We start from the raw sequence: 112,628 nt of genomic DNA, 5'->3' as shown, positions 1-112,628 counted from the left end.
GAAGAAGTCCGAGGACCTCGCGTTCCTCAACGAGGTCTCCTCGGTCCCGCTGCAACAGTGCCTGCGGCACCTGCAAGGCGCGTTCGCCGCGTTCTGGGAGAAACGGACCCGGTACCCGCGTTTCAAGTCGAAGCGCAAGTCGCGAGCCTCGGCCGAGTTCACCGCGTCCGCGTTCCGGTTTACGGACGGCAAGCTGACCCTGGCGAAGATGTCCGCGGCGTTGGACATCGTCTGGTCCAGGCCGCTGCCCGAAGGACAGTCGCCGTCCACCGTGACGGTGTCGCGGGACTCGGCGGGCCGCTGGTTCGTGTCCCTGCTGTGTGAGGACACCATCGAGGCGGCTCCGGCCACCACGGCGGCCGTCGGGATCGACGCCGGATTGACCCACCTAATCGCCCTGTCCACTAGGGAGAAGGTCGCTAACCCCCGCCACGAACGCGCCGACCGAAAGCGGCTCGCCAAGGCCCAGCGGAACCTGGCCCGCAAGGACAAAGGCTCCAACAACCGGGCCAAAGCCCGGTTGAAGGTCGCCCGCGTCCACGCCCGCATCGGTGACCGCCGCCGCGACACCCTGCACCAACTCACCACTCGACTCGTTCGTGAGAACCAAACGATCGTGATCGAGGACCTGGCCGTCCGCAACATGGTCAAGAACCACAGCCTGGCCCGCGCCATCAGCGACGCGGCCTGGCACGATTTCCGCTCCATGCTGACCTACAAGAGCCAGTGGTACAGCCGGGACCTGGTCGTCATCGACCGCTGGTACCCATCGTCCAAGGTCTGCTCGGCGTGCGGCACCCTCGCTGCCACGATGCCGCTCAACGTACGGACGTGGACCTGCCGCAACTGCGGCAGCACCCACGACCGTGACGTGAACGCAGCACGCAACATTCTGGCCGCCGGGCTGGCGGTATCTGCCTGTGGAGCTGGCGTAAGACCTCAACGGGGGAATCTCCGTTCGGGGCGGCAGGCTGTGAAACAGGAAACCCGGCGGGCGACCGCCGGAATCCCCGTCCTCTAGGACGGGGAGAGGTCAAGTCAGTGGCCTTGCGCCATGAGGCAGATCACGCGGGAAACGGAATCGTTCGGAAGGTGCTGACAGCCATGCCGCTGCGGTTATCCCTCCCGGGCGGGCGGCAGGCAGTCACAGCCGCGATGGCCCGCACAGGGGCTGGCGTCCTGAGGCGATGCGCAGGCTTACGGAACCGGAGAAGGAACGTGTCGGCTTGGACGAAGGACCGCCGTTCGACTTCTGGGAGTACTTCGAGCTGATTCCACCAGAGGTAGCCTAGATTGGCGAGCGTGGATCATGATGACCTTGTCCGAACAGCGGTCGCGGTGGCCGCTGCCGCTGACCGGCGCGCGATCGAGCAGGCGTGGCTTGCGAGCCTGGTGACGAGGGACCAGAGTCGGCGGAGTGTTTGGCCGCGGCTAACGTTCCTGCGGCACTTGCCCCAGCATGGCTTCGCGCCGTCGCAGCATTTCCACCCCACGAATTGTGGGGTGTGCGGTATGCGCGAGAGCGAAGATGCTGTCACATCCGAGGGCCTCGCCAGCGATGCCTTCTGGTTCCGGACGATGAATATTCCGTGGGCCAGCGCCGCGGTGGAACGGTTCGACGGAGCAGACGATGACCACGATGTCCACCGAGGCCGAGCAGTGCTGGACGATATCGTTGATGCGATCCGGTCGCTGCCCGAGTCCGCACAGTTGACGGAGCTGAACGCAGCCCTGATCGGGAAACTCAAGTCGAACAAGCTAGAGCGGACAGTTCTGCTCGAAGCTCTTGGCTACGCCGGCGCCCTGCCCGCGGACGGATACCCGAGCTATGCGACAGAGTTCGTATCGTACGACGACGCAAACATGCGAATGCCCAGCCAGTTCTACAAGAAGGAATGGGCCTACCCCGTGCGGTTCTGGACCGGCGTGGACGGAGTCGATTCCGCCCGTCTGCCCACTGGTGAATGATGGAAGGCTACCGCGAGCCTGGCTATCTCAACGGTGATTTTACTGTACCTGGTCGTGGTTCTCGATGTACCTGGTCGCTCGGTTGTCGGCCATCACCTCCTGGACCTGAACCGGATCTACGGCTTGACGTGAGCAAGGCACGATTCATTTCCCGCACCGGCATGTCGGATAACTCTCGTAGCCGCAGAGAACGCACGTGCGACTACTCGGGTCTGACCGGGCGCCTTAGGAAGATCAGCCATTGTGATCCCTCTATCGAACGCGTTCGGCATCCAGTAGATCAGCTGCTTCGGTGAGGACAGTTACGAACTCGTCCGCCAGGATCTTGGCAACGACGACCTTTTCCTGGTCCCCGGGCAAGTGATCTTCCTCCCGCAAGACGAGGGTGATGACTAGTTCGTCGCCGTTGAGGTAGGCGAAGCAGGTCACGTTGTCGGCGGTCGGACCCCAGTCCATTAGCCGGAATTGCTCCGAGAAGTCTGACTCACCGGCGCCGGCCTGCGCGTAGAGCAGTCGGCAGATCTCCTCCGGCGAGTGCTCCGGGAAAGGACAGGTCCTGACGTCACGGCGGCGGACCTGCTCCGCGTCGCACCGCATGTAGTGGGTGAAGGAGGGAACGTACGCCGTGTTGTCGACGGTGGTCAGCCATGTGCCACCGGCCCACACATCGACGGTGCGTAGGTTGCCCGTCGCCGCGTCGGGTGGCCAGACCTCGCCAACCTCGACAGCCAATCTGGCTCGGTCACCAAGGCGTCGCATCATAGGTCCGCCAAAATAACATCTCACCAGCCTGCGACTGGACGAAAGCATCTGCCTGGGGTCTACGAGCCGGACGTTGAGCAGCTTCAACGTGGAACACTTCGCTTCGGCCGCCCAGCCTCACCTTGTTTTGCCTCAGGTCGATGCGGTGCGAGCCGATCGGCAGGCGGTGACCGAGGACCCGACGGTACGGCGGGCCCATCTGCTCTGCGACGTCAACCGCCCCGCTGAGGCCGCGACCCTCGCCACCCGGGTACTCGCCGCCGACCCCGGCAACGTGGATGGCTGGCTGGTGCTCGCCCGCGCCCGCATTCTCGCCGGTGACCCGGCATCCGCACTCGATGCGGCGCTCACCGCGGGTCAGTTCGCTCCGGACCTTCCCGATGCTCACGCGCTGACCGGGGCCGCGCTCGCCGACCTGGAACGCTACGCCGAGGCGGCCCGTGCCGCGCGCGACGTGATCGCCCTCGACCCGCGCCGGTCCCTCGGCTACGAGCTACTCGCCGACGTGCTCAACGCCAGTGGCGAGAACCCGGCCGAGGCACTCGCCGCGGCCCGGACCGCGGTGCGATTTGCCCCGGACTGGCCCACGGCTCACGCCGCCCTCGGCACCGCACTCGCCGCCACCGACCGGCGCCGCGAGGCGCGTGAAGCGTTCCGCACAGCGTTGCGACTCGACCCGGAACACGCGCCGGCGCACCATGGGTTGGCCCTACTCGCCGCCCAGGCCCGGAACCCGATTGCCGCGGGTCAGTTGGCCGAGGCAGCGTCCGGGTTCGTCACCGTGATACGGATCGACCCAGGACAACGGGCCGGCCGGGACAACCTCGACCGGCTGCTGCGCGTTTTCCTGGTGCGTGCCTCTTACCTCCTGGTAGTGCTCGGCTACCCGACGGCCCGGCTCGCCCACGACCATCCTGGTGCTGCCCGAACGCTGGCGCTGGTGGCGGTGGCCGGGCCTGCGGCATACACGTGGAGGTTCCTGCGCCGTCTCGGACCGGACCTGCGTGCCTACCTGGGAGACGTGGTGTCCACCGCCCGGATGCGGATCGTCCTGGCCGGTTCCGGCACCGCCGTCGCCTTGCTGCTCACTGCGACCGCGCTGCCCGCCAAGGCGACGTGGCTGTGCACCGTCGTCGCGTCCATCATGGCGATTGCCGCCCGGGTGCTGCTGCACTTCGAAACGAAGGACCAGCTCTACGGTCCTGGCCAGCGCACCCCTTATCGCCTGGGCACGTTCACGCTCGTGCTGATCGCTTTGCTCAGCAGCCTCGTCACGCTGCTACTGCTCGCCATCACGATCTCAACGGGCAATATCGGCGGTGTGTCGCTCAGCGTCGCCCTCGCCGCGCTGCCCGTCCTCTGTGTCCGGTCGCTCACGCGCCGGTCCAGGCGTCCCTGACTCATCCCGACGGACCACCCGATGCTCACCAGAAAGCCGCTGTCCGCACACCTTCCACGGATTCAGCGGCTGGCGGGAGAAGGTCGGGCGTGCCCGGCTGTTCGGGGCCCAGGGCGACAGCCTCGCCACGATCGCGGCCGAGACCGGCATTCCGAAGACCTCACTGCACCGCTACCTCACCGGCGAGCCGACGGCGCTACCTGCCTGTACAGCAGCCCTTCAGCCGTTCGGAAGGTCGCCGGGACCCAACCGATTCTTGCGCGGCGGTGCCGGTTGTATACCTCCGGCCCAAGAGCCGATCCGACGCTTGCGGAGAACAGATACGTTGCTAATCCTCATACGCGTCCGAGGATGGTTCATATTGCGTCTGTCTCGGTCTGTCCTTCTGCTGACCACGATGTCGTTGGCGGCCAGCCTGTTCGCCACGCCGAGTTGAGCACCCGACGCGTCAGTTCGCGCAAGGTCGTCCTGACGGCCACGTTTCTCGCCCTGGCGGTCGGCGGCACGGCGGCCTGCGACAACAGTTCCGGCGAAGAGTGGGAATACACCGAGGAGCCGGCCTACACCTACGACTCCGGCAGCGGGGGCACGGTTGTCGAGGAGTCGGTCACCGAGGAAGAGACCCTCGACGAGGAGCCCACCGAGGAGGTGTTCTACTGCGCGGACGAGGAGGGTGAGGTCGTCGACGAGGAATACTGCGACGACGACACCGGGTCATATTTCATCTGGCACTCCACGTCCTACTCCCGCGGTCTTGGGCCGGGTACTTACCTGGATGGCGGTGATTATTTCTCACCCGGTGATACCGAGAGTCGGCGCGCGTTCAAGCTGCCGACCGCCGGGCGCCTCTCCAACGGCACCGTGAAGACCAACGTCGTGGGCCGGGGGAGCAGTGGTTCCACGGCCGGCGGCACTTCGTCGTCGGGAGGCTGACCGACCGCTTCGGCAGGAGTTCCAGGATCCATGAACAGGCGGGGCCGCCTGCCTGATGAAGGATTACTGGGTCGCGGTGCCGGCCGGTCTCCGCTGGAGTGGGCAATCAACTGCGCGTTGTGCTCGGTCCCTGGCTGCGGTGCGGTCACCGACAGGTAGGTCGGAACGCAGTTCACACCAAACGCGGCTTGATGGCGAGCCACGCGTGGAGCCGGTCGGCCAGAGCTGGATCGCTGAGGTCGTCCTGGTGCCGTTCGGCGGCGTTGAGGAGATGCCTGGCGTGCCGCGAATCGATCATCTCTTGGCGTTCCAGGGCGTACAGGTCCCGTCGATCGGTCAGGACGGCGACGTGGTCGATGTCCACGGGTATGGCATCCAGGCATGCCCGGACCACGGTGTCCGCCGACGGCAAGCTCGACGCTGCCATTCCGGCGCTACGCATCTGCGCCACGTAGTACGCCGTCCGCTCCGCGACCTCGACCTGGTCGAGCGCGGAACGCCGACCGGCCTGGCCCAGCAGCCATATCTTCAGCTGAGCCCACGCCGGTCGTTCCGCCGGCTGACGGTCCCCGCGCCCATCGACCACGAGCAGCAGGTGCAACCACCAGTTCGCCTCTGGAGGCACCGGTTGGCGGTCGTCGAGCCATCGCCGGCGGGTGTCCTCGTCCGACCGCAACAACTGATCAAGTTCCCCGTCAAGGACCGTCGCGCCACGCACCTCGCCAACAGTGACGCCACGAACGACGAGAAACAAGATCGCGGGCAAGGGACGTTTTCGAAGCTCATTCGCCGCCGAGCGGCGGGGCGTCGGGCAGGCCGTAGAGGTCGGCGATGCTGCCGGACAGGGCGGCCTTGACGGCGACGGCCCGGTCGTCGGCGAGGACCTCGTGGGCGCCGGTCTCGAGGCCGTCGAGGCCGGCGCGGACGATGTCGGCCGGGTCGTTCTTCTCGTCGGTGACCATGGAGATCATCGGGGTGTCGGTGTAGCCGAGGTGCAGGCCGACCACCTGGGTGTTCTGGGCGGCGAGCTCGACGCGGAACGAGTTGGTGGCCGACCAGAAGGCGGCCTTGGCGGCGCTGTAGGCGCCGGCGACGCCCAGCCAGCTCAGGACCGAGTGCACGTCGAGGAACGCGCCACCGCCGTTGGCGCCGAGCACCGGGGCGAAGGCCCGGTTCACCAGGACCGCGCCGAAGAAGTTGGTCTCGAAGATCTCCCGGAGCCGTTCGATCGACGTGCCGGTGATGGTGTCGCCGTGGGTGTAGATGCCGGCGTTGTTGATGACGACGGTCGCGTCGCGGGCGGCGTCGGCGGCGGCCGTGACGGAGGCGCTGTCGGTCACGTCGAGCTGCAGCGGGACCACCCGGTCGTCGTTCCAGTCCCGGGGTGTCCGGGCGGTGGCGTAGACCTTGGCCGCGCCGCGATCGAGGGCCTGCTTGACGAACTCTTGTCCGAGACCGCCGTTGGCGCCGGTGACGACCACGACGGCGTTCTTGATACTGGTCATGATGACCTTCCCTAGCTGAGTTGGAAAATGCAACCTAGCACCGACGGGTTGCTGGGCCGAAGGGTTTGTGGTGGCCGCCTCTTCTGGGTTGCTTAATCCAACTCAGGCGCTACGGTAGCTGCCTCTCCTCCGACGAGAAGCGAGGTCCCCATGTCCGCACTGCCGGCCCGCCCACCCGGAGTCAGCTGCGCGGTGTCACGGAGCCTGGCCGTCCTCGGCGAACGCTGGACCCTGCTGATCGTCCGGGACGCGTTGAGCGGTGTCACCACGTTCGAGGCGTTCCGTGAGTCCCTGGGCCTCGGCGCCGACGTCCTCACCGAGCGACTCGCCACCCTCGTCGACTACGGCGTACTGGAAAAGCGCAGTTACCAGCAGGCGGGTGCCCGGACCCGGCACGAGTACCACCTGACCGACGCCGGGCGGCAACTGCACGTCATCGTCGGCGGGCTGCAGATGTGGGGCGACGCGCACCTGCCCTGGCCGTCCGGGCCGTCCACCGAACGCCTCGACCGCCGCACCGGCGAGCCGGTCCGGGTCGCCTTCGTCGATCGGGACGGCCGTCAACTCCCCGACGAGCGGATAGACGTCGTCCACCACGGCGGTTATCCGAGCCGTACCTAGAAAGTGGGTGGCGGTCACCCCTTTGTCGTACGCAGGGCGGCGTGCACCGAACTCACCGCGCTGGCGCCCTCGCCGACCGCGGCCGCGACCCGTTTCATCGAGCCGGCGCGCACGTCACCGGCGGCGAAGATGCGCGGCTTGCTGGTCTCGAACGGCAGCGGCCGGCGGCCCAGCGCCGTCCACGACCCGTCGAGGTCACCGCCGTCCAGCCCGGCGTCGGTGCGCAGGAAGCCGTGGTCGTCGACGGCCAGGCCGTCGAGCCAGGCGGTGGCCGGGGTGGCGCCGATGAAGCAGAACAGGCCCACGCATTCCTGGGTCGTGGTCTCACCGGACGTCTCGGCGAGGGTGACCTGCGTCAGGCGGCTGTCGCCGTGCAGTGCGGCGACCCGGGTGCCGGTGCGCACGGTGATCGCAGGGTCGGCGACGATGCGGTCGGCCAGGTAGGACGACATTCCGGCGTACAGGTCAGGTCCTCGCACGACGAGGGTGACCTGGCTGCCGCGGCCGGCCAGGTAGAGCGCGGCCTGGCCGGCGGAGTTGGCGCCGCCGATCACGGCCACCGGCCGGGTGCCGTAGGCGCGCGCCTCGATCTCGGTCGCGGCGTAGTAGATGCCCGCGCCCTCGAACCGGGCCCAGTGCGGCAACGGCAGCGAGCGGTACTTCGCGCCGGTGGCGATCACGGCGGCCCGGGCGTTGATCGTGGTCGCGTCGGCGAGCACGACCCGGACCCGGTGCGGGTCGGAGTGCAGCGCGGCGACCTGGCACGGGCTGGCGATGCGGGCGCCGAACTTCTGCGCCTGCACCGCGGCGGCCGAGGTCAGCTCGGCGCCGCTGATGCCCGAGGTGAAGCCGAGGTAGTTCTCGATCCGCGAGCCGGCCGCCGCCTGCCCGCCGGCCGCGACCGCGTCCAGCACGAGCGTGCGCAGGCCCTCGGAGGCTCCGTAGACGCCCGCCGCGAGACCGGCCGGGCCGGCGCCGATGACGACGAGGTCGAACTCGTCGCCGCTGGTGGGCCGGTAGGACAGGCCGAGGTGTTCGGCCAGGGCGCTCGGTGTCGCGCGGCGCAGGACGGCGCCGGGTGTGATCACGACGGGCAGCTCGTCGTCGGTGGCCGACACCGCCCGGGCCAGCGCGGCTCCGGCGGGTGTCTCGACGTCGTTCCAGGTGTGCGGGAGCTGCAGGCGGGCGGCGTAGGTCCGCAGCGCGAGCGCCGGCGCCGAGGAGGCCCGGCCGACGACCTCCAGGCTGCGGGCCGCTTGGCCGTCGCGCAGGGTGCGCCGCCGGGCGATCAAGGCCCGCAGGACGAGGTCGGACAGCTCGGGGTCGCGGTCCATCAGCGTACGGAAGGCGGCCGGGCCGATGCGGCGCACCCGCGACGCCGTGGCCGTGCGCGCGCTCAGGTAGGCCGACTGCAGGGTGAGCAGATTGAGCTCACCGGTGAACTCGCGCGCGCCGTAGTCGGCAACGGTCGCCTCGTGGTCGTCGGCAGTCGCGGGGCGCACGATCTCGACCCGCCCGGCCTCGACGACGATCATGTCGCACACGTCGTCCCCGGCTCGGAAGATCCAGGCGCCGGCGGGAAGCTGCTCCGGGGTGCCGTAGGAACACAGCCGCTGCCACTGGTCGTCGGTCAGCACGGGCCGTGCGTCGGTCGGGTTCGATGCCATCGTTACGGCTCCTCAGCTAAGTTGTAAAAAACAACCTAGCAGGGTACGGCGGGGAGCCGGCGTGTCGCTGCTCTCCCGGCTACCGCGGATAGCTGGCGGTGCGGACCGCGTCCACCTCGTCCAGGGGGACCTCGCAGCCGCTGTCGTCGACGAACGCGACCCGGATCGGCGCGTCGGTCTCGTGCCGCTGGCGCACCACGGTCGGGCCGCCCTCCCAGGGCAGATGGGTGTCGCCCCACTGCTGCAGGCCGGCGATGATCACGTGCAGCTCCCGGCCGGTCGGGGTCAGGTGGTACTCGAACCGGGCGCGGCTGCCGGCGTCCTGGTACGGATCCTTGGTCATGATGCCGTGCTCGACCAGTGTGCTCAGCCGGTCGGCGAGCACGTCGGCCGCGACCCCGAGGTTGCCACGGAACGCGTCGAAGCGGGTCTCACCCTCGAAGGCGAGCCGCAGGATCAGCAGAGTCCAGCGCTCACCGAGCACGGACAGGCTGCGCGACACGGAACAACTGCTGTCCCGCAGTTTTGCGATGGGCATGGATCTCGCCTCCGGGGGAGCTGGTGAAGCCCTCCCAGGTTAACAACTTTTCCAATCCAGCCGTCGCAGACGTCACATCTGGATTGTTTTTTCCAACCCAGATGGTTACGGTCGGTGCATGTCCTTCATCGAGGAGTTCACCCCCCGGCACCTGAAACTGACCGTCGAGTCGCCGGCCTTCTGGCGCGTGACGTTCGACAACCCGCCCGTCAACGTCATCGGCCCGCAGCTGATGTCGGAACTGAAGACGCTGCTCACCGAGCTGGAGAACAACGACACGGTGAACGTTGTGGTCTTCGACAGCGCCGACCCGGACTTCTTCCTGGCCCACTACGACCTGGCGGCCAGCCCCGCCGACGCCGAGGCGCTGCCGAGCCCGACCGGGTACCCGGCCTGGGTCGACATCACCGTGCGTATCAGCAAGCTGGCCGCGGTCACCATCAGCGCGATCCGGGGCATCGCCCGCGGCGCCGGCAGCGAGTTCGCCCTCGCCACCGACATGCGTTTCGCCAGCCTCGAGAAGGCCGTCCTCGGCCAGATGGAGGTCGGCTTCGCCGCGGTCGCCGGCGGCGGTGCCGGGGGCCGCCTACCGGCGCTGGTCGGCCGGGGCCGCGCGTTCGAGATCCTGCTCGGCGGCAACGACTACGACGGTGCCCTGGCCGAGAAGTACGGCTACGTCAACCGTGCGATCCCGGACGCCGAGTTCGACGCGTTCGTCACCGCCTACGCGAGAAGGGCCGCGGGCTGGAACCACCAGGCGCTGACCGAGATCAAGTCCTTCGTCAACAAGTACACCCGGCTGCCCGACGCCGAGTTCCCGCTGCACTCCGACGCGTTCTGGAGCGCCGCCGCCCGCACCGAGTTCCAGACCACCGCAGCCCGGCTGTTCGACAAGGGGCTGCAGCAGCGCACCCCGCTCGAATACCACCTCGGCGACGACATCGCCACCATCGCCCAAGCCTGAAAGGCACGCCCATGACCACGGTCCTTCTCGTCCACGGCGCCTTCGCCGACGGCTCCGCCTGGAACAACGTCATCGCCCGGCTGCGGCGCGACGGCATCACGGCGCGCGCGGTGGCCAACCCGCTGCGCGGGCTCACCGCCGACGGCGAGTACCTGGCCCATCTCGTCGAGCAGACCGAGGACGACGTCGTGCTGGTCGGGCACAGTTACGGCGGCGCGGTCGCCACGTACGCCGGCAGCAGCGCACCCAACGTCAGAGCCCTCGTCCTGGTCGGCGCGTTCGGCCTGGACCGCGGCGAGGCCGCGCAGACCGCGACCGCCGGGTATCCGGAACCGGAGCTGATCTCCGCGCTGCGGCCGTGGACCTATCCCGGCAGCGACCTGCCCGAGTTCACCATCGACACCGAGAAGTACCGCAGCGTCTTCGCCGCCGACGTCCCCGCCGAGCAGGCGGCTCTGGGCGCGCTCACCCAACGGCCGATCGCCGCACTCGGCCTCGGCGAACCTCTCGGCGTGACACCCGCCTGGCGGCGGGTGCCCAGCTGGTGGGTGTTCGGCACCGCGGACAACGCGATCAACCCGGACTACCAGCGCGACACCGCCGCGAAGATCGGCGCCACCACCGTCGAGCTGGCCGGCGGGTCGCACAGCATCGCGGTCTCCCGTCCCGACGAGGTGGCCGCCGTCATCGCGGACGCCGTCGGTTCCCTGTCCTGACATCCGGCGCGGCCGCCGCGCACGGCGGCCGCGCTTGGACCAGGAAGCAGCACATGAGCACCCAGGTGCACCCCGCCCCACCGGCCACGACCGGCCGCAAGCCGGTCGCGCTGACCGCGAGCGCCCTGCTCGCCGTGAGCCTGGTGCTGTTCGCCACCGCCGGCGGCCTGACCCCGCGTTCGCCGCCGCCGTACCGTCGTGGCCGGGATCGGCTTCGGTACGGCGTTCTCCGGAACGTTCCGCAGCCTCGTCGCCCTCGCCCGGCCCGCCGAACGCGGCGCGCTGATCGTCGCCACCTACGTCATCGGCTACACGGCCTTCGCCGTGCCGGCCATCGTCGCCGGGATCGTCAGCACCCGCTACGGACTGATCCACCCCGCTCTCGGCTACAGCGCCGCGGTCGCCGTCCTGGCGCTGATCGCCCTGCTCTCACGAAGGGACCACCATGCGCTACACAACCCTCGGTAACCGGACCGGACTGCGCGTCTCGGAGATCGCCCTGGGCACTTCCAACTTCGGTACGAAGTGGGCGACCGGTGCCGACGAGCCGACCTCGGCCCGGATCTTCACCGCCTTCGCCGACGCCGGCGGGACCGCCATCGACACCGCCGACACCTACCAGCGCGGTGAGTCCGAGCTGTTCCTGGCCAAGCTGCTCGCGGCCGACCGGGAGCACTTCACCCTTGCCAGTAAGTACACGTTCGGCACGCACGGCCAGACCGGTGTCACCAAGACCGGCAACAGCCGCAAGACCATGCGGCACGCCCTGGAGTCCAGCCTGACCCGGCTCGGTACCGATTACCTCGACCTGTACTGGGTGCACGCGCCGGACTTCGTGACACCGCTCGACGAGATCGTCGAAGCCCTCGACGACCTCGTACGGGCCGGGAAGATCCTGCACGGCGGGCTGTCCAACTTCCCGGCCTGGCAGGTCTCGGCGGCCGTCACCGGTGCCGCGGCGCGGGGGCGCACCCCGATCGTGGCGACCCAGTTCGAGTACAGCCTCGCCGCCCGCGACGGGGAACGCGACCTGCTGCCGATGGCCGAACACCTCGGCATCGGGGCCGCCGTCTACTCACCGCTCGGCGGCGGCCTGCTCACCGGCAAATACCGCACCAGCGCCGAGGGCCGGCTCACCACCCTCAACGCGATCATCCAACGTGAGGACTCCGCGCAGAAGACCGCCACGGTCGACGAGCTGCTGGCCATCGGCGCGGAGACCGGCGTCGAACCCGCCGTCCTGGCGATCGCCTGGCTGCTCGAACGCGGCCGCCGCACGGCGACGACGGTCGTCCCGATCATCGGGCCGCGGACCACCGGCCAGCTCGACGCGTACCTGCGAGCGGTCGACCTGGAACTGGCCGACGAGCACTACCGGCGCCTGGACGAGGTCAGCACTCCCCACCTCGGCATCCCGCACGACGGCGCCCGCGCCACCCTGGACACCGTCCTCGGCGGCCAGTCGGATCATTTCCGCCGGGGGAGCGGACCGCGGGACCGTAGATCGTTCTGACCCGCGCCCGCGCCGGGCTCGGCGTGCTGTCAGGGGCGTGACGGAGAAGCCGTGCTCGCCCTTTCGACCAGTCGCGTGCCCAGCTCCATTCCCGATGATCCGGGCGCCTTGCGGCGTGTCAGGTTCAGGATCGTCTGGGCGGCGAGCCACCCCATCTCCTCCAGTGGCTGCCGGACCGTGGTCAGCGGGGGCGACGCCCAGCGGGCAGAGGGAAGGTCGTCGAAACCGACCACGCTGAGGTCATCGGGTATCAACAGTCCTCGCCTGCGTGCGGCCTCGTAGACGCCCAGCGCGATGTGGTCACTGCAGGCGAAGATCGCGGTCGGCGGGTCGGTGCGGTCGAGGAGTTTCTGGGCCGCCGTGATGCCTGACTGAAAGTCGAATTCACCGTGCTCGATCAGGCTGGGATCCTCGGCGATCCCGGCTGCCTCGAGGGCGGCCCGATAGCCGTCCAGCCGGGCGCGGCTGCACAGCAGTCCACCCTTCGAACCGGTTATCACCCCGATGCGCCGGTGGCCGAGTCCGATGAGATGTTCGGTCGCGGCACGCGCCCCCACCCCATTGGTGGCACCGATCGTCGGTAGCGTCGCGGCCGCCTTCGCGCCCGGATCAAGACTGATGACCGGTACGTTCAGCTGATGCAGCACCTTGCCGAGCGGGGTTTCCCCGCTGGCGGCTGCCAGGATCGCGCCGGCTGCCTGCCCGGCTCGGGCGTGCCGTAGGAGGTCGTGGTCGCCCGTATCGCCACGGTCCAGAGTCGAGATCAGCAGGCCCACGCCGGCCGCGTGCGTCGCCGCTTCCATGCCGCGGATGTGCTCCAACTGCCACGCGGAGTCGAGGCGCGGGTAGACGACGTGAATCATTTCTGACGACGCCGGCAGTCGCCTTTTACGGGCGCGGTAGCCGTATTCCTCGAGTAGGGCTTCGACCCGTACCCGCGTCGCTTCGGCGACCTGATCTCCGTTCAGCACCCGGGACACCGTCGGTACCGACACGCCCGCTGCCCGAGCGACCGTCGCCAGGGTCACGCGGCCGGATGACGATCGGCTCAACTTCTGCTCCGTCCATCGACGTTGACGGCTACAAGCGGGAGCAGAATATCGCAGGCGCCGACCTGACGCGCGTTTCTGGCGGGCGGTCACCAGTACGCCATTCGCCAGGAGACGTGGGGCAGGGTGGCGCCCGGGTGTTGAGGTCATCGAGGGGGCTGTGCGCCGCATACAGTGCGTGGGTGGCGAATCTTCGTGACCAGATCATCACCGAACTCGGTGTGAAGGCTTCGATCGAGCCCGCGGAGGAGATCCGCCGGCGGGTCGACTTCCTGAAGGCCTACCTTCAGTCCACGCCCGCCACCGGATACGTCCTCGGGATCAGTGGTGGTCAGGACAGCGCCTTGGCTGGTCGGTTGTGCCAGCTGGCCTGCGCCGAACTGCGGGCCGGCGGGACACCGGCGACCTTCGTCGCGGTGCGGCTGCCCTACGGCGTGCAGGCTGACGAGGCAGACGCTCAGGTCGCGCTCGCCTTCATCCAGCCCGACCGGAGCATCGCCGTCGACGTGAAACCCGGCTCGGACGCGGCCGGCGCCCAGGCCGCGGCGGGGCTGCAGCAGGAGAGGCTGCGGGACTTCGTGCGCGGCAACATCAAGGCCCGGGAGCGGATGGTGGCGCAGTACGCCGTCGCGGGACAGCTGAACATGCTGGTCGTGGGCACCGATCATGCGGCTGAGGCGGTGACCGGCTTCTTCACGAAATACGGTGACGGCGGCGCGGACGTGACACCGCTGACCGGATTGACGAAGCGGCAGGGTGCCGCGTTGTTGCGCGAACTGGGTGCTCCGCGCAGCACCTGGGAGAAGATCCCCACGGCCGACCTGGAGGACGATCGGCCCGCCCTGCCGGACGAGGAGGCGCTGGGCCTGAAATACGGCGAGATCGACGACTACCTCGAAGGCGCCGTGGTGACGCCGGAGGTGGCCGCGAAGATCGAGGCCACCTTCCTGGCCACTCGCCACAAGAGGACCGTCCCGGTCACCCCGCTCGACGACTGGTGGCAGTGAGGCTCCTTTTCTGCCTGCCGGATCACAGCAGGCGCATCGATGCCCGTACGGCGGATTCTGCGGACGGCCCTGGCCACCTAGCCTGTCGCCATGATGATCAACATCTTCGGGTGGGTGGCCCGACGGCGGGTGGCGGTGTTGGTCGTGTCGCTGGTGGTGGCGGTCATCCTTCAGGTGCTTCGGCGGACGGTGGGAGATGGCCACTCCCTGCGGCTCAATCTGGCGATCGGCGTCCTTCCACTCATTCCGTTTGTCGTGGGCATGGCCATCGCTGTCCGCGTCTTCCACCCGGCCGAGCTGATCGCACGGCCCGAGGTTCCCGCCTTCGACGTCCCGGCGAACCCGGCTGCCGTGCTCGGGGCCGCGAGTTACACCTTCTTCGCGGTATTCGCCCTGGGCGGGGCCTTCCACGGGCTCGTCACGGGCATGGACGTGGTGCTGGCGTCACCCCTCGTGGTGGTCGTCGGTGGGCAGCTGGCCGCGTTCTGGTGGGCGGCACTGGGCCGGTGCGGGGTGCGCCTCACTCCGGACGGGATCGTCGATCGGCAGGTGCACGGGCGTCTGTTCGTGCCGTGGGACGCCCTGACCACGCCGGACCCGGCGCACCCGCGTGACCCACATCAGGTGACTCTCCGCATCGGGCGCCCCGATATGGTCCGCAAGCGTGGCTTTCGCAGCGGCGGCCGCACTGTGCTCCCGGCCACGGGCGTGAGCGCCGAGCTGGTGAGCCGTGCGATCAACGAGTACGCGAACCGTCCGGAAGCCCGGTCGGCCATCGGCTCGGAGGTGGCCCTGACCCACCTTCAGATGATCCCTCAGGTCTGATCCTTCAAGGCCACGGCGCCGGCGTATCAGGCGTTTCCCGTCGCAGCCGGCCGCGCGGTCGGCGGCAGGTGAGCGCACACGGTCGGGCCGCCGTGACGGCACAATGCCTGGGTGCAGTCCAATGAGCCGTACTACCGTCGGGACCTGGCCTATGTTTTCGACCAGGGCTACGGCTTTCACGCCGAAGCCTGCGCGCCGGGCATTCTGGCCCTTCTCGAGGACGTCCGGGCTCGCGACGGCGTGGTCCTGGAGATCGGTTGCGGGTCGGGCCTGCTGACGAAGCGCCTGGTGGAAGCCGGTCATCGGGTGATCGCCACCGATGCGTCACCGGCGATGCTGGATCTCACCCGGAGCGCGGTCGGTGGCGCCGAGGACATCCGGACCTTGATCCTGCCCGATGATCCGATTCCGGCGGTGAATGCGATCGTCGGGATCGGACACGCCCTCAACTATCTTGCCGATACGGCCGCGGTCCGCCGTGGTCTGGTCGCGCTCGCCGATGCGTTGGTGCCCGGCGGGGTGCTGGCCGTGGATCTGTGCGACCTCGAGTGGGGTACCGCCCGGCAGGGTGCCATGGGGCAAGGGCGGGTCGGCGACGACTGGGCCATCGTCACCACGTTCAGCCAGCCGACCCCGGAACGGTTCGACCGCGACCTCACCACCTTCGTCCGCAACGCGGACGGCAGCTACCGCCGCGAGGACGAACATCACGGCAATGTCCTGATCGACACCTCGTTGGTGCCGGCGCTGCTGCGCGAACGCGGAGTGACAGCCACGATCGGCGACTCGTTCGACGACGACGATCATCCGCTGCCCGTAGGACTGCGGAGCATCATCGGCCATCGGTGATCCCGGCCGATAGTGTTGCGCCGTGGTCCGTGGAGTGGTGTTCTTCGACATCGATGGAACCTTGGTCCCGCACACCAGCAGCGGGCAGCACCTGGCGGCTCTGCTGGGCCATGCGGAGGTGGTGCGGCAGGCCGAAGCCGGCTACGCCGCCGGCACGCTGAGCAACGCGGAGGTCTCTGTCCTGGACGCCCGCGGCTGGGCGACGTGGGCTCCTGCGGACGTCCGAGGCTTCTTGGCGTCGCTGCCGCTCGTGGAGGGCATCGCCGAAACCGTCGATTGGTGTCGTCGGCACGGGATGGCGCCTGTCCTGGCCACGTTGGCGTGGGAGCCGGTGGGAACCTACCTGTGCGACCGCTTCGGCTTCGAGCAGGCCTGCGGCCCTCGCCTCGAAGTGATCGACGGCCGCTACAGCGGGGAAGTCGCCGAGCACTTCGACGAGATGGCCAAACGTGACTTCGCGGTGCGTGCCGCCGCCCACCGCGGCGTGGAACTGACCCGCTGTGCGGCCATCGGCGACAGCCGGTCCGACCTGCCGCTGTTCGCCGATGTCGGGTTGGCCGTCGCCTTCAACGGGACCCCGGCAGCTCGCGCGGCTGCCCACGCGTCAGCCGGCGGAGCCGATCTCCGAAGTGTGCTGCCGCTGCTCGGGAGCTGGCTGGCGGCCATGCCGTAGGCACTTTTTGCCGGGACTGGCCGGGGCGGCTTTGCGTGAGCCGATCTCCGGGTGACCCGGTCCTCACGGCGTTTGCCGGGTGCCGGCGGTGAGCTGCAGCGAGCGTTCCCACAGACCGCGGGCGAGCGCTTCGTCGAAGGCCTGTGCGTTGCTCGGTTCGGTGACGGCGCGCCGGTAGTAGTACGCGCCGGACTCCCAGTCGACGCCGGGTGTGCCCTGTGCCAGCCACACCAGTTGGTCGGCGCCCTGCTCGGGGGTGGAGAACAGGCGGCGGCCGAGCGGGTTGGCCGCGACCCGGCGGACCAGCCGGATGATCGGTTTGGTGGCTTCGGCGCCGAAGCCGGTGAGGACGTTGCCGGGGTAGAACGAGGCGGCCGCGATGCCCTCGGCGTGGTAGCGCCGGTGCAGTTCCTGGGTGAACAGGATGTTCTCGAGTTTTGCCGCGCCGTAGGCGTGCACCGCGTCGAAATGCCGGTCGTGATCGAGGTCGGTCAGGTCGATCGTCTTCGTGAAGCGCACCGTGCTCGAGGTCTGGATCACCGAGGCGCGCGAGGCGATCAGGGTGTCCAGCAGGAGCCGCGTGAGCAGGAAGGGTGCGAGGTGGTTGACCTGGAACGTCTTCTCGAAACCGTCGACGGTCCTGGTCTGCGGGCCGAACATGCCGCCGGCGTTGTTGGCCAGGACGTCGATGCGGGGGTAGGCGCCGGTGACCTCGGCCGCGAGCCGGGCGACGTCGTCGAGCCGGGTGAAGTCGGCGACGTAGCTGTCGACGCCCAGCTCGGTGGCGATGGCGCGGGTCTTCTCCGGCGAGCGTCCGGTGAGCACCACGGTGTGCCCGTCGGCGTGCAACCGGCGGGCCGCGGCAGCCCCGATCCCGCCGCTCGCACCGGTGATGACGATGACCTTCTTGCTGTTCACCCGGATTTTCCCTTCGGTCGAATAAGTGAGACTGTATCTCATTAGTGGAACTCAGTGTCACTTCTGGTTTGTAGTATCGTCGGCCCGTGAACGTCAGCGGGACGCCGACCGGAGCCCGCGCCCGGGCCCGCCGGGAGATGCGCGTGCAGGTGAGCGCCATCGCGGTGGGCCTGTTCCTCCAGCAGGGCTACGACGCGACGACGGTGGAGGACATCTGCGCCGCCGCGGACATCTCACGCAGCACGTTCTTCCGGTACTTCCCCACCAAAGAGGACGCCCTGTTCGGCCTCGCCGGCGACACCGGCGCGCGGCTGGTCACCGCGCTGGCTGCCCGGCCTGCCGAGGAGACGCCGTGGACCGCGCTGCGGCGGGCACTTGATCCGCGTCTCGAGGAGATCGCCGCCGGCGGTGTGCACGCCCGGCGCCTGGTACGCCTCATCCAGGACACGCCCGGCCTGGCGGCGCGGCACCGGGAGAAGGATGCCGAGTGGCATCAGATGCTGCGGCCCGAGGTGGCCCGCCGCCTCGGCGCCAGCCCGGCGGTCACCTGCGATCCTCGGGCTGATGCTCTGATCGCCGCGGCGCTCGGCTGTCTGGACGCGGCGCTGATGGCCTGGACGGCCAGTGACGAGCCGCCGGAGCTACCCGAGCTGCTCGACTGCGCCATGGCCGCAGTCGGCTGACCCGGGCTTTTTGGGCCGCGTTCGTGGGCCACCACGACCGCCTGGACACGGCTGTTCAGACGCAGCCTGCTGGGAGGCGCTCAGAGGACAACCGAACACCTTGACAGGAAGGTGGCCGGCCGCGGCCCGTGGCACCGGGATCGCTGCCCGGGCGGTCCGCGGAAGGTCGACGCCGGGTCACCGTCTCGGGCGCCGGCTGTCGCTGCCGAGGGCGTCGGCGAGGTCGGCGCGCAACTGGGTGCGGGTGCGGACCAGGATCCGGCCGAGCATGTTCTTGCCGTTCCCGGTCCGGCCCCGGCCCCAGTAGTGATCGGTGGTGGTGTCCTCGACGATCCCTTCGTCGCCGGTGGACAACAAGACGTCACGGATGTCGGCGTGCGCGCGGAACTTGGTGGCCACCGCGCGGCGCATCACGTCGTCCTTGACCTGTTCCCAGTCCCTGCGCAGCGGTAGTGACGGGTCGCGGCCCAGCTCCGCGGCCCGCAACGGTGTGCGAGCACGCCGGATGCGATCCGCGTGACGTGTGCCCTTGAATTTCTGCGCCTGGAAGTAGTGCTCCGAGGTCGGCCACCAGACCCCGTCCAGGTCGAAGCCGTGATCGGAGAAGTTCGAGAAGCACCCGAAGGGGACTTCGTCGGCGCCATAGAAGTAGATCGTCACGGGGACCTCACCGGGTTACGGAACCCGCACCATCTCAGGCATGATCCGGCGCCGCAATCAGATTTCGCCGGTCAGGCCGGATCGGTGAACGAGACCGGCTTGCCGGTGGCGTGGGCGTAGGCGATCTCCCGGCTCGTGGACTCGCCGATGTATCCGCCGGGGTTGACGACCAGCACCCGGTCGGCCAGGTCGATCTTGCGTAGGTGCAGGACGTCCAGCGCGGCCTTCTGCTCGGCGGTGATCCACTCGGCTGCTCCGTGATCCTCGGTGCGCAGGAAGACGCCCGGTGCGACGACGATGACGCCGGCGAAGGTCAGATCACGGTTCGCCGCGTTCATCTCGTCCACGAAGCGGGTGGAGCCGCAGATGCAGACGATCTCCGGGCGGTCGGGCACGGCTCAGTCCTTCCGGGTCGAACGGGAACCAGATGAACCATCAGACCATGATCAAGAAGCGCGAGGAAAGGGCTCGCGGTCCGGAGTCGCCACGGACCGCGAGCCGTCACGGCAGGATCAGCCGATGCCCCGGCACTGGAACGTCGGGTGCGAGCCGCGGTAGGTGGCGTTGCCGAAGCTGAACACGCCGCCGTCGCAGCCGTTCAACCAGTAACCGCCGCCGTCCGCGGTCGCCGACATCCCGGTGACGTGGCCGTTGAGGTGCTGACCCGCCATCGAGCCGTGGAAGCGGGCGTTGCCGAAGGTGAAGACACCGCCGTCCTCGGCCGTCATCCAGTAGCCGCCGCCGTCCGGGGTGGTGTCCATGTCGACAACGGGCGCGTTGAGATGCTTGTCGCCCATCGACCCGAAGAACGGCGCGTCGCCGAACGCGAACACCCCGCCGTCGCGGGCGGTCAGCCAGTAGCCCTTGCCGCTCGCGGTCGGTGCGATCGCCGTGACCGAGGCGTTGAGGTGCTTGTCGCCCATCGAACCGTAGAAGCCGGCGTCGCCGAACGCGAAGACACCACCGTCCGCCGCGGTCAGCCAGTAGCCCTTGCCGGTGCGGGTCGGCGCCATACCGACGACGGGGGCGTTGAGGTGCTTGCCGCCCATCGAGCCGAAGAACGGTGCGTCACCGAACGCGAACACTCCGCCGTCGCTGCCGACCAGCCAGTAACCCCTGCTGGTCGCGGTGCGGGCCATGCCGATCACGTTGGTGACCTTGACGCCGATGCCGGGCAGGGTGCCGAACAGCGGCGCGTCACCGTAGGCGAAGACATTGCCGTACGTGTCGACCTGCCAGTACCCGGCGCCGGTCGAGGTGGCGACCACGTCGGCCGCGGTGGGCAGCATGGCCACGGTGAAGGTGGACGTGCGCGTCGCGGTCAGGCCACCCGGGTCCTTGACGGTCGTGGTCATCTCGTACGTCGTACCCGGGTCGAGACGCTGCGCCGGTACCGTCCAGGTGCCCGCGACCCAGCCGGAGGAGACATCCACCGACGGTCCGGTCACCCGGTAGGACCGTTGCAGCGCGTCGGCGTCCGGGTCGGTCGCCGTGACCGACAGCGTCGGCGTGGTCGACGCGGACACCGTGCCGTTGCCCGGCGCGACCGCGCTGATCGCGGGCACGCGGTTGGCGGTCGACACCGTCCGGGTCACCGCACCGGTGGCGCCCTTGTCATCGGTCACGCGCAACGTCACCGACTTGGACGCCCCGGCACCGAGTGAGACAGTGACCCGCGATCCGGTCTGCACCGGCGTGCCGTCGACCAGCCACTGCCAGGACCGGATCGTGCCGTCCGGGTCGCTGGAGGCCGTGCCGTCCAGCGTGACCAGGTTGCCGGCGCCGGTCTGCCGGGTCGCGGTGAACGAGGCCACGGGCGCTTTGTTCGCCGGCCCGGGAGCCGGGGTGGGCGTTGACGGCGTTGACGGCGCCGGCACGATCACCGGGGTCCGGTTCAGGTAGTCCATGATCCAGGTCCGGGTGGACCCGACCTTGGTGTACGCCGCGGCGTCGCCCTTGGAGCCCTGGGAGACCACGCCGACGACGGTCTGCACGACCGCGCCGTTGACGACGTGCTCGTTGATCAGTGGGCCGCCGCTGTCGCCACCGCCGATCTTGCCGCTGTAGGGCGAGGCCTTCATCAGATAGTTGTAGCCCTTGATCGTCTGCGGCAGGCTGTACACCTGGTCTTCGATCTTGAGGGCGCCTTCCTGGAGCTGCGTGGCCACCTTTCCGGTCGACGTCACGCCCCAGCCCACGGCCAGTCCGACCGTGCCGTTCTTGTACAGCGCGGACTCGGTCTTGGTCACCAGCGGGAGTGGGCGGATACCGGTGACCGACGGGAACTGGATCAGCGCGAGGTCGAAGCCGTCGCCGAGGACGAAGTCCGTCGCCTCGCGGACCTGGCCGCCGCTCGATGCCATCCGGCTCCCGAACCGCAGGGTGATCGGCCCGTTCTTCGCGTTGTAGCCCTCTGTGGTGAAGCAGTGTTTGGCGGTCAGGGCGACGTCGGTACGGATCAGGATGGCGGTGCACAGTTCCTTGCCGCCGGCGTAGGGCACCAGCAGCCGGCCGACTGCCGGGTACTCGGAGTCCGTCTGCACGGTGCGCCCGCCGACGATGGCCTGCGCCGGTGTTCCCGGAATCAGCAACGCGCCGGTTGCCACGGCAACCAGCGCGGCTAGGCGTCGCGCCATTCGCGTTGTACGCACAAGTTTCCCCTTTACGGGAGGTTCATACCGGCATGGGTGATGTCGTGCCGGGCCTGTGGCTACGGTCGCATGACCTTAGTGGCCCGATGAGCAGCGTTAACGCGGTCGAGGTCGGCCGAACGGCCGGTCCTGCGCAGATCCCGTCCGGACGGCCGAACATCCCGTCACCGTTCGGCCACCGCCCCGCGATCGTCGGTCCGGACTCCACCGCCGCACGAGCACATGTGGATGACCGCAAGAGGGCTGAGCCGGCCCGGCCATCGGGAGACCCGAGTACCCGCCGCGGAATCCGTTTCCGGTGCCAGCTATCCGGGCACAGCGATCTCTCGTGGAGAGCGGGCGGCTGATAGCGGGGCGGTACCGGCTGCGGGAGCGGCTCGGGCACGGCGGCATGTCGGTGGTCTGGCGCGCCGACGATGACGTGCTGGGCCGGCAGGTGGCGCTCAAGGTGCTCTCGGCAGCGCTCGCCGGCGATCCGGAGCTGCGGCGGCAGATCCGCGCCGAGGCCAGGGCGGCCGCCGGGCTGCGGCACGCCAACGTGGTGGCCGTTTTCGACTACGGCGAGTTCACCGACGCGGGGCGGACCCTTTCGTACGTCGTGATGGAACTCGTCGAAGGCCGCTCCCTGGCCGACATGCTGACCGCCGCCGAGCTGCCGTGGCGGCTGGCGGTGCTGATCGGCGCCCAGGTGGGTGCCGCGCTCGCCGCGGCGCACAGCGCCGGGATCGTGCACCGCGATGTCAAACCGGCGAACGTCATGGTGACGACGACCGGCGTGAAGCTCGTCGACTTCGGTATCTCGGCGCCCGTCGGTGAGCTCGACGGCCGCGACGGTCAGCTGCTCGGCACGCCCGCCTATCTGGCGCCGGAACGGCTCAAAGGGGCGCCGGTGCGCCCGGCCACCGACGTCTACGCCCTCGGTCTGCTGCTCTACCGCGCGCTGTCCGGGCGGATGCCGTGGAACGCGCCGACCGTCACGCAGATGCTCAAAGCCCATGTGTACGCGAGCCCGGCGCCGATGCCGGCCGTGCCCGGGCTGCCCGGCGAGGTCAGCCGGCTGGTGACGCGCTGCCTGGCGAAGAACCCCGGCGAGCGGCCGTCCGCGACCGAGGTGGCTGAGGTGCTCGGCGAGATCGCCGGCCTGCCCCCGTCGACGCTGCTGCGCACGGCGTCCGAGCCGACCGTCGCCCTGTCCTGGACCGGCGTTCGCCGTGACCGCCGAACCGTGGCCGTGGCCGGGGTGGCGGTGGCGCTGCTGACGGTGGGCGGCACCTGGTGGGCGCTGGCCGATCCGGCGGTGAGCCCGCCGGCGGCCGCCTGCACCACCGCTACCTGCCCGGCCACCACGCCGTCATCAGCATCGTCATCAGCCTCGGCACCGCCGGTCACCGCGCGGCAGCCGGGCCCGGGCACCGGCGCGGTGTCCGCCCCGATACCGGTGGGAGTGCCACCCGCGGGGCTTCCGGCAGTGATCCGGGATGCCGCGACCGCGCCGGCGATGACACCGTCCGTGCCCGGCCCGGCGGCACCGAAGACCGCCAAGCCGAAGAAGCCGAAGCCGGTGAAGTCCAAGAAGAAGTGAGCCGCTACCTCGGCCGCAGCCCGGGGAGGCATTGACGAAAGAACGTTAGTTAACGTTACTAACAGAATGTCTCCCATCAATGTCTGGCGGGCTCTGCTCGCCGGTGCCCTCGCTGTCGGTGCCGCGGCGGTCGCGCTGCCCGCCCACGCGGCCGGGGCCGCGCTGAGCGCCACCTTCGTGCAGACCTCCACCTGGAACTCCGGCTACGGCGCCGACTACGCCGTCACCAACACCGGTGACGTGGCGAGCTCCGGGTGGGCCGTCGACTTCGACCTGCCGGCCGGCACGACCGTGACCAGCTCGTGGAGCTCGGTGCGCACCACCACCGGCAACCACTACCGCTTCACGAACGTGGCCTGGAACGGCGCCATCGCGCCCGGCGCCACGGTGCGGTTCGGCTTCAACGTCGCCAACCTCGGCGTACCGGCGAACTGCCTGGTCAACGGCGCACCCTGCGCCGGCGGCAGCACGCCGACCACGCCGCCCGTGACGACGCCGCCCACCAGCACACCGCCCACCAGCACACCGCCCACGACCACGCCGCCGACCGGTTCGATCGTCGATGTCAGCACGGCCGTGCAGCTCACCGCGGCGCTGGCCGCCGCGCGGCCCGGCCAGACGATCCGGATGGCTCCCGGCACCTACAACGGCGCGTTCCTCGCCCGCACGCCCGGCACGGCGACCGCGCCCATCACGCTGACCGGTCCGGTCACGGCCGTCCTGACAAATCCAGAATCCTCGGGTACGAATCCGGGCTGCTCGGTCCCGGCCGCCGGCTTCGATCCCGGGTACGGGGTCTGGCTCTACGAGGCCGCGTACTGGAAACTCAGCGGTTTCACCGTCGCCGGCGCGGCCAAGGGCATCATGATCGACGCCTCGCCGCACGTCACCGTCGACGGCGTGTACGTTCACGACATCGGTGACGAGGGAGTGCACTTCCGGCGCTCCTCCGCCGACGGCGTGATCCAGAACTCCCGGATCGAGCGCACCGGCACCGGCCAGCCGCAGTACGGCGAGGGCATCTACCTCGGCTCGGCCACCTCGAACTGGTCCTGCTACGGCAACACCGGCGGCATCGACGCCTCGGACCGGGTGCAGGTCCTGAGCAATGTGGTCGGCCCGAACGTGGCCGCCGAGCACGTGGACGTCAAAGAGGGCACGGTCGCGGGCCTGATCCGCGGCAACACCTGGAACGGCACCGGCATCGCCGGGCAGAACTCGGCCGACTCCTGGCTGGACGTCAAGGGCAGCAACTACGTGATCGCCGACAACACCGGCACGTTCAGCTCCCCGGGCGTGTTCGCCAACGGATACGAGACGCACAATCCGACTGCGGGCTCCGGGTGCGGCAACATCTTCCGTGGCAACCGCAGCGACCTGGGCGGTGCCGGCGCCTGGGCGATCAACGTGACCTCCACGTCCAAGTGCGCCGGCAACCTCAACGTCGTGTACGCCTCGAACACCGTCACGAACGCCACGAGTGGCCTCACCAACATCGCCGTCACCCCGGGGCAGTAGGCGTACGGGCGGTTCGTAGTGCCGCCTGACCAGCGGTTCTACGAATCTGCCTGGCAACTGCGCGAAGGTCAACCTATGGTGGTCGGATGCCAACGGTGGGTTCATCCACGCGGGCCGTCACCACGGTGACGGCCATGCGTGCTGCCCACCGGCCGGTTGCCGGCGTCGCCGGTGCCCACGCTCTCCGGAGCCCGGCACCCACCGACCGAGGCCCCCCGGTTGATCCTGTTCCACGATCGACCGCCAGGGCGAAGCTTCTCAGCTTCGGCCTTTTTTGTTTCCCGGACCACCTGTGAAAGGCACCTTCATGGACAACCCTGCTGAGCCCACCCGCCCGAAGCCGGCCACGGCCGTCGCCGTCGACCTCGGCAGCGGAACCACCGGCGTGTGGACGAGTCACCGCGGCGTCGTCAGCGGCTCCAGCGACCGCAACCTGGTGCACCGCGGCCGGATCGTCGACGTCGACGGCTGCACCGCGCTGCTCAAGCGGATCGTTCAGCAGTATCCGCAGCCGGTGCCCGCCGCCGACATGGTCGTCGCCTGCCGGCCGGTGCTGTCCACCGACGCTGACGAGGCGCTGATGCGCCGCGTTCTCGACGAGGTGTTCACGCCCCGGCGCATCCTGTTCGTCGACTCCGTCCGGGCCGCCGCGATCGGTGCCGGTGCGACCGCCGGCAGCCTGCTGATCGCCGACGTCGGCACACAGCTCACCGAGACCGCCCTGCTCGAGAACGGCCGGGTCGTCGAAGCCCGCCGCGCCGAGCTCGGGACCCGGGACCTCGGCAGCGGCACCACGGTGGGCCTGCTCGGCGACGTGGTCGCCCGGCACGTCGACCAGCTCAGAGCTGCCTGTCCGGACGCCGATCTGGCCGCGGCCACCGCGCGCGGGCTCCTGCTGGTCGGCGACGGCGCGCTGCATCCCGACCTGCCCGCGGCGCTGGCCGCCGAGTTGGGGATGCGCGTGCACGTGGCTGCCGCGCCGCGCCAGGCCGCACTCACCGGCGCGGGCTTGGCCGTGTCGTCCGCTCTGCGCCACCCCGCCCTGTCCGGGCGTGTGCTCCGTCCGTACAAAAAATAGGTTTTGATCGAAGATTGAGTTTTTTTAGAACGGGCTGGGCGGGAAGAGGTCGTGCCCAGCCCACGGATCGACCGGTTCCTGGTATCCGGACGGTGCCGGGACCGGCGCGGGTTGTGCCGCCACGGGCTCGGCGGGAACGGCCGCGGTGAGGACGGTCGGCTCGACGGCGACCGGCGGTGCGAGCATCGTGGGCTCCTCCGGGGCGGGTTTCGCCAGCAGGTTCGCCGCGGCGGTGCGTTCCTGGTTGAGCCGGGCGCGTGCGGACTCGAACACCGGGCCGGTCAGCCCGGCCAGCGGCTCGTCCTGCCACAGGCGAAACGCCTGGTGCACCTCACCGGTCGCCTCCTGCAGGTTGCCCGTCTGGTGCGCGTCGCGCGCGCGGGCCAGCGAGGCGCGAAAGACGCTGGCGTCCACGGCCGAGGTCCCGGCGCTCAGCATGTAACCGTCCGGGGTCAGCGCGAGCAGTGACGTCCGGTCCGGGTCGAGGGCCCGGCGCAGCCCGCCCACGTAGCGCTGCACGATGTCGACGGCGTTCTCCGGCGGATCGTCGTCCCAGAGCGTGTGGATGATCTTGTTGATCGGGACCGGGGAACGGGCGTGCAGCAGCAGGACGGCGAGGACCGCCCGCTGGTTGAGCGAGCCGATGTCGACGGGTTCGTCGTGGCGATAGGCGCGAACCTGGCCGAGGATCTCGAACCGCAGCGCCTGAGTGGCCGAGTTGTCGGTCATTCGGCGATTCCTCCAGCAGCAGCGGTCCCGGCGGCGGTCACACCGCGATCGGCAGTCGCATCATAACGGCGTTGCTGCTGGTGGGCCACGAGCGCCAGCCATCAGGGGGAAGGCGCCTCCTGGTGTCGTGGTGGCTGTCAGGATCGGGAGATGGATGACTTCCAGGAAGCTGCGGCAGCCGGCAAGGATGCGGGGCTCAGAGCGCTGGAAGCGTGGCTGCTCGCGGAGGACGCCTACGGGCGTGGCGGAGTGCCTGGCGAGGTGCTCACCTATCTTCAGGATCGCGTCGGTGATCTGCTGGGGCCGCGGGCGACGTTCGCGGCCCAGGAGTTCCTGGAGAAGTACGCCGGCGAGGGTCCGGCCGGGCTGGCCCGGGACCGGTCAGCGCTGACCGAGCTGCTCACGGTGATCGAGGGGAAGAGGCGGCCGGGCTTCGAGTTCGAGTGGCGCGCGTTCCCGCCGGACGGTGCGGACGAGCGGCCGGAGACGCTGCTGGTCATGGCGGAATACAGCGCCGACGAGCCGGTGTGGGAACGGCCTCGGGGCAGCGGGTCGCTGGTGTCGCTGACGGAGCTCGGTGTCTCGGAGTCGCTGAGGCAGCGGCTGCGAGCCTGGAACGAGACGTTCGAGCGGCACGGGGCCAGCCGTAAGCCCTGGGCGAGCAAGGAGTGGGCTGCCGAGGGTTTGGCCTTGGCACATGAGCTGCAGCGGGAGTTGCCGGATGTGGCGGTCCGCTATTTCCACACCGACGACGATCGCCCGCTGCGGGAGTGGTGAGGAACCGGCGGCATGCGCCAGGCTTCGCGGCCGGCCGTGTGCTGTTCGCTGCCACCCGGAGATCGAAGCGGCGCTCCTCTACTCTCAGGTCGCCTGCGCCTTTCGGCGCTCGGGCCACACCCGGACAGGAGACAGCACGAATGAGAGTTGCCGGACTACGGTACGGCCTGGTTGCTCTGGCAGCTGGAGTGCTCGTGGTCAGCGCCGGGTGCGGCTACGCGTCGCCGAGGGACAAGGCTCGCGACGCTGCCGTCGCGGCGGCTCGCCAGCGCCTGGACGGCTTCCGCGCAGGTTTCGACGTCAGGTTGCGTCAGGCCGCCGACGAGAAGTGGGCCGAGCAGAAGCTCCGCGATGAGTTCGGGCCCGACCCGCGGGACAACGGTACGGATCTATCCGTGATCGCGGTCACGGTGGACGGACGTCGGGTCACCGCGCGGTTCGGTGTGAACGGCCGGGGAGCCGGTGGTGGTGGCGGCACGTACGAGGAGTTCTCCTGGGTGACGTGCGCGTCCATTGCCGGAGTGGCGGCTCCGGAGCCGGCGTCGCAGGTCGATACGATCCCGTGCCCCGAGGGTTTCCCGCCGTCGGACATGTGGGGTGCAGCGGACGCGATCGGCCCCCTGCCGGCGGATTAGGTCGGCGGGACGGTGTGCTCGCCGGTCACACCGGGTGGCCCACGGGCGCCGGGTTGTCGTAGGTCGCGGTGTCACCGGCGATCTGCTGGACGGTCCGTACGAAGGTGGCCACGGCGGCGAGGCGTGACCGGGCCGGCCAGGCGACCGTCAGGGTGGCCGGCTCCAGGCCTTCCACTGGACGGTAGGCGATACCGGGCCGGTCGAAGCGTTCGGCGAGCCAGACCGGGAGGAACCAGACAGCGGCGCCCACCTCGATCAGGCTGAAGATCTGTGAGTGGTCCAACGGCTCGTGGTGATCGAAGGGTGGCGTCGGAAGGCCCTTCTCGGCGGGCGTGCCGTAGGGGAGAAGCCGACCGGTCAAGTCGACCAGCCGCAGACCGGTTCTCGCCGCCAGCGGGTCCGACGCGGCCATAGCCACCAGGCGCGGCCCGGTGACCAGTGGCTCGCTGTCGATCCCGCGCTCGTCGAACGGCGTCGTCAGCAGCGCCACGTCGGCACGTCCGTCATGCAGAGCCGCCAGTTGCTCGCCGTATCCGCCCAGCAACAGTTCCACCGGCAGGACGTCGTAGGCGTCAAGGATCCTCGGGAGCAGTCCAGCGTCGTGGTCGGCTTTGAGCGCCAGCCGCAACGCGGGCACCTCTTGTCCGGCGTGGCGGGTCCGGTTCCCGGCCGTGGCCACGGCATCCAGGGCGATCCGGGCCTCATCCAGCAGGACCTGACCGGCTGGGGTGAGAGCGACCCGGCGGCTGGTCCGGACCAGCAACTGCACGCCGAGATGCCGTTCGAGATCGCGGATCGCGCGAGACAGCGGCGGCTGGGCCATGCCGAGCCGGTGCGCGGCCCGCCCGAAATGCTGTTCCTCGGCCACCGCCACGAAGTATCGGAGCTGCCGCGTCTCCAGATGATCCATATCAGCAGGGTATCGGTCGATAGGCAGGTCGCCCTTCCCCCGCGGCAGCAACCGTCGTTGACTGGATGCCGGTCCCGCCGCGATGCGGGTCTACCTCTGGATCGACAACACCAGGAGCCAGCACGTGAACGAATCCCTGAACGGCAAGGTCGTCATCGTCACCGGAGCATCGTCCGGCATCGGTACAGCGACGGCGCGGCTCCTTCACGAGGCCGGTGCACTCCCGGTCCTGGCCGCGCGCCGCGCCGACCGGCTCGAGGTGCTGAGCAAGGAACTCGACGGGGCGCTCGCCGTCCCCACCGACGTCACCGTCCCGGAACAGGTCAGGGCGCTCGTGCAGGCCACGATCGACCGGTTCGGGCGGGTGGACGGCCTGGTCAACAACGCCGGGGCGGGCGCCGGGTCCACGATCGACGGCACGACACCGGAGGCGTTCCTGGCCTTGTTGAACCTGAACGTGGTGGGCGTCGTGACCAGCATTCAGGCGGTGCTGCCGCACATGCGGGCGGCCGGCCACGGGCGCATCGTCAACATCAGTTCGGGCGCCACCGGGATGCCGATGGCGGGCAATGCCATCTACCCGGCGACCAAGACGGCAGTGAACTGGCTCAGCCAGGTGGGCCGCATGGAACTGGCAGGCGACAACATCCAGGTCACGCTCCTGCTGCCGTCGCTCACCGACACCGAGTTCTACCCCGCGGGCAGCCTCCCAGCCGGGCTGGTCGCGCATTCCCCCGAATACGTCGGCCGGGTGATCCTGCGAGCCCTGCGCACCGGCGAGGAACGGATCGACATCCCGCACGGCCCGGAGCAACCGGACTTTCCCCTGGCTGGCTGAGCGGCGACCCTGCGGTCAGAAGCGATGGCTACGACCGGACCGGACGGACGAGGTCCACGAGGCTCTCCCACTGCTGCTTGGTGATTTCGTAACGGACGCCGCCGTGTTCGGCGCCCTCGACCATCAGCATGTCGGGCGGGGTTTCGAGGGTGCCCGTCATGGTCATCCCAACCTTTGCCATCACCTTGCGGGAACCGTCGTTCTTCACCATCGTGTCGGCCCAGACCCTGCGCACGCCGAGCTCGGTGAACCCCCTGGCCAGCAAGGCCCTCGAACCCTCGGTGGCATAACCCTTGCCCCACGCCGCCTGGCGCAGCCGGTAGCCGAGTTCGGCCTCGTCCAGCGGGCCGTCCCGGTCGGGACGCAGGTGGAACCAGCCGATGAAGGCGCCGCTCGCCTTCTCGTGCGCCGCGAACAGCCCGAAGGCGCCGCCCGACCGCTCGTAGCCGGCGATGATGTTGCGCATGCCGCGCTCGCGGTAGTGCTCCGGGGGAGTCGCCTCGCCGCCGGTGAGGTAGCGCATGACCGCCGGGTCGCTGTCCAGCTCGATCAACAGGTCCGCGTCGTCCAGGGTGAAGTGCCGCAGGGTCAGGCGCTCGGTGTCCAGGTAGGCATGCACGAGCGCATCCTGGTCCATGCCGGCGGGAGAAGACCACCGCTTTTCCGGCCATGGGTACGACCAGGGCGTTGAACTCGCCCCTCCCGCGCGGCGTGTACCACAGTGAACGGTCGGGGGAGAGGGGAGTTCCGGTGCAGCTGCAGGTTGATGTCGAGGCGTTGCACGGTGCCGGGCAGGACGTGACAGCCGCGGCCGCCACGTTGCGGGCGACGCTCACGACGGCCGGCTCCGGTCTGGCGCCCGCGCCGCGGCCTGACCACAGCGGCGACGACGTACCGGGCCACGGACCAGGCGAGTGCTGACGGGCTGCGCGGCAGCGGGCCGGGGGCGACCCGGTGAGTGGCCTGACCCTGCCGGATCTGCTCGAGTTCGACGCCGGGCCGTGGCACTCCGCGGCCGATGGCTGGAGCCGGGTGGCCCGGGGTCTCGACACCGCGGCGGACCAGCTGATCACGGGCACTCGTGATCTCGGTGCGGTGTGGCCGGACGGCACAGGATCCACTGCCGCGCAGCAGAAGGCGGCCACGCTGCGGGCCGAGCTGGACAACACCTATCCGCCGGCGAAGCGCTTGGCCGATGCTTTCGACCAGCATGCGTACGCCATGAAGGGTCTGCGAAGCCAAGCGGAGGGCATCGTCGCGTCGGCACGGGCGGCCGGCTACACCGTGGACACGACGGCTGGCACGATCACCGCGCCCGCGTCAGCCTACCTGGGCGGCAACCTGGACCGGACCGGCCGGGAGACCGGCGCGCTGCTCAACGATCTGCGCTCGGTCGTGGAGTACGCGCGGGCGCAGGACGACGCGACGGCCGCCACCATCAACGGCAACGTCCCGTCGCCGCAGACCGGGTTCGGGGCCAGCCCGCCCGGCGCGACCGCCCGGGCCGGGGAACTGGCGAGAAAGCTGATGGACCCGACCTACCAGCCCACCCCGGCCGAGCTCGACGAGCTGCGGAAACTGGTCACGCTCTACGGACGGGACAGAATTTTCGCGTACGACCTCCTCACCGCCCTGGGCCCCCGGGGCCTGCTGCAGCTCTCCGGCACGCTGGCGACCTACCAGCTCGACCACCCGGGCGTCGACGCCGACGACGTACTGTTCAGCAACGACACCGCCGCCATGGTGCGGGACCTGCAGAACGGTCTCGGGCTGACGCTGGCCACCGCGACCCAGGAGACCGGTACGACGACCGGGCTGCGCGGCGAGACCTACCTTCCGGGTGACCATGAGCTGCCCAGTCAGTGGACCACCGACCTGATGGCCGCCGGGCGCAGCCCGATGGACATCGGCGACCCGGCCAGCCCGGCGCGGTACGCGGAGGACGTCTACGGCTACCAGCTGCTGAGCCCGCTGCTGCACAACGGCGACTTCGACGCCGGGTTCCTGAGCAGCATCGGCGGGGACATGGTCGACTTCGAGATGGCGCAGGGGGAGAACAGTGCGCTGTGGACCGGGGCGCGCGGGGAGAATCTTCGCCTGGACTGGACCCAGGGCCACGACGACAACACCGTGCCGGCCGGCATCGACCCGATGAACGGCCTGATGGACGCGCTGTCGCGCAACGGCGACGCGACCCGGGACCTGCTCACCGGCACCACCGAGTTCACCGCCGACGGTCCCGCCGGCGGGCGGCTGCCCCGGCTCGACTACCTGCTCACCGACCGCAACTGGGACGCGACCGCGGACGTCCCCGGCGGGCCGGGCTGGACGACCGAACTGATGCAGCACGGCGGCGACTACCACAACGGCGCCCTCGACGACTTCGGCACCGCTCTGGAACACGCCACCACCGACCAGCCCGGGCCGCAGGCCCGGCACATCGTCGAGTCGATCATCCACGAGAGCAACGTCGACGAACAGGCCATGGGATACCCGAACGGCACGCCGCCGGGCCACGGCACGACCGGCGACTTCGCGAAGACCGACGTGATCAACCCGCAGCTGCGCCAGCCCCTGGCGAACGTCACGTCGGCGTACATCTTCGACGTGAACCTCAACATCGCCGATTCGCACGGCGCCATTCCCGGCCAGACCCTCGACGTCGACCGCAACCACCTGGTGCGCTACCTGGCCGACCTCGGCAAGGACCCGGGCGCGCACGACACCATCGCCAAGGCCGAGGCCGCGTACGCCACCGGCAGCTACGACAGCATCCTGTCCGGCCGGCAGAACCCGCACGACGACATCAACGGTCACCTGCGCGCCATGGAGAACGTCTCGCACAACTACGGCAGCGTGCTGGGTGCTCTCGACCACGGGGCGGCCCAGGCCGGTCACACGACCAGCGCCGCGCAGGACGCGGCCTACAACCAGCACGTCGAGGACCGGTACAAGGTCGCCGGCCGCCTGGTCGACGAGGTGATGGGCAAGGTGACCGCGCGGATCCCGGTGCCGGTCGTCGGTGACCTGGCCGGCGAGTACGTCACCGACCTGATGGCGCAGGCCGAGGAACAGGCCAAGGTCGACAACCACGGCCTGGCCACCTACGAGGTCGGCGCCGCGCTCGGTGCCGGCCGCAGCACCGCGGTCAGCCTCAGCGAACAGGCCCTCTACAGCAGCGGCAGACTCGAGGACCTGCCGAGCACACTTGTCGAGAACGGGGACCCGAAACCGGTGAGCGGATGGAACGAGGCGGACTATCAGGCCTGGCAGCAGTACAAGGCCGGCCACGGCCAGAGCACGGTCGGCAACGCCGCCGCCAACGCCGGTGATTCCTATCAGAACGGCTACGAGTGGGCAGGAGATGTTCTCGGATGAGAAGTGCCAGGGGCGCGTTGTGCACCGCAGCGATCGTCGCCGTGATCGTGGGTCTGGGTACTGCGGCGTGCACCGGTGACGATCCGAGCGGAGACCGGGCCGCGCCGTCGTCCAGCAGCGCCGCCGCCCCGTCGCTGACGTTCGACGAGGCGTACCGGAAGCTCCCGATGGACGGGACCGAGGACGTGCCGATCACCTGGGACCTGGCGGGGGTGCCGGACACCGACGAGGTCCTGGCCGCCCGGCGTGGACTCGCGTTCATGTACTGGGAGCGGCAGGCGACCGACTGGACTCAGGTGATCCCGATCGGACGGTTCGTCTTCACCGAGGCGTACTACGAGAAGTTCCTGGCTCCGTTCGCGATGTCCTCGGTGGTCGAGGACCCGCTGATCGGGCCGATCTGGGTCAAGGTGATGGGCGTCGAGCCGGCCGGGGCTGACCAGGCGACGGTCACGTTCTGCACCGATCTGGGCTACTGGCACCACGTCGAGGAGAAGAACTTCACGGTCCGCCAGGACCGGGCAAACCTCGAGTCGTACGTACTGAAAAACGTCGAATCCGGCGACGGCGAGCACCACTGGCTCACCGACCGTCTGATCGACAACGACGGGAGCCGCATGGCGAAGTACGGCCCGGAGTGCACGAAGTGGTCCCAGCACCGGCCCTGAGGATGGCTCAGGATATTTTCCACTCTTGCGAGGGCACGGAGCTCCACACGTCGTCGGCGAGCCGGTCGATGAAGACCGGTCGGATGAAAACGGCGTCGCCGGCGTGTTGCGCGCGAATAACCAAGCCGAATTCAGCGAGAACGGGATCGAGGACATGCGTATATATCAAGCTGAGGTCGTGTATTTCGGTCTGATCCCACGTCCATTGCTCAACGACGGAGCGGGGTCGTCCGGTCAGAGTTGACCCGTTCATCGAGACGCGGGGGCCGGCGAACGCGTCGACGGCGACGCAGACCAGTCGACCTACCGAGAGTGCGTCGGAGTAGTACGCCGTCACGCCTATGCTGCGAAACTCTGCTCCCGTGCGCCCGTTGTCACCCGATGTCTCGTGTGCGAGGGCACCGCCAAGTGCCGCGACGACGTCGCCATGGGTTGCTCCGAACTGGAGCGGGCCGACGTTGATCAAGGGGGTGGCGATCCAGTCCCACGCCCTCCTTCTGAGGGTGACAGGCAAGCTGTGGCACTGGTTTCCTGTGGGTCATCGCTGAAGAGCAGCCTTTTCGTTAGTGCCGAAATATCTGAATCCGCGGCCACCCGACGCCAACGCGGACACCTCAACCCCGCATGACTTCGAAGAGCCGGCATGTGGAGGCCTTCGCTGGGGCGCGGGGATTACGAGAATTTAGTTCGCCTAACCGTTGGGTGATGCTGGTAGGGGCACGCCGCCGGTCGTCCACCGTCGGTGGACCGCGACGTCCACCATGGGTGGACCCGCCGAGTAGCGTCGACTCGAATGGACCTCTAGCGTTTGGAGGGTAGTGACCGATGGCATTCGACGATTCAGCGGATCAGTCGAATGCGAAGACCCTCCGTGCTCAATTCCGGCAAGTGAGCAGAGCGTCTCGGTCTCCACCTTTACCGCCTTCACGATGGAGTTGGTCATGAGTCCGCGCCGCCAAATTCCCAGCAGAAGAAAAGCGAATCGCCGCCGAGGCATGCCACTGGCCCGACGTATCGACCGGCACTGCTGCGGTATGGCCACGGAATACGCTCTGATAATCAAGTGCCACGAGCGGCTTCATCGGCGCCAGCGCTTGCTCACCATCGCTGCCGCCAGTGGGGGAATTCTCAACCTCGTACAACAAGCCATCACCCTTTTCGCGAGTTAGGACGCAAAGAAATGACCGAACGAAGAGGTGCTGCTGAGAACGCGGACGAACCGGAAACCCTCCGCTCAGGCATATCCTGCTTGGCTTGGCTCTGGCCCCACACGGTGGGAGGTGCCCGGTTCGAGGCCCGGCGAGCGGTCGCGAACCTGACGCACGGCCTGCGGAGAAGTAGTCCGGCCTCGTTCTCCGGCGAACCGACGGCGGACGAAGTACTCGTCTTCCTGGAGGCCGCGCACAACTTCGAGAAGGCGGTGAACGACATGCTGAGGGAGATCGCCACCGAAGCCCGCCGCAGGGGAGCGACGTGGGCCGAGATCGGTGAGCGGGTCGGCGGGCGTGGCAAGACAGCGGCCCAGAAACGGTTCGGGTCTGGCTTGGACGAGATGTCGCAGCTCCTGCTCACCGTGGAGGGGACATCGCTGAACCTGGCGATGAGCATCCTGCTCGACGCCCTTCCGGAAGGCGTTCCGCGGCCGCTGAGCCAAGAGGACTGGGATGCGGCGCCTCCCGAGGTCGCTGTGCCCCATGCCGTTCGCAACATGCCGTCGGCGCTCGAGCACCTGAACTCGGCAATCGAAGGCTCGAGCATCGACGTCAAGGCTCTTCATGCCGGACTCGAGGCGCTTCGCCGCTCCGCCAACATCCTGCTGTCCCCCGAAGCGCTGACGGCCGTCGAATCATGCTTGCCGATTGACCGGGAACCGTGGCGCGACGAGAATCCCACGACGTATTTCGTCCATGCCGCCTGCCTGGCGTTTTCGTCGTTCGTCTGTTTCAGTAAATTCGTCAAAAGTGCCGAGATGGGCCTCGGGGAGAAGGAACGAGAAGATCATTACGTAATGGGGCTGATCTACTTGCAGGAGGCGATCACAGCGACCGTGCGACCGGAATGTGTTGCTGTCATGAACTCCCTGGATGAACGTGCCAGTGAAGGTGGGCACGCTGTCTACCGGAAGAAATTTCCTGATATTGATCCGAGCTATCTGCAGAGCGGTATCGAAGCCTACTGGCGCGGTGACCGCAAGGAGTTGGAGCGGTTGGACCAACTGGTGCGCGAACAGATGCGCCGCGGGAATCGGCGGAGCGAGGGATCGAAGCGGGACGAGTAGCAATCCCATTCCTGCGAGTGCCGCCGTCGATCCATGCCTCATGTAACAGGCGACCCTGGCGAGCAGTCTCCGAGTAGAGGGCGCGGCCCAGCGGGTTGGCGCCCACCATGTCGAGGCGGTTGTTTATCACGTACGCCGCCATCCCAAGCATGCCCTCGACGATGCGCGCCACGCTCGGGCGTACCGCCGGGCGGGCCGCACGCTGCCCGGCCCGCGCCCGGGGCTGCCCGTTCGGCGACGGGCGGGAACCGTTGCATGGCTCGTGACTGCACGCCGTGCTCGCCGGACGTACACAAATGGTGGTGGCCTTGGCGGGAAGCGGCCGTGAGTGTCGGCATGGTTGTGCATGACCTGCTTCTCGGCGATGTGCCGGAGTGCTGGCACATCGCCGATCGGCGGTGGGTTACAGGTTGTTGATGCGGGCCAGCAGTTCCGCCTCGGTCAGGTTTTCCAGGACCGCGTCCTGCTTGCGGCCCAGGACCGTCAGCAGCTTCTCCTTCTCCAGCTTCTTGGCTGCCGCCGCCTTCGCCGCCTGGTCCTCCGCGATGCGGATGGCGATGACGTGCTTGACGACCTCCAGCTTGGTCTCCAGGGTCGCCGTGGCCGGGTTGGCCTCGGTGGCCACGAACGACTCGGTGGCGACGGCCTTGAGCTCGGCGTTGACGGCCTTGGCCACGTCGTCGAGGCTGAAGCCGGACTTGGCGGTCAGCGGCAGCTCCCACAGCTGTTCGGTGCTCAGCAGGCCCTTGGTCGACGGGTAGCGGAACTTCTCCCGCGTGGCCTTCTCAAAAATGGTCACGGTGACCTCTCTCGGATGTCGGGGGTAGGGAATCAGAACTGGATGCTGATGAGCCGGCGCCGGCCACCGCTCATGGTCACCTTGGCGACCACCGAGCTGCGGACCGTGGAGCTGAAACCGAGGCCGGACAGCTGGTCGTCGGACGGCTCGCACTTGGTGCGGTCGCCGAGGACCTCGAACACCTTGCGGTGCGGCTGCAGGTCGCGGCGGAGGAACTCGTTGTAGATCCCCCGGGTCGGCTGGTCGTTCACGCACCCTTTCAGCATGAAGAAGTAGTGGCGGTTGCCGACTTCGCTGTCGTCGAAGTAGTTCGGCGAGTACATGAGGGTGGACACCGGCACGAACTGTTCGGTGGTGATGCCCCACAGGTCCTTGCCGGCACTGCCCGCCTGCATGTCCTTGCCCGGCCGGAAATCGGTGATCACCTCGCCGGCGACCGTCATCCGGCCCACCTCGACGGTTTCCTTCTGGCTGACCGCCCGCTCGTAGCTGTAGTGCTCGATCTTCCCGTTGCTCTCGGTCTCGATCACGAAGCCGGCCCGGGCGCTTTCGCGCTTGTTGAACTGGTTCACCGCGATCCGGTACTCGCCGTCGGGGACCTTGCCGGTCCAGGTGACGTTCTCCACCGGCTCGCGGGAGTACGGCCCGCTCGCGTTCATGTCGACGTCCAGTTTGTTGCGCTTCTCCTGGTACCAGATGTGGGTGCCGTCGGGTTCGTACACGTGCAGGTCGAGGTCGTCGTGGTTGAACCAGGACAGGCTCACCCGCAGCTTGCCGGTGACGTTGCCGCCGGCCCGCTTGACCTTCTCCTTGATCGAGTCGGTGAGGTTGCCGTTGTAGGACCAGGCGAAATCGTTGTCCCAGGTGAACAGCCGCGGTGCGTCCGGGTGCCGGCCGGTGGTGAGGCTGACGAAGTGCGGTTCGTGGCTGTTGGCGACCCACAGGTCGATGCTCGCGGCGCCGGGCAGGATGTCCTTCATGAAGGTGAGCACGGGAACCTCCTCCGGCTTCGCGTCACGAAGGCGCGCGCCCGAGGACCTGGTGGTGGCCGCCTGCATGAGCAGTCCTTCGATGCCGTCCTTCATCCGCGACTGGGTGTCGTTGTCGACCCACAGCACGTTGGTGACCGACACGTCGGACAGCCGGGCGAACCGTCGCTGCAGCGACTCCTCGAGGCCCAGCTCGTCGATGGTCTTCATGGCGGCCTTGACCATGGCCGGGGTGATCAACGCGGTGGGGCGCTGGTAGTTCTGCGGCGCGACCTTCGCCTCGAACGACCGGACCGCCTGCTCCAGGTCGACGCCCGCGGAGAGATCCTGGACGAGGGTGCCGATCACCGTGTTGCGGAACCGGGCCGCCGGGTTCATGGCGTTGGCGAACACGAAGGCCCGCGCGTCGGCCGCCTGCGTCCACCCGTTCTGCAGCGACCGGAACTCGGCCACCGCCCGGCCGTGCTCCTCGCCGCGGTAGAGGGCGTTGTCGTCGATGAGGTCGACGACGGTGTCCAGCGCCTGCCGGGTCAGCTCGGTCAGGCCGCGCTGGAACACTTGGACGGTGGCGTCGAAGGTGCCCCGCGCCGCGCCGACGTCCTCGGTGCGGTGCCGCTCGGCCACCTGGCCGTGCAGGTGGTGCCACACCTCGACCTGGCCGTCGCGCAGCGTCCGGGTCGTCTTCGCCCCGTACTGCGCCTCGGTGGACCGGAAAACGCCGGACAACGGCAGCGTGCCGACGAATGCGTCCAGTGCGCCGGCGACGACCGAGAAGACCGGGTCGGCTGCCGACACTCCGGACCAGACGGTGCGGACCTGACCGTCGTGGATCTCGACGACGTTGCCGAAGTTCTTGATGAACCCGCGGCAGGTCGAGCAGTCGTACTCGGACCGCTCGCGGAACCGGGGATTGGTGCCGGCCGGGAAGGATTCGAGAAAGGTGAGCCAGAGCGAATCCCGGTCGAGACTGTCGCCGGCGACGTACAACTCGCCCTTGGCCATCCTGGACAGGCGGGTAGTCACATCCGTTACGAACTGCTGGTAATCGCCCACCGTGTCATCTCCTTGATCACCGAAGATCCTAGGGAACGCCGGCAATCGGAGAAACGTATTTCCGCCCGTCCGCGGGGTTCACGGACGGGCGGCGGTGGCCGGCTATGCGGTCAGTTGCTGGAGGAACTGCGGGACGCCCACCTCGGCCCAGTGCTCGACGATCTGGTCGCCGGCGATGCGGTCGACGGTGGTGCCGGTCAGCGTGGCGGTACGCCCGGCCGACGGCACGCCGAAGAACGGCGCCTTCTGCGTGGCGGTCACCGCCCAGCGGGTGGCGACCCGGTCGGCCTCGGCGACCTGGTCGAGGATCGTGACGCTGACGTCGTCGAACGCTTCCAGGAGCTGTTTCTCGGCGGCCAGCCAGGTCTCGCGGGTGAACTCGTAGCCCGAGGACGGGTGGATGCGCAGCGCGGGGGAGACCCAGCGCGCCCAGGTGGCGTCGAGGTCACCGCTCTCGTAACCGGCCCAGAACTGTCGTACGACGGTCTTCGTGTCCATGATTGTTTCTGCTTTCTTCTGTGGTGGTCAGGAGGGGAAGTCGGTGGTCGCGGCGAGGTGCTCGCCGGCGCGTAGCTCGGTGAGGCGCGTGGTCAGCGCGGTGTGGACGGCCTGGTAGGCGTCGCTGCCGAGGACCAGCCGGCGCGGCGCCGGAGTCGCGCTCGCGGCGTCGATGATCGCTGCGGCGACCCGGGCCGGGTCGCCGGGCGCGGCGCCGGTGAGGTTGCCGCCGGAACCCTCGATGGAGCGGCGGATCTGCCCGACCGGCGTGCCGGCGTAGGCGTCGAGGCCGGGTGCGATGGTCATGGCGGCGCCGAATCCGGTGCGCACGGTGCCGGGCTCGACCATGGTGACGCCGATGCCGAACGGGGCTACCTCACCGATGACCGACTCGAGGAAGCCCTCCAGGCCCCACTTCGCGGCGTGGTAGAGACTGCCGCCGGGTGAGCTGATCTGCGCGCCCATGCTCGAGTTCTGGATGATCCGGCCGCCGCCCTGGGCGCGCAGGTGCGGCAGCACCGCCCGGACCAGGTGGATCGGCCCGGTCATGTTGACCGCGATCTGGTCGGCGACGGTGGCGTCGGTCAGTTCCTCGGCCGCGCCGAACGCGGCCCGCCCGGCGTTCGAGAAGATCACGTCGATCGTGGTCAGCTCGGCGAAGGCGCGGTCGACGACGGTGCGGATCGCCGCCGGGTCGCTGACGTCCAGCGCCGCGGTCCACAGCAGGCCGGGGAACGCCGCGGCCAGGTCGTCGAGCCGGTGCGGGCGCCGGGCGGTCGCCGCGACCCGATCGCCGCGCGCCAGCAGGCGTTCGGTGACCTGCCGGCCGATGCCGTCGGACGCGCCCGTGATGAACCAGGTGGTCATGATCATTCCCTTTCCAGAAATCCAACCGGTTGGTTGGGAACACCGTAGGCGCTGTCCCGCCACAATTACAACCATCCGGTTGGTTTCAATTCCGGCCACGCTTTGCAACCAGGTGGTTGGTTGCTTACTGTGGGTTCTATGCCGTACGACTCCGCCGCCACCCGCGTCCGCCTGCTCGACGCGGCCTACCGGGAGTTCTCCGAGCGTGGTCTGGCCGGCGCCCGCGTCGACCGCATCGCCGCCGCCGCGAAGGCCAACAAGCAGGCCATCTACGCCTACTTCGGCTCCAAGGAAGACCTGTTCGACGCGGTGCTCGGCGACCGGCTGGGTGTGCTCGCCGACGCGGCGCCCTACACCCCCGACGACCTGCCCGGTTATGCGGGCGCGCTGTTCGACGCGCTCAGCGCCGCCCCGGACCTGCTGCGGCTGACCCACTGGCGCGGCCTGGAGCGCAACGACGCCACCCCCGGCGAGATCGCCTCACACCTGGAAAAAGCACAGGCTTTGCGTACGACGATGAGCCTGCCCGACGACCGCACCGCCATCGACATCCTGGAGATCGTCGTGGCGATCAGCACCGCCTGGCACGCCGTACCGGACGGCCTGCGCGCGGTCGGCGGCCTGGACCCGCGGGCGCGCCGGCGAGCCCACCGCGACGTCGTGGTGCGAGCGGTCACCGCCCTGTGCACCGCGGCATCGGCGACCTGACGTGGACAACCGTGCCGAGGCGAAGGCGTTCCTCAGCTCGCGCCGCGCCCGGCTCACCCCCGAGCAGGCCGGCCTGACCAGCTACAACCGCAACCGGCGGGTGCCGGGCCTGCGCCGCAGCGAGGTCGCCGATCTCGCCGGGGTCAGCGTCGAGTACTACGCCCAGCTCGAACGCGGTGACCTCGCCGGCGTCTCGGACAGCGTCCTGGACGCCCTGGCCCGCGCCCTGCACCTCGACGAGGCAGAACAGCAGCACCTCGCTGACCTGGCCCGCGCCGCCGGGCCGGCCACCCGCACCCGGCGCCGGCCGGCCGCACCGCAGATCCGGCCCGGCGTGGCCCGGGTCCTGGAGCTGATGACCGACGTGCCGGCGTTCGTCGGCAACGGCCGCGGCGACGTGCTCGCCGCCAACGCCCTCGCGCAGGCGCTCTACGCGCCGATGTTCGAGGACCCGGCCCGCCCGCCGAACCACGTCCGTTTCGCGTTCCTCGACCCGCAGGCCCGGGACTTCTGGCGCGACTGGGAGCGGATCGCCTCCGACACCGTCGCGATGCTGCGCACTGAGGCTGGCCGCGACCCTTACGACAAGGCGCTCACCGACCTGGTCGGCGAGCTGAGCACCCGCAGCGAGGAGTTCCGCACCCGCTGGGCGGCCCACGACGTACGCCTGCACCGCACCGGGATCAAACAGTTCCACCACCCAGTCGTCGGCGACTTCGACCTGCACTTCGAGAACCTGCACCTGGCCGCGGACCCCGGCCTGACCCTGACCCTGCTCAGCGCCCCGGCCGGCTCGGCCGGTGACGACGCGCTGCGCCTGCTGGCGAGCTGGGCCGCCAGCCGTGACCAGGCACCCGAGCGACGCTGAGTGGTGGGCTGGCGGTACACCCTCCAGCAGTGACTTCTCCGTTGCCCGCGTCAGCGGTTCCCTGGGTACTGCCCGCCGATCAGGCCGGGCCACCCGCAACGACAGGGAAGACCATCGTGAAGAACGCGCACCTCGGCGGCCTGGAAGTCTCCCGCATCGGCCTCGGCGCGATGACCATGGCCGGCGTCTATACCAGCGAAGGCGCCCTCGACCACGCCGAGTCCATCCGTACGATAAATCGTGCTCTTGATCTTGGGGTGACCCACATCGACACGGCGGAGATCTACGGCCCGTTCCTGAGCGAACAGCTCGTCGGCGAAGCGATCAAGGGCCGCCGCGACCAGGTGCGGATCGCCACCAAGTTCGGCATCGTCTCGCACGCGGGCGGCGGGCCCGGGGTGAACGACAGCACCGCCGCCAACATCAGGACCGCGGTCGAGGGGTCGCTCATCCGGCTCGGCACCGATCACATCGACCTGTACTACCAGCACCGGGTCGACCGCACCACCCCGATCGAGGAGACCGCCGGCGCCGTCGCCGAGCTGATCAAGCAGGGCAAGGTGTTGCACTTCGGCCTGTCCGAGGCGTCGCCGGACACCATCCGCCGCGCCCACGCCGTGCAGCCGGTGTCCGCTCTACAGACCGAGTACTCGCTGTGGACCCGCGACGTGGAGGCCGAGATCCTGCCGCTGCTGCGCGAGCTCGGCATCGGCCTCGTGCCGTACTCGCCGCTGGGGCACGGCCTGCTGACCGGGCAGATCCGCTCGGTCGACGACTTCGCCGACGACGACTGGCGCAAGACCAACCCGCGGTTCACCGGCGAGAACTTCCGGCGCAACCTGGCCATCGTCGACGAGGTCACCGCGATCGGCGCGGAGATCGGCGCCACGCCCGCACAGACCGCCCTGGCCTGGCTGCTCACCCGCGGCACCGACATCGCCCCGATCCCCGGCACCCGCCGGGTCGCCCGCGTCGAGGAGAACACCGCGGCCGACACCGTCGAGCTCACCGCCGGTCAACTCGAGCGCCTCGACGCCCTCGAACCCGCCGCCGGCGCCCGCCACGACGAGGCCAACATGGCCGCGATCGACCGCTGACCCCGGTCATCGACGACTACGCCGGCACCGCGGGCGAGCACCGCAAGGGAAAGGAACTGCTGGACGTTCACCTCGGCCCGTCGGCGTTGATCCGCCGGGCGAGGGCGGGGTTCAGCGCGTAGACGCGTTCCGCGGGTAGCAGTCGTTCCGCCTTGGCGCTGTGGCCCGCCCGGATCAGTGCGGCGGCCCGGTGCACCGTGGGTGTGATGTCCGCCAGGCCGACAATCCATTCATCGACGTAGGTGCGGATCAGCTCGCGGCCCACGCCGACCTGAATGCTGTAGTGGTTGAGCGGCGCCCCTCGGAGCGTCCGCTCCGGGTCCCATTGCACATGCACCGCCGCGCGTTCGAATGCGCTGTTCCAGGCGGCCGCGTTGCCGTATACCGAGGACTCCGGGGCGGTGAGAACGGCCTGTGCGAGCGCCTGCTCCCAGCCTGCGCGGGTGATGCGGACGGCGAGGATTCTTTCCTGGGCGGGCTTGCGGGCCCAGTTGCTGCGATGCATCAGCCAGAGCAGCGATGGCTTGATCCACGTCATTCTGGTGAACGAGAACGGCGTCACGAACCGCCCGGCGGCCAGCGCCGCGTCCGCCACGGCCGGGGAGTACGCCTGGTACACGGTGATGGTCGTGGCGTCGTAGGTGGCGCGGATCTGCCGGGTCATGGTCGGTGGGCCCCGTCGTTCACGTAGTGCACGGCGACCGCCGCCGGCCCGTCAACGGTGGGGCCGGTGCGGCCCGGCGCCAAGCGATTTCTGCGTGCGGGCGACATCGGCCGCTACCGGGACCAGGGCCCCGTCACTGCGCATCGGCCGGTCAGCCCTCTCGGACACCCGGTTGGGCGGGCAACAGGAGCCCACCGCATCCCCTTTGCGGCGCCACTATGGCGTACGAAAGGATGGTTTTGACCTGGTTTGGTGATGGGTATCGCTGGAGAGCCGCAGTTGACGACGGTGTGGGGGATACTGAGCCGCCTCACGGGCCGAGCGTCGCGCGGCTGTTGTGTCGGCTGAGCGCGAGGAGCACCCGGATGACCGTCACCGTTGACACTGCCGCCCCGGTCGACGCCGCTACGAGCGCTGACCCGGCCAGTGAGCTGATCAACGCGATGGCGGCCATGCCGGCCGGCCACCCGTCCCGGCCCGGCCTGCGTGACCGGGCGATCGAGGCGTGGCTGCCGCTGGCCCGGCACCTGGCCAACCGCTACGCCAACCGCGGCGAGCCCCGCGACGACCTGCACCAGGTCGCGATCATGGGGCTGATCAAGGCGGTCGACAGGTTCGATGCCGAGCGGGGCGTCGACTTCGCCGGGTTCGCGGTCCCGACCATCGTCGGTGAGCTCAAGCGGCACTTCCGGGACAAGACCTGGTCGATCCGCGTGCCGCGCCGGCTGCAGGAGCTGCGGCTGGCCATCACCGGTGCCAACAACACGCTCAGCAACACCCTGGGCCGCTCGCCGACCGTCGCCGACATCGCCACCCACCTGGGCATCAGCGAGGACGAGGTGATCGAGGGCCTCGAAGGCGCCCGCGCCTACAACGCGACGAGCCTCTCCACCCCGATCACCGAAGGCGGCACCGAGCTCGGTGACACCCTCGGTGGCGAGGACACCGGCTATGAGCACGCCGAGCTGCGCATCACTCTCGGCCCGGCGATGGCCGGTCTCGACGAGCGCGAGCAGCAGATCGTCAACCTGCGGTTCTACGGAAACCTCACCCAGCAGCAGATCGCCGATCAGATCGGCATCTCCCAGATGCACGTCTCCCGGCTGCTGACCAAGGCCCTCACCAAGCTGCGGCGCCGGCTCGACGGCGCCTCGGTCTGAGCGGACCCGCCCTGGCCCGCGGCGGACGGGCGTCCGATCGTGATCAGCCGGTGCCGAAGGACAGTGTCATCAGCGCCACGTCGTCGTCGAGCCGTTCGAGGGACCCGAGAAGACCGGTCAGCGCGGTGATGGCGGCGGGGGCGGTGGTGGGCGCCAGCGCGGTGAGAAAGGCCTGCAGGGCGCCTTCGCCGTAGCGGTCGGCGCTGTGGCTGGGGTGGGCCTCGAGCAGGCCGTCGCTGTAGAGGACCACCGTGTCGCCGGGGCCCAGCGTGAAGGTCCGTGTCACGATGCGCGGGTTCCGCAGGCTGCCGATCAGGGTGCCGCCGGTGGTGGGCTGCGCTTCGACGGTGCCGCCGGCCCGCAACAGCATCAGGGCGGGATGCCCGCCGCCGGCGATGGTGATCGAGCAGCCGTCCGCTGTCGGGGTGAGCGTCCCGAAGATGACCGTGCAGTGCCGGTGAGAGTCGCTGTGATAGCCCTGGTAGAGCACGTTGTTGAGGTGGGTCAGCACGGCGGCGGGGTCCGGCTCGTACGCCGCGGCGGTGCGCAGCGTGTACCGGGCGGCCGCCGTGGTGGCCGCGGCGGCGAGGCCTTTGCCGCAGACGTCGCCGAGGAAGAACCCCCACCGGTCGCCGGGCAGGGCGAACAGGTCGTAGAAGTCGCCGCCGATCCGGTCGGCGGAGGCCATGTGGTAATACGCGCCGGCCTGCATGTGCGGCGGCGCGAGCACGGTGTCCGGCAGCAGGCTGCGCTGCAGGCCGCCGATCAGGCCCTGCAGGCGTTCCCGCTCGGCGTCGGCCTGCCTGCGGGCCTGCAGAAGTTCCTGTTCGTACGCGCGGCGTTCGCGGGCGTCGAAGATCGTGGTGCGGATCAGCATCGGCTGGCCGTCGGAGCCGGTCTTCACCGCTGACGTGATCAGCACCGGCAGCCGGGAGCCGTCCGCGCACTTGAGGTCGAGGGCGATCCCGTTGACCTCACCCTGCATCTGCAGCAGCGGTGCGAAGTGCGTCTCGTGGTAGAGCTTGCCGCCGACGGTGAGCAGGTCGGTGAAGCGCTTGTGCCCGACGAGCTCGTCACGGGGGTAGCCCAGCCAGCCGAGCAACGTCGTATTGATCTTGGCGATCGTGCCGTCGAGCAACGTCGACAGGTTGCCGCACGGCGCGGTGTCGTACAGATCGTCGATGTTGTCCTCCAGCATGCCCGGAAACGCCGAGGCCTGGACCGGGATACGGCGTGACCCGGTGCATGGCGCCGGCTCACTCACCGGTGTTCAGCCACGAACGCCGCGATGGCCCGGGCCGTGGCCTGCGGTGCGCTCAGCTGCGGGCAGTGTCCGGTGGCGTCGAGAGTGACCAGCCGGCTGCCCGGGATGTGGGTGTTGACGTAGGCGCCCACCTCGGGCGGCGCGATCGCGTCGCTCGCCGACTGCAGCACCAGCGACGGCACCGTCACCCGGGCCAGGTCGGCACGCTGGTCGGACAGGAACGTGACCCGCGCGAACGCCTTGGCGATGGTCGGGTCGGTGCGGCAGAAGCTGGTCGTCAGCTCCTGACCCAGCTCCGGCCGGTCCGGGTTTCCCATGATCACCGGGGCCATGCTGGCGGACCAGCCGAGGTAGTTGCTGTCCAGCGAGTCCAGCAACTCGTCGATGTCCGCGCGGCTGAAACCGCCCCGGTAGTCGCCCTGGTCGATGTAGCACGGCGACGGGGTGAGCAGGACCAGCCCGGCGAAACGCCCGGGCTCCTCGGCGACGGCCAGCACCCCGATCATGGCGCTGACCGAGTGCCCCACGAAGATCACATCGCGTAGGTCCAGGTCCCGGCAGATCTCCAGGACGTCACGGGCGTAGCCGTCGAGCGTCGCGTACCGATCCTCGTCCCACGCCGTCAGGTCGGAGTGCCCCGCACCGACGTGGTCGAACAGCAGCACCCGTGACTGCTCACCCAGCCGGTCGGTGACCTGCCGCCACATGTTCTGGTCGCATCCGAATCCGTGGGCGAGCATCACCACCGGGCCGTCATCGCGGCCGGTGAAGGTGATGTTGTTACGTGCCCGGACGTCCATGCCCGCCATTGTCGCAGGTCTTCGGTGGTCATGGCATCGCCGGCGCCGCCGGTCAGGTGCGCCGGCGAGACCGGCGCAGCGCCAGCCCACCCGACACCATGGCGATGAGCCCGAGCACCACGCCGGCGAAGCCCCCGACGACGCCGTTGCCGGTGCCGGGTCCGCCGTCGGCGGTGGCCAGCACCACGATGCCGGTGAGCGCACCGATCACGCCGGTCACCAGTGCGACGACCGCCCTGCGCGGGACCGCGCCGGCGGCGGGCCGGGCCAGGGCGTAGCCGCCGGCGATGGCACCGGCGAGGGCTGTCACCGCGGCTGCGGTGGCCACCGCCCGGTCGGCGGTGAGGGTGGCCGCATCGACGGCCGGCGCGGCGAACAGCATCAGATCGAACATCACGTTCTCCTCGGTAGACAGGAGGGACGTCATCGATCCTGGCCGTCCGGTCCGCGCCGGGCATCGTGCCGGCGTCGGCACTTCGCGCTGCCACGAGCACCGGACCCGGACTGCTGCCGGCGTGGCAGGAGGCCGGCGACGTACGACATCCGCGGTAGTCGGCTGCGCTGCGCCGGCAGGATTCGCTCACCCGGCCGTCCGGTTAGGGTGCCTTCATGGGCAGTGCACGGGTCGGTGTCCGGGACGCGATCATCGCTGCCGGGGTGACAGCGATCATGGTGGCGGCCGGGCTTGCCGCGCGCGGTTCGCCATCCGGCTCCGAGCAGCTCGGCCTCGCGCTGCTGGCCGTCGGTGGTCTCGCGCTGGCCGCACGCCGGCGCGCCCCGGTCGCGGTCCTGGTCGTCACCGGGGTGTGCACGGTCGGCTACCAGGCTGCCGGTCTTGCCGTGTTCGCCACCGCGTACCTGGTAGCCGTGTACTCGGCGATGCGCGCCGGGCGCCGGGTCGCCACCGCGGTCACCAGCCTGACGGTGCTGGTGGCCCTGCCCGCCGCCGCCATGGTCTCCGGCCGCGACGGCGTCGGCGAGGCGTTCGCCCAGGCCCGCGGGGTGCTCGAACTGGCCTGGCTGATCGCCGCCGCCGCGGCGGGCGAGGCGCTGCGCCAAGCCGAGCGCCGGGCGGACGAGGCCGAACGCACCCGCGAGGAGAACGCGCTGCGCCGCGCCGACGAGGAACGGCTGCACATCGCCCGCGAGCTGCACGACTCGCTCACCCACCAGATCTCCGTGATCAAGGTGCAGGCCGAGGCCGCCGTGCACGTGGCGCAGAAACGCGGCGAACCGGTGCCGGACGCCCTGCTGGTGATCCGGGACGCCGGCCGCGAAGCGGCACGGGAACTGCGCGCCACCCTGGAAGCGCTGCGCGACGATGACACCTCCCCGCCGTTGGGCCTCGACCACCTTCCCGACCTGGTGAAGCGGGCCGCCGCGACCGGCCTGCGGGCGTCGCTGTCGGTCGAGGGGGAACGCGCCGCCGTTCCGGTCGCGGTGGACCGGACCGCCTATCGCATCGTGCAGGAGTCGCTGACCAACGTCACCCGCCATGCCCGGGCCGGCACCGCGTCCGTCCGGGTCGCCTACCACCCCGGCGCTGTGGTCATCCAGGTCGACGACGACGGCATCGCCGTGCCGCACACGCTGTCGGTGCCGGGCGTCGGGCTGCTCGGGATGCGTGAACGTGTCACCGCCCTCGGTGGCGAACTGCGCGCCGAGCCCCGCGACGAAGGCGGCTTCACCGTCCACGCCGAACTCCCCGTGGACGGCACGCCGTGATCCGGATCCTGCTGGTCGACGACCAGCCGCTGATCCGCAGCGGCTTCCGGGCTCTGCTCGACGCCGAGGACGACCTCGAGGTCGTGGCCGAGGCGGGCGACGGCCACGACGGAGTCGCGCTGACCCGGCAACATCGGCCCGACGTCGTTCTCCTGGACATCCGGATGCCGCGCGTCGACGGCATCGAGGCCACCCGGCGCATCACCGCGGACCCGGCTCTGGACGGGGTGCACATCGTCGTCCTGACCAACTACGGGCTGGACGAGTACGTGTTCGAGGCGCTCCGCGCCGGAGCGGCCGGCTTCCTCGTCAAGGACATCCTGCCGGAGGACTTCCTGCACGCGGTCCGCGTCGCGGCCCGCGGCGACGCGTTGCTGGCACCGTCGATCACCCGCAAACTGATCGACCGGTACGTCACCCAGCCCCCGCAGGCCGATGCGCACACCGTGCTGCCCCGGTTGACCGCCCGCGAACGCCAAGCCGTGACGCTGGCCGCGCGCGGGCTGTCCAACGACCAGATCGCCGCCGACATGGTGATCAGCCCGGTGACCGCCAAGACGCACGTCAACCGGGCCATGACCAAACTGCACGCCCGCGACCGCGCCCAGCTGGTCATCATCGCCTACGAGTCCGGCCTCGTCACGGCCCGCCGCCCCTGACCCGCAGAGCTGATCACGCGAAGGCGCGTCCCCGCGGCTACGGGGTTGGCCGTGCGAGCCAGCGGTTCGGGTCGCGGCGGACCGTGTCGATGGCCTGCAGCGCGGCGCCGATCACCGCGGCGTCCGGGCCGAGCGGGGCCGGCCGGACCTGGACCGGTGTCCACCGTGCGCTGAGCACCCGGTCGCGGATCTCTCGCTCGATGCCCTCGGTGAGCCAGGAGGCGAGCAGGGAGTACCCGCCGCCGAGCAGCACGGTGTCCACCTCGACGAGGTTGAGCAGCGCGGACAGTGCCACGCCCAGCGCGCGGGCGGCCCGGTCCAGCGCTGCCGGGATCGCCGGGGATCCGGCGGTGACCATGGCGTCGATCGCCACGGCCGGTGCCGGCGCCGAGCCGTCCCCGCCGGCCGCGACGAGGATCTCGCGCAGCCCGGCGTAGCTCTGCAGGCAGCCGGTCGCCCCGCAGGCGCACGGTGGCCCGGTGCTGTCGACCATGACGTGGCCGAGGTACCCGCGCGACCCACGATGAGGGCCACCGTCGAGGACGATGCCGGCGCCGATGTCGAACTCGCCGCTGACGCAGACGAAGTTGCGCAGGTCGGCGGCGCCGGCGTAGAGCTCGGCGAGCGTCGACAGGGCGGCGTCGTTGCCGACCGTCACGGGAGAGCCGACCAGCCTGCTGAGGATCCTTCCGGCGTCGACGTCGTGCCAGCCCAGCGAGGGCGCGAACCGTACCAATGAGGTGTTCTGGATCGGGCCGGGCGCCGCGAACGTCGCGCCGACCACGGTGAGGTCGGCGTCCGCGGCGGCCCGGACAGCGCGCCGGGCCATGCCGGCGAGGCTTTCCAGGGTCGCCTCCGGCGGCACGTCGCGACCCGGCCGCGGGGCGAAGTCCAGGTGACGCACGGCGCCGGTGAGGTCGACGACGCAGGCGGAGAGCGTGCCGGCGCGGATGTCCAGGCCCAGCCCGGCCGGTCCGGTCCGGGCCAGGCTCAGCCCGACCCGGGGGCGCCCGCTGCCGCCGGACCGGGCGGGCCCGGCCTCGACGATCAGCCCGGCGGTGAGCAGTTCGTCGACGATCCGGGAAATGGTCGGCCGGGTCAGGCCGGTGCCGGCGGCGAGGTCACTGCGCGAGATCGCCGTCTGGCGGGCGTCGACGATCTGCTGGAAGGTCAGGCTCAGGTTGTGGGCGCGCAGCCCGTCCTGCCGGATCGGCGTGCCGGTGGTGGGGGCGACCCGATGCACCGGGCGGATCATGCGGCGAGGGCGGCGGCGTAGGCGGCGGCCTGACCGGCGTCGACCGTGCCGTCGGCGACGACGGTGACGATCTGCCGGGTCACGGCCGCGCCGGGGTCGAGCACGAGCGGCTCGTCCCACGTGAGGGCGGAGCCGATGCCCAGGTAGTCGCGGGTGCGCACGAACCACGAGTCGTCGCGGGTCGCCGGGTTCGCGGCGATGAAGACCAGCGTCCAGCCGTCGCTCGCCACCGACAGCCAGGGTGCGCGCCGGCCGTGGACGGCTTCGGCGCCGGTACCGGCCGGGGAGGTGATCCGGCAGTCGCCCGACGGCGCGCGCCAGAAGAATCCGCCGTAGCCGGCGCCGGTGCGCCCGTGCGCTGCCGGGCTGCGGATCGGCAGCGGTGCCGCGGTGGCGTTGGTCAGCGTGAACCGGTAGCCCAGCGCCCAGGCGCCCGGTCCGGCCAGCCGGCAGGTCAGGTCGCGGCGCTCGGTCAGCAGCGTGCGGCCGTCGATCGCGGTCCAGCGCAGGGTGTGGCTCAGCCGGGTGTCGGTGCGCCGCAGCCAGCGGACGTGGTCCTGGCGGCCCTGGTTGTCGAGCCAGGCCGGGCCGTGGCCGGGGATGAAGGTGCGCCCGCCCCAGAAGTTCGCGCCGTCGACCTCGGCGACCGCGACGCTGACGCCCAGGTGGTGCCGGTGCGAGTCGGGCATCAGCTCGGTGACGGTCACCCCGGCGAGGGTACGGACCGGATGCAGGTACGGCCGGGGCGACAGCGCGACCGGCAGGTCGGGGCGCCACGTGTAGTCGGCGACGGCCCGGTCGCCGAGACGCAGGACTGCTGTGGCGTCACCGGTCACGGGTGCCTCCGGGCGGGTCGGGCGATTCCTGAGCAGGATAGTCATCGGCGCGCTCAGATGCGGGGACGCCAATCGTGACCGAGGTGCGCGTCCACGGTGTACCGCCCGGCCCGCCACGGCGGCAGCTGCGGGCGGCCCGGCCCGGTGACCGCGCCGGGGCCGGTGCCGGGCGCGATCATGTGGGCTCCGGTGCGCTGACGAGGAACCGGTCGAAGTCGGCGTGGCCGCCGGGTCCGGCGGCGAACAGGCCGAGGGTGGCGCCGATCCAGGCGCCCGCGGTGGCGGTGAACGGCGGGCCGCATTCCCACCGTTCACCGCCGATCTCCGCGGCGAACCGGACCGTGGCCGGTGCGGTCACGGTCACGGAGAGCCGCACCCCTGCGCCCGCCGGGACCGCGACCGGGTCCGCCGCGTCCTGTTCCGCCTCGCCTTCGGCTTCGGCGAAGCGGCAGGTCAGATAGGTGCCGTCCGGGCGGTGGTCGAGGCCGATCCAGGCGTACGTACGGCCGTGCACGACCAGTCCCGCGCGCGCCCCGGCCGGCGCGTGCAGCCGCAGGCCGGTGGCGGCGTGCAGCCGTGGGCCGGGCAACCGCTGGCCGAGCACGTTCGGCCGGCGTCGCAGGTCGTGCTCGCCGGGCAGGCAGGCCAGTCGCAGCCCGCCGGAGGGTTTCGGCAGCACCCAGCCCGGCCGGGGGTTGGCCGGCCAGCTCCACTGTGCTCCGGGCCGGCCGCCGGGGAACGTGTCGCTGGTCGCCGGCGCGCTCGGGGGGTGCGGGCCGGGCACCGGTGTGCGGTGGCCGGCGACCGGGGCGCCGTGGTCCCCGATCACCGGCCAGCCGTCGTCGCTCCAGCTCATCGGCTGCAGGTGCACGACCCGTCCGTACGCGTGAAGGTCTTGAAAATGCACGAACCAGTCCTCGCCGGTCGCGGTCTGCACCCACGCACCCTGATGCGGGCCGTTGACCTCGGTGTCGCCCTGGTCGAGCACGACGCGCGGCTCATAGGGGCCGAACACCTCGCGCGAGCGCAGCGCGTACTGCCAGCCGGTGGTGACCCCGCCGGCCGGGGCGAAGATCCAGTACCAGCCGTCGCGCCGGTACCACTTGGGTCCCTCGAGGGTGCGGCAGCCCGGGATGCCGTCGCCGTCGACGATCACCACCCCGGGGCCGAGCGGCTCGGCGAGATCGGGTGTCATCGGGTACGCGGTGAGCCGGTTGTTGAATCCGCAGCGGCTGCGCGCCCAGGCGTGCACCAGGTAGGCCCGCCCGTCGTCGTCCCACAGCGGGCAGGGGTCGATCAGCCCGCGTCCGGCCAGGATCAGCCGTGGCGCGCTCCACGGGCCGGCCGGGTCGTCGGCGGTGGTCAGGTAGATGCCGTGGTCCGGGTCGGGGTAGCAGATCCAGAACCGGCCGTCGTGGCGGCGCAGCGCGGGCGCCCACACGCCGCAGCCGGGCCGCGGGGTGGCGTGCTCGTCCGGCAGCCGGTGCAGCGCGTGCCCGGCGATCCGCCAGTTGACCAGGTCGATGGAGTGCAGCACGGGCAGGCCGGGGACCCGGTTGAAGCTGGAGGCGGTCAGGTAGAAGTCGTCGCCGGAGCGGATGACGTCCGGGTCGGACCAGTCGGCGAACAGCACCGGGTTGCGGTAGCCGCCCTCGCCGGTGCCGGCGGTCCACGGCCCGGTCACGTCCAGGCCTCGGCGGCCGCGATGGTGGCCCGGGTGGGTGGGCCGTCGGCGATGACCACCCGCAGCCGGCGGGCGAACACCTCGCCGGCCGCGATGAGCAGGGGCCGGTCCCAGGCGATCGCGGCGCAGACCCCGGCGTAGTCGTCGGCGCGGACGAACCAGGGGTCGGCCGCCGGTGACCCGGCCAGGAAGATCAGGGTCCAGGCGTCGCCGCTGAGCACGACCCAGGGGGCGCGGCTGCCGTGCACGTCGGCGTCGGTGCGCTGCCCGAACGCGCGGATCTGGTCCGGGCCGGTCGGCGCGCGCCAGAAGAATCCGCCGTACCCGGCGCCGGTGCGCCCGCGGGCGGCGGGACTGTCGATGGTGAGGTCGTCGCCGGTGGCGCTGCGCAGCGTGTAGTCCACCTGCAGCAGCCAGGCGTCGTCGGTGAGCCCGCGCACCGTCAGGGCCCGCCGTTCCCGGGCCAGCGGCGTGCCGTCACGGCGGGTCCAGGTCAGCTCCTGCTCGAGCCGGTCACCGGAGCGGTGCAGCCAGCGGTCGTGCTGCTGGCGGCCGTGGTTGTCCAGCGCGGTCGGGCCGCGGCCGGTGAGGTAGGTGCGCCCGCCCCAGAAGTTGGCCTCGTTGAGGGCCGGCACGGCGATGCTCGCCCCGAGATGGTGCCGGTGGTCGGCGGGCATGAAGCCGGTGACCGTGGTCCCGGCGAGGGTGGTGACCGGGTGCAGGTAGGGCCGGGGCGAGACGGTCGCGGGCAGCTGCGGGTCACAGACGTAGCGGGCCACGACGCGGCCCGCGCAGCGCAGGTCGTGCGCCTGAACGGTCGGCATGAGCGGCAAGTTACCCAGGCCAGCTGAGTTACGTCAACCTCTGAAACAAATTCCGCGCACCCGGTTGACATGGACGTATCTCAATAGATAAAACACTGAAACAAAAGTGCTGACCACGCGGAGGGATCGACCGTGAACCATGTCGACAGTGGCGCCGGGCTCGGTCGCCGTCAGATGCTCCAGCTCGCCGGCCTGGCCGGGCTCACCGCCGCGCTGCCCGCCTGCGGCCGCGGGTTCGGCGGCACGGGCGGCGGTGACGACGGCAAGGTCGAGATCAACATGGTGTGGTGGGGTGACGCGCAACGCGCCGAGTTCACCCAGAAGTCCCTCGACCTGTTCCAGAGCGCGAACCCCGGCATCCGGGTGCGCACCGAATACCAGGACAGCAGCCCGTACAAGGACAAGCTCGCCGCCCGCTTCGCCGCCGGTGACCCGCCGGACCTGCTGGCGATGCGCTTCGACAGCCTGCGCGAGTACACCGATCGCGGCACGCTGCTCGACCTCGGCGCGCACGCCGACCGCCTCGACCTGTCCGGGCTCACCCCGCAGGCCAAGGCCCTCGGCCAGGTCGGGCCGGCCAGCTACGGGGTGCCGTCCGGGCTGAACACCATCGGTTTCGTCATCGACAAGAGCCTCACCGACAAGTACGGCGTCGCGCTGCCCGACGGCGACACGTGGAGCTGGGAGCAGTACGCGGACTTCGCCACGCAGGTCACCAAGGCCAGCGCCGGCACGGTGTACGGCTCCAACTTCGAACCGTGGACCGTCGCGAACCTGCTGGTCTTCGCCCGCCAGCGCGGCGAGGACTTCTTCACCCGGGACGGCCGGCTCGGCGCCACCGCCGCGACCGTCACCGCCTGGTACCAGTTCACCGTCGACCTGCGTGCCCGGGGCGGGCTGCCGCCGGCCGGGTTCATCGACCAGAACAACGGGACCTCGCCGGCCCAGTCGTACCTGGCCAAGAAGGCGATCGCCTCGCAGATCATCCCGACCAACAACCTGTACGGCTTCAACCAGGCGTGCGGCGGCAACCTGGCGCTGCTGCGCATCCCGGGCGAATCCCAGGCCCGGCAGCGGGGACAGTCGGTGGACACCCCGGCACTGTGGTCGATCGCGGCCCGGAGCAAGCACCCGGAGCAGACCCTCACCCTGCTCAACTTCCTGATCAACGACGCGGCGGCGGCCCAGGCCGCGGGCGCCACCCGGGGCGTGCCGCCCAACCGGGCGCTCGCCGTGCAGACCGCGCCGAGCCTGGACCCGGACAGCCGCCGGTCCGCCGAGTTCCTGACCAAGCTGCAGGACGAGAAGCTGCCGCCGTCGTACCCGTACCCGGTCGGGGCCAGCAAGCTCACCAACATCCTCAAGGTGATCAGCACCGAGGTGGAGTTCGGGCGGATGACCCCCGCCGAGGCCGGCCAGCGGTTCCTGACCGAGGCGCGCAAGGCGATAACCACATGACCCGGCAGGACCGGGCCGGCTATCTCTTCCTGCTGCCCTGGTTCGGCGGGACGCTCTTCATGATCATCCCGTTCGTCGCGTCGTTCTACCTGGCCTTCACCGATTACGACCTGCTCACCGCGCCGCGCTGGGCCGGGCTGGCCAACTTCCGGCAGATGTGGCACGACGCCACCCTGCACACGTCGCTCGGCGTGACCACCGTCTACACCCTCGTCTCGGTACCGCTGTCGCTGGCGGTCGCGCTCGCCGTCGCCATGGTGCTCGACCGCGGCGTGCGGGGCCTGGCGATCTACCGCAGCGTCTACTACCTGCCGTCACTGCTGGGCGGCAGCGTCGCCATCGTCATGCTCTGGCGCTACATCTTCGGCTACGGCGGCATCGTCAACGACGCGCTGGCCTGGTTCGGCATCCAGGGCCCCGGCTGGTCGACGGACCCGCGGTACGCGCTGAGCACGCTGATCCTGCTGCACGTCTGGACGTTCGGCTCACCCATGGTGATCTTCCTGGCCGGGCTGCGGCAGATCCCGGCGATGTACTACGAGGCCGCGTCGATGGACGGCGCCTCGCCGTGGCGGCAGTTCCGGTCGATCACCCTGCCGCTGCTGAGCCCGATCATCTTCTTCAACCTGGTGCAGTCGCTGATCGCGTCGTTCCAGACCTTCACCCAGGGCTACGTGATCAGCAACGGCAGCGGCGGGCCGGGACAGTCGACGCTGTTCTACAACCTGTACCTGTACCAGAAGGGCTTCGCCGAATTCGACATGGGCTACGCCTCCGCGATGGCCTGGCTGCTCCTGATGATCATCGCCGGGTTCACCGCGATCAACTTCCTGGCCGCCCGCTGGTGGGTGTTCTATGACAACTGACACGACGGAACAGGCCCCGGTCACGGCTGCTCCGGCACCGGAGCAGCCGGCCCCGCGGCCGAAGCGGCCGCGGTTCGCCCGGCACCTGCTGCTCTGCCTGGCCGGCCTGGTCATGATGTACCCGCTGCTCTGGATGATCTCCAGCTCGCTCAAGCCCAGCGCCACCGTCTTCACCGACGAGTCGCTGTGGCCGGCCGCCTGGGACCTGGGCAACTACGCGCGTGGCTGGACCGCGCTGAGCGAACCCTTCGCGATCTACCTGATCAACTCGCTGGTCATCGTCACGCTCAGCATCCTCGGCAACCTGCTGTCCTGCTCGCTGGCGGCGTTCGCGTTCGCCCGGCTGCGCTTCGCCGGGCGCAAGGTCTTCTTCGCGATGATGCTCGGCACCATGATGCTGCCCGGCCACGTCCTGGTCGTCCCGCAGTACGTGCTGTTCGACAAGCTCGGCTGGCTCAACACGTACTACCCGCTGCTGGTGCCGCACTTCCTGGCCACCAACGGCTTCTACATCTTCCTGATGGTCCAGTTCATGCGCTCGCTGCCGACCGAGCTCGACGACGCCGCCCGCATCGACGGCTGCGGCCCGTTCGGCACGTTCTGGCGGGTGATCCTGCCGCTGTGCCGGCCGGCGTTCGCCACCACCGCCATCTTCACCTTCATCTCGGTGTGGAACGAGTTCTTCGCGCCCCTGCTGTACCTGACCGACCCGCGGCTCTACACCGTCCCGCTGGCCCTGCGCCAGTTCATGGACTCCGAGGGCCAGAGCCAGTGGGGCGAGATGTTCGCGATGTCGTTCGTGTCGCTCGCCCCGGTCATCGGGTTCTTCATCGCCGGCCAGAAATACCTGGTCAAAGGCATCGCTACCACCGGACTGAGGTGAGGGTCTGACACCCGAGAAGGCCACCCAACGGGTCGGCCCGCGGCACGTTCGTCGTCCTCGTCGCGGCCCGGCGTCCTGATCCCCCGTACCGGAAAGGATTTCTGATGCGAAGAACCGCTGCGCTCGCTCTGCTCATCGCGGCCACCGTCGTCGGTATCTCGTCCCCGGCGTCGGCTGTCCCCAGCACCGGCGTCGCCTACCAGCTCAAAGTCACCAAGTCCGGCATGTGCCTGGACGTGCCGGGCGCCTCGACGGCCAATGCCGCGCTGTTGCAGCAGTGGGGCTGCACCGCGGGCTCGACCTGGCAGCAGTTCACTCTGGTCGCGTCCGGCAGCAACTATCTGATCAAGAACGTGAACAGTGGTAAGTGTGTGGACGTGCCGGGCTTCTCCACGGTGTCCGGGGTGCAGGTGCAGCAGTACACCTGTGTGGGCAGTCAGACCAATCAGCAGTGGAAGCTGACCGCGAGTGGTTCCGGCACCTACCAGGTGATCAATATCAACAGTGGGCTGTGTCTGTCGGACAAGGACGCGTCCACCGCGTCCGGGGCGGCGATCATCCAGGAGACCTGCACCGCGAACACCAACAAGCAGTGGGCCTTTGCCGGCGCCTCGACCGCCGGAGCCACCGTCGCCAAGGACGGCAGCGGCCAGTACACCACCGTGCAGGCGGCGATCGACGCGGTCCCGGCGAACAACACCACCCGCCGGACCATCACCATCGCACCCGGCACCTACCGCGAGATCGTCACCATCCCGTCCAACAAACCGTATGTCACCCTGCAGGGCCTCGGTTCCGCCGCGAGCCAGACGATCATCGTCAACAACCACAGCTCAGCCGGCGGGTACGGCACCTCGGGCAGCGCCACCGTGTTCGTCAACGGCGCCGACTTCGCCGCCACCAACCTGACGCTGTCCAACGACTACGGCGAAGGCAGCCAGGCGGTCGCGGCCAACCTCAACGGCGACCGGTCGGTCTTCGACAACGTCCGGTTCCTCGGCGCCCAGGACACCCTGCTGGTCAACAACTACCGGGCCTACGTCAAGAACTCCTACGTCGAGGGCACCGTCGACTTCATCTTCGGCGGCGGCACGGCGGTCTTCACCGCCACCGCGATCTACGAGAAGCGCAGCACCGGCGGCCCGATCACCGCGGCCAAGACCGACGCCGCCAACCCGTACGGCTTCCTGTTCTACAAGTGCACGATCACCGGCGCCACGAACAACACCACCCAGCTCGGCCGGCCCTGGGGCGCCGACGCCCAGGTGCTCTACCGCGAGTCGAGCCTGAGCGCGACCATCGCGACCGCCCAGCCGTGGACCGACATGTCGTCGAACTCGTGGAAGAACGCCCGCTTCCTGGAGTACAAGAACACCGGCTCGGGCGCGACCACCAACAGCAACCGCCCGCAGCTCGCCGACGCGCAGGCCGCCAACTACACCCCGCAGAAGTACCTGGCGGGATCCGACAACTGGAACCCGGTGGGCTGATCATGCGCAGACTCCTCGCACCACTGCTGATCCTGGCCGCGCTGCTCGTCGCGCCGGCCGCGGCGTCGGCCGCCCCGGCCACCGGCGTCGCGTACCAAATCAAGGTCTCCAAATCGGGGTTGTGCCTGGACGTGCCGGGCGCCTCGACGGCCAATGCCGCGCTGTTGCAGCAGTGGGGCTGCACCGCGGGCTCGACGTGGCAGCAGTTCACTCTGGTCGCGTCCGGCAGCAACTATCTGATCAAGAACGTGAACAGTGGTAAGTGTGTGGACGTGCCGGGCTTCTCGACGGTGTCCGGGGCGCAGGTGCAGCAGTACACCTGTGTGGGCAGTCAGACCAATCAGCAGTGGAAGCTGACCGCGAGCGGTTCCGGCACCTACCAGGTGATCAACGTGAACAGCGGGTTGTGCCTGTCGGACAAGGACGCGTCCACGTCGTCGGGCGCGGCGATCATCCAGGAGACCTGCACCGCGAACACCAACAAGCAGTGGGCCTTCGTCGCGGCCGGCGGCCGGACCTGGCCGGCGACCGCCGACGGCTTCGCGAGCACCGGCGGCGGCACCACCGGGGGAGCGGGCGGCACCACGGTCACCGTCACCACCCAGGCCGACCTGGCCCGTTACGCGGCCGCGTCCGGCGCATACGTGATCCGGGTGGCCGCCGCGATCACCATCAGCCCCAAGGGCACCGAGATCCCGATCAGCTCGAACAAGACCGTCGTCGGCGTCGGGACCTCCGGGCAGATCGTCGGCGGCGGGTTCTTCCTCGGCACCGGCGTCACCAACGTCATCATCCGGAACCTGACCATTCGTGACACCCAGATGACCGACGACGACCCCGACGACAAGGTCTACGACTACGACGGCATCCAGATGGACACCGCCGACCACATCTGGATCGACCACAACACCATCGCGCGGATGAACGACGGCCTGATCGACTCGCGCAAGGACACCACGTACCTGACCGTGTCGTGGAACGTGCTCGCCGAGAACAACAAGGCCTTCGGCATCGGCTGGACCGACAACGTCACCGCCCGGATGACCATCCACCACAACTGGATCCACGACACCAACCAGCGCAACCCGAGCACCGACAACGTCGCCTACGCCCACCTCTACAACAACTACCTGCAGAAGGTCGCGTCGTACGGCAACTACGCGCGCGGCGCCACCAAGATGGTGCTGGAGAACAGCTACTTCGACACGGTGAAGGACCCGTACTACCCGGACGCGACCGCGCAGCTCAAGCAGAGCGGCAGCATCCTGGTCTCCTGCACCGGCAACCAGACCACCAGCGGGTCCGCGTTCACCCCGAGCAGCTTCTACTCCTACACCCTGGACGCGGCAGCCGACGTCCCGGCGCTGCTGCGCCAGTACGCCGGCCCGCAAGCGACGATCGGCGTCTGAGCCTCACCCACTAGCGACGGGCTCCTCGCTGCCGGCGGGGGGCCCGTCGGGTCGCGCCGCTCGGCACCGAGGGGTCGCCAGCAGCCCCGCCGGGCCCATGCATGATCCTTTTCAGTGTCACGGAAAGCCGTAAACATTATTTACATCTATCGATGTCAGTGATTGTATGCAGGGCAGGCGGATCGAGTGGTGCGAGGTGCTCATGCGTGTCCTGGCTATACCTTCCCGGCATTCGGCGGCGGCGCTCAGTGCGGCCCTGGCCGCCGCGTTCGTCCTCGTCACCGGTCCGGCGACCGCCACAGCGGCAGCCCCGGCGGCGGAGGCGGTGACGGACGGCGCCGCGCGTTTCGAGGTCCTGACCCCGACACTGATCCGGATGCAGTACGCCGGCGACGGCGCGTTCACCGACGCCACCACGTTCAACGTGGTCAACCGGTCGTTCCCGGCACCGGCCTACACCACCTCGGTGACCGCCGACGGGTACCGGGAGATCCGGACCAGCGCCCTCACCCTGCGGTACCGGCGGAACAGCGGCCCGTTCACCGCCGCCAACCTCAGCGTGGCGATCACCACGACCGGCGCCACCGCGCGCCCGGTCTATCCGTCCTACTGTGCCGCGTCGACGGCGTGCGAGGCCGAGAACGCGCTGGTCACCGGCGGCGTGACCCCCGGCTACGACCACCAGGGCCACACCGGCACCGGGTTCGCCACCGGATACGAGGCAACCGGCAGCGGCGTGCAGTACGACGTCGACGTGCCCACGGCCGGCACCTGGCGGCTCGCGCTGCGTTACGCCAACGCCGTCGGCAGCGACAACCAGAGCGTGACGCGCACGCTCACCGCGCACGTCAACGGCGCCACCGGCCCCCGGTTCAGCCTGCCGCCGACCGGGTCGTGGGACACCTGGTCGACGGGTGCGGTGAGCGTGGCGCTGCGGGCCGGGCTCAACACGATCACCGTGGCGCAGGACGCCGCCGACTCGGGCCGGGTCAATCTCGACAGCCTCGCCGTCACGCCGGGCTCCAGCACGGACTACCCGGCACCCGCCACCGACCTGCGCACCACCGGCTACGGCGCCGGCCCGGCCAGCCAGCTGGGCGGCTGGTACCGCTCGCTGGACAACCTGCCGAACGGGCTGCCGGGCCCCGACGCGCTGCATCCCGGCATCCTGAACCGGGGTGGCTGGTACCTGCTCGACGACACCCGCACCGCGCTGCTGAGCGCGAACCACACGGTCAGCGCCCGGCCCGGCCACGGCGCCCAGCCCTACCAGGACGGCTACTTCTTCGGGTACGGGCCGGACTACAAGCGGGCCCTCGCCGACCTCAACGCGCTGACCGGTGGCGCGGCGCTGCTGCCGCAGACCGCGTACGGTGTCTGGTTCTCCCGATTCTGGGGGTATCGCACCGCGGACTATCAGAACACGCTGCTGCCCGCGTTCCGCCGGAACTTCACGCCGCTCGACTGGCTGGTGGTCGACACCGACTGGAAGAAGCCCGTCGCGTGGGACGGCTGGAACTGGAACACCGACCTGTTCCCCGATCCGCAGGCGTTTCTGACCTGGACGAAGCAGATGAACCTCGACACCAGCTTCAACGTCCACCCCGAGATCGACGCCACCGACCCGCGATTCCCGGCCGCGAACGCGGCAGCCGGTGGCCTGCCGGTGCAGAGCGACGGGCACACCCACTACTTCGACTGGTCCAACCCGGCGCACCTGGGCGCGTACCAGGCGCTGCACACGCCGTTCGAACAGCAGGGCGTGCGCAACTGGTGGCTGGACTACTGCGGTGGTTGCGGTTCGTCGATCGCCTCCGATCCGCACGTGGCCCCGGACAACCTGATCAACCAGGCGTACGCCGACCACGACACCGGGCGCGGGTTGCGTGGTTTCGCGTTCAGCCGGATCGGCGGGACCGAGCACGGCAGCCTGGACGCCAGCAACTTCGCGCTGGGCCCGTGGTCGGAGCGACGCAACACGCTGGCGTTCACCGGCGACACCTATTCGACCTGGGACACCCTGGCGTACGAGGTGCGCTTCACCGCGGGCGAGGCCGCCGCGGGACTGTCCAACGTGACCCACGACCTGGGTGGCTTCCACGGCGGCCACCTCGCCGACGACATGTACGCGCGGTGGATGCAGTTCGGCGCCTTCCAGCCGGTCGAGCGGATGCACTCCGACCACGGCGACCGGCTGCCGTGGGACTACCCGGGAGCGGCGCAGGCCAGCGCGCAGAAGTTCCTGCGGCTGCGGGAGGCGCTGGTGCCCTACACGTACACGTCGGCGCGGCAGGCGAACCAGAGCGGCCTGCCGATCGTGCGGCCGATGTACCTGGAGTACCCGGCGCAGGAGGCGGCCTACACCGCGGGTGGTGAGTACCTGTACGGCGACAACCTGCTCGTCGCGCCGATCACCACGCCGAACGACGCGAACGGCAACGGCTCGGTGCCGGTGTGGGTGCCGCCGGGCTCCTGGACCGACTACTTCACCGGCACCACCCACACCGGGCCGGCGACCGTCACGCTCACCGCCCCGCTGTCGCGGATGCCGGTGCTCGTCAGGGCCGGTGGCCTGGTGCCCACCCGCACCGACTACGTGCACAGCCAGAAGGACAGCGTCGCCGCCCGGCTCACCGTCACCGTCGCGGCCGGCGCCGACGGGTCGTTCTCCCTGTACGCCGACGCGGGGGAGGGCAACGGCTATCAGAGCGGTGCGTCCACCAGTACGCCGCTGTCCTGGGCCGACGGTGCACGCTCGTTCACCGTCGGCGCCACGACCGGCGGCTTCCCCGGTGCGCCCACCGCCCGGGCGTACACCCTGCGGGTCACCAACAGCGGCGCCCCGGCCGCCGTCCTGGTCGACGGGGTGCAGGTGCCGGAGACGGCGTGGGCGTACAACCGCAACAGCCGTACCGTCACCGTCACCACCGCGAGCCTCGCGGTGAACGCGGCGCACACCGTCACGCTCACCGGCGCGGCCGCGGACAACCCGGCGACCGGTGAGGTGCTCGGGGTCGGCGGGCTGTGCCTGGACGTCCGCGGGGGAGTGGCCGCCGACGGCCAGCCGGTCCAGGTCTACACCTGCAACCACAGCGCGGCCCAGCAGGTGGGCCATCCGGGCGACGACACCGTACGGGTGCTGAGCCGGTGCCTGAACGCCGCCGGCACCGCCAACAAGGCCGCGGTCACCGTCGCGGCGTGCACCGGCGCGGCCGGCCAGTCCTGGACCCGCCGGGCCGACGGCAGCCTGCTGAACCCGGCGTCCGGGCGCTGCCTGGACGTGCCCGACTCCAACCGGACCCCGGGCGCCGTCCAGCTGCAGCTATACGACTGCGTCGGCACCGACGGGCAGGTCTGGCAGCTGCCGCCCGGCCCGATCACCGGACCGGGTGGACTCTGCACCGACATCGCCGACGCCGACCCGTCCTCGGCCGCCGCGGTCCAGCTCTTCGGCTGCAACGGCACCGACGCCCAACGCTGGTCGGCGCCGGGTGACGCCAGCATCCGGGTCTTCGGCAAGTGCCTGGACGTCAGCAACGCCGGAACCGCCAACGGCACCCCCGTCCAGCTGTTCGACTGCAACGGCAGCGGCGCGCAGAAGTGGGTCAGCCGAGCCGACGGAACCCTCTACAACGCGCAGTCCGGACGATGCCTGGACGACCCCGGCAACCGGCAGCAGCCCGGCGACACCCTGCAGATCTACGACTGCAACGCCGGCACCGCCCAGCGGTTCCGGCTGGGCTGACGCCTTCGATGCGCGTTTCTGCCCGAAGCAGCCGTCGCGGGGCTGTGGCGTCACGCCACCCACCACCAGCCGTCGCCCACCTCTCGTTGCGGATGCCCATTGTCGCCCTCGGCGGTGGTGACGGTCGTCTGTGCGGTGGGCGGCTCGGCGAAATACGCGAGTCCTGTTCCCGACTCGGCTCGCCAGTTCTGCCAGAGCTGCACGAACAACACGGTCGGACCGGCGTACGCGAATCCGGACGGGCACAGGGAGCGGATGTCGGCCGGCAGGGTCAGTGCGCCGTCCAAGCGGCCGGCCCGGTAGCCCTCGACCAGTTCGGTGAGCGCGGCCCGATGCAGCCGATACCGATAGTCGACGGGGTAGACCTGTGAATCCTGCCGCGAGACGACGACGAAGGCGGCAGCGGCCAGGCACAAGCTCACCACGGCGACCCCCCACGAACCGCGCGCGCAGGCGATCAGGATCGCCGCGATCGAGACGAGTACCGCGAACAACGCCGCCAGCAACGAGATCCACCAGCCGACGAACGAACCGACGAGAAGAGGCGTCCCGGCGAGCCACCAGGCGGGAATCAGCAGCAACCAACCGGCACAACTCAGGCTGGCCTGCAGCACGCCGCGCCCGCTCCACGCCGCCGGCGCGGACGGCTCGACCGGCTGATCTACCGGATCCCACGGGAAGTCCATGGCGAGGATCTTGCACTCGCGGTCGTGACCCGCGGAAGGCCGGACACGAAACCTCCACACGTTCTCCTTGCCGTGGTCCGAAGGTGGCGATCGGGTCGACCTCGTCCGGGAGATGCAGTTCGCCACGAACTTCATGGGTCACTTCGCGTTGACCGCCGGGCTGCACCGGGCGTTGGCCGCGGCCGGTGGCGCCCGGGTCGTCTCGGTCGCCTCCAGCGGTCACCTGTTCTCCCCGGTCATCTTCGACGACCTGCACTTCCGGTTCCGCCCGTACGACGCGTTCCTCGCCTACGGGCAGTCCAAGAGCGCCGAGGTGCTGCTCGCCGTCGAGGCGACCCGGCGCTGGTCCGGCGACGGCATCCACGCCAACGCGCTGAACCCCGGCGCCATCGCGACCGGCCTGCAGAAGCACACCGGTGGGCTGCGATCGCCCAAGGAACTGCACAAGACCCCGGAACAGGGCGCCGCGACCTCCGCACTGCTGGCCGGCTCGCCCCTGCTCGACGGGGTCGGCGGGCGCTACTTCGAGGACAGCACGCAAGCCCCGGTGGTCGACGAGATGCCGCCGAACTATCGGGGCGTCGCGCGCTACGCCCTCGATCCGGCCAACGCTCAGCGGCTGTGGGAGGTCGCCCTCGGACTCCTCGGCTGATCCGGGACTCGAACGCGGGCCGGCGGCGAACGCCTGCCCGCACGCCTCAGATGCGGCGCCTATCGCCGGGGCGGCGGAAACCCGACGGGCTGTAGTAGCGCGTGACGGTGCCGTCCGCGGCCGTCTCCCCGCTGTAGTGCTCGAGGAAGGCCCACAGCAGAGGCGGCTCCTCCGCGGTGGTGTTGTGGGAACGGTAGAGGTTCCTGGTCAGTTTGAGGATCGGGACGCGGGCGCTCGTGTCGTACCAGGTCCAGGTCTGGAAGCGGTCGTGGAACCCGCTGCGCCGGCCGGCGACGGTGTCCACGTCGGCCAGGGTCAGCCCGTCGACGCCGAGGTGGTACCGCGCCCAGCTGTCCGTCTGGTTCGGGGTGTCGTCCCACAGGGTGCCGACGAAGCCTTGGATGTCGCCGTACCCGTAGATCAGGTAGTTGGGGATCTTCTGCCGGCGGGCCGGATAGGTGACCCCGTCGAGGGTGACCGTGCCCGCCGCGTTCGGTGCGGCCGGGAAGGAACTGGACGCGACCGCGGCGAAATACTCGGGGAACGCGATGGCGAGGTTCTGCGTGACACCGCTGCCGGCGGAGTGGCCGGTGGAGTAGAAGCGGGTCGGGTCGACGTCGTAGCGGGCGGTGATGGTGTCGCGTAGCCGGCGGAAGAAGGTCAGCGAATCGCGGTGGCTGACCACCACGGAGGTACGGCTGTACTGCTCGCAGACCACGACGAGGACGACGCCTTCGCGGTCGGCCACCTTCCACCACTGGGTGGCGTCGACGAAGACCTTGTCGGTCTGGCTGTCGCCGGGCCAGACGAACAGGACGGGTGCCTTGCGGCGGGCGGATCGGGGCCGGTAGACGAGGTACTCACGGACGTATCCGGCTACCTGCATGGTGTGGACCTCGATGCCGAGGCGGCGGAAGTCGGCCCGTTCGTAGAGCTGGTTGCCGTACGCGAAGGAGTTCTCGTAACGCGTGTAGCCGGTGAGGAACGCGACGATCTGGCCGGTGGTGGCGCGGTGCGGCTGGACGGCGACCGTGGAGACGGCTCCGGCGTGGGAGGTCATCCACCGGTTCGAGCCCGGGCGTTGCCGGTGGACGGTGCCGAGCACGCGGTCGTGACGCCCGGCGGCGACGGTGTCGTTGGCGCGTTTCCAGTACGCCAGGCTGGCGGCGACCCGGCGGGCGTCCGGGGTGATGTACCAGGTCGGCAGGACCGTCTCGGCGTAGCGGACGAGCCGGAATCCGGCGGGGAACTCGACCGGGGTGTAGGCCGTCTGCCCGTCGTACTCGCGCGACGCGTACGAGGCGAGGTAGGTGTCGCTCAGGCCGGGGGAGTCCACGTACGCCTGCGCGATGACCTTCAGCGGGTTCGCGACCGCCCACGCCTCCAGTGCGGGGGCGCCGGTGCCGTACCCGACCAGGTAGCTCTCACCGAAGATCGAGAAGTAGTTGTTGGCCTGGTAGAAGCCGAGCGCTGCCGCTACATAGGCGGCTTCCGGCTCGGCGCCGGTCCAGCCCGAGGGGCCCGGTTCCAGGACGAACAGGGCTTCCTGCCGCTGGTCGGCCACGGCACGCCAGCCCGAGGAGCGGAGGAACTCGGCGGTGTCGACGCCGTCGGGCACCGCGATGACCGTGAAGTAGGAGCGGATCGGTGTCTCGGCCGAGATGTACACCTTCGCGGTCCGCTCCGTGCCGCCGACATCGAACGAGGTGGTCCAGTAGCCGGTCATCTCCCGCGGCAGCTTGTTGGCGCGGGAGTAGTCGTAGGCCGGATACGGGCGGCCGTCGAGCGGCTTCGCCTCGCCGAGCCCGGGTCCGGGTCCGGCGGCGGTGGCGGGGGCGGCGAGCGGGGTGAGCGCGGTGGTCGCGGCGAGCGCGGCGGTGCCCTGGAGCAAGCGGCGTCGATCGACAGGGGTCATGGCGCGACCGTAGCGACGATCCGCTGTGCGGTACATCGAGACCGCCTGATGGCGCTTTATGCGTGAACTCAACGCTTGCCTTTTGCGAATCGACGTCTTTACATGGATGGTGGCTCCAAATCTGGAACCAATGGTCCGCCTGGCGGACCGAAGGAGGCTGATCGTGGTCGCTTCGCGGGGCCGGGGAAACGCTGCGCTGGCAGCGCGTTCGGCGTGGATCGGCAGCGCCCTGGAGTACTACGACTTCTTTCTGTACGGGACGGCCGCGGCGCTGGTGTTCGGGCGGGTCTTCTTCCCGGAAGGCGACGCGGCCGTCGGCACGCTGGTGGCGCTGGCGACCTTCGGGGTCGGCTACGCCGCGAGCCGGTGCGCTGCCGGACGGGCTACCCCGGCCCTCGCTTTCGCGCGGCTTCAGCCGCCGATCAGCCGGTTCACGTCCGGTGCGGTGCTCAGGTAGCCGTATTGCTGGGCGAGTTCGGCGGTGCGTTGCAGCAGGGCTGCGTTCACGTCGGTGTCCCACTCCGGCAGCACGACGCGGGCGGCCACCTCGGGCGTGAGTTTGATGTAGCTGGTCAGGATCTGGCGTACCTCGTCCGGATGGCTCTGGGCATAGGTCAGGGATTCGTTCATCGCCGCGCGGAAGCGGTCGACGACGTCGGGGTCGGATGCCCGGAACGATTCGCTGGTGAAGTAGGAGGCGACCGGGAAATGCGGGGCGACGAGGGGGTACGGGCGCAGTACCACCTTGACGTCGCCGGCTGCCTTGACGGCGCTGGCGAACGGCTCCACCGCCCAGGCCGCGTCCACCCGGCCCTGGGTGAGGGCGGCGGCCATCTCGGGGAAGGCGATCTCGACGTACTTGACGCCGGTGATGTCGACCCCGCTGGCCTGTAGGGCCGCGTTGATGGAGAGCGAGCCCACGTTGTTGAGGTTGTTGACCGCGATGCTCTTGCCGGCGAGGTCCTTGGCCGTGCGGATCGGGCTGTCCTTGCGGGTGAAGATCGCCGCGTAGTCGCCGTCGGCGGCCTGGTTGCCGGCCGCGACGATGCGTAGTGGCAGGTTCTTGGAAGCGGCGATGAGCAGCGAGGTGTTGTTGGAGAAGCCGATCTTCTGGTCGCCGGAGACCACGGCGGCGACGATGAGCGAGCCGGCCTGGATCTGCTTCGGTGTCACGTCGAGCCGCCGTGCGGAGAAGAAGCCCTTCTGGATCCCGAGGTAGAGCGGGGCCACGTCGATGACCGGCACCACGCCGACGTTCAGCCGGGTGGTTCCACCCCGGCCGCTGTCGTCGGCGTCGGAACACGCCATCGCGCTGATGACGAGTACGGCGCAGGCCAGAGCGGCCAGGGCGCGACGGACGGGGACCATGTCCCACCCCCTTGTTCGCACAGCGAACGTGCGTTCTCGTTCAATGCACGAGCCTAATGGGAAATAGTCATCCGTCAATTGATGTCAGATGATCGTCGTTGCCAGGGTCTCCGGGGCGAACAATTCCTCCGGCTGCGGGCGGCGGATGATCAAACCCTGTTCGTACGCGTAGTCCAGGAACGTCCGCAGCACGTGACGGTTGCGCTCCAGGCCGTAGGTCCAGTAGTCGTCGCCGAGCAGCGCCCGGGTGCGGGCCACCTCGTCGTGCAGCCACGGCAGCATGTACCGCGGCGCCGCGGACTCGTCGATGCCCTCGGCACACAGGGCTCGGGCCCGTTCGAACGCGTCGTACAGCGACCGGGCCAGCCAGCGGTGACGTTCGTACACCTTGCGGCGCAGCACCACCACGTGCATGATCGGGAAGATCCCGGTCCGCCGGTAGTAGTCCTCCTCGACCGGGCGCGCGGGCTCGAACAGCCGCCGGCCGTAGCTCGCCGGAGTCCGCGGCGAGTACAGCGCGTCGATCTCGCCCGCGGCCAGGGCCTGGGTGAGCGTGCGCCCCGCGTCCAGCGGCTCGACGCGGATCCCGGGCGGAAGATCAAAGGCTACTTTTCGGTACGCCCTGGCGTGTGCAGTCCGCCGGTGACGTAGGTGACCGACTCGACGGGCACGTCGTACTCGTCGGCGAGCAGGCCCCGGATCCACACGTTGGCGGTCAGCTGATACTCGGCGAGCCCGACCCGCCGTCCGGCGAGCTCGGCCGGCTCGCTGATGCCGGAACCCGGCGGCAGGTAGATGCCGCTGTGCCGGAACATCCGGGACGGGAAGACCGGCAGCGCGATGAACGGCGCGTCGCGGGTCAGACCGATCACGTAGCTGGACAGTGACATCTCGGCGGCGTCGAACTCACGGAACCGGGCCATCCGGAAGAACGTCTCCTCGACCTGCTGGGGCAGATAGGTCAGGTCCACCCCGGCCGGTGTCACCCGGCCGTCGCGCAGCGCCTCGGTGCGGTCGTACCGTTCGCAGGCCAGCGTGATGGATATGCTCACCCGCCATGCATATCAAGGAACGTCGATTGATCGCTGGCGCGTGCCGGGTGCTCGCCGCCCGCGGGCTCACGCCGGGCTTTCTCGGCCACGTGAGCCTGCGCGTGGACGACGAGCGGTTACTGGTGCGCTGCCGCGGCCCCCGGGAACGCGGCCTGGCCTTCACCACCGAACAGGACGTACGGCTGGTCACCCTCGACGGGGACCCGGGAACCGGCGGCGAGCTGGACGGCTGGAGCGTCCCGCACGAGCTGCCGCTGCACACCGAGGTGCTGCGTACCCGCCCGGACGTGACCGCGGTCGTGCACGCCCACCCGGAGGACGTGGTCGCCGCCGACCTGGCCGGCCTCGCGATCCGGCCGATCGTCGGGGCGCTCGACATCCCGGGCGCGCACCTGGCCGCCGGCGGAGTGCCGGTCTACCCGCGCAGCGTCCTGATCCGCACCCGCGCGCTGGCCGCGCAGATGACCGCCGCGATGGGTGACCGCCCGGTCGTGCTGTTGCGCGGTCACGGCCTGACCAGCGCGGCCGCCGACGTGCCCGGAGCGGTGCTGCAGGCGCTGTCGGTCGACCGGCTGGCCAGGATCATGCTGGCCGTGTCGTCCGCCGGCGGCGTACCGCGCGACCTGCCACCGGAAGACCTGGCCGAACTACCGGACCTCGGCGCCGGCCTGACCAGCGAGATCGCCTGGCGGCACGAACTCGCCCGGCTCTCGCATCGGCGCCATCACGGTGCCCGGCGCCGATGACTTCGCCACCACGCGAGGCCACGACCACGGCACCATGCCGGTCGACGGCGAGACCCGCACGGTCTCATCGATCGCGCTCACCGGCCGGCGGTGAGACGGCTGTCCTGACCGGGTCGGCGCCCGGCACCGTCCAGTTCGCCAGCAGCTGCAGCCGCTCCCCGGTCGGGCTGCCGGGTGGCGCCGTGTAGGTGACGAGCATCTGGTCCGGCTCGCCGGGCAGCGTGAGCGTCTCGAAGGCGAGGTCCAGATCACCGACGAGCGAGTGGTGCAGCAGCTTCGCGCCGGATGTCTTGTCCTTGACCTGCTGGGCCGCCCACAGCCGGGCGAACTCCGGGCTGGTGACGCAGAGCTCGCCGACCAGGGCGGTCAGTTGCGGGTCGCCGGGGTGGCGCCCGCTGTCCAGACGCAGGAACGCGACCGTCTCGGCGGCGACGGTGTTCCACTGCCGATAGAACGTACGGGCCCGCGGGTCCAGGAACGTACGCCAGACGACGTTGCGCTGCCCGGCCGGCCAGGTACTGAAGCCGTTGACCGCGTCGCCGAGCGGATTCCAGGCGAGCACGTCCAGGCGCCGGCCGAGAACGAAGGCCGGCACCGTCTGCATCATGTCGAGCAGCACCCGCACGCCGGGACGGATCCGCTGGCGAGGCGCCCCGGCCGGGCGTGACCGGGCGCCGGCGGAACGGGCCAGGTTGATCAGGTGTTCGCGTTCGGTGCCGTCGAGGCGCAGCACCCGGGCCACGGCGTCCAGAACCGACTCCGACACGTGATGGCTACGACCCTGCTCCAGCCGGACGTAGTAGTCGGGGCTCACCCCGGCCAGCTGGGCCAGTTCCTCGCGGCGCAGGCCGGGCACCCGGCGGCGGCCCAGCACCGGCAGCCCGAACTCCTCCGGCCGGACGCCAGCGCGCCGCGCACGCAGGAACGCGCCGATGTCCGTCTCGCGGCCTGGTGCAGGGGACGCTGTCATGGCCACAGTCTGCCCTGTGTCCCGAACCGGATCCTGGTTCTGTCAGACCTAGGTAACGCGCAGCACTGCCACCGGATCCCGGACCGGCAGACGCTGTGGCCATGAACAACTACGAACTGCACGACCGGACCGCCGTGATCACCGGAGCCGCCAGCGGCATGGGCGAGGCGACCGCACTCCTGCTCGCCGCCGGTGGGGCCCGGGTCGCCCTGCTCGCCCGTCGCCGGGACCGCCTGGACGAGGTGGCCGCCAAGATCACCGCTGGTGGCGGGACCGCGCTGGCCGTACCCGTCGATGTCACCGACGCGGTCTCGGTGGCGGCCGCGGCCGCCACCGTGGAGGCCGCCTACGGCCGGGCGGACCTGGTGGTCAACGCCGCCGGGGTGATGCTGCCGAACCCGATCGGCGACGGCCGCGAGGACGAGTGGATCCGCATGATCGACACCAACCTGACCGGCGCGTTGCGAGTCATCCGCGCCTTCCTGCCCGGGCTGCGCGCCGCCGCGGCCGCCGGCGGCACCGCCGACCTGGTCAACATCTCCTCCATCGGCGCGCACGCCCTCTTCCCGCAGTACGCCGTCTACTCCGCCACCAAAGCGGCGCTCACCCACCTCTCCGCCTCGCTGCGCACGGAGCTGGGCGCAGAGGCGGTCCGGGTCACCAACATCGAGCCCGGCCTGACCGACACCGAGCTGGGCGGACACGTCGACAACACCGAGCTCTCCGCCCAGCTGGGCGCGATGTTCCAGGCGATGCCCGCGCTGAGCGCGGGCGACATCGCCGACCTCATCGGGTACGTCGTCTCCCGGCCGCGCCACGTCAACCTGCGCCAGGTGATCACTCTGCCGACAGCGCAGGCGTGACCGGTGGCCCCGATGGCCGCGAACTACTCGGAGTGCCGTGCTGGTGATTCAGTCATCGAGATGACGATCTTGCCTCTGGCGGTGCCTTTCGCGATCTGATCGAGGGCTTGCGGGGTGGAGGCGAACGGGTAGACGCGGTCGATGACCGGGCGGATGGTCCCATTCTCGACGAGTGTGGTGATCTCGCTGAGCTGTGTGCCGCTGGCCCGCATGAACAGGAACGAGTAGCCGACGCCGAGCCGTGCGGCGGTGCGCCTGGTCCGCCGGCTGAGCAGGCGGGTGGCGATCTTCAGGACGGTGTTGCCGCCGATCTCGCGGGCGAAGCCGGGGTCGGGTGGCCCGGCGATGCCGATGACCATGCCGCCGGGCTTGAGGATCGTCATCGATTTCGCCACGCTCGCAGGGCCCTGGCTGTCCAGGACGACGTCGTAGCCCTCGAGCACCGTCGCGAAGTCCTGGGTGCGGTAGTCGATGACGATGTCGGCGCCCAGCTCTTTGAGGAAGTCGGCGTTCTTGGCGCTCGCGGTGGTGGCCACGGTGGCGCCGAGGTGTTTGGCGAGTTGGATGGCGATGGTGCCGACCCCGCCGGAGCCGGCCTGGATGAGGACTTTCTGGCCGGGCCGCAGGTTCGCGCGTTCGACCAGGGCCTGCCAGGCGGTCAGGGCGACCAGGGGCAGCGAGGCGGCTTCTTCCATGGTGAGGTTGGCCGGTTTGCGCGCGAGGTCGTCCTGGCTCACGGTGAGGAATTCGGCGAAGGTGCCGATCCGGTCCTTGTCGGGGCGGGCGTAGACCTCGTCACCCGGCTGGAACGCGTGGACTCTGGCGCCGACCTGGACAACGACGCCGGCGAGGTCGTTGCCCAGGACCAGGGGCAGGCGGTAGGGCAGGAAGAGTTTGAACTCCCCTTGCGCGATCTTGGTGTCGAGCTGGTTGACGCCGGCTGCGTGGATGCGGACCAGGACCTCACCGGCGGCGACGCCGGGCTCGGGCAGTTCGGTGAGCCGGACGCCCTGCTGGCTCTGGTACCGGTCGATGACGTAGGCCTTCATGGCGTTCTCCTGGTGGTTGTCGGCGCCGGTGACGGGAGGCTCGGTGATCCGCGCTCGGCCAATTGTAGTATGGTCGTAATTCCAAGGGGCCGGAACATGACGCGAAGCACCGTCGGGCGAGGAGGAGCCGTGGCGCGCTACGGCAAGGAGCACAAGGAAGTCACGCGGCGGCGCATCGTGAAGAGTGCCGGCCGGCGACTGAAGAAGGACGGTCTGGACGGCTCCGGCGTGACGACGCTGATGGCTGATGCCGGGCTGACCAACGGCGCCTTCTACGCGCACTTCGCGTCCAAGGATGATCTGGTCGCCGCGACCATCGCCGATCAGCTGCAGGAACAGCAGGTGCTGTTGCGGCAGCTCGCGGACGAGCCGGATGGCTTCACGCGCTTCGTGCGGGCATACCTCTCCCCGGGGCACCGTGACGACGCCGAAGAGGGCTGCCCGTCCGGGGCCCTGCTGGGCGAGGTGGCCCGCAGCTCGCCGGCGATCCGCCGGGCCTACAGCACCGGCATCCTCGGTGTGGCCGACGACCTGGCCGCGCTGATGACGCCGGGTGCCCCCGCGGCAGGGCGGCGCCAGGCGCTGGGCTGCATCGCGATCCTCGTCGGGACGTTGCAGCTCGCCCGCGCGATCGATGACCCGCAGGAGTCCGAGGCGGTGCTCGCCGAAGGCGCGCGAGCCATCTCCGCCCTGCTCGCGGCCCCGGAGGCCTGACGCGCCCGGAGGCGCCGGATCGCACGTCGGCAGATGCGCGATCCGGCATCCTTGTTCCCTAATTGAATTACGGTCATAATCTAACCGAGGGTGACAGCAGTTTCGGGTGTCACCGGCGCGATCAGTACGCGGAGGGCACGCTCATGACAAACTCACCCGACCTCTCCGGGGGCATCAGCACCGGTTACCGGAGCGTCCCGACACGGACACTGACCTCCGGAGGCGTCACCTGGGCCTACCGCGTCCTCGGCGCTCCTGGTGACGTTCCGTTGATACTGTTGCCGCACCTGGCCGCGGTTCTGGACAACTGGGACCCCGCGCTGGTCGACGGGCTCGCCGCCGGCCGTCAGGTGATCGCCTTCGACAACCGCGGGGTCGGCGCCACTACCGGCGCCACGCCGACCAGCGTGGAGGCCATGGCACGCGACGCGGTGACCTTCATCCGCGCGCTGGGCCACCAGCAGGTGGACCTGCTGGGCCTGTCCCTCGGCGGCATGGTCGCCCAGGTGATCGCCCATCGCGAAGCGCACCTGGTCAGCAAGGTGATCCTCGCCGGCACCGGTCCCGCCGGCGGCCCCGGCATCACCAAGGTGACCCGCCTGTCGAACCTCGCCCTGCTGCGCGGGGCGCTGGCCCGCCAGGACCCGAAGAAATACCTGTTCTTCACCAGGACCACCAACGGGCGACGCGCCGCGGACGAGTTCCTCGCCCGCCTGCACGAACGCACCCAGGATCGGGACACCCCCGTCTCGCTGAGCACCTACCGCGCACAGCTTCGCGCCGTCAGCCGGTGGGGGCGGGCCCGCGCCGCGGACCTCTCCCTGATCCACCAGCCCACCCTGGTCGCCAACGGCGAACACGACGTCATGGTGCCCACCGCGAACTCCGTCGACCTGGCCGCCCGACTGCCGAACAGCGAACTCGTCCTCTACCCCGACGCCGGGCACGGCGGCATCTTTCAGCACCATGCCGCATTCACCACCACGGCCTCGGCCTTCCTGGCCCGCTGACCACTCCATGGCGGGACGGTGGCAAAGACGCATTTTTCATCGGCGACGAGTGGTCATCGGACGCGTTCACCGAACAGGTCACGCCGCCGGCGTACGTCTCGGACATGCGCCGGCCAGGACGCCCGCCGGTCGGCTGGATGCGCCCTGAGTGGCCTACGCGGTCGTGGCGATGCCGCCGTCGACGGGAATCACGGCGCCCGTCAGGTAGGCGCCTGCCCGGCTGGCGAGGAACACGGCGACACCCGCCATGTCATCGTCGCGGCCGATCCGGCGCAGTGGGGCCGACGCTGCGATCGCCTCGCCCAACTCCTCGAGGGTCGCCGCCATCATCGTCGACGAGAACGGCCCTGGCGCCACGGCGTTCACGGTGACGTGCTGCGGTCCCAGTTCTCTGGCGAGCACTCGGGTGAGTTGATGCAGTGCGGCCTTGCTGCTGGAGTACGAATAGTTGGGCCGGTGGGGGATGTGGATGGCGGCGATGCTGCCGATGTTGATGATCCGCGCGGGATCGTCGGCGGTGCCGGCCTGGCGGAGTGCGGGCAGCAGTTCTTGGACCAGCCAGAACGGCGACTTGAGGTTCAGATCGAGGACCGTGTCCCAGGCCGCGTCGGGGAACGTCTCCAGTGGCTCGTCCCAGATCGCGCCCGCGTTGTTGACGAGGATGTCGAGACGTTCCGAGTCGGCGGTGACGAGGTCGGACAGTCGCCGGCACTCGTCGTGGCGCGACAGGTCGGCGGGGATGGCCCGCACCTCGCCGAAGGCGGACAGCTGGTCCTGCGCCTGCGCGCATGTTTCTGCGTTGCGTGAGCTGATCACCACTCGCACGCCCGCCTGGAGAAGGCCACGCGCGATCATCATCCCGATGCCGCTGGTGCCACCGGTGACGAGCGCCCGCTTTCCACTCAGATCGAAAAGTTCCGTATGCGTGCTGAATTGGTTGACTACCATTTCCGTCTTTCTCGTTGGTCATGGGGGATGACGCGGCGACGCGTCGAGTGTTCGATTCAGCCCAATGACAGGGTCGGCAGCGGGGCTGAAGTGCACCTGTCTGCGAGGCGCTGTCGCCGTCCCGGATCAGGGTTACGGCTGCCATCGCGGGAGACGTGCTCCGGTCGTCCGGCTGGGAGCGCTGTTGCTGTGTCCCTGCCATGAAAACCCGTGTCGTGTGCGGGCGGGAGTTACTGATCTTCGGGGTAACGGCAGTACCTCCCAGCACATCGCCGCCCGACCTACGGTGGTGATGTGACCGACAGCCGGCGGCAGGAGCGGGCCGACGAGGTGCGGGAGTTTCCTCAGCACCCGGCGCGCCCGCATCACGCCCCAGCAGGCCGGACTGCCCATCTTCGGAGTCAATCGACGGGTGACCGGGTTGCGCCGGGAGGAGGTGGCACTGCTGGCCGGGGTGAGCATCGACTACTACATCCGCCTCGAGCGTGGAAATTTGAGCGGCGCCTCGGACTCGGTGCTGGACTCCTTGTCCCACGCACTTCAGCTCGACGATGCCGAACGGGCGTACCTCTACGACCTGGCCCGCGCGGTCACCGCGTCCGAGCGCCGCCCACCCGCTGCAACCGGGCGGATCCGGCCGGTGGTGCTACGGATGCTCGACGCGATGACCGACCTGCCGGCCTATATCCGCAACGGGCGGTTCGACATCCTCGCCGCCAACTCTCTGGGCCAGGCTCTGTATGCCCCGGTCTACGATTCCCCGTTGTTCGCGCGGCGTGGTCCGGTCAACACCGCGCGGTTCCTGTTCCTCGATCCTGGTTCTGTCGACTTCTGGCCCCAGTGGGAGAAGGCCGCCAACGACTCGGTCGCCTTCCTGCGCACCGAGACCGTCCGCTCGCCGCACGACAAGGGTCTGACGGACCTGATCGGCGAGCTCTCCACCAAGAGCGACGAGTTCGCCCAGCTTTGGGCCAAGCACGAGGTGAAGTTCCACCACTCCGGCGTGAAGCAACTGTGCCACCCGCTCATCGGGGATCTGGCCTTGCCGTACGAAGCCCTCGATCTACCCGCTGACCCCGGGCTCCGTATCACCATCTACTCGCCCGAGCCCGACTCACCCGGACGCCAGGCACTCGATCTTCTGGCCAGCTGGATCGGCTCCACCGCACTCGAGCACTGACAGTCGCCACGACCGGCGACGGAACCAGCTCGGCGTTGGACACCGGCTGCTGCGGTGCTCGCGGTCGACGCTGCGGGAACGTGCCTGTGCCACCAGCCGCGTCACCTCGTCGGCGGTGCCTGGGCCTGGGTGGACCACGCTCGCCGAACCTTGCACGGCGTGGACCGGATGTGGCATCAGTCGGTCTGCCCCGGTCCTCGCGCAGCTCACGCAGGAGCGGGCCGGGGCTGGACGCGCCGGCGATCTCGGTAGGAGCGTCGAAACCGTGGAAGGCGATGCGCTCACCGGGCGGCTTCTCGTTGTGGGCACGCAGCCAGTCGATCAGTTCGCGGGTGGCAGAGTGTGTGCTCCAGCCGTGACTGATGCCGGTGGTCAGGCTCGCCGGTCGCTCGTGGCCTTTCCTTGTCAGACGCGGGTGTGATGACCCACCTCGGCGCGAACGGCGGTGTCGAGATCGGTGGCGGTCAGGCCGAACGTGCGAGCTGTTTCCGTCGCGTCCATCAAGAACGGCGCGTACCACTGATAGTCCATTTCGGCCATCTCGCGGGCGATCGGTACCACCAGCCCGGCCGTCCGCATCACGAAACGCGGCATCTGCCGCAACCTGATGGGCGGCTTGCCAGCAGCGGCGGCGTAGCGCCCCGCCAGTTCCCGGATGGTGATGGCCGGCGGCGACGGCACGTGCCAGGCCCGCCCCCACGCGCGCTCGTCCAGGGCGAGCGTGGTGAGGGCCCGGGCCATGTCGGTGTTGACGGTGAACGTGTGCGGCATGTCGAGGTGTCCGGTGATCCAGGCCGTCCTGCCCTTGTCCAGCGCCGGTTCGATCAGCAGCGGGTAGATGCCGTTCGCGTCCTTGCCGATGTAGTCGGAGCCACGGACCTCGACGGTACGGATGCCGGCGGCGAGGGCCTGTTCCCACAACCGTTTGCGCAGGCGACCCTTGTGTCCCGCGGCGGCCATCGGAGTGTGCTCGTTCATCCGGCCGCCGGGCTGCGGGCCGTACGCGTACATGCTGCCGGTCAGCGCCAGCACGGCGTCGGCGGCCTTCGCGGCGGCGATCACCGCCGTCTGCAGCGGCGGCAGCAGGCGTTCCCACGAGGTGTATGACGGAGGGTTCGCGGCGTGATAGACGACCTTGGCGCCGCGGGCCGACTCGGTCAGGCGGGACGGGTCCGACGCATCCGCGGCCACCCGTTCGATCAGCGGGTGCTCGGGGCCGGACCCGCTGCGCGTGATGATCCGGACGTGCTCTCCGCGCTCGACGAGCAGGCGGGCGACGGTGGTGCCGATGGAACCGGCGCCGATGATGACATGTTCGGCCATGAGAGGCCTTCTCCTTCTGGTGAGCGTCCGGAGCGGTCGGGAGGGCCGCCTCGATTTCCTCGGTCGATCGATGTGGTCGATCGTCGCCCGAGCACACTTTCTAACGGCGTTAGAACTTCTAACGCCGTTAACCTAGGTGGGCCGGAACAGCCCCGTCAAGGGCGGCGGTTAGTGTCCGGGGACACCATCGAGAGCGAGTGACCGAGATGTCGAGCAGTCAGAGGCGAGCCCGGGAACGGGCGAGCATCCGCGACCGGATCATCGAGGCGGCGCTGCACGTCCTGGAGAACGACGGCAGCGCGGCGCTGACCATCCGGCGCATCGCGACCGACATCGAATACTCCGCACCTGTCGTCTACCAGCACTTCGCCAACAAAGAGGCACTCCTGCTGGAACTCGTGGCGTACGGTCACGGCCTCTTGCTGGTCGAGTTGCAGCAGGCCCTCGGCGAATCCGGCATCGACCAGCGCATGCTGCGGGTCGCCGCCGGGTACGTCCGGTTCGCCGGCGCACATCCGCACCTCTACGAGGTCATGAACGGCACCGCCGTCGCGGCCGACGAACGTCGGCGCGTCGCCGAACCGGCCGTCGACATCTTCAAGGACCAGCTCACCACCTGGTCACAGGCGCACGACGTGGTGCTGGCCGACCTCGATGAGGCCTGCGAGATCATCTGGGGCACCGTGTACGGCATGGCGTCGCTCGGCTGCCTCGGCACCATCGGCAACCAGCGCGCCCAGCGCCTCGCCGAACAGGCCGTGCACGCCATCCTGCTCGGCTGGCAGACCAGCGCGTCACGACCTGAGGCGCTGCTCTAGCGATCCTGCTCATCGTTCCCGGCGTGGTGTCACTGCTTCAGGGTTTGCCGGAGGTTCCCCGGCCGTGGCCCCGCGGCGATGCGGGCGACGACGGGAACACCGATCAGCGCGCGGTAGAGCAGGTAGCCCAGCACCGCGCCCAGCGTGTTCGCGGCCAGGTCGTTCACGTCCGCCGTCCGCCCGCCACTGATCAGAACGTCGGTGACGAACTGCATCACCTCGATCGCGGCGCTCATCGCCAGGCCGGTCCGCGCGACCTGCCCGACGCCGTGTACCTCGACCAGCAGCGGTAGCAATACGCCGACCGGGACCGTCATCACGATGTTCAGCACGAGCGTGGTGGTGTCGAGTCCGGCCAGCGGTACCAGATGCGCCCGCTCGTACCAGGGGACCAGGTTGCCGAAGTCGCCGGTACGGATCTGCAACGGCACGGTCACCATGGCGACCCCGGCCAGGTAACAGCTCGTCACCCCGGCCAGCAGCAGCCGCCGCACCGTGAGGTCGTGACGCCGCCACAGCACCAGCACCCAGCCGGTCACCAGCACCGCCGCCACCACGCCCCCCACGGCCGCCGCGGAGAACTCCAGGAAAATGCCGTCCATGCCGTCCATGCCGTCCATGCCGTCCATGCCGGCCAGCATGGCGACGACCCGGCCGGCGGCGGATCCACCTCACGTCGGAGCCGGCGGTACCCAGGTACCGGCGGCACGCCACGATCGATACCTGAGAGCGAGGCGCCACCGTGTCCGGCCCGCGATCATCGACGGCATGACCTTCGACCGGCCGGCCGGCTGACCCGCGGCCTAAGGTGGTCGCCGTGAACGATCGCAGCACGCTGTCCTGCACGGCCGCGGCAGCCGGCGTGCTGCTGGCCGGGGGCCTGGAGTTCGCGATGCAGGACGGGCTGCAGGAGTCCGGCCGGGGCCCGCTCGTCACGCTGGTCGTGCTCGGTACCGCCCTGGCCGTCGGCCTGGTCCGGCGGATCCCTGCCGCCTCGCTGGGGCTGGTCTGGCTGACCGCGATCGGCCAGGCGGCCACGGCGACGCCGTTCCTGCTCACCCAGGCGGCGTGGGCGGTCATCGCGTTCGGGCTGGCCCGCTGGGGTGACCGGGCCGTCCTCTGGGCGAGCGCCGCCTCGATCGTCGCCGGGCCGGTGGTCGCGGTCGTGCTGATCGGCAACGACCTGGTCTGGCTCGACCCGCCGTACGCCTCACGGAACCTGTTCGAGTCGACCGTCGACCACCTCGGGCTCGGCTGGCGGATCGGTGCCGGCCTGGTGTTCGGCGTGCTGCTCGCCATGCCCTGGCTGGGCGGGCTCACCCTGCGGATCTCCCGCCGGGCCCGCATCGACCTGGACCGGGCATCGCGCGAACGCGCGCGGGCCGAGGAGGTCGCCCGGATGCGTGCGGCCCAGACCCGCCTGGCCCGCGACGTGCACGACGTGGTCGGTCATTCCCTGGCCGTGATCCTGGCGCAGGCGGAGTCCGGCAGGTATCTGCCGGACGACGATCCCGCCGCCCTCAAGTCGGCGCTGGCGACGATCGCGACGTCGGCGCGCGCCTCGCTGGGCGACGTGCGGGAGGTCCTGACCGCGACCGGCGACACCACCGACGACCTCGACAACCTGATCGACAACCTGCGCGCCGGCGGCCACGAGGTGGTCTCCGGCCACGACGGCACGCCGCGGGCGCTGCCGGAGCCGCAGCGAGCCGCCGCCTACCGGGTGCTCCAGGAGATGCTGACCAACGCGATCCGGCACGGTCTGCGAGGAGGGGCTTTGACGGTACGCAGGATCTGGTCCTCCGACGCCCTGCAGATCGAGGTCCGCAACGGGATCGAGCCGGCCCCCGGCGACCGGCTGTCGTCACCCGGATCGGGGTCGGGGCTGGACGGCATGCGCGAGCGGCTCGCCACGGTCGGTGGCACCCTGTCCACCGGCGTGCGAGGCGAGGTGTTCGTCGTGACGGCGAGGATCCCGCTGTCATGAACGACATCACCGTGCTGGTCGTCGACGACCAGGAGCTGTTCCGGGCCGGTGTCGGGGTCATCCTCGACGCCCAGCCGGGAATCACCGTGGTCGGCGAGGCCGGCAACGGCGCGGACGCGGTACGCCTGGTGAAGGAGCTGCGGCCGGACGTCGTACTCATGGATCTGCGCATGCCGGTGATGGACGGTGTCGAAGCGACCCGGCAGATCTACGCCGCCGCGCCCTCCCCGCCGGTGCGGGTACTGGTGCTCACCACGTTCAACCTCGACGACCGGGCGGCCACCGCGATCCGGCACGGCGCGAGTGGCTTCCTGCTGAAGGACACCACGCCGGCCCAGCTGACCGACGCGGTCCGCAGCGTCCACGCGGGCAACGCGGTACTCGCCCCCAACGACCTCACAGCCCTGCTGACCAGCCACTTCCCGGCGCCGAGGCCGGTGCCGGACGCCTATCTCGCCCTGACCGGCAAGGAGCGGGTCGTCTTCCGGGCGGTGGCCCGTGGCCTGTCGAACGTGGAGATCGCCGTGGAGATCTTCGCGGGGGAGTCGACGGTGAAGACGCACGTCGGGGCGATCCTGCGCAAGCTGGCGCTGCGCGACCGGGTGCAGATCGCGGTGTTCGCCCACGAGCACGGCCTGCTGTCCTGAACCAGTTGTCCGGTTCGGCGGCCCGCCGCTCAGACAGCCCGAGCGGCGGTGGCCTCCGGTGAACGGTGTGGTGTGGTCCAGGTGACGGTCAGCCCGGCGTCGCCGCTGTGGTCGACGACGACGGCCGAGCCGTCGGCGACGTCGCCGGCCAGCAGGGCCCGGCCGATCCGGGTCTCGACCTCGCGCTGCAGATAGCGGCGTAGCGGCCGGGCGCCGAAGACGGGGTCGAAGCCCTCGGCGGCGATGTGCCGGCGCGCCGCCTCGGTCAGCTCCAAGCCCAGCTGCCGGTCGGCGAGCCGGTGCCGCAGGTCGGCGACGAGCAGGTCGACGACCTTCTCGATCTCGGGCAGGGTCAGCGGCTTGAACAGTACGACGTCGTCGACGCGGTTGAGGAACTCCGGCCGGAAATGCGCCCGCAGTTCGGCCATCACCTGGGTGCGGGCGTCGTCCTTGATGTCCCCGGCGCCGGTGACCCCGGCGAGCAGGTGTTGCGAGCCGATGTTGGAGGTCATCACGATGACGGTGTTGCGGAAATCGACTGTGCGGCCTTGCGCGTCGGTGAGCCGGCCGTCGTCGAGCAACTGCAGCAGGGTGTTGAACACGTCCGGGTGGGCCTTCTCGACCTCGTCGAACAGCACCACGCTGTACGGCTTGCGCCGTACGGCCTCGGTGAGCTGGCCGCCCTCGTCGTAGCCGACGTAACCGGGCGGGGCGCCGACCAGCCGCGAGACGGTGTGCCGTTCCTGATATTCGCTCATGTCCAGGCGGATCATGTTGTCCTCGCTGTCGAACAGCGCCGCGGCGAGGGTTTTCGCGAGTTCGGTCTTGCCGACACCGGTGGGGCCGAGGAAGAGGAACGAGCCGATCGGCCGGCGGGGGTCCTTGACGCCGGACCGGGCGCGGATGACCGCGTCGGCGACCAACCCGACGGCCTCGTCCTGGCCGACGACCCGCTCGTGCAGGATCTCGTCCAGGCGCAGCAGCTTCTGCCGTTCGCCCTCGACCAGCCGGGACACGGGTATGCCGGTCCAGCGGGAGACGATGCCGGCGATCTCGTCGTCGGTGACCACCTCGCGCAGCAACCTGCGCCGGCCTTGCTTGCCGGCCAGCCGTTCCTCCTCCGCGGCCAGGCGACGCTCGAGCTCAGGCAGTTTGCCGTGGTGGAGTTCGGCAGCCCGGTTGAGGTCGTACGCGCGTTCGGCGGCATCGGCGTCGTGGCGTACCTGCTCGATCTCCTCTCTCAGGGCCTGGACCTTGCGAATGGCCGAGCGTTCGGCCTGCCACTGCGCGCGCATCGCGTCGACCTCGCCGCGCAGGTCGGCCAGCTCCCTGCGCAGCTGATCCAACCGGGCCTTCGACGCCGGGTCGTCCTCGTTCGCCAGGGCGGCTTCCTCGATCTCGAGCCGGCGCAACCTGCGGTCGGCCTGGTCGAGCTCGGCGGGCTGGGAGTCGATTTCGGTGCGCAGCATGGCGCAGGCCTCGTCGACCAGGTCGATGGCCTTGTCGGGCAGAAATCGGTCCGAGATGTAGCGATGCGACAAGGTCACCGCTGCCACGAGTGCCGCGTCCTGGATGCGGACGCCGTGGAACACCTCTAGCCGCTCCCGCAGTCCTCGCAGGATCGAGACGGCATCCGCCACGCTGGGCTCGTCGACGACGACCGGCTGGAAGCGGCGTTCGAGGGCGGCGTCCTTCTCGATGTGCTTGCGGTACTCGTCCAGGGTGGTGGCGCCGATCATGTGCAGTTCGCCGCGGGCGAGCATCGGCTTGAGCATGTTCCCGGCGTCCATCGTGCCCTCGGCGCCGCCGCCGGCGCCGGCGACGGTGTGCAACTCGTCGACGAACAGCAGGATCCGGCCCTCGGCCGCCTTCACCTCACCGAGGACGGCCTTGAGGCGTTCCTCGAATTCGCCGCGGTACTTCGCCCCGGCCACCAGCGAGCCCATGTCCAAGGCGAAGACGGTCTTGTCGCGTAGTCCCTCCGGGACGTCGCCGTGGGCGATGCGCTGGGCCAGGCCCTCGACGATGGCGGTCTTGCCGACACCAGGGTCGCCGATGAGCACCGGGTTGTTCTTGGTCTTGCGGGATAGGATCTGCACCACCCGGCGGATCTCTGTGTCGCGGCCGATGACCGGGTCGAGCTTGCCGGCGCGGGCGTCGGCGACCAGGTCCCTGCCGTACTTCTCCAGGGCCTCGTACGCGACCTCGGGGTTGGTGGAGGTGACCCGCTGATTGCCGCGGATCCCGGTCAGAGCATCCAGGAGCCGGTCGCGGGTCAGGCCGTGCTCGTGCAGCGCCCGTCCGGCCGCCGTCTGCGAGCCTTCCTCGGCGAGTGCCAGCAGCAGATGCTCGACCGAGACGTACTCGTCCCTGAGGCGCTTGGTCTCCCGGTCGGCGGTTTCCAGCAACCGCGACAGCCGCTGGGTGACGAACACCTGCCCCGGCTGCGTCCCCGGCCCGGACACGCGGGGCCTACGGCCAAGCTCGGCTTCGACGCGACAGCCGCTGGGTGACGAACACCTGCCCCGGCTGCGTCCCCGGCCCGGACACGCGGGGCCTACGGCCAAGCTCGGCTTCGACGGTGGCGCGTACCGCGTCGGGGTCGGCGCCGGCCTGCGAGAGCAGGCGGCCGGCGAGGCCGTCCGGTGGGGCGAGCAGGGCGAGCAGCAGGTGCTCGCCGTCGACCTCGACGTGCCCGAAACGCTGCGCCCTGGTCTGCGCGTCGTGCAGCGCTTCCTGCGATTTCTGGGTCAAGCGGTGGGCGTCCATCAGCTGATCACCTCCACTGTCCGTTCCGGTCGCTGCGTTCGGCGCGCAGTGCGGCCTGCAGCTGTTCGATGCGCTCCAGCAGGTCGAGGACCACTCCGAGCGCGGTGTAGTTCAAACCGAGCCCGGCTCGTAGCCGGGTGATGCGGGCGGCCCGGGCCCGTTGCGTCGCGGGCAGCACCGGCCCCGCCGAGCCGGCGACGGCGTCCAGCAGCCCGAGTGCGACCAGCCGGGTCACCTCGTGTGGGTTCAGGCCGGTCGCGGCGGCGAACTGCGCCACTGTCAAGAGGGGTACCGGAGCCTGCCGGGCCAGGACGTAGCGCGTCATGACCGGCCTCCCGACGGTGCGGCCCGGTCATTGCGCGGGTCGAATGTGGCGGTCTGCGCGAGGCGTTGCCACAGTTGCCGCTCGTCCGGCGTCACCTGAGCCGGGATGACGATCTTGACTTCGGCGTACAGGTCACCCGCGGCGCCGTTCGGGTTGGGCATGCCGCGGCCACGCAGCCGCAGCCGCCGCCCGGACGACGACCCGGCCGGGACCTGCACCTGCACCCGGCCGCCGGGTGTGTCCACCGGCACGTTCGCGCCGAGCACCGCCTCCCACGGGGTGACCGGCAGCTGAACGGTGATGTCGCGGCCCTCGACCCGGTAGCGCGGGTGTGGGGCCAGCCGCGCGATCAGGTACAGGTCGCCGCGCGGGCCACCGCCGAGCCCGCCCGAGCCTTGCCCGGCCAGCCGGATGCGCTGCCCGTCGGTCACGCCGGCCGGCACGGTGACGTCGAAGCTGCGCGGCCCCGACGGTGTCTGCAGCGTGATCCGCCGCCGCCCGCCGGCGTAGGCGTCCGGCACGCTCAGCTCGATCTCGGCCTCGCTGTCCGCGCCCGGCGCTGACACCCTGCTGCCCCGCCCGAAACCACCGGCACCGGCGCGGCCGCCGAACAACCCGCCCAGAAGGTCGTCGATGCCCACGCCGCCGAAGCCGGTCTCGTCGAACCCACCACCGCCGGTGTTGACGTACACCCGCCGTCCACCACCGGCCGCGAACGGGTCACTGCCCGGCATCGGGCCGTCGTAGTCCTCGGGGATCTGCCGCCACTGCGGGCCGTAGCGGTCGTAGCGGGAGCGCTTCTTCGGATCCGACAGGACCTCGTAGGCCTCGTTGATGTCCTTGAACCGGTCCTCGGCGCCGGGCTCTCTGTTGAGGTCCGGATGGAAGTGGCGGGCCAGCTTGCGGTAGGCACGCTGAATCTCGTCCTGCCCGGCTGACCGCTCGACTCCCAAAACCTGGTAGTAGTCGGTTGTCGTGGTAGCCACCGCTTCGCTCCCTTGCTAGCTGTCCTGCTCGTCCCGCTCAGCTGCCGCAGTCGGCTGCTGGTGCTCGGGCGCCTGCGCGACGGTGACGACGGCCGGGCGCACCAGCGTCCCGTCGCCGGCGGCGTAGCCCGCCCGGTGTACGTCGGTCACGGTGCCCGGTTGCACGCCATCGGTGGCGGGTATCGATCCGGCGGCCTCGTGTCGGGCCGGGTCGAACCGGACCCCGGCGGTGTCGATGCGCTGGAAGCCGAGGCCGGCGAGCGCGTCGACCGCCTGGGCGTGCACGGCGCGTACTCCGGTGACGATCGACGCCGGGTCCGCGTCGGCGTGCCGCAACGCCAGTTCCAGGTTGTCCAGCACCGGCAGGAACACCGCGGTGGTGCGAGCCCGTTCGGCGCGGGCCTGCTCGGCCAGCTGCCGTTTGAACCGCTTGCGCAGGTTGTCCAGCTCCGCGACGGTCCTTCGCCACCGGTCCTCCAGCTGCGCGATCGTCGGCCCGGCATCCCGCGGGTCCGGTTCGGCCCGGGTGCCGCCCGGCGCGGTGTCCGCGTCGGCCGGCACCCGTGCCTGCGCCGCAGTGTCCGCAGCGTCCGCGTCGTGCGGACGGGCATGGTGCTGGGCGCTGGTCATCTCAGGTCACCTCCCTGTGTCGCTCGTCGCAGGCCGCTCAGCCGGCCGGGGAGTAGTCGGCGTCGATCACGTCGTCCCCGCCCGCGGCCGGACCGGCCGTCGTGCCGCCGGCTCCGGTGGCGGTGGACCCTGCCGAGGTGGTGGCCAGGCCGTGCAGCATCTGCTGCAGGTCGGCGGTCAGCGAGCGGATCCGGTCCAGCGGGGTCTCGTCCTTGATCGCCTGCCGGGCGTCACCGACCAGCATCTCGGCGCGGGCCCTGTCGTGCACCGCCACGCCGTCACCGAGCTCGGCCAGGCGCCGCTCGAGTTGGTAGGCGGCCGAGTCGAGGGTGTTACGGGCCTCCACCTGCTCACGCAGCTTCGCGTCGTCGGCCCGGTGCTGTTCGGCGTCGGCGACCATCCGCTGCACGTCCGCCTCGTCCAGGGTGCCCGAGCCGGAGATGGTGATCTTCCGCTCGGTCCCGGTGGCGGAGTCCTTGGCGGAGACGTTGAGGATGCCGTTGGCGTCGATGTCGAAGGTGACCTCGATCTGCGGCACCCCGCGCGGCGCCGGCGGGATGTTCTCCAGCCGCAACCGGCCCAGCACCCGGTTGTCGGCGGCCTTCTCCCGCTCGCCCTGCAGCACCACCACATCCACGGCGGGCTGGTTGTCCTCGGCGGTGGTGAAGGCCTCGGAGCGGCGGGTCGGGATGGTGGTGTTGCGCTCGATCAGCTTGGTCATCAGCCCGCCCAGGGTCTCCACACCGAGCGACAGCGGGGTGACGTCCAGCAGCAGGACATCCTTGACCTCGCCCTGCAGCACGGCGGCCTGCACGGCGGCGCCGAGCGCGACGACCTCGTCGGGGTTGACCGACATGTTCGGCTCCTTGCCGCCGGTCAGCCGCTTCACCAGCGCCTGCACCGCCGGAATGCGGGTCGAGCCGCCGACCAGGATCACCTCGTCCAGATCGTTCTCGCTGATCTTCGCGTCCGCCAGGGCTTGGCGTACCGGCCCGAGGCAGCGTTCCACCAGGTCGGCGGTGAGCTGGTCGAACTTCGCCCGCGTGACCGTGGTGATCAAATGCTTCGGACCGGAACCGTCGGCGGTGATGAACGGCAGGTTCACCTGCGTCTGGGTCACCGACGACAGCTCGGTCTTGGCCTTCTCGGCGGCCTCGTAGAGCCGCTGCAGCGCCTGCGGGTCGGTACGCAGGTCGATGCCGTTGTCGCGCTGGAACTCCTGGGCGAGATGATCGACCAGGCGGCGGTCGAAGTCGTCGCCACCCAGGTGGGTGTCACCGGCGGTGGATCGCACCTCGACCACACCGTCACCGACGTCCAGGATGCTGACGTCGAACGTGCCACCACCGAGGTCGAACACCAGGACCGTCTCGTGGCCCTTCTTGTCCAGCCCGTAGGCCAGCGCCGCCGCGGTGGGCTCGTTGATGATCCGCAGCACGTTCAGCCCGGCGATCCGGCCGGCGGCCTTGGTGGCCTGTCGCTGTGCGTCGTTGAAGTACGCGGGCACGGTGATCACCGCGTCGGTGACCTTTTCGCCCAGATGCTTGGCGGCGTCGTCGACCAGCTTGCGCAGCACCTGTGCGCTGATCTCCTCCGGCGCGTACTGCTTACCCCGGACGGCGAAGCGGACCGCGCCCTCCGGGCCCGCGGTCACGTCGTACGAAACCTGATCGGCTTCCGTTTCGATCTCCTCGTGGCGGCGGCCGATGAACCGCTTGGCCGACGAGATCGTGCCCTTCGGGTTCAGCACGGCCTGCCGGCGCGCGAGCTGCCCGACGAGGCGCTCGCCGCTGTCGGGGAACGCCACCACCGACGGTGTCGTCCGCCCGCCCTCCGCGTTCGCGATCACCTGCGGCGCTTCGCCCTCGTACACGGCCACGACGGAGTTGGTGGTGCCCAAGTCGATACCTACGGCGTGTCCCATGGCCAACCTCCTTCACGTCGGGAATCGCCGAAGCTCTCGTCTTCAACCAATAAAACTTGAGCCTCCATCTGTCAACTCTTTGGCTGGGGTCCAGGCGGACCTGGTCCGGATGTGCGGGCCGGGACACCGATGCCTGAGTCCGGTGGCAGGTCTGGTTGTCCGATGGTCCGGCTCGGCTCGGGCGCTCGCGAGTGTGATAGAAGTCGGGACGTGAAGGGTCACGGGGAGGCGGCCGGCCCGCGGGAGAGGCAGCCGCGGGACGATCTGGTGCGCCGCGCCGCCCCTCTGCTGCCGGAGGGCGCACCGATCCGGCAGGTGTTCGTCTGCCAGTCGGCACCGAGTTTCCTGTTCTTCGTCATCACCTACGTGACCGGCCTGACCATGTTCTGGATCAAGTACCGGTGCGTGGCCGTGACCGACGACGCCATCTACGTGCTGGAGAGCACCACGTTCTCCGGCGGCGCCGACCCGCGACGACTGATCGGCACCCTGCCGCGCCGCACCCGGCTCGGCCCGGTCCGCGGCCGCTGGGCGAAGATCAGTCTCCGCGGCGAGACCTGCTGGGTCCATCGGCGCTTCCACGCCCAGATCACCGCCGCCGACGAAACGGCCGGCTTCGCCGCGTGACCGGCCGCAGGTAGCGGAACCCTTCGGCGTTGTCCGCGGTAGCGGCGCCGGGAGGTCTGCCGGTGCCGTCTGGCTGATTCGCCCCCTGGAAGGGTGGACAACCGCGATGACGCCGACCTCGCGACCACCGCCGCCGAGCAGGCCGTCGACTACCTGTTCAACCCCTGATCGCGGCCGCCACCGGCGAGCGGGCTCTCCACCTGAGGATCCCCGGCGATGACGTCGGCGGAGCCCGCGCCGGACAGCGGCCGCCGGCGCGCGGCGGCCGCGCAGTCGAGCGCCACCAGCGCGAAGTTGGTGGCCGCCGCCGCGCCGAGCACCGCCCAGAGCGGAGCGACGATGCCGTCCGCCGAGCCGTAACCGATCACGGCGCCGAGGGTCGCCCCGCCGATCGCGGCCGACAGGCCGGCCCGGCGCATGCGGGCGGAACGGTCCGGGCGTGTCCAGCACAGGTGGGCGCCGATGCCCACCGCCAGGCTGACCGGCAGGATGGTGGCCACCGCTCCGCTGATGGCGAGTGACGGCAGCATCGTCCAGACCAGCAGAGTCGCCAGCAGCCAGGAACCCGAGCCGATCGGGAGAGGCGTCAGGATCCGCAGCCACAATCCGGCCCGGGGGCGGAAACCGCCGTGGCGGCGGACGTGCCGGGCGAACCCGGCGAGCAGTGCCAGGGCGAGCGCCGCACCGCCGAGGGCGACACCGAGAAGGATTTTGGCGATGGTGGCCATGCTGAGCGCCGGGGGAGTGAAGTCGACGGGTTGCGTGACGAAGTGGGACGCGTCGACGGCACCGGTGTCGAAGAAGGTGGTCAGCAGGTGCCGGCCGGCCTCGGGCTGGTACTCCCAGATGTCGCCGGTGTGGCCCATCTCCGGCAGGATCACCTGACGGCCCCGGGAGAGGGACGGCAGCAGGTCCCGGGCGGCGAGTTGAGCCGGGGTGGAGAAGTCGACGGAGCCGCTGACCAGCAACGTCTCGACGTCGCTGGTCCGCACGGTGCGGTACTCGGCGTTGTCGGGGCTGTCCGGCCACACGGTGGCGTACCCGGCCGGGCCGCCCCACAGGAAGTCCGAACCCGAGTTGCGGAGGATGGAGCCCGGGTCGCCGCCGGCGGCGTAGTAGCGCTGGGCGGCCGGTGCGTCGATCATGGCGAATGAGGCGAACTGGCCCCAGACGATCGAGCTGGGCAGCACGACGTCGCCCAGTGCCGACATCGCCCAGAAGCCGCTGGCGTCGCCGGCGGCGGCGCGCAGGTACGCGTCGATGACGTTCGGTGCGTTGCGCGGTGCGGAGTCCATACCGTTCATCTGCATGCCGTACAGGGCCACGGTGCGTACGGTGCTGTTCTTGATGTGCAGCGGACCCCACCTGCTCGGCGCGTCGGTGCCGGCCGACCTCATCGAGGCCGCCAGATCAGGGGTACGGGCGGAACAACGGCTGTCGGCCTTGCACAGTTGCGCGTACTGGTCGATCTGCGAGTCGGTGATCGCCGGATCCCAGATCATGTGACCGGGCGGGTTCACCGAGAGCATGGCCGAGCGGGCCAGCGACGCCGGGTGACGCCACGAGTAGACCATCGCGGTACGCGTGCCGGCGCTGGAGCTGAGCAGGTTGATCCGCTGATAGCCCAGCGCCTGGCGAGCGGCTTCCAGGTCGTCCACCTGCTGGGCCACCGAGTAGGCGGTGAGATCGACACCGAGTCCGGTCAGCCGGGTCGCGCAGGCCCGGAAGGCCGCGGTGACGGCGCGCTGAGACTTCGCGCCGGTGATGTCGGCCGACGATTCCAGGGTGCCGGTGACCTCGGGGCAGTCCAGACGCCGGGATCCGTCGACGCCGCGGTAGCCGACGAGTACGACGTCGTGTTTCCCGGTGAGCCGACCGGCCTGGGGAAAGGTCATGTTCGTCGCGCCGGGTCCACCGCCGAGCCGGAAGATCGGCTCTGCGGGCGACGCGACGGTGGCGCGTACCCGGATCACCGGCAGTGCGATGAGCTCCGACCGAGGATCTCGCCGGTTCTCGGGGACCACCAGGGTGCCGCAGTCGGCCGGCGCCTTTCCGGATTCCGTCTGGTACTCGCAGGCATGCATCGTCACCGACCCCGGCCGGGCTCCCGGCGGGACGGTCGCGGCCGGCGGTGCGCTCGTCGCGACGACCGGGATCAACCCGATGATCAGTGCGGTCGTCACCAGACCGGCCGACCTGAGGACGGTGGGGCGGCGCGGCGTGAATTTCACCATGCCCGCAAACCTAGAGATCCGTGATCATGGAATCCTCCCTCCGTGGACAGAGGTGATCTCCCCCGCGCGAGGGATGCGCCGACCGGTCGGAACCGGTCATGTTCACCTGATCATCGTCGTCGAAGGGTGCCCGTTGAGCAGTTACGCCAGGGCGCATCGCCGCCTCACCCGCCAGTCGTTGCTGGTCACGGCCGCCTGCGTGACTTTCGATGTGCTCGCTTTCGTCGTGCAGGACCTGCCGGTCGGCGGCTGGCGCTGGATGGTGGTACTCCTCGCCGTCATCGCGGCGGATGCCGCGCTCGCCACCCCGACGCGGTACTCCGGCCTGGTCGCCGTGGCGGCCGTCGGTGTCAACGTGGGCGGCGCCGTCCTGTTGGGCGGGCCGCGGTCACTGGGGCTCAACGAGACCGGGGTACTGGTCGCGTCGTTCCGGGCCGGAGCCTGGCTGCGCGGCGGCTTCGCGGTCGGCAGCCTCGTCGTGGTCGTCCTCGGCCTCGTCATCGCTCACCTGGTCCGCGGCTATGCCTTCGACTGGCACGTCGTGGTCGCCGCTTTGAAGATCGGGATGGTCTCCTGGCTCGTCGGGCGGTACACGACGGCCCGGCGCAGGCACCTCGACGAGCTGAGGAAGCGGACCGAACTGGAGGAACGCGATGCCCGCGAGGCCGTCGAGCGAGCCGTCGCCGAGGATCGCGCGGCAACCGCCCGCGACCTGCACGACGTCATCACGCATCACGTGAGCGCGATCAGTGTGCACGCCGGGGCGGCCCGGCTGCGGTTCGCCCGAGCCGGAGCCGACGATGCCGCGCTCGGTTCGCTGCGCTCGGTCGAGCAGGCGAGCCGTTCCGCGTTGGGCGATCTGAGGCACATGCTCGACGTGCTGCACGGCCAGCGGTCAGCGGCGGACGAGCAGCCCGGCCTGGACCGGATCGACGAGCTGCTGCACGGGTTCCGCACCGCGGGAATGGCGGCGCGCTGCACGATCACCGGGACGCCGTTCGGCCTTCCGCAGACGCTCGACGGCGCCCTGTACCGCATCGTCCAGGAGATGCTGACCAACGCGTTACGGCACGGTGACGGCAGCACCATCGAGGTTGCCGTGCGCTACCGGGCGCACACGGTCGAGGTGGAGACGATCAACCCGTACCGTCCTCCCGCCGGTGCCCACGGCCAGGGCCGCGGTCTCAGCGGGATCCGGGAGCGTACCGAAGCCTTCGGCGGCCGGATGATCAGCGGCCCGCAGCCGGACGGCCGTCACTGGAGCACCGCCGTCATCATCGATCTGGAGGATTCCCGTTGACCTCGCCCGCACCGGTCACCGTGCTGCTGGCCGACGATCATGCGCTGTTCCGCTCGGGCTTCCGCGCCCTTCTCGACACCCAGGACGATCTCGTCTGCGTGGCGGAGGCGGCCGACGGTGACCAGGCCGTCGAGGGGACGCTGCGGCTGCGCCCCGACGTCGCCGTTCTCGACGTGCGCATGCCCCGGCGTGACGGGCTGGCCGCGGCCGGCGCCATCCTGGCCGCGCCCGGTAACAAGACCCGGGTCATCGTGCTGACGACACACGACACCGACGACCTCGTACGCCGAGCCATGACCGCCGGGGCATGCGGCTTTCTGCTCAAGTCGATGCCACCGGAGGAGATGCTCTCCGCCATCCGTATCGCCGCGCGCGGAGACTTCCTTCTCGATCCTTCGATCCTGCGGCGTCACGCGGCCCGGTTCGCCAGCACCCTGGCAGTGCCGGAGGAGCAGCCGGCAGCGCTCAACCGTTTGACCGCCCGCGAACGGGAGGTGCTGCAACTGCTCAGCCGGGCACTCACCAACGCGGAGATCGCCGGGCTTCTGCACGTCGGTGAGCAGACCGTCAAGACCCATGTCTCCAACATCCTGCACAAACTCGACCTGCGGGACCGAACCCACGCGGTCGCGTACGCGCATCTCACCGGCTTCGCCAAGATCCCCGGCGGCCGGCGGCCCTGAGCGCCGGCGCCTCGTGCGCGCGACCTCGTTCCAGGCCCGCGCGGCCGACCGGGTCCGGAGTCAGATGGCGGGAAGCTCGCCGCCGTCGACGTTCAGGCTGGCGCCGGTGATCCACTGGGCTCGGTCGGAGACGGAGGAACGCGACGGTCTCGGCGATGTCACGCGGGTCACCGGGGCGCCCGAGCGGGACGCCCGCGGTGGTCGCGGCGAGCTCGACGCCCATCGCGTCGGCGAAGTTCTGGCGGATCGCGTCGGCTCCGGGGGCGAGCACGTTGCCGGGCATGATCGTGGTGACCCGGATCCCGGCGGGCGCGAGCTCGGCGGCGAGCGCCTTGCCGTAGGTGTTGAGCGCGGCCTTGGCGGCGGCGTAGTGCGCCAGCGGCGGGCTGGGCAGGATCGCCGACCCGGAGGAGATGTTGACGATCGCGCTGCCGGCTCGGCCTCGCGCAGCGCCGGCAGCAGCGCGTTGGTGACGCGTACGGCGGACAGGTAGTTGAGGTCGAGGGCGTCGAGCCATTCCTCGTCGGGGATGGAGGCGATGCCGCCGAGGTGGGTCCGGGCCGCGGCGGCGTTGTTCACCACGATGTCGACGCCGCCGAGTTCGCGCAGCGCTGCCGCGGTGAAGGCCTGAACGCCGGCGAGCGTGCTGAGGTCGCCCTGGAGGAAGGTGGCGCCCTTCGGTGTCTCGTCGGTGGCGTTGCGTGCCGTGGTGACGACGCTCGCGCCGCCGTCGAGCAGCCGCTGCACGATGGCCGCGCCGATCCCGCGAGAGCCGCCGGTGACGATCGCCCCGGCGGCCCTAGTAGACCTCGATCTTCCCGGTCGGCCGGGGGCTGTAGGTGTCGTTGAAGAAGTACTCGCCGCGGCGCCGGAACGTGTAGGTGAACGACTCGCCCGGCTGCAGGCGGATGTCGAACAGTCCCTCGAAGAACTGGGTCGCGCCGTGCACGTTGACGTTGCCGGCCGGGTTGATGAAGGTGACGGTGGTGCCGGCCGGGACCCGCAGGTGGGTCGGTGCCATGGCGTTGACGGCGGTCGACTCGGTGCTGCCGACCGTTCCGGTGGCGGCGTCGAAGGTGCGGGCCAGCACCACGGTGTTGCCGACGACGCTGCCCTCCACGGGGCCGCCGGAGACCGGGCGGCGGATCACCGGCGGCCGGGGTGCGGGCGCGGGCGGCACCGTGCCGCCGAGGGCGAAGGCCCAGAGGAAGTCGCCGCGCGGCGCCGAGTCGCCGTACGGGATGCCGGTTCCGCCCGCGTACACCGCGAGGTACTGCACGCCGTCGACCTCGTACATGATCGGGCTGGAGCTGATCGCGGCGCCGGTCTGGAAACGCCACTTCTCCCGGCCGTTGTGCGCGTCCAGGGCGAGCAGGTTGCCGTCCGGCTGGCCGATGTAGATCAGGTCGCCGGCCGTGCTGAGCAGGCCGTTGCCGTGTGCCAGCGAGTACGGCATCCGCCGCTTCCAGCGCACCGTGTTGGTGCTCGGGTCGACGGCGACGACTCCGCCGGTCTGGTACTCGCCGGGCGGGCGCAGGCCGTTGCTGGCCTCGGTGAGCGAGTGGGCGGCGGCGACGTAGCCGTACCCGGTGTAGACCAGCCCGGTGGAGTGGCTGAACGACTGGTGGTTCCAGTCGGCGCCGCCGCCGTGGCCGGGAATGGACAGCACCGGCACGTCCCAGTGCGGGTCGTAGAGCGCGCCCTGGACGTAGTTGGGCACCGCGCGGTTCGGGTCGCCGGGCACCGACGTGCCGAGGGGCTGGTCCACCACGCGGGTCTCGGTCCACGGTCCCTGGCGCGGGAACGGCTGGGTGGGCCAGGTCTTCTGCCGGGGCTCCTGGGGGACGGGCACCTCGTCGATGCCCAGGGGCGCGGAGCCGTCGACCCGGTCGAGGATGAAGTACATGCCGGACTTGCTGCCGTACACAAGGATCTTGCGCATTTTGCCGCGGATCCGGACGTCGGCCAGCACCGGTGCCATCACGTTGTCCATGTCCCAGATGTCGTGGTGGATGGACTGGAAGTGCCAGCGGTACTGCCCGGTCTTCAGGTCGAGCGCGACGACCGAGCTGGAGAACAGGTTCAGGCCCTCGCGGCCGGACCCGTCCTGCGACGAGTTGTTGCCGCGCGCGTTGCCGAAGGTCCAGTAGACCAGGCCCAGCTCCGGGTCGAGCGCCGGGTGGATCCACGGCGTCGCGCCGCCGACCTGCCAGGAGTCGCCGGCCCAGGTGTCGTTGCCGAGCTCGCCCGGCCCGGGTGTGCCCCAGAAGTTCCAGACCAGCGAGCCGTCGGTGGCGCTCAGCGCGAGCGCGGCGGCGCGGGCGCTGTCGTGCGTGCCGACGTGCAGCAGGCCGTCGTGGTACGTGATGGCGACCTTCTCCATGGTGCCGTACCCGGTGATCTGCTTCTCCCAGAGGACCGCGCCGGTCTCCTGGTCGAGGGCGATCACCCAGCTGCCCTTGCCGTGGGTGAAGACCTTGCCCGCGCCGACGGCGACACCGCGGCGGGTCACCGTGCCCCGGGTCTGGGTGTACTTCCACTTGGTCTGACCGGTGCGCCCGTCGACGGCGATGACGTTGCCCAGCGCCGATTCGATGTAGAGCACGCCGCCGACCGCGACCGCGGTGCTCTGATTGGTGCCGGTGGTCAGCCCGCCCTCGATCCGGTTGACCCAGGCGCCTCCGAGGCGGTGGACGGTGCCGAGGCGGATGTCGTCGAGGGCCGAATAGTTCTGGTTGCCGTAGTTGCCGCCGACCTTGGGGAAGTCCTTTCCGCCCGGTGTCGTGCAGGACCGGGCCGGCGCCGCGGCCGCGGGGAGCGGGGTCAGTGTGGCGGCGGCCGCCGTGACGGCGACCCCCTTGAGGACGTCTCGCCGGGGAACTTCGATGGCCACTGCTCATCCCTTCTCGACGACTGGACCGCCAGGCGGACCATTCAATCCGTTGGGTGGTTCGGTCAACGTAGCCCGCCGTAGGTATCGATGGCAATGACTGCCTTAGCGGCGTTGCAGATAGTCACGTGTCGCGGTGATGGCCTGGCGGGCGTGTTCCTTGCCGCCGATCTGGGCGACCAGCGTCGCCCGGGGGATCTCCAGCGCGTAGGGGAGGCCGGCGGGCAGCGCGTCGAGGATCCCTCGTACGTCGATGCCGCCCTCGCCGGGGAACAGGCGCTCGAAACGGGCGGTGTGGATGAGTCCCTCGTTGGTGCCGGGCACCTCGGGTGGCGCGTCGCAGACGTGGGCGAAGTGGAACCACGCGGCGGGCAGCTGGCGCAGGTCCGCGACGCTCGAGCCGGAGCGGGCGAAGTGCAGCAGGTCGATGAGGATGCCGGCGTTGGGCTGATCGGCACCGCGCAGCACGCGGACCGCGGAGGGCAGGTCGGGAGTCTCGGTCCAGGACGGGAACTCCAGGTCGACGGTGAGCCCGAGCGGGCGAGCCATCTCGCACAGTTGCGCGAACCGCTCGGTCTTGCGGTGACGATCAGGATCGGGCAGCTGGGTGATGACGTGACGTGCGCCGAGTTCGGCGCCGGTCTCGAGGAAGCGCTGAAAGTCCCGGGGGTCCTCGTCGGGGCTGATCCGGGCCAATTCGATGTCCAGGACCTCGACGCCGGTGGCGGCCAGGCGAAGCTTGGTGCTGCGCAGCAGGGCCGGATCCGTGGCCAGGGGATAGTGCGGTTCCTGCGGCGTGACCCGGGTCAGGCGCAGCCCGACGTAGCGGTAGCCGGCCTCGGCCGCCGCGTCGACCAGCTCCGGCGGGGACAGGCTCAGCGCGGTCAGGTGCGCGAGGGAGTAGTCCTGGCGTACCGGGGTCGCGGTGGGGGCGTCGCGCAGGGTGGCCAGCCGGCGCTCCCGATGGGCCGCCATCCGGACCGGGGCGCTGACCGGGCCGCCGTAGCCCGCGTACTCCTCGACGCGCTGCACCACGGCGAAGAAGACCCGCGACCCGAGCATCTCGGTGTAGAAGTGCAGGTAGGCGCCGTGTTCGTCGCGGTCGTAGAGGACGGAGTTCGCCCGCAGCGCGGCCAGCAACTCCGGTGCCAGGTCCAGACGGGTCTCCAGGTCGGTGTAGTAGTTGTCCGGGATGGTGAGCAGGCGAGCTCCCCGCGCGCGCATCGCCGTGGCCGCAGCCAGCGCGTCGTCGGTACGGAAGGCGACGTGTTGCGGGCTCGGCACGGCGGGCGCCCAGTCGCCGCGCCGCAACGGCGCGGTGTTGAGCGTGATCCGGACCCGGTGCTGCGGGTCGGTGGCGGCCCGGCTGCGGATCAGCCCGAACGGCGCGGCGATCTCGGTGGTCTCACCGGCGCGCAGGCCGAGCACGACCCGGTAGAACAGCGCCGCGTCGTCGAAGTCGTCGACGGTGTCGGTGAGCGAGAGGTGGTCGGTGCCGGTGACCACGCCGGTGGTCACCGGGGCGTGCACCGGGAGGAAGTCCTGCGTCCAGCTCTCCCGGCCGGGCCCGGTGTGTACCAGGAAGACGGCGGTGCCGTCGGGCGCGGCGATCGAGGCCAGCTCAGCCTCCCCCGGCTCGTGCAGCCGCGGCAGCACCGGGGCCAGCAGCTGCTCGGCCCGGCGAGTGGAGCGCGCCGGGTCGGCGCTCTCCACCGCGAACGCGCAGACCGACGCGGTGCCGGGAGTGACCGTGCGCTGGGCGTCGAAGTTCAGCAGGATCCGGGCATCGGCCTGCTGCCAGAGCTGCACGGGTTTCGAGCGGTGCTGCCCGATGTGCGCGAAACCGAGACCGGTCAGCGCCGCGGCCACGGTGGGCCCGGACGCGTGGTCCACGGCCAGTTCGGTGAAGACGATGCCACCCAGCTCGGGCGCCGCGGGCAGCGCGGCCGGGGCGCAGGTCGTCTCCTGCAGGGCCAGCAGCGAGCGCATGCCGTCGATCGCGGCGTGCCGGGGATCGGCCTGCTGGTAGACGTCGTTGAGCACGTCGAGTGACAGCGGCCCGTCGTAGCCGGTGTCGAGGCAGTGGCGCAGGAAGCCGGCCAGGTCGAGGGTGCCCAGGCCGGGGAAGAGCCGATGGTGGCGGCCGCGCTCGGCCAGGTCCGTCGTCGGGCGTGCGGCGTCGGCGAGCTGCAGGTGGAACAGCTTGTCGCCCGGGATCACCCGGATGCCGGACGGGTCGTCGCCGCGTGAGAGCACGTGGAAGCTGTCCAGGCACAGCCCCAGCGCCGGGTGCCCGGCGCGGCGCACGATGCGCCAGGCGTGCGGGAAGGTGCTGACGAACCGGCCCCACGCCTGCGGCTCGTACGCCAGGCGCAACCCGTGCTGGGCGGCGCGGGCCGCCAGCGCGTGCAGTTGTTCGGCGGCGAGCTCGTCGTCGTCCACGGCGTCGGCCGACATCGAGGAGGCGACCAGTGCCATGCCGGCGCCGAGCTGGTCGAGCAGGTCGAACGTGCGTTCGGCGCGGCGCAGGTTCGCCGCGAAGATCCGGGGCGGGACGGCTTCCAGGTCGCCGAGGCCGGCGTAGGCGGTGATGGACAGTCCGCGCCGCGCGCACTCCTCGCGGATGCGCTGCGGGGACCACGACGAGGCGACCAGGTCGCTGCCGGCCAGTTCGACGGTGTGGAAGCGTGCTGCCGCGGCGGCGGCCAGCTTGTCCTCGAGCGTCCCGGACAGGCAGGACGTGGCGATCGACATCTGGTGGGCAGGCATGCGATCAGCCCAGGAAGGTCGGCTGGACGGCGGGCGGGATCGGCCCCTTGTTGCGCCTGCCCTGCCCCATCTCCTCCCAGGCGTGGGCGAGGATGCCGACGCTGCGGCTCAGGACGAACAGGCCGCGGGCCAAGGGTGCGGGAAAGCCGAGTTCGGCGTAGATGACGGCGGTGGCCCCGTCGATGTTCATCGGCACCGGCGTGCTCCGTCCGGCGTTGAGGTGCGCCTCGACGGCCAGGGCGGCGCGCAGGTGGTCACCGGGCACCACATGGGCGGCGACCGCCTTCTCGACCAGGCCCAGCAGCGGATCACGGCGCGGATCGCGGGTGTGGAAACGGTGCCCGAAGCCCGGCAGGTACCGGACCCCGCGACCTCGCCATGCCGCGATCACCGCCGCGGCGGCGGCGCTCGGATCGAGCCCGGCGGCCTCCCGGGCGCGGATCTCGTCGAGCAGCAGCACGCAGTCCTGGCCGGCGCCGCCGTGCGAGTCGCCGAGGGTGTTGATCGCGCTGGCCATGGCGTTGTTGAGCCCGACCCCGCAGGTGGCGGCCATCCGGGCGACCGCGATCGACGGGGCGTGCGGGCCGTGGTCGACCCCGGCGACCAGAGCGGCCTCCAGCAGGGCCGCCTGCGGGTCGCTGGGGTGCTCACCGCGCAGCATCAGCCAGATTATCGCGCCGAACCCGATCGTACCGATGAGGTCCTGGACCGGGGTGCCGCGCAGTTCGATGCGGTTGGGTTCGATGCGGGACACCGCGGTGCCCCACCAGTCAGCGGCCAGCGAATCCGTCATGGCGAGACTGTAACCCCGGTCCGTAAGGCGGTCCATAAGTACCGCACCGCGGAATCTCCAGCCGTTAAATCGATGGTTGTGAAGCGCGAGAGATCGTCCCTATAGTGAGCGAGACCTCACAGCGGTACCACTGGTCCGCCTGGCGGACCGATGCTCACGGCGAAGGGCAGGTCCATGGCACAACTTCCTCGGCGCGCGGTACTCAGAGGCGCCGCCGTCACCGCCGCTACCACCGCCACGGCAGCGGTCGCATCACCGGCCGAAGCAGGCGACCGCCACGCGGGTGGAAAAGAACCCACCACCAAGCAGCCGATCACCACGAACATCCCCCGCGGCCAGGAGAAGTACTTCGACCCGTACTACAACGTGGTCCGTGGCCAGGTGCCCGCGTCGTACCACCCGTGGGTGAGCAACCGGCAGGACCGGGTGCTGCTCTACAGCCGTACCGCCGGACCCCGGCACGCGCATCTGGGCCCCGCGCTCGCCGCCGGGCTGAACCCGGCGCTCACCCCGGCGCACGTGCTGCAGAACGCGATCGTCAGGTGGCTCGGCGAGGTCGGCGTCGCCGTCGACTGGACCGAGGACGTCACCCAGCTGCCGGGCATCGGCAGCACCTACAAGGCCGTGATCTTCGGCAGCACCAGCCGGGACACGCTGTGGAGGCACGGCACCGCGGTGCAGCCCGGCTCGGCGGTCAACACCACCACGGGCGCGCACCTGGACGCCGGCAAGACCGCGCTGCGGCAGTACGTGCGCGCCGGCGGCGGATTCGTCGGCATCCACAACGCGATCGGCGGCACCGAGTACAACTGGCCGTACTACGAGGGGCTGTGCGGCGGCACCCAGTACTACGACCACGGCGCGCTGCAGGCCGGCACCGTCGTCACCCTCGCCAAGGACTCGTCGACCGCCGGACTGCCGGCGCGGTGGGAGTTCAAGGACGAGTGGTACAACTGGATGCCCTTCCCGACCCGGGTGAAGTTCCTGCTCGGCGTCGACGAGTCCACCCTGGCCACCAAGTCCGGCACGCACCCGGGCCACGGCGCGTTCCACCCGATCTCCTGGTGCCAGTACTACGACGGCGGCCGTTCCTGGGTGACCGCGCTCGGGCACGACTCGGCGGCGTGGACCGACGGCTCCGGCTATCCCGGGCAGGCCTTCTTCAAGAAACACGTCGTCAACGGGGTCCTGTCCGCCATGGGCAACCTCCCCTTCTGCGGCTGAGGCGGGGACACCGTGCAACGACGCAAGTTCCTGGCGAGCGCGGCCGCCGGCGCGGCCGGCGCGACCGTGGTGGGCGGCCCGGCGCTGGCCGGCGGTCCCGCCGTCCCCGCACAGCCAGCCGCCTTCGGCCGGCCCGGCAAGAACTTTCCCAAGGTCTGCGGCGATCTGGGCAACACCAATCACTCGAACCTGAGCCGGATCAGCAAGCGCACCGTCCACCGGCTCGGCGGCGCCTGGCACACCAATCTGGAGGGCGGCAGCACCGCCGCGGCCCAGCAGAGCACCGCGGTGGTCCAGGACGGCGTGCTCTACGTGCAGACCACCCAGCAGAACGTCTTCGCCGTCGACGGGCGCACCGGCGCGATCAAGTGGAAGACCAACCTCGGCACCAGGAGCACCAACATGCGCGGGGTGGCGCTCGGCGAGGGCAAGGTCTTCTCCACCTCGGGCGCCAACATCGTCTACGCCCTCGATCAGAAGACCGGCGCCGTCGTCTGGCAGAAGGCGCTGATCACCGCGGACGAGGGCGGTGCCGACAGCGGCTGCGACCCGGGCAACGGTCAGTGCGGTGGCCTGACCGGGACCCTGGCCGGCGCGGTCGTCTACTTCGACGGGCTGATCTACGTCGGCATGCAGGGCAGCACCGGCGGGGCACGCGGCCGCGCGTACGCGCTGAACGCGGCCACCGGTGAGATCGCCTGGACGTTCTGGTCGGCGCCCGGGCCCGGCGAGTTCGGCCACGACACCTGGGCCGGTGACTCCTGGAAGACCGGCGGCGCGGTGCCGTGGATCCACCCGGCGATCGATCCCGAGCTGGGCCTGGTCTACTGGACGTTCAGCGGACCCTATCCGCGTACGGACGGCTCCTCGCGCGCCGGCGACAACCTGTTCGCCAACTCGATCGTCGCCCTGGACGCCAAGACCGGCAGGCGGCGCTGGCACTTCCAGTCCGTGCACCACGACATTTGGGACATGGACAACGTGATGGCGCCGGTGCTCATCGACGTGGTCGTCCAGCGGCGCAAGCGTCAGGTCGTCGTCTACGGCAGCAAGGTCGGCATGTACTACATCCTCGACCGGCGCACCGGCGAGGCGGTGCACGGCATGACCGAGCGGCCCGTCCCGCAGGACGTGCGGCAGCGGACCGCGCCGACCCAGCCGTTTCCGGGCGGTGCGCCGTTCGTCCCGCAGGAACCGCGGATCGACAAGGCCACCCGGCCGGTGCCGTTCTACGAGACCGGCGGGCTCTACACCCCGCACTGGGACCGGCCGGTGATCATCTTCCCGGGCGCCGGCGGCGGCGCGGACTGGGCGCACCTGTCGTTCAACCCGCACACCGGCTGGATCTACGTCGGCTACGGGTTGATCAACTCCGGGTACTCCAACGCCCGCGACGGGCGGGTCAACACGTCCCGGCCGCTGGGGGAGTACTTCGCCGGCGGGATCGCGGCGGTCGATCCGGTCACCAACACGCCGGTCTGGGTCAAGGACGGCGAATGGTCGCTGGCGCACGGCAACGGGATCCTGACCACCGCCGGGCGGGTGATGTTCCAGGGTGGCCCGGACGGCGTGCTGCACGCCATGGACGACGTGACCGGTGACGTGCTGTGGAGTTTCCAGACCGGCGCCGGGGTGCACACCAGCCCGATCGCGTACGAGATCGACGGTGAGCAGTACATCGCGGTCCTGGCCGGCGGCAACGGCCTGCCCTACCCGGACATCCCGAAGGGTGACCACCTGTGGGCGTTCAAGCTCGGTGGAACCGTGGCGCCGGCGCCCGCCCCGACCCCGCCGTCGCAACGCAACGACGTGCGCGCCGCGCCGGTCACCGGGGCCGCGGCCCGCTACACGGTCACCATCGGCCGGATCTGGGACGCCACCCGGGGCGCGCCGGGCGCCACCGAGAACACCGTCGCGCAGAACGCGATGGCACCGCAGCACCTGACGATCCCGGTGGGCGCCACCGTCACGTTCGTCAACCCGGAGGGCAACGCCTCCGCGCACGCCGCCGTGTCGTTCTTCGACGACGAGTTCGACACCGGCGTGCTCATGCCGGGCAAGTCCTGGACCCACACCTTCACCACGCCCGGCACGTACTTCTACAACGATGCCGTCTACCCGCAGAACACCGGAAAGATCGTCGTTTCCTGACACCAAGGAGAACCCTCATGTCCGCTGTCGTCGTAAAGAGCAAGAAGCGCACCTGGACCACGCCGCGCACCCAGTGCCTGGAAGCCCGGCCGGAGGTCTCGGCCTATTCCGGGGACAGCTGGCCGTGGCCGCGGACCCGCTGAGCCGCGACGCGTTCGCCGCCGCGCTGCGGGCACTCGCCCCGCGCTACTGGGACCGTCACCCGTTCCATCGGCGTTTGCACGCCGGCGCCTGCACCCCGGGTGAGATCCGCTCCTGGGTCGCCAACCGGTGGTACTACCAGACGATCCTGGCGCGCAAGAACGCCGCGATCGTCGCGAACTGCCCGCTGCCGGAGGTCCGGCGCCGGTGGCTGGAGCGGGTGACCTTCCACGACGGCCCCCACGACGGTGAGGGCGGGCTGGCCGACTGGCTCGCCCTCGCCGACGCCGTGGGACTCGACCGTGCCGCACTGCTCGACGAGCGGCACGTCACCCGCGGCACCCGATTCGCCGTCGACGGCTACCTGCACTTCTGCCAGAGCCGGCCGTGGACCGAGGCGGCCGCGGCCGCGCTCACCGAACTGTTCTCCCCGCAGCTGATGGCCGCCCGGGTCACCGCCTGGCAGCAGCACTACGACTGGATCAAGCCGGACGGGTACGCGTACTTCCAGCACCGCATCCCGGTGGTGCGTGCCGACGCCCAGTACACCCTCGACCTGGTGCTCACCCAGTGCCGCACCGCCGGCGAACAACAGGCGGCGATCGCGGCGCTCACCTTCAAGACCGAGGTGCTCGGCGCGATCCTCGACGCGGTCGACTACCAGAAAGGAGTGCCGTGAGGCCCGGACTGGCCACCGGCGTACGGCTCGTGCACGATCCCGTGCGCGACGCTGACGCGTTGCTCTACCCGGAAGGCGCCCTGCTGCTGGAGGGCCCGGCCGTGGACGTGGTCCGGGCCTGCGACGGCCGGCGCGACATCGGCGGCGTCGTCGCCGTACTCGCGCAGATCTTCGACGAGCTGCGTGCCGACGACGTCACGCGGCTCGTCGAGGAGTTGACCGGCCGGCGTCTGCTCACCGACGCCGGCCGGCCGGCCCGGCACGAGCAGTGCGCCGGCACGTTCACCGGCGCGGCGCCGCTGCCGATCGGCATGGTCGCCGAGCTGACCTACCGCTGCCCGTTGCGCTGTGGCTACTGCTCGAATCCGGTCCAGATCGACCCGGTCAGCGACGAACTCAGCACCGCGGAGTGGATCGCCGTGCTGGACCAGGCCCGCGCGCTCGGTGTGCTGCAGGTGCACTTCTCCGGCGGCGAGCCGGTGCTGCGCCCCGACCTGGCCGACCTGGTGGCCCACGCCCGCGCGCTGGGCATGTACACCAACCTGGTCACCAGCGGTGTGGGACTGTCGCACGGCCGCCTCGACCGGCTCGGTGCCGCCGGCATCGACCACGTCCAGCTGTCCGTGCAGCATGCCGAGACGCCGGCCGCCGACGCGATCGCCGGTCTGCGTGCCCATCAGAAGAAGATCGAGGCCGCCGGGCTGATCCGGCAGGCCGACCTGCCCCTGACGATCAACGTGGTCCTGCACGCCGCCAACGTGGACCGGCTCACCGACATCGCGGCGCTCGCCGCTTCGCTGGGCGCCGCGCGCCTCGAGCTGGCACACACCCAGTACTACGGCTGGGGTCTGCGCAACCGGGCGGCCCTGATGCCCACGACCGAGCAGGTGCGCCGCTCGGCCATCGCCGCCCGGGAGGTGCACGAACGCTACGGCGAGACGATGGAGATCGTCTACGTCGAGCCGGACCACTACACCGGCCGGCCCAAACCGTGCATGAACGGCTGGGGCACCCGGCAGTTCGCGGTGTCCCCGACCGGTGTGGTCCTGCCGTGCCTGGCCGCCGCGCAACTGCCCGGACCGCAGCCGCCCTCGGTGCGCCGCGACGACCTCGCCACGATCTGGCACGACGCCGAACTGTTCAACCGGTTCCGTGGCACCGCCTGGATGCCGGAGCCGTGCCGCAGCTGCGAGCTGCGCGAACGCGACTTCGGTGGCTGCCGCTGCCAGGCCTTCCAACTCACCGGCGACCAGACGGCCACCGACCCCGCGTGCTCACTGTCACCGGACCACGGTCTCGTCGCGCCGGCCGGCCCGCGGCGGCCACTGATGATCGCGCGCCGGTACCGATGAGGGTACGAGTGCTCGGCAGCGCCGCCGGCGGTGGCGCCCCGCAGTGGAACTGCGCCTGCCCGGTCTGCCGGGACGCCCGCCGCGACGGGCGCGACCGGACACAGGACACCGTCGCGGTCACCGGCGACGGCACAGCCTGGTACCTGCTCAACGCGGGCCCGGACATCCGCACCCAGGTCCTGCGTACGCCGGAGCTGGCGCCCGGGCCCGGACTGCGCGAGACGCCGGTGCGGGGCGTCCTGCTGACCACCGCGGAACTGGATCACACGCTGGGCCTGCTGAGCCTGCGCGAGGCCGTACGGATCAGTGTGTATGCGACCGCGACGGTGACGCACGCCTTGAGCACCGCGTTCCCGCTGCGCCCGATGCTCGGCGCCTACACCGACCTGGACTGGCAGGACCTGACCGCCGGGCTGGTGCTCGACGGCGGGCTCCTCGTGCACCGGCTCACGGTGGGCACCAAACGTCCCCGGTACGCCGGTGACACCCCCGGCGAGGACTGGGTCTCGGCGCTGCGGCTGACCGACACCCGCAGCGGCTCGTCGTTCGTCTACGCGACCTGCCTGCCCGCCTGGACACCGGCGTTCGGCACGTTCGTCACCGGCGCCGACGAGGTGCTGCTCGACGGCACGTTCACCACCGACGACGAGCTCACCCGAACCACCGGGCGGCCGGGCAGCGCGCAGGCGATGGGGCACCTGCCGATGGCGGCGTCGCACCCGATGACCACCGGGTACCCGGGGACCCGATTCCGCTATGGGCATCTCAACAACACCAATCCGTCCCTCGGCGCTGACATCGCCGCCGACGGCCTGGAACTGCTCACCGATCACTGACCGGGTGGTGCTGTGCTCTTGACAGCGCATCCCCGTACGTCGATAACTAACGTACTAGTTCGTACAAAAGAACTGGAGGCCGTCGTGAACGGCGAGCGTCACCTGGTGGGCCTGATCGGTGCGGGGATCACGACGTCGATGAGCCCGGTGCTGCACGAGCGCGAGGCCGACCGGCAGGGTCTCCGCTATCTCTACACGATCATCGACATCGACGTTCTCGGCCTGGCCGCCGGTGACGTGGGTGAGTTGCTGTCGCACGCACGGCAGCTGGGCTTTCGCGGTCTGAACATCACCCATCCCTGCAAGCAGGAGGTGGTCAAGTACCTCGACGACCTCGCGCCCGAGGCCGCCGAACTCGGTGCCGTGAACACCGTCGTCTTCCGGCATGGCCGCGCGGTCGGTCACAACACCGATCGGTACGGCTTCGCCCAGGGCCTGGCCCGGGCACTGCCCGCCGTGACGCCCGGGCACGTCGTGCTGCTCGGCGCGGGCGGCGCGGGTGTGGCCGTGGCCTCGGCGCTGGCCGTCGCGGGCGCCCGTCGGCTCACCGTCGCGGACGTCGACCTCGACCGCGCGCGACGACTGGCCCGGTCGGTGACCGCGCACCACGACCTGACCGTCGAGGCGGTCACGCCGGCGACCGCACCCGACCGGCTCGCCGAGGCCGACGGCCTGGTCAACGCGACCCGGCTGGGCGGTCTCACCCGCACCGGTCGGTGGCCCGCCAGCGGTGCAGCAGCGCGGGCAGGTCCGCGTTGTGCTCCCCGAGCCTCGGTGGTGGCGCGATCGGAGCCAGCGGCTCGCCGTCGAAGAGGATGCCGTTGCCGCTCACCCGCAGGTTTCCGCCCCGGGCGCGGTCGACGGCCGAACGGGGCGTTCCCGGCGGGAACGCGAGTTCGGCGATGAATCCGCGACTCGCCACCTGGTCGGCCGAGACGGCTTCGGCGACGGTCAGGATTCGCGCCGCCGGAACACCGGCGGCCGACAGGATCCGTTCCCATTCGCCGGCCGGGCGGCGCCGCAGGGCCTCGTTGAGCTGCTCGTTGAGCGCGCGGCGGTTCTTCTTGCGGGCCTCCCGCTCGGCGAAGTCGGGGTGGGTGATCAGGTCGGGACGTTCCACGAGCCGGCACAGGGTCTCGTACTGCTCCTGCCGGTTCGCCGCGATGTTGAGCGGGCCGTCCGCGGTGTCGAACGTCCCGGACGGCGCGGCGGTGGCGTTCTGATCGCCCATCGGTTCCGGCTCGACGCCGCTGATCAGGTAGTTGGAGACGGCCCAGCCCATCGCCGACAGCGACGCCTCCAGCATGGACACGTCCAGGAAACGGCCCTGGCCGTCGTGGCGGCGCCCGGCCAGGGCCGCGGTGATGGCCAGCGCGGCACTGAGCCCGCCGACGCTGTCGGCGACCGGGAAGCCGACCCGCAACGGAACGGTGTCGGGCGTGCCGGTGATGCTCATCATGCCGGACAGGCCCTGAATGATCTGGTCGTACGCCGGGGCCTGGCTCATCGGCCCGTGCTGCCCGAAACCGCTGATCGCGCAGTAGACGAGCGCCGGGTTGAGCACCCGCAGCCGCTCCCAGCCGAACCCGATGCGCTCGAGCACACCGGCCCGGAAGTTCTCGACCAGCACGTCCGCGTGCGTCACCAGCTCCTCGAACGTGGCCCGGCCGCCGTCATCCTTCAGGTCGACCTCGACGGACTTCTTGCCGGCGTTCTGGGCCAGGAACGACGCGCCGAGCTTGGCGCGATTGAGTTCCGGGTCCGGCCCCAGCTGCCGGGCGAGATCGCCACGGCCGGGGACCTCGATCTTGATGACCTCCGCGCCCAGCAGCATCAGGTGGTACGTGCAGTAGGGCCCGGCGAGGACGTTGGTCAGGTCGAGGACGCGGACACCGTCGAGCGGCCGATCCTGCATGCGCGTTTCTCCTTCCGATGTCCCCGGCCGGGTCGAAGGGTTCCGGGCCGGGGGTTAGAACGACGAGCCCAGCGGGTGATCGAAGCCGCGCTCGTTCATCTGTGTCGCCGCGGCGAGCAGGGCCTGGGTGAACCGGGCGACGCGTTCGTCGTCGAAGCGCACCGTCGGTCCGCTGAGGGTCAGTGCCGCCACCACCGTGCCGGATCGGCCCAGGATCGGGACGGCCACGGCGGACAGCCCGGCGTCGCGCTCGCCGTGGCTGACCGCGTACCCCTGCTCGGCCGCCTGGTCGATCCACTCCCGCAGGCGCGCCACGTGCTCCTCGCCGTACGGCGACGAGCGGGTCACCCGCTCCAGCAGGGCCGGCGACGCGCCGCGCAGCAGCACCTTCGCCGAGGCGCCGGCCCACAGCGGCAGTTCGTCGCCGACCTGGACGACGTGCCGCAACGCCTGCGGGCTCTCCTGCTGGGCGATGCAGATGCGCACGATGTCGCGGGCGACGTAGACGTTGACCGTCTCGCGCTCGCCGGCTGCCAGTTCGCGCATCAGCCGCTGGGTCTCCGGGGGGAGCTCCCAGCCACGCTTGGCCAGGTGCGCCCACCGCCACAGGCCGGGGCCGGCCATGTAGCCGGCATTCGTCGCCCACAGCAACCCGCTCTGCTCCAGCGTCTGGACGATCCGGATCACCGTCGTCTTGGCCAGTCCGGTCGCCGCCACGATGTCGCGGATGGCGATCAGGGGCCGGTCCTCGCTCAGCAGCGACAGGACGTCGAGGGCACGTTGGATGCTGCGGACGCCCTGACCGTCGGACGTCTCCTCGCCGGTGGCCTTGCGACTGCTCATCGATGGCACGGTGACTCACTCCCTCTGTCGCGTCGCGACCACGTCACCGTGGCCCGACGCCGCCGCGGCATGCGGCGGTGGTGTCCCGGACACCGACGATTCTGCCGTCCCGGCGATGAGGACATCTGCTCGTAACTTTTCGACCATGCCTCTTGCCCTCGCCCGGCGGCCAACCGTACGTTACACCCAAGTCCGCACAGCGGTCCAGAAAGACCGTAAGTGGTCCACTTGACGGACCAAGGAGGTAAGGATGCTCGACGCGATCCTCGACACCGCGCCGGAATCGGTGGTTGCCGTACCGGCGCTGCTCGGCGGAAAGTGGATCAGCGACGGACCGTCGGCCGAGCGCATCGGGCCGTACACCCGCACGGTCGTCAGCCGCACCCGGGTGGCCGCGCCGGACGACGCCCGCCACGCCGCCGAGTACGCGCAAGCGAGCGCCCGGACCGTGGCCCGCCTGGCGCCGGCCACCCGCGCCACGATCCTGGAACGCGCCGCCGCGCTGACCCTCACCCACCGGGAGGCGATCGCCCGCCTCATCGCCCTGGAGCTCGGCAAACCGCTCAAGGACGGCCGCGGCGAACTGGACCGGGTGGCCGACACGTTCGCGGTCTGCGCGGCCGAGGCCCGGCAGATCGGCGGCGACGTGCTGCCGGTCGCGGGCTGGGCCCGCGGGATCGGCACCACCGCGCTGACCTATCGCGCCCCGGCCGGGGTCGCCCTGGCCATCACCCCGTTCAACGCCCCGGCGAACCTGCTCGCGCACAAGCTGGGCGCCTCGTTCGCGGCCGGCAACAGCACCATCGTCAAGGCGCCACCGCAGGCACCCGCGGTCTCGGCCGCGATCGTCGCCGTGCTGCTCGCGGCAGGCGCGCCGGTCGAGTCGGTGCAGCTGCTGCACGGCGGTGGCGACGTCGGCGCCGCCCTGTGCGCCGCCCCCGAGGTGGCAGTCATCAGTTTCACCGGCAGCGCCGAGACCGGCGCCGCCGTCGCCCGGGCCGCCGGTGCCAAGCGCCTGGTCCTGGAACTGGGCGGCAACGCCGCGACGATCATCTGCGACGACGCCGACCTGGCGGCCGCGGCGCGCGTGTGCGCCCGCACCGGCTACACGAACTCGGGCCAGAGCTGCATCTCGGTCCAGCGCATCTACGTCGCGCGACCCCGGTTCGAGCAGTTCGTCGACCTGCTCAACGCCGAGGTGGCGAGCCTGCGGGTGGGCGACCCGCTCGACCCGCGGACCGACGTGGGCTCGATGGTCGACGAGCAGGCCGCCGAGCGGGTGCTGAACTGGGCCACCGAGGCCGCCGGCGGCGGCGCCCGGATCACCGTCGGCGGCAGCCGCGACGGTGCCACGCTCATCCCGACCGTGGTGGTCGACCCACCGGCCGACGCTGCCGTGGTGACCCAGGAGGTCTTCGGCGCGCTGGTCACGGTACTGCCGTTCGACGACTTCGACGAGGTCCTGGCGACCTGCAACACCAGCCGGTTCGGTCTGCAGGCCGGGCTGTTCACCGCCGACATCGGACGCGTTTTCACGGCCTGGCGCGAGCTCGAGGTCGGCGGCCTGATCGTGAACGGCTCGTCGAACTTCCGGCTCGACCACATCCCGTTCGGCGGGGTGAAGGACTCCGGCTTCGGCCGCGAATCGCCGCGCCACATGATCGAGGACTACACGGTGGTCAAGACCCTGATGCTGCGTGACCTGTCGATCTGGGGAGAAGACTGATGACCGAGCCCACCACCGCCGTGCGCACCGGCGCCGACGCGCTCGTCGCCCAACTGGTCGACTACGGCGTCGACTACATCTTCGGCACCTGCGGGCACACCAACATCGCGCTGCTGGACGCGATCGGCCGCAGCGGCATCGAGTTCGTCATCGCCCGGCACGAGCAGACCGCCGCGCACGCCGCCGACGGCTACGCCCGGGCCACCGGCAAACCCGGTGTGGTGCTGATGCACGTCGGCCCGGGCATGATGAACGCGGTGACCGGCGTGGCCACCGCGGCCCTGGACTCGGTGCCGCTGATCGCCATCGCCGGCGACATCCCGTCCTACATGTACGGCCGGCACCCGCACCAGGAAGTCAACCTGCACGCCGACGCCGACCAGACGGCGATCTACCGCCCGTTCGTCAAACGCGCCTGGCAGGTGCACCGCGTCGAGGATCTGACCCGGTTCACCGAGCGCGCCTTCTGGACCGCCACCTCCGGCCGGCCGGGCGCCGTGCTGCTCAACGTGCCGATGGACCTGTTCTCCCGCCCGCTGCCGGACACCGGGCCGGCCTACCCGCTGCCGCAGGCCGTGACCCGCCCCGACCTCGCCGACGCCGACGCCGACCGGATCGCCGCCGCGCTGCTCTCGGCCGAACGGCCGCTCATCTACCTGGGCGGCGGGCTGGGCGGCCCGGAGGGTCGTCGCGCGCTGCGTGAGCTCGCCGAGCACCTCGACATCCCGGTCGCCCACTCGCTGATGGCCAAGGGCGCGCTGCCCGACGACCACCCCCTGGTGATGGGCATGACCGGGTTCTGGGGGCTGGCCGAGACCAACGCCTATGCCCGCGACGCCGACCTGGTGCTGGCGATCGCCACCCGGTTCGCCGAGACCGACGCCAGCTCCTGGGATCCCGCGTACACCTGGCGCTTCCCGCCGAGCCGGCTGATCCAGATCGACATCGACCCGGCCGAGATCGGCCGCAACTATCCGGTGGAGATCGGCGTGGTCGCCGACGCCCGTGCGGCGACGATCAAAATCCTTTCTTCGGTACGCCGTGAGCGCCCCGACGGCACCGACCGCCCCGAGCTGCGCGACCGGATCCGCACCGCCCGCACCGCGCTGTTCGCCGCCAGCGCCGAACGCGGCCGCAGCGACCAGTTCCCGCTGCGCCCGGAACGCATCCTCGCCGACGTGCGGGCGCACCTGCCCGCCGACGCGGTGCTGGTCACCGACGTCGGCTGGAACAAGAACGGGGTGGCCCAGTGCTACCCGCTGCCGGAGAGCGGCCGGTTCATCACCCCGGGCGGCGCGTCCACCATGGGGTTCGGCCCGGCCGCCGCGCTCGGTGTGCAGCTCGCCGACCGCGACCGGGTGGTGGTCGCGCTGATCGGCGACGGCGGGATGAGCGCCCAGCTGCCGGCGCTGCCGATGGCCGTCGAGCGGGGATTGCCGGTGATCTTCCTGGTGATGAACAACCGGGCCCACGGCACGATCTCCGACCTGCAGGCCAACGCGTTCGGCCGCAGTTACGGCTGCGACTTCGTCGACCCGGACGGCAACCCGTACAGCCCCGACTTCGCCGCCCTGGGCCGTGCCTGCGGCGCCGACGGCTACGACGTCACCGAACCCGGTGACCTCGGCGCCGCGCTCACGGCGGCCGTGCAGCGCCGCCGCCCCGCGGTGATCGACGTGCCGATGGTCAACGAACCGGTACCCACCCCCGGCCACTGGAACATCAAAGACATCTACCAGGGACTTTTCGAACAACACCACTGATTGAGGTGACCCGCACATGGTCCGACGACACGCCTCCGCCCTTTCCGCCATTGCTGTTCTTTCTGTCGTCCTCGCCGGGTGCAGCGCTCCCGGCTCGGACGAGAAGTCCTCCGGAGACAGCTCCGGACCTATCAAGATCGCGCTCGTGGACGCGCAGAGCGGGCAGCTCAGCTCGCTGGGCGCCTGGGAGCTCAAGGGCGCCCGGCTGGCCGTCGACGAGTGGAACGCCGCGGGTGGCATCAACGGC

General features: G+C 70.3%; 108 protein-coding genes and 5 pseudogenes. 58 read left to right on the top strand and 55 right to left on the bottom strand.

The genetic code is table 11. From position 1 onward, the window contains the following. Window positions 1–1,021, top strand: a 1,021-nt coding sequence (locus ADL15_RS27025; RefSeq protein ID WP_067697016.1) for an RNA-guided endonuclease InsQ/TnpB family protein, incomplete at its 5' end; no start/stop codon positions are given. A gap of 281 nt (window positions 1,022–1,302) precedes the next feature. Then, window positions 1,303–1,968: a hypothetical protein gene (locus tag ADL15_RS27020; RefSeq protein WP_157441625.1), complete on the top strand. Its 666-nt coding sequence runs from the start codon at window positions 1,303–1,305 to the stop codon at window positions 1,966–1,968. A gap of 252 nt (window positions 1,969–2,220) precedes the next feature. On the opposite strand, the gene ADL15_RS27015 is transcribed toward ADL15_RS27020, so the two are convergent. Further along, window positions 2,221–2,700 carry a hypothetical protein gene (locus ADL15_RS27015; RefSeq protein ID WP_232344345.1) on the bottom strand — a complete coding sequence of 160 codons (480 nt, stop codon included), beginning with the start codon at window positions 2,698–2,700 and terminating at the stop codon, window positions 2,221–2,223. A gap of 103 nt (window positions 2,701–2,803) precedes the next feature. Between ADL15_RS27015 and ADL15_RS27010 the strand changes: the two genes are divergently transcribed. Both ADL15_RS27010 and ADL15_RS27005 read left to right on the top strand, forming a co-directional pair. Then, window positions 2,804–4,129 (top strand): tetratricopeptide repeat protein, encoded by a 1,326-nt coding sequence (locus tag ADL15_RS27010; RefSeq protein WP_083971778.1) that lies wholly within the window; start codon window positions 2,804–2,806, stop codon window positions 4,127–4,129. Window positions 4,130–4,480: 351 nt separating this feature from the next. After that, window positions 4,481–5,062 carry a hypothetical protein gene (locus ADL15_RS27005; protein WP_157441624.1) on the top strand — a complete coding sequence of 194 codons (582 nt, stop codon included), beginning with the start codon at window positions 4,481–4,483 and terminating at the stop codon, window positions 5,060–5,062. 172 nt (window positions 5,063–5,234) lie between these two features. Here the strand turns inward: ADL15_RS27005 and ADL15_RS27000 are convergent, their stop codons facing one another. Together ADL15_RS27000 and ADL15_RS26995 are read right to left on the bottom strand one after the other, a co-directional pair. After that, a complete protein-coding gene (locus tag ADL15_RS27000) occupies window positions 5,235–5,828 on the bottom strand; it encodes a hypothetical protein (protein ID WP_067697006.1) in 594 nt (197 codons plus the stop codon). Between the two features lie 16 nt (window positions 5,829–5,844). Next, on the bottom strand, window positions 5,845–6,567 hold the full coding sequence (locus tag ADL15_RS26995) for an SDR family oxidoreductase (RefSeq protein ID WP_067697004.1): 723 nt from the start codon (window positions 6,565–6,567) through the stop codon (window positions 5,845–5,847). 150 nt (window positions 6,568–6,717) lie between these two features. On the opposite strand from ADL15_RS26995, the gene ADL15_RS26990 reads away from it, so the two are divergent. Next, window positions 6,718–7,188: a winged helix-turn-helix transcriptional regulator gene (locus tag ADL15_RS26990; RefSeq protein WP_067697002.1), complete on the top strand. Its 471-nt coding sequence runs from the start codon at window positions 6,718–6,720 to the stop codon at window positions 7,186–7,188. Window positions 7,189–7,202: 14 nt separating this feature from the next. Here the strand turns inward: ADL15_RS26990 and ADL15_RS26985 are convergent, their stop codons facing one another. Next, window positions 7,203–8,855, bottom strand: coding sequence for an FAD-dependent oxidoreductase (locus tag ADL15_RS26985; protein WP_067697000.1), 1,653 nt, complete (start codon window positions 8,853–8,855; stop codon window positions 7,203–7,205). 79 nt (window positions 8,856–8,934) lie between these two features. Beyond that, window positions 8,935–9,393, bottom strand: a complete 459-nt coding sequence (locus ADL15_RS26980) for a winged helix-turn-helix transcriptional regulator (RefSeq protein WP_067696998.1) — start codon at window positions 9,391–9,393, stop codon at window positions 8,935–8,937. A gap of 118 nt (window positions 9,394–9,511) precedes the next feature. Here ADL15_RS26980 and ADL15_RS26975 point away from each other — a divergent pair, with 118 nt between their 5' ends. The 4 genes from ADL15_RS26975 (at window position 9,512) to ADL15_RS26960 (ending at window position 12,586) form a co-directional block, all read left to right on the top strand. Beyond that, a complete protein-coding gene (locus ADL15_RS26975) occupies window positions 9,512–10,357 on the top strand; it encodes an enoyl-CoA hydratase/isomerase family protein (RefSeq protein WP_067696996.1) in 846 nt (281 codons plus the stop codon). Between the two features lie 11 nt (window positions 10,358–10,368). After that, on the top strand, window positions 10,369–11,073 hold the full coding sequence (locus ADL15_RS26970; RefSeq protein ID WP_067696995.1) for an alpha/beta fold hydrolase: 705 nt from the start codon (window positions 10,369–10,371) through the stop codon (window positions 11,071–11,073). A gap of 198 nt (window positions 11,074–11,271) precedes the next feature. Then, on the top strand, window positions 11,272–11,541 hold the full coding sequence (locus ADL15_RS26965) for a hypothetical protein (protein ID WP_067696993.1): 270 nt from the start codon (window positions 11,272–11,274) through the stop codon (window positions 11,539–11,541). Next, window positions 11,519–12,586 carry an aldo/keto reductase gene (locus tag ADL15_RS26960; protein WP_067696991.1) on the top strand — a complete coding sequence of 356 codons (1,068 nt, stop codon included), beginning with the start codon at window positions 11,519–11,521 and terminating at the stop codon, window positions 12,584–12,586. The genes ADL15_RS26965 and ADL15_RS26960 overlap by 23 nt, the downstream gene beginning before the upstream one ends. 29 nt (window positions 12,587–12,615) lie before the next feature. Here ADL15_RS26960 and ADL15_RS26955 read toward each other — a convergent pair whose 3' ends face one another. Then, complete coding sequence (locus ADL15_RS26955) at window positions 12,616–13,614, bottom strand: LacI family DNA-binding transcriptional regulator (protein ID WP_232344344.1); 999 nt, start codon at window positions 13,612–13,614, stop codon at window positions 12,616–12,618. Between the two features lie 203 nt (window positions 13,615–13,817). Here ADL15_RS26955 and nadE point away from each other — a divergent pair, with 203 nt between their 5' ends. The 4 genes from nadE (at window position 13,818) to ADL15_RS26935 (ending at window position 16,989) form a co-directional block, all read left to right on the top strand. Continuing rightward, a complete protein-coding gene (nadE, locus tag ADL15_RS26950; RefSeq protein ID WP_067696987.1) occupies window positions 13,818–14,642 on the top strand; it encodes an ammonia-dependent NAD(+) synthetase in 825 nt (274 codons plus the stop codon). Between the two features lie 90 nt (window positions 14,643–14,732). Beyond that, a complete protein-coding gene (locus tag ADL15_RS26945) occupies window positions 14,733–15,467 on the top strand; it encodes a hypothetical protein (RefSeq protein WP_067696985.1) in 735 nt (244 codons plus the stop codon). Between the two features lie 111 nt (window positions 15,468–15,578). Continuing rightward, entirely contained in the window at window positions 15,579–16,316 is a 738-nt protein-coding gene (locus ADL15_RS26940) for a class I SAM-dependent methyltransferase (protein ID WP_067696983.1), read from the top strand. Between the two features lie 34 nt (window positions 16,317–16,350). Next, on the top strand, window positions 16,351–16,989 hold the full coding sequence (locus tag ADL15_RS26935) for an HAD family hydrolase (protein ID WP_232344343.1): 639 nt from the start codon (window positions 16,351–16,353) through the stop codon (window positions 16,987–16,989). 63 nt (window positions 16,990–17,052) lie between these two features. On the opposite strand, the gene ADL15_RS26930 is transcribed toward ADL15_RS26935, so the two are convergent. Continuing rightward, entirely contained in the window at window positions 17,053–17,907 is an 855-nt protein-coding gene (locus tag ADL15_RS26930; RefSeq protein WP_198171031.1) for an SDR family NAD(P)-dependent oxidoreductase, read from the bottom strand. Window positions 17,908–17,993: 86 nt separating this feature from the next. Between ADL15_RS26930 and ADL15_RS26925 the strand changes: the two genes are divergently transcribed. After that, window positions 17,994–18,590, top strand: a complete 597-nt coding sequence (locus tag ADL15_RS26925) for a TetR family transcriptional regulator (protein WP_198171030.1) — start codon at window positions 17,994–17,996, stop codon at window positions 18,588–18,590. A gap of 177 nt (window positions 18,591–18,767) precedes the next feature. On the opposite strand, the gene ADL15_RS26920 is transcribed toward ADL15_RS26925, so the two are convergent. The 3 genes from ADL15_RS26920 to ADL15_RS26910 all read right to left on the bottom strand — a co-directional run bounded on the left by ADL15_RS26920 (window position 18,768) and on the right by ADL15_RS26910 (window position 21,901). After that, window positions 18,768–19,250: an NADAR family protein gene (locus ADL15_RS26920; RefSeq protein WP_067696979.1), complete on the bottom strand. Its 483-nt coding sequence runs from the start codon at window positions 19,248–19,250 to the stop codon at window positions 18,768–18,770. A gap of 71 nt (window positions 19,251–19,321) precedes the next feature. Further along, the gene (locus tag ADL15_RS26915; RefSeq protein ID WP_067696977.1) at window positions 19,322–19,645 is read right to left on the bottom strand and encodes a hypothetical protein; all 324 of its coding nucleotides are present in this window, start codon (window positions 19,643–19,645) and stop codon (window positions 19,322–19,324) included. Window positions 19,646–19,762: 117 nt separating this feature from the next. Further along, a complete protein-coding gene (locus ADL15_RS26910; RefSeq protein WP_157441623.1) occupies window positions 19,763–21,901 on the bottom strand; it encodes a trypsin-like serine protease in 2,139 nt (712 codons plus the stop codon). A 328-nt stretch (window positions 21,902–22,229) separates the two neighbouring features. Here ADL15_RS26910 and ADL15_RS26905 point away from each other — a divergent pair, with 328 nt between their 5' ends. The 3 genes from ADL15_RS26905 to ADL15_RS26895 all read left to right on the top strand — a co-directional run bounded on the left by ADL15_RS26905 (window position 22,230) and on the right by ADL15_RS26895 (window position 26,079). Further along, window positions 22,230–23,483, top strand: coding sequence for a serine/threonine-protein kinase (locus ADL15_RS26905; protein ID WP_067696973.1), 1,254 nt, complete (start codon window positions 22,230–22,232; stop codon window positions 23,481–23,483). Between the two features lie 66 nt (window positions 23,484–23,549). Further along, window positions 23,550–25,001, top strand: coding sequence for a cellulose binding domain-containing protein (locus tag ADL15_RS26900; RefSeq protein WP_067696971.1), 1,452 nt, complete (start codon window positions 23,550–23,552; stop codon window positions 24,999–25,001). Window positions 25,002–25,308: 307 nt separating this feature from the next. Next, entirely contained in the window at window positions 25,309–26,079 is a 771-nt protein-coding gene (locus tag ADL15_RS26895; protein WP_157441622.1) for a rod shape-determining protein, read from the top strand. A 24-nt stretch (window positions 26,080–26,103) separates the two neighbouring features. Here the strand turns inward: ADL15_RS26895 and ADL15_RS26890 are convergent, their stop codons facing one another. Next, window positions 26,104–26,808, bottom strand: a complete 705-nt coding sequence (locus tag ADL15_RS26890; RefSeq protein WP_067696967.1) for an AfsR/SARP family transcriptional regulator — start codon at window positions 26,806–26,808, stop codon at window positions 26,104–26,106. 150 nt (window positions 26,809–26,958) lie between these two features. On the opposite strand from ADL15_RS26890, the gene ADL15_RS51765 reads away from it, so the two are divergent. Continuing rightward, complete coding sequence (locus tag ADL15_RS51765; RefSeq protein ID WP_083971774.1) at window positions 26,959–27,585, top strand: hypothetical protein; 627 nt, start codon at window positions 26,959–26,961, stop codon at window positions 27,583–27,585. Between the two features lie 140 nt (window positions 27,586–27,725). Beyond that, window positions 27,726–28,220, top strand: coding sequence for a hypothetical protein (locus tag ADL15_RS26880; protein WP_157441621.1), 495 nt, complete (start codon window positions 27,726–27,728; stop codon window positions 28,218–28,220). A gap of 25 nt (window positions 28,221–28,245) precedes the next feature. Here ADL15_RS26880 and ADL15_RS26875 read toward each other — a convergent pair whose 3' ends face one another. After that, window positions 28,246–29,130 carry a LysR family transcriptional regulator gene (locus tag ADL15_RS26875; RefSeq protein WP_067696963.1) on the bottom strand — a complete coding sequence of 295 codons (885 nt, stop codon included), beginning with the start codon at window positions 29,128–29,130 and terminating at the stop codon, window positions 28,246–28,248. A gap of 124 nt (window positions 29,131–29,254) precedes the next feature. Between ADL15_RS26875 and ADL15_RS26870 the strand changes: the two genes are divergently transcribed. Continuing rightward, window positions 29,255–29,968 carry an SDR family NAD(P)-dependent oxidoreductase gene (locus tag ADL15_RS26870; RefSeq protein ID WP_198171029.1) on the top strand — a complete coding sequence of 238 codons (714 nt, stop codon included), beginning with the start codon at window positions 29,255–29,257 and terminating at the stop codon, window positions 29,966–29,968. Between the two features lie 28 nt (window positions 29,969–29,996). On the opposite strand, the gene ADL15_RS26865 is transcribed toward ADL15_RS26870, so the two are convergent. Continuing rightward, window positions 29,997–30,587 (bottom strand): GNAT family N-acetyltransferase, encoded by a 591-nt coding sequence (locus ADL15_RS26865; RefSeq protein WP_157441620.1) that lies wholly within the window; start codon window positions 30,585–30,587, stop codon window positions 29,997–29,999. Between the two features lie 131 nt (window positions 30,588–30,718). Between ADL15_RS26865 and ADL15_RS26860 the strand changes: the two genes are divergently transcribed. Genes ADL15_RS26860 through ADL15_RS26850 form a run of 3 tightly spaced genes read left to right on the top strand, consistent with a single transcriptional unit; the run spans window position 30,719 to window position 34,014 of the window. Next, window positions 30,719–30,889, top strand: a complete 171-nt coding sequence (locus ADL15_RS26860) for a hypothetical protein (RefSeq protein ID WP_338025576.1) — start codon at window positions 30,719–30,721, stop codon at window positions 30,887–30,889. 33 nt (window positions 30,890–30,922) lie between these two features. Further along, window positions 30,923–33,346, top strand: coding sequence for a hypothetical protein (locus ADL15_RS26855; protein ID WP_067696958.1), 2,424 nt, complete (start codon window positions 30,923–30,925; stop codon window positions 33,344–33,346). Then, window positions 33,343–34,014, top strand: a complete 672-nt coding sequence (locus ADL15_RS26850; RefSeq protein ID WP_232344342.1) for a hypothetical protein — start codon at window positions 33,343–33,345, stop codon at window positions 34,012–34,014. The genes ADL15_RS26855 and ADL15_RS26850 overlap by 4 nt, the downstream gene beginning before the upstream one ends. 7 nt (window positions 34,015–34,021) lie before the next feature. Here ADL15_RS26850 and ADL15_RS26845 read toward each other — a convergent pair whose 3' ends face one another. Beyond that, window positions 34,022–34,528: a hypothetical protein gene (locus tag ADL15_RS26845; RefSeq protein ID WP_067696954.1), complete on the bottom strand. Its 507-nt coding sequence runs from the start codon at window positions 34,526–34,528 to the stop codon at window positions 34,022–34,024. Between the two features lie 361 nt (window positions 34,529–34,889). Beyond that, the gene (locus ADL15_RS53265; protein ID WP_157441619.1) at window positions 34,890–35,159 is read right to left on the bottom strand and encodes a hypothetical protein; all 270 of its coding nucleotides are present in this window, start codon (window positions 35,157–35,159) and stop codon (window positions 34,890–34,892) included. A 35-nt stretch (window positions 35,160–35,194) separates the two neighbouring features. Between ADL15_RS53265 and ADL15_RS55650 the strand changes: the two genes are divergently transcribed. Beyond that, entirely contained in the window at window positions 35,195–36,292 is a 1,098-nt protein-coding gene (locus tag ADL15_RS55650) for a hypothetical protein (protein ID WP_157441618.1), read from the top strand. A 73-nt stretch (window positions 36,293–36,365) separates the two neighbouring features. Here ADL15_RS55650 and ADL15_RS56540 read toward each other — a convergent pair. From ADL15_RS56540 to ADL15_RS26820, 5 genes and pseudogenes are all read right to left on the bottom strand, one after another. Then, window positions 36,366–36,464, bottom strand: a pseudogene (locus ADL15_RS56540) (hypothetical protein); the annotation flags it as partial. Between the two features lie 231 nt (window positions 36,465–36,695). Beyond that, entirely contained in the window at window positions 36,696–37,091 is a 396-nt protein-coding gene (locus ADL15_RS26835; RefSeq protein WP_067696950.1) for a hypothetical protein, read from the bottom strand. Between the two features lie 32 nt (window positions 37,092–37,123). After that, complete coding sequence (locus tag ADL15_RS26830; protein WP_067696948.1) at window positions 37,124–39,133, bottom strand: YfaP family protein; 2,010 nt, start codon at window positions 39,131–39,133, stop codon at window positions 37,124–37,126. Between the two features lie 102 nt (window positions 39,134–39,235). Beyond that, the gene (locus ADL15_RS26825; RefSeq protein ID WP_067696946.1) at window positions 39,236–39,631 is read right to left on the bottom strand and encodes an ester cyclase; all 396 of its coding nucleotides are present in this window, start codon (window positions 39,629–39,631) and stop codon (window positions 39,236–39,238) included. A gap of 27 nt (window positions 39,632–39,658) precedes the next feature. Further along, complete coding sequence (locus ADL15_RS26820; RefSeq protein WP_083971781.1) at window positions 39,659–40,498, bottom strand: SDR family oxidoreductase; 840 nt, start codon at window positions 40,496–40,498, stop codon at window positions 39,659–39,661. A gap of 138 nt (window positions 40,499–40,636) precedes the next feature. Here ADL15_RS26820 and ADL15_RS26815 point away from each other — a divergent pair, with 138 nt between their 5' ends. The 3 genes from ADL15_RS26815 to ADL15_RS26805 all read left to right on the top strand — a co-directional run bounded on the left by ADL15_RS26815 (window position 40,637) and on the right by ADL15_RS26805 (window position 43,171). Continuing rightward, a complete protein-coding gene (locus ADL15_RS26815; protein WP_067696942.1) occupies window positions 40,637–41,206 on the top strand; it encodes a TetR family transcriptional regulator in 570 nt (189 codons plus the stop codon). Between the two features lies 1 nt (window position 41,207). Continuing rightward, complete coding sequence (locus ADL15_RS26810) at window positions 41,208–42,074, top strand: helix-turn-helix domain-containing protein (RefSeq protein ID WP_067696940.1); 867 nt, start codon at window positions 41,208–41,210, stop codon at window positions 42,072–42,074. A 116-nt stretch (window positions 42,075–42,190) separates the two neighbouring features. Then, window positions 42,191–43,171 (top strand): aldo/keto reductase, encoded by a 981-nt coding sequence (locus ADL15_RS26805; protein ID WP_067696938.1) that lies wholly within the window; start codon window positions 42,191–42,193, stop codon window positions 43,169–43,171. 67 nt (window positions 43,172–43,238) lie between these two features. Here ADL15_RS26805 and ADL15_RS26800 read toward each other — a convergent pair whose 3' ends face one another. Then, a complete protein-coding gene (locus tag ADL15_RS26800; protein WP_067696936.1) occupies window positions 43,239–43,835 on the bottom strand; it encodes a DUF4291 domain-containing protein in 597 nt (198 codons plus the stop codon). A gap of 365 nt (window positions 43,836–44,200) precedes the next feature. Between ADL15_RS26800 and ADL15_RS26795 the strand changes: the two genes are divergently transcribed. Next, a complete protein-coding gene (locus ADL15_RS26795; protein WP_067696934.1) occupies window positions 44,201–44,995 on the top strand; it encodes an RNA polymerase sigma factor SigF in 795 nt (264 codons plus the stop codon). A 43-nt stretch (window positions 44,996–45,038) separates the two neighbouring features. Here ADL15_RS26795 and ADL15_RS26790 read toward each other — a convergent pair whose 3' ends face one another. The 3 genes from ADL15_RS26790 to ADL15_RS26780 form a co-directional block, all read right to left on the bottom strand. Continuing rightward, window positions 45,039–46,193: a SpoIIE family protein phosphatase gene (locus ADL15_RS26790; protein ID WP_067696932.1), complete on the bottom strand. Its 1,155-nt coding sequence runs from the start codon at window positions 46,191–46,193 to the stop codon at window positions 45,039–45,041. A 62-nt stretch (window positions 46,194–46,255) separates the two neighbouring features. Next, a complete protein-coding gene (locus tag ADL15_RS26785; RefSeq protein ID WP_067696930.1) occupies window positions 46,256–47,059 on the bottom strand; it encodes an alpha/beta fold hydrolase in 804 nt (267 codons plus the stop codon). 52 nt (window positions 47,060–47,111) lie between these two features. Beyond that, window positions 47,112–47,486: a DUF6223 family protein gene (locus ADL15_RS26780; protein WP_198171027.1), complete on the bottom strand. Its 375-nt coding sequence runs from the start codon at window positions 47,484–47,486 to the stop codon at window positions 47,112–47,114. Between the two features lie 182 nt (window positions 47,487–47,668). On the opposite strand from ADL15_RS26780, the gene ADL15_RS26775 reads away from it, so the two are divergent. Both ADL15_RS26775 and ADL15_RS26770 read left to right on the top strand, forming a co-directional pair. Then, a complete protein-coding gene (locus ADL15_RS26775) occupies window positions 47,669–48,784 on the top strand; it encodes an ATP-binding protein (protein WP_067696928.1) in 1,116 nt (371 codons plus the stop codon). Then, window positions 48,781–49,443 (top strand): response regulator, encoded by a 663-nt coding sequence (locus ADL15_RS26770; protein ID WP_067696926.1) that lies wholly within the window; start codon window positions 48,781–48,783, stop codon window positions 49,441–49,443. Before ADL15_RS26775 ends, ADL15_RS26770 begins: the two co-directional genes overlap by 4 nt. Before the next feature lie 37 nt (window positions 49,444–49,480). Here ADL15_RS26770 and ADL15_RS26765 read toward each other — a convergent pair whose 3' ends face one another. The 5 genes from ADL15_RS26765 to ADL15_RS26750 are packed head-to-tail and all read right to left on the bottom strand — an operon-like array spanning window position 49,481 to window position 54,042. Next, on the bottom strand, window positions 49,481–50,686 hold the full coding sequence (locus tag ADL15_RS26765; RefSeq protein WP_198171026.1) for an ROK family transcriptional regulator: 1,206 nt from the start codon (window positions 50,684–50,686) through the stop codon (window positions 49,481–49,483). Window positions 50,687–50,694: 8 nt separating this feature from the next. Further along, window positions 50,695–51,534: a DUF6807 domain-containing protein gene (locus tag ADL15_RS26760; RefSeq protein ID WP_157441617.1), complete on the bottom strand. Its 840-nt coding sequence runs from the start codon at window positions 51,532–51,534 to the stop codon at window positions 50,695–50,697. Between the two features lie 53 nt (window positions 51,535–51,587). Beyond that, window positions 51,588–51,713: a hypothetical protein gene (locus ADL15_RS56535; RefSeq protein ID WP_269748383.1), complete on the bottom strand. Its 126-nt coding sequence runs from the start codon at window positions 51,711–51,713 to the stop codon at window positions 51,588–51,590. Continuing rightward, on the bottom strand, window positions 51,710–53,218 hold the full coding sequence (locus ADL15_RS26755) for a glycoside hydrolase family 43 protein (protein WP_198171025.1): 1,509 nt from the start codon (window positions 53,216–53,218) through the stop codon (window positions 51,710–51,712). The genes ADL15_RS56535 and ADL15_RS26755 overlap by 4 nt, the downstream gene beginning before the upstream one ends. Continuing rightward, the gene (locus ADL15_RS26750) at window positions 53,215–54,042 is read right to left on the bottom strand and encodes a DUF6807 domain-containing protein (protein ID WP_067696918.1); all 828 of its coding nucleotides are present in this window, start codon (window positions 54,040–54,042) and stop codon (window positions 53,215–53,217) included. The genes ADL15_RS26755 and ADL15_RS26750 overlap by 4 nt, the downstream gene beginning before the upstream one ends. 132 nt (window positions 54,043–54,174) lie before the next feature. Here ADL15_RS26750 and ADL15_RS26745 point away from each other — a divergent pair, with 132 nt between their 5' ends. From ADL15_RS26745 to ADL15_RS26720, 6 genes are all read left to right on the top strand, one after another. After that, window positions 54,175–55,500 (top strand): ABC transporter substrate-binding protein, encoded by a 1,326-nt coding sequence (locus ADL15_RS26745; RefSeq protein ID WP_083971770.1) that lies wholly within the window; start codon window positions 54,175–54,177, stop codon window positions 55,498–55,500. Beyond that, window positions 55,497–56,366 (top strand): carbohydrate ABC transporter permease, encoded by an 870-nt coding sequence (locus ADL15_RS26740; protein ID WP_067696916.1) that lies wholly within the window; start codon window positions 55,497–55,499, stop codon window positions 56,364–56,366. Before ADL15_RS26745 ends, ADL15_RS26740 begins: the two co-directional genes overlap by 4 nt. Next, a complete protein-coding gene (locus tag ADL15_RS26735; RefSeq protein ID WP_067696914.1) occupies window positions 56,356–57,249 on the top strand; it encodes a carbohydrate ABC transporter permease in 894 nt (297 codons plus the stop codon). The genes ADL15_RS26740 and ADL15_RS26735 overlap by 11 nt, the downstream gene beginning before the upstream one ends. A gap of 104 nt (window positions 57,250–57,353) precedes the next feature. Then, entirely contained in the window at window positions 57,354–58,739 is a 1,386-nt protein-coding gene (locus ADL15_RS26730; protein WP_083971769.1) for a pectinesterase family protein, read from the top strand. 2 nt (window positions 58,740–58,741) lie between these two features. After that, the gene (locus ADL15_RS26725; RefSeq protein WP_067696912.1) at window positions 58,742–60,148 is read left to right on the top strand and encodes an RICIN domain-containing protein; all 1,407 of its coding nucleotides are present in this window, start codon (window positions 58,742–58,744) and stop codon (window positions 60,146–60,148) included. Window positions 60,149–60,350: 202 nt separating this feature from the next. Continuing rightward, a complete protein-coding gene (locus ADL15_RS26720) occupies window positions 60,351–63,893 on the top strand; it encodes a ricin-type beta-trefoil lectin domain protein (protein WP_083971780.1) in 3,543 nt (1,180 codons plus the stop codon). A 50-nt stretch (window positions 63,894–63,943) separates the two neighbouring features. Here ADL15_RS26720 and ADL15_RS26715 read toward each other — a convergent pair whose 3' ends face one another. Continuing rightward, entirely contained in the window at window positions 63,944–64,579 is a 636-nt protein-coding gene (locus tag ADL15_RS26715) for a hypothetical protein (protein WP_067696910.1), read from the bottom strand. 112 nt (window positions 64,580–64,691) lie between these two features. Between ADL15_RS26715 and ADL15_RS26710 the strand changes: the two genes are divergently transcribed. After that, on the top strand, window positions 64,692–65,231 hold the full coding sequence (locus ADL15_RS26710) for an SDR family NAD(P)-dependent oxidoreductase (protein WP_198171024.1): 540 nt from the start codon (window positions 64,692–64,694) through the stop codon (window positions 65,229–65,231). Window positions 65,232–65,277: 46 nt separating this feature from the next. Here the strand turns inward: ADL15_RS26710 and ADL15_RS26705 are convergent, their stop codons facing one another. Then, entirely contained in the window at window positions 65,278–67,146 is a 1,869-nt protein-coding gene (locus ADL15_RS26705) for a PHB depolymerase family esterase (protein ID WP_157441616.1), read from the bottom strand. Between the two features lie 163 nt (window positions 67,147–67,309). On the opposite strand from ADL15_RS26705, the gene ADL15_RS26700 reads away from it, so the two are divergent. Continuing rightward, complete coding sequence (locus ADL15_RS26700) at window positions 67,310–67,603, top strand: hypothetical protein (protein ID WP_198171023.1); 294 nt, start codon at window positions 67,310–67,312, stop codon at window positions 67,601–67,603. Here the strand turns inward: ADL15_RS26700 and ADL15_RS26695 are convergent. The 3 genes from ADL15_RS26695 to ADL15_RS54440 all read right to left on the bottom strand — a co-directional run bounded on the left by ADL15_RS26695 (window position 67,558) and on the right by ADL15_RS54440 (window position 69,566). Then, window positions 67,558–68,514, bottom strand: coding sequence for an ABC transporter substrate-binding protein (locus tag ADL15_RS26695; RefSeq protein ID WP_067696904.1), 957 nt, complete (start codon window positions 68,512–68,514; stop codon window positions 67,558–67,560). The genes ADL15_RS26700 and ADL15_RS26695 overlap by 46 nt on opposite strands. An 84-nt stretch (window positions 68,515–68,598) precedes the next feature. Continuing rightward, on the bottom strand, window positions 68,599–68,928 hold the full coding sequence (locus ADL15_RS54445; RefSeq protein ID WP_198171022.1) for a hypothetical protein: 330 nt from the start codon (window positions 68,926–68,928) through the stop codon (window positions 68,599–68,601). Between the two features lie 191 nt (window positions 68,929–69,119). Further along, window positions 69,120–69,566 carry a substrate-binding domain-containing protein gene (locus ADL15_RS54440; RefSeq protein WP_198171021.1) on the bottom strand — a complete coding sequence of 149 codons (447 nt, stop codon included), beginning with the start codon at window positions 69,564–69,566 and terminating at the stop codon, window positions 69,120–69,122. A 5-nt stretch (window positions 69,567–69,571) separates the two neighbouring features. Here ADL15_RS54440 and ADL15_RS26685 point away from each other — a divergent pair, with 5 nt between their 5' ends. After that, on the top strand, window positions 69,572–70,312 hold the full coding sequence (locus ADL15_RS26685) for a class II aldolase/adducin family protein (RefSeq protein ID WP_067696902.1): 741 nt from the start codon (window positions 69,572–69,574) through the stop codon (window positions 70,310–70,312). 64 nt (window positions 70,313–70,376) lie between these two features. Here the strand turns inward: ADL15_RS26685 and ADL15_RS26680 are convergent, their stop codons facing one another. After that, complete coding sequence (locus tag ADL15_RS26680) at window positions 70,377–71,282, bottom strand: helix-turn-helix transcriptional regulator (protein WP_083971765.1); 906 nt, start codon at window positions 71,280–71,282, stop codon at window positions 70,377–70,379. 101 nt (window positions 71,283–71,383) lie between these two features. On the opposite strand from ADL15_RS26680, the gene ADL15_RS26675 reads away from it, so the two are divergent. Beyond that, entirely contained in the window at window positions 71,384–72,145 is a 762-nt protein-coding gene (locus tag ADL15_RS26675; RefSeq protein WP_067696900.1) for an SDR family oxidoreductase, read from the top strand. 23 nt (window positions 72,146–72,168) lie between these two features. On the opposite strand, the gene ADL15_RS26670 is transcribed toward ADL15_RS26675, so the two are convergent. Further along, the gene (locus ADL15_RS26670; protein ID WP_067696898.1) at window positions 72,169–73,194 is read right to left on the bottom strand and encodes an NADP-dependent oxidoreductase; all 1,026 of its coding nucleotides are present in this window, start codon (window positions 73,192–73,194) and stop codon (window positions 72,169–72,171) included. A 129-nt stretch (window positions 73,195–73,323) separates the two neighbouring features. Between ADL15_RS26670 and ADL15_RS26665 the strand changes: the two genes are divergently transcribed. Further along, window positions 73,324–73,908: a TetR/AcrR family transcriptional regulator gene (locus ADL15_RS26665; protein WP_067696896.1), complete on the top strand. Its 585-nt coding sequence runs from the start codon at window positions 73,324–73,326 to the stop codon at window positions 73,906–73,908. Window positions 73,909–74,051: 143 nt separating this feature from the next. Continuing rightward, window positions 74,052–74,918: an alpha/beta fold hydrolase gene (locus ADL15_RS26660; RefSeq protein ID WP_067696894.1), complete on the top strand. Its 867-nt coding sequence runs from the start codon at window positions 74,052–74,054 to the stop codon at window positions 74,916–74,918. A gap of 153 nt (window positions 74,919–75,071) precedes the next feature. Here the strand turns inward: ADL15_RS26660 and ADL15_RS26655 are convergent, their stop codons facing one another. Further along, window positions 75,072–75,866 carry an SDR family oxidoreductase gene (locus ADL15_RS26655; protein ID WP_067696892.1) on the bottom strand — a complete coding sequence of 265 codons (795 nt, stop codon included), beginning with the start codon at window positions 75,864–75,866 and terminating at the stop codon, window positions 75,072–75,074. A gap of 412 nt (window positions 75,867–76,278) precedes the next feature. On the opposite strand from ADL15_RS26655, the gene ADL15_RS26650 reads away from it, so the two are divergent. Next, the gene (locus ADL15_RS26650; protein WP_338025575.1) at window positions 76,279–77,046 is read left to right on the top strand and encodes a helix-turn-helix transcriptional regulator; all 768 of its coding nucleotides are present in this window, start codon (window positions 76,279–76,281) and stop codon (window positions 77,044–77,046) included. Here the strand turns inward: ADL15_RS26650 and ADL15_RS57130 are convergent. The 3 genes and pseudogenes from ADL15_RS57130 to ADL15_RS26645 form a co-directional block, all read right to left on the bottom strand. Beyond that, a pseudogene (locus ADL15_RS57130) lies at window positions 76,981–77,265 on the bottom strand (DUF6194 family protein); the annotation flags it as partial. The gene ADL15_RS26650 and the pseudogene ADL15_RS57130 overlap by 66 nt on opposite strands. Then, window positions 77,222–77,422 (bottom strand): annotated as a pseudogene (locus tag ADL15_RS55640) (erythromycin esterase family protein); the annotation flags it as partial. The pseudogenes ADL15_RS57130 and ADL15_RS55640, both read right to left, overlap by 44 nt. Window positions 77,423–77,451: 29 nt before the next feature. Continuing rightward, a complete protein-coding gene (locus ADL15_RS26645; RefSeq protein WP_067696888.1) occupies window positions 77,452–78,369 on the bottom strand; it encodes an NAD-dependent epimerase/dehydratase family protein in 918 nt (305 codons plus the stop codon). A gap of 206 nt (window positions 78,370–78,575) precedes the next feature. Here ADL15_RS26645 and ADL15_RS26640 point away from each other — a divergent pair, with 206 nt between their 5' ends. Next, window positions 78,576–79,187 (top strand): TetR/AcrR family transcriptional regulator, encoded by a 612-nt coding sequence (locus ADL15_RS26640; protein WP_067697024.1) that lies wholly within the window; start codon window positions 78,576–78,578, stop codon window positions 79,185–79,187. 29 nt (window positions 79,188–79,216) lie between these two features. Here the strand turns inward: ADL15_RS26640 and ADL15_RS26635 are convergent, their stop codons facing one another. After that, window positions 79,217–79,816, bottom strand: a complete 600-nt coding sequence (locus tag ADL15_RS26635) for a VanZ family protein (protein WP_198171020.1) — start codon at window positions 79,814–79,816, stop codon at window positions 79,217–79,219. A gap of 188 nt (window positions 79,817–80,004) precedes the next feature. Here ADL15_RS26635 and ADL15_RS26630 point away from each other — a divergent pair, with 188 nt between their 5' ends. After that, the gene (locus ADL15_RS26630; RefSeq protein ID WP_157441614.1) at window positions 80,005–81,174 is read left to right on the top strand and encodes a sensor histidine kinase; all 1,170 of its coding nucleotides are present in this window, start codon (window positions 80,005–80,007) and stop codon (window positions 81,172–81,174) included. After that, the gene (locus tag ADL15_RS26625) at window positions 81,171–81,821 is read left to right on the top strand and encodes a response regulator (RefSeq protein ID WP_067696883.1); all 651 of its coding nucleotides are present in this window, start codon (window positions 81,171–81,173) and stop codon (window positions 81,819–81,821) included. Before ADL15_RS26630 ends, ADL15_RS26625 begins: the two co-directional genes overlap by 4 nt. A gap of 29 nt (window positions 81,822–81,850) precedes the next feature. On the opposite strand, the gene clpB is transcribed toward ADL15_RS26625, so the two are convergent. From clpB to dnaK, 6 genes are read right to left on the bottom strand one after another with little or no spacing between them, the layout of a single operon-like run. Continuing rightward, window positions 81,851–84,286, bottom strand: coding sequence for an ATP-dependent chaperone ClpB (gene clpB / locus ADL15_RS26620; protein ID WP_449369308.1), 2,436 nt, complete (start codon window positions 84,284–84,286; stop codon window positions 81,851–81,853). Window positions 84,287–84,293: 7 nt separating this feature from the next. After that, window positions 84,294–84,590, bottom strand: coding sequence for a Clp protease N-terminal domain-containing protein (locus ADL15_RS57390; RefSeq protein WP_449369307.1), 297 nt, complete (start codon window positions 84,588–84,590; stop codon window positions 84,294–84,296). Window positions 84,591–84,597: 7 nt separating this feature from the next. Further along, window positions 84,598–84,915, bottom strand: coding sequence for a chaperone modulator CbpM (locus tag ADL15_RS26615; protein WP_067696881.1), 318 nt, complete (start codon window positions 84,913–84,915; stop codon window positions 84,598–84,600). Continuing rightward, window positions 84,912–85,901, bottom strand: a complete 990-nt coding sequence (locus ADL15_RS26610) for a DnaJ C-terminal domain-containing protein (RefSeq protein ID WP_067696879.1) — start codon at window positions 85,899–85,901, stop codon at window positions 84,912–84,914. The genes ADL15_RS26615 and ADL15_RS26610 overlap by 4 nt, the downstream gene beginning before the upstream one ends. A 15-nt stretch (window positions 85,902–85,916) precedes the next feature. Continuing rightward, window positions 85,917–86,531, bottom strand: coding sequence for a nucleotide exchange factor GrpE (locus tag ADL15_RS26605; protein WP_067696876.1), 615 nt, complete (start codon window positions 86,529–86,531; stop codon window positions 85,917–85,919). 37 nt (window positions 86,532–86,568) lie between these two features. Further along, the gene (gene dnaK, locus ADL15_RS26600) at window positions 86,569–88,455 is read right to left on the bottom strand and encodes a molecular chaperone DnaK (protein WP_067696873.1); all 1,887 of its coding nucleotides are present in this window, start codon (window positions 88,453–88,455) and stop codon (window positions 86,569–86,571) included. A 210-nt stretch (window positions 88,456–88,665) separates the two neighbouring features. Here dnaK and ADL15_RS26595 point away from each other — a divergent pair, with 210 nt between their 5' ends. Continuing rightward, window positions 88,666–89,082, top strand: coding sequence for a hypothetical protein (locus ADL15_RS26595; RefSeq protein WP_067696870.1), 417 nt, complete (start codon window positions 88,666–88,668; stop codon window positions 89,080–89,082). A gap of 149 nt (window positions 89,083–89,231) precedes the next feature. Here ADL15_RS26595 and ADL15_RS26590 read toward each other — a convergent pair whose 3' ends face one another. Continuing rightward, the gene (locus tag ADL15_RS26590; RefSeq protein ID WP_067696868.1) at window positions 89,232–91,316 is read right to left on the bottom strand and encodes an alpha/beta fold hydrolase; all 2,085 of its coding nucleotides are present in this window, start codon (window positions 91,314–91,316) and stop codon (window positions 89,232–89,234) included. Between the two features lie 199 nt (window positions 91,317–91,515). On the opposite strand from ADL15_RS26590, the gene ADL15_RS26585 reads away from it, so the two are divergent. Further along, window positions 91,516–92,616 (top strand): sensor histidine kinase, encoded by a 1,101-nt coding sequence (locus ADL15_RS26585; RefSeq protein ID WP_198171019.1) that lies wholly within the window; start codon window positions 91,516–91,518, stop codon window positions 92,614–92,616. Then, window positions 92,613–93,299 (top strand): response regulator, encoded by a 687-nt coding sequence (locus tag ADL15_RS26580; RefSeq protein WP_067696865.1) that lies wholly within the window; start codon window positions 92,613–92,615, stop codon window positions 93,297–93,299. The genes ADL15_RS26585 and ADL15_RS26580 overlap by 4 nt, the downstream gene beginning before the upstream one ends. Here ADL15_RS26580 and ADL15_RS55635 read toward each other — a convergent pair. From ADL15_RS55635 to ADL15_RS26565, 5 genes and pseudogenes are all read right to left on the bottom strand, one after another. After that, entirely contained in the window at window positions 93,259–93,816 is a 558-nt protein-coding gene (locus ADL15_RS55635) for an SDR family oxidoreductase (protein ID WP_232344341.1), read from the bottom strand. The genes ADL15_RS26580 and ADL15_RS55635 overlap by 41 nt on opposite strands. Then, window positions 93,804–94,046: pseudogene (locus ADL15_RS56870) on the bottom strand (SDR family NAD(P)-dependent oxidoreductase); the annotation flags it as partial. The pseudogene ADL15_RS56870 and the gene ADL15_RS55635, both read right to left, overlap by 13 nt. Window positions 94,047–94,098: 52 nt before the next feature. Then, window positions 94,099–96,192, bottom strand: a complete 2,094-nt coding sequence (locus ADL15_RS26575; protein ID WP_067696862.1) for an outer membrane protein assembly factor BamB family protein — start codon at window positions 96,190–96,192, stop codon at window positions 94,099–94,101. Window positions 96,193–96,294: 102 nt separating this feature from the next. Continuing rightward, window positions 96,295–98,958: a TIM barrel protein gene (locus tag ADL15_RS26570; RefSeq protein WP_198171018.1), complete on the bottom strand. Its 2,664-nt coding sequence runs from the start codon at window positions 98,956–98,958 to the stop codon at window positions 96,295–96,297. Window positions 98,959–98,962: 4 nt separating this feature from the next. Further along, the gene (locus ADL15_RS26565; RefSeq protein ID WP_067696856.1) at window positions 98,963–99,751 is read right to left on the bottom strand and encodes a citryl-CoA lyase; all 789 of its coding nucleotides are present in this window, start codon (window positions 99,749–99,751) and stop codon (window positions 98,963–98,965) included. Between the two features lie 174 nt (window positions 99,752–99,925). Here ADL15_RS26565 and ADL15_RS26560 point away from each other — a divergent pair, with 174 nt between their 5' ends. The 7 genes and pseudogenes from ADL15_RS26560 to ADL15_RS57125 form a co-directional block, all read left to right on the top strand. Continuing rightward, window positions 99,926–100,975, top strand: coding sequence for a ThuA domain-containing protein (locus tag ADL15_RS26560; protein WP_067696853.1), 1,050 nt, complete (start codon window positions 99,926–99,928; stop codon window positions 100,973–100,975). A gap of 12 nt (window positions 100,976–100,987) precedes the next feature. Next, window positions 100,988–103,126 (top strand): outer membrane protein assembly factor BamB family protein, encoded by a 2,139-nt coding sequence (locus ADL15_RS26555; protein WP_067696850.1) that lies wholly within the window; start codon window positions 100,988–100,990, stop codon window positions 103,124–103,126. A gap of 17 nt (window positions 103,127–103,143) precedes the next feature. After that, window positions 103,144–103,269: a hypothetical protein gene (locus ADL15_RS56530; RefSeq protein ID WP_269748382.1), complete on the top strand. Its 126-nt coding sequence runs from the start codon at window positions 103,144–103,146 to the stop codon at window positions 103,267–103,269. Next, window positions 103,251–103,946 (top strand): pyrroloquinoline-quinone synthase PqqC, encoded by a 696-nt coding sequence (pqqC, locus tag ADL15_RS26550; RefSeq protein WP_067696848.1) that lies wholly within the window; start codon window positions 103,251–103,253, stop codon window positions 103,944–103,946. Before ADL15_RS56530 ends, pqqC begins: the two co-directional genes overlap by 19 nt. Next, a complete protein-coding gene (gene pqqE / locus ADL15_RS26545) occupies window positions 103,943–105,298 on the top strand; it encodes a pyrroloquinoline quinone biosynthesis protein PqqE (RefSeq protein ID WP_067696846.1) in 1,356 nt (451 codons plus the stop codon). The genes pqqC and pqqE overlap by 4 nt, the downstream gene beginning before the upstream one ends. Beyond that, window positions 105,295–106,134 carry a pyrroloquinoline quinone biosynthesis protein PqqB gene (gene pqqB / locus ADL15_RS26540; protein WP_067696844.1) on the top strand — a complete coding sequence of 280 codons (840 nt, stop codon included), beginning with the start codon at window positions 105,295–105,297 and terminating at the stop codon, window positions 106,132–106,134. Before pqqE ends, pqqB begins: the two co-directional genes overlap by 4 nt. 138 nt (window positions 106,135–106,272) lie before the next feature. Further along, window positions 106,273–106,779: pseudogene (locus ADL15_RS57125) on the top strand (shikimate dehydrogenase); the annotation flags it as partial. Window positions 106,780–106,834: 55 nt separating this feature from the next. On the opposite strand, the gene ADL15_RS26530 reads toward ADL15_RS57125, so the two are convergent. After that, entirely contained in the window at window positions 106,835–108,049 is a 1,215-nt protein-coding gene (locus ADL15_RS26530; RefSeq protein WP_067696839.1) for a CaiB/BaiF CoA transferase family protein, read from the bottom strand. Between the two features lie 54 nt (window positions 108,050–108,103). Next, window positions 108,104–108,892 (bottom strand): IclR family transcriptional regulator, encoded by a 789-nt coding sequence (locus tag ADL15_RS26525; protein WP_067696837.1) that lies wholly within the window; start codon window positions 108,890–108,892, stop codon window positions 108,104–108,106. Window positions 108,893–109,142: 250 nt separating this feature from the next. Here ADL15_RS26525 and ADL15_RS26520 point away from each other — a divergent pair, with 250 nt between their 5' ends. Next, on the top strand, window positions 109,143–110,618 hold the full coding sequence (locus tag ADL15_RS26520; protein ID WP_067696834.1) for an aldehyde dehydrogenase family protein: 1,476 nt from the start codon (window positions 109,143–109,145) through the stop codon (window positions 110,616–110,618). Then, window positions 110,618–112,381 (top strand): thiamine pyrophosphate-binding protein, encoded by a 1,764-nt coding sequence (locus ADL15_RS26515; RefSeq protein WP_067696831.1) that lies wholly within the window; start codon window positions 110,618–110,620, stop codon window positions 112,379–112,381. Before ADL15_RS26520 ends, ADL15_RS26515 begins: the two co-directional genes overlap by 1 nt. Window positions 112,382–112,628 lie beyond the last annotated feature (247 nt).

This window comes from Actinoplanes awajinensis subsp. mycoplanecinus (assembly GCF_001509495.1).
In the GTDB taxonomy this organism is placed as follows: Bacteria; Actinomycetota; Actinomycetes; order Mycobacteriales; family Micromonosporaceae; genus Actinoplanes; species Actinoplanes palleronii.
The sequence above is the reverse complement of the archived record's forward strand: the minus strand, read 5'-3'. Positions and strand labels throughout refer to the sequence as shown.

Excerpts from the sequence above, each read along its gene's own strand:
- ADL15_RS26655 (WP_067696892.1), bottom strand. The coding sequence starts at position 75,866 with ATGGTAGTCAACCAATTCAGCACGCATACGGAACTTTTCGATCTGAGT.
- ADL15_RS26970 (WP_067696995.1), top strand. The coding sequence starts at position 10,369 with ATGACCACGGTCCTTCTCGTCCACGGCGCCTTCGCCGACGGCTCCGCC.
- ADL15_RS26530 (WP_067696839.1), bottom strand. The coding sequence starts at position 108,049 with ATGCAGGATCGGCCGCTCGACGGTGTCCGCGTCCTCGACCTGACCAAC.
- ADL15_RS26570 (WP_198171018.1), bottom strand. The coding sequence starts at position 98,958 with ATGCCTGCCCACCAGATGTCGATCGCCACGTCCTGCCTGTCCGGGACG.
- ADL15_RS26625 (WP_067696883.1), top strand. The coding sequence starts at position 81,171 with ATGAACGACATCACCGTGCTGGTCGTCGACGACCAGGAGCTGTTCCGG.
- ADL15_RS55650 (WP_157441618.1), top strand. The coding sequence starts at position 35,195 with ATGACCGAACGAAGAGGTGCTGCTGAGAACGCGGACGAACCGGAAACC.
- ADL15_RS54445 (WP_198171022.1), bottom strand. The coding sequence starts at position 68,928 with ATGCACGTGGTGGTGCTGCGCCGCAAGGTGTACGAACGTCACCGCTGG.
- ADL15_RS26730 (WP_083971769.1), top strand. The coding sequence starts at position 57,354 with ATGCGAAGAACCGCTGCGCTCGCTCTGCTCATCGCGGCCACCGTCGTC.
- ADL15_RS26795 (WP_067696934.1), top strand. The coding sequence starts at position 44,201 with ATGACCGTCACCGTTGACACTGCCGCCCCGGTCGACGCCGCTACGAGC.
- ADL15_RS26825 (WP_067696946.1), bottom strand. The coding sequence starts at position 39,631 with ATGGACACGAAGACCGTCGTACGACAGTTCTGGGCCGGTTACGAGAGC.
- ADL15_RS26615 (WP_067696881.1), bottom strand. The coding sequence starts at position 84,915 with ATGACGCGCTACGTCCTGGCCCGGCAGGCTCCGGTACCCCTCTTGACA.
- ADL15_RS26890 (WP_067696967.1), bottom strand. The coding sequence starts at position 26,808 with ATGACCGACAACTCGGCCACTCAGGCGCTGCGGTTCGAGATCCTCGGC.
- ADL15_RS26960 (WP_067696991.1), top strand. The coding sequence starts at position 11,519 with ATGCGCTACACAACCCTCGGTAACCGGACCGGACTGCGCGTCTCGGAG.
- ADL15_RS26895 (WP_157441622.1), top strand. The coding sequence starts at position 25,309 with ATGGACAACCCTGCTGAGCCCACCCGCCCGAAGCCGGCCACGGCCGTC.
- ADL15_RS56535 (WP_269748383.1), bottom strand. The coding sequence starts at position 51,713 with ATGATCGCGCCCGGCACCGGCCCCGGCGCGGTCACCGGGCCGGGCCGC.
- ADL15_RS26790 (WP_067696932.1), bottom strand. The coding sequence starts at position 46,193 with ATGCTGGAGGACAACATCGACGATCTGTACGACACCGCGCCGTGCGGC.
- ADL15_RS26635 (WP_198171020.1), bottom strand. The coding sequence starts at position 79,816 with ATGGACGGCATGGACGGCATGGACGGCATGGACGGCATTTTCCTGGAG.
- ADL15_RS26990 (WP_067697002.1), top strand. The coding sequence starts at position 6,718 with ATGTCCGCACTGCCGGCCCGCCCACCCGGAGTCAGCTGCGCGGTGTCA.
- ADL15_RS26775 (WP_067696928.1), top strand. The coding sequence starts at position 47,669 with ATGGGCAGTGCACGGGTCGGTGTCCGGGACGCGATCATCGCTGCCGGG.
- ADL15_RS26685 (WP_067696902.1), top strand. The coding sequence starts at position 69,572 with ATGCATATCAAGGAACGTCGATTGATCGCTGGCGCGTGCCGGGTGCTC.
- ADL15_RS26695 (WP_067696904.1), bottom strand. The coding sequence starts at position 68,514 with ATGGTCCCCGTCCGTCGCGCCCTGGCCGCTCTGGCCTGCGCCGTACTC.
- ADL15_RS26525 (WP_067696837.1), bottom strand. The coding sequence starts at position 108,892 with ATGAGCAGTCGCAAGGCCACCGGCGAGGAGACGTCCGACGGTCAGGGC.
- ADL15_RS26715 (WP_067696910.1), bottom strand. The coding sequence starts at position 64,579 with ATGGACTTCCCGTGGGATCCGGTAGATCAGCCGGTCGAGCCGTCCGCG.
- ADL15_RS26975 (WP_067696996.1), top strand. The coding sequence starts at position 9,512 with ATGTCCTTCATCGAGGAGTTCACCCCCCGGCACCTGAAACTGACCGTC.
- ADL15_RS26720 (WP_083971780.1), top strand. The coding sequence starts at position 60,351 with ATGCGTGTCCTGGCTATACCTTCCCGGCATTCGGCGGCGGCGCTCAGT.
- ADL15_RS26675 (WP_067696900.1), top strand. The coding sequence starts at position 71,384 with ATGAACAACTACGAACTGCACGACCGGACCGCCGTGATCACCGGAGCC.
- ADL15_RS26945 (WP_067696985.1), top strand. The coding sequence starts at position 14,733 with ATGATGATCAACATCTTCGGGTGGGTGGCCCGACGGCGGGTGGCGGTG.
- ADL15_RS26800 (WP_067696936.1), bottom strand. The coding sequence starts at position 43,835 with ATGACCCGGCAGATCCGCGCCACCTACGACGCCACGACCATCACCGTG.
- ADL15_RS26520 (WP_067696834.1), top strand. The coding sequence starts at position 109,143 with ATGCTCGACGCGATCCTCGACACCGCGCCGGAATCGGTGGTTGCCGTA.
- ADL15_RS26985 (WP_067697000.1), bottom strand. The coding sequence starts at position 8,855 with ATGGCATCGAACCCGACCGACGCACGGCCCGTGCTGACCGACGACCAG.
- ADL15_RS26670 (WP_067696898.1), bottom strand. The coding sequence starts at position 73,194 with ATGAAGGCCTACGTCATCGACCGGTACCAGAGCCAGCAGGGCGTCCGG.
- ADL15_RS26590 (WP_067696868.1), bottom strand. The coding sequence starts at position 91,316 with ATGGTGAAATTCACGCCGCGCCGCCCCACCGTCCTCAGGTCGGCCGGT.
- ADL15_RS26900 (WP_067696971.1), top strand. The coding sequence starts at position 23,550 with ATGTCTCCCATCAATGTCTGGCGGGCTCTGCTCGCCGGTGCCCTCGCT.
- ADL15_RS26605 (WP_067696876.1), bottom strand. The coding sequence starts at position 86,531 with ATGACCAGCGCCCAGCACCATGCCCGTCCGCACGACGCGGACGCTGCG.
- ADL15_RS26880 (WP_157441621.1), top strand. The coding sequence starts at position 27,726 with ATGAGAGTTGCCGGACTACGGTACGGCCTGGTTGCTCTGGCAGCTGGA.
- ADL15_RS26705 (WP_157441616.1), bottom strand. The coding sequence starts at position 67,146 with ATGACCCCTGTCGATCGACGCCGCTTGCTCCAGGGCACCGCCGCGCTC.
- ADL15_RS26710 (WP_198171024.1), top strand. The coding sequence starts at position 64,692 with ATGCAGTTCGCCACGAACTTCATGGGTCACTTCGCGTTGACCGCCGGG.
- ADL15_RS26680 (WP_083971765.1), bottom strand. The coding sequence starts at position 71,282 with ATGACAGCGTCCCCTGCACCAGGCCGCGAGACGGACATCGGCGCGTTC.
- ADL15_RS57390 (WP_449369307.1), bottom strand. The coding sequence starts at position 84,590 with ATGGACGCCCACCGCTTGACCCAGAAATCGCAGGAAGCGCTGCACGAC.
- ADL15_RS26740 (WP_067696916.1), top strand. The coding sequence starts at position 55,497 with ATGACCCGGCAGGACCGGGCCGGCTATCTCTTCCTGCTGCCCTGGTTC.
- ADL15_RS26995 (WP_067697004.1), bottom strand. The coding sequence starts at position 6,567 with ATGACCAGTATCAAGAACGCCGTCGTGGTCGTCACCGGCGCCAACGGC.
- ADL15_RS26980 (WP_067696998.1), bottom strand. The coding sequence starts at position 9,393 with ATGCCCATCGCAAAACTGCGGGACAGCAGTTGTTCCGTGTCGCGCAGC.
- ADL15_RS27005 (WP_157441624.1), top strand. The coding sequence starts at position 4,481 with ATGGTTCATATTGCGTCTGTCTCGGTCTGTCCTTCTGCTGACCACGAT.
- ADL15_RS26645 (WP_067696888.1), bottom strand. The coding sequence starts at position 78,369 with ATGGCCGAACATGTCATCATCGGCGCCGGTTCCATCGGCACCACCGTC.
- pqqB (WP_067696844.1), top strand. The coding sequence starts at position 105,295 with ATGAGGGTACGAGTGCTCGGCAGCGCCGCCGGCGGTGGCGCCCCGCAG.
- dnaK (WP_067696873.1), bottom strand. The coding sequence starts at position 88,455 with ATGGGACACGCCGTAGGTATCGACTTGGGCACCACCAACTCCGTCGTG.
- ADL15_RS26735 (WP_067696914.1), top strand. The coding sequence starts at position 56,356 with ATGACAACTGACACGACGGAACAGGCCCCGGTCACGGCTGCTCCGGCA.
- ADL15_RS26660 (WP_067696894.1), top strand. The coding sequence starts at position 74,052 with ATGACAAACTCACCCGACCTCTCCGGGGGCATCAGCACCGGTTACCGG.
- ADL15_RS26515 (WP_067696831.1), top strand. The coding sequence starts at position 110,618 with ATGACCGAGCCCACCACCGCCGTGCGCACCGGCGCCGACGCGCTCGTC.
- ADL15_RS26560 (WP_067696853.1), top strand. The coding sequence starts at position 99,926 with ATGGCACAACTTCCTCGGCGCGCGGTACTCAGAGGCGCCGCCGTCACC.
- ADL15_RS26565 (WP_067696856.1), bottom strand. The coding sequence starts at position 99,751 with ATGACGGATTCGCTGGCCGCTGACTGGTGGGGCACCGCGGTGTCCCGC.
- ADL15_RS51765 (WP_083971774.1), top strand. The coding sequence starts at position 26,959 with ATGGATGACTTCCAGGAAGCTGCGGCAGCCGGCAAGGATGCGGGGCTC.
- ADL15_RS26875 (WP_067696963.1), bottom strand. The coding sequence starts at position 29,130 with ATGGATCATCTGGAGACGCGGCAGCTCCGATACTTCGTGGCGGTGGCC.
- ADL15_RS26820 (WP_083971781.1), bottom strand. The coding sequence starts at position 40,498 with ATGACCACCTGGTTCATCACGGGCGCGTCCGACGGCATCGGCCGGCAG.
- ADL15_RS26785 (WP_067696930.1), bottom strand. The coding sequence starts at position 47,059 with ATGGACGTCCGGGCACGTAACAACATCACCTTCACCGGCCGCGATGAC.
- ADL15_RS26780 (WP_198171027.1), bottom strand. The coding sequence starts at position 47,486 with ATGACGTCCCTCCTGTCTACCGAGGAGAACGTGATGTTCGATCTGATG.
- ADL15_RS26640 (WP_067697024.1), top strand. The coding sequence starts at position 78,576 with ATGTCGAGCAGTCAGAGGCGAGCCCGGGAACGGGCGAGCATCCGCGAC.
- ADL15_RS26850 (WP_232344342.1), top strand. The coding sequence starts at position 33,343 with ATGAGAAGTGCCAGGGGCGCGTTGTGCACCGCAGCGATCGTCGCCGTG.
- ADL15_RS26815 (WP_067696942.1), top strand. The coding sequence starts at position 40,637 with ATGCCGTACGACTCCGCCGCCACCCGCGTCCGCCTGCTCGACGCGGCC.
- ADL15_RS26725 (WP_067696912.1), top strand. The coding sequence starts at position 58,742 with ATGCGCAGACTCCTCGCACCACTGCTGATCCTGGCCGCGCTGCTCGTC.
- ADL15_RS56530 (WP_269748382.1), top strand. The coding sequence starts at position 103,144 with ATGTCCGCTGTCGTCGTAAAGAGCAAGAAGCGCACCTGGACCACGCCG.
- ADL15_RS55635 (WP_232344341.1), bottom strand. The coding sequence starts at position 93,816 with ATGGCTCGACGCCCTCGACCTCAACTACCTGTCCGCCGTACGCGTCAC.
- ADL15_RS26750 (WP_067696918.1), bottom strand. The coding sequence starts at position 54,042 with ATGCCGACCGTTCAGGCGCACGACCTGCGCTGCGCGGGCCGCGTCGTG.